We start from the raw sequence: 115,343 nt of genomic DNA on the forward strand, positions 1-115,343 counted from the left end.
CTGCCATGGCGAATGTGGCGAAGTGGTTAACGCACCGGATTGTGGCTCCGGCATTCGTGGGTTCGATTCCCATCATTCGCCCTTTTTATTCTTGGGGTATAGCCAAGCGGTAAGGCAAGGGACTTTGACTCCCTCATGCGTTGGTTCGAATCCAGCTACCCCAGTTTCTATAATTTATTCTTTATTTTGTAGATTGATAATAGTATAATGGCGGTATAGCCAAGTGGTAAGGCAGAGGTCTGCAAAACCTTCATCACCGGTTCAAATCCGGTTACCGCCTTAGTACTAATAAATCAACTTGCCGGCGTGGCGGAATTGGCAGACGCGCTGGACTCAAAATCCAGTGCCCGTTGAGGGCGTGCCGGTTCGACCCCGGCCGCCGGTATTGACTAAGATGTCTTCATCTTAGTTTTTTATTGAGAAATTAAATAACATCTTTTATGATGGCGAATGTGGCGAAGTGGTTAACGCACCGGATTGTGGCTCCGGCATTCGTGGGTTCGATTCCCATCATTCGCCCTTTATTCTTGGGGTATAGCCAAGCGGTAAGGCAAGGGACTTTGACTCCCTCATGCGTTGGTTCGAATCCAGCTACCCCAGTTATTATTTTTAAATTTGCCGGCGTGGCGGAATTGGCAGACGCGCTGGACTCAAAATCCAGTGTCCGTTGAGGACGTGCCGGTTCGACCCCGGCCGCCGGTATAATTATCAATATAGCAACTTTCTTATAGAGAGTTGCTATATTTTTTTTGTTTTTATGTAATTACCTCCAAATCAATTCGATACAAGTATTATCATAAAACGAGTAAAAAAGATATTGATAACGCTTTTATTATGTGTTAAACTATTTTTGTAAATTATGTAGGGTGCTACTATTCAATTAGGCACGACCTAAGAAAGGGTTCTTTCTTAGGTCGTTTTTTGTCTTTAAAAATTGTTTGGAGACAAAAATATGTATGAAGGAGTCTGCAAGTTGTTTTGTTTTATCATATAGTGGAGGTGAATTAACGGTGTATGTGATGAAAAAGCTGAATCATAATGCTGTATTGATCGATGACGATGGAATAGAAAAAATTGCGATGGGGAAAGGGATTGGCTTTTCTGCTAAAGTGAGTAAGCCATTTGATGTTGAGGATGCTGACAAATTATTTGTATTAGATTCTAAAGAAAAGATCAAACGATTCAGTGAGATAGTCTCGCAGATTCCAATCGAATTTATGGATTTTGCGGAAGAAGTGATTGAACTGATAACAGCTAGGATCTCCTCTCCATTAGATTCAAATATCTATATTACATTGACAGATCATATTTATTTTGCTATTCAACGAAAAAGAGAAGATAGAGATGTCACAGCAATTATGTTGCCAGAAATGAGATTCCTTTATCCAAATGAATATGATATAGCAATAGAAGTGGTCGAGCGAATCAATCATCGATATCAAACCGAGTTAGGGTCAAATGAAGTAGGATTCATCACTATGCATATCATTAATGCTGAGCTAGGAGAGCCTAATAGTTTAAAGAGCTTAAAAATAGTAGAAATGACGACCACGATTTTGTCCCATCTAGAAAAATCCTATTCAAACGTTTATGATAAAGAATCACTGACTTATCATCGCTTAATGGTTCATATCAAATTCCTGGTTAAACGCTTGATTTATCAGGAAGAAACGCCAGTAGAAAATATTGGTTTTTTTACTGAAACATTTAAACATAGCAAAGCGTATTGTACAGCACTAAAGATTAAAGATATCATCGAACAGCAATTTCAACTTGCCATTCAAGAAAATGAAATCATCTATTTGGCAATTCATCTAGCACGAATCTATTAAAATAAGGGCGTAACTATCTATAGGCGCAACCAAATGACACATAGTAAATGGACTATGATTATTTGGTTGCGCCTATTTTAGTAGAAAAAAGAAGGAGAATGAAATGGGAAAAGTGATTTTTAATTCGGATGATTTTGGCTATAGCCATGGTGTGAATTATGGGATTATGGATGCTTATCAGCGAGGAATTTTGACATCAACTACATTGATGGCAAATATGCCGGGTTTCGAGCACGCTGTGAAACTAAGAAAGGAAATGCCTAGGCTAGGTGTAGGAGTCCATTTAACATTGACGTGTGGCAAACCACTTCTCAAAACTGTCGATACTCTTATCGAAAGCGGAGAGTTCAGATCCTTATCTTATTATCAGCATCCATTTAACATTGACAAAGATCAACTGTATCAGGAATGGAATGCTCAGATTCAAAAAATTTATCATGCGGGGATCATACCAACTCATTTAGACAGTCATCATCATACTCATACTTTGGATGAAAACCAGGAGGTAGTTGTTACATTAGCAAAAAAATATGATTTGCCGGTTCGGAGCAACTTTGAACGAAAAGATGAAGTTCGTCATGTCGATTATTTTGAGCCTTGTTTCGATGTCGTAGGAGAAACTGATGAAAAAAAACGACAAATCAATACGAGTGTGGAAGAATATTTGGCAAGTTTACTCATGATATTGAGAGAAGATAAAACGATCGAAGTCATGTGTCACGCAGCGTATTTGGATCAGGAATTGTTAAATGGTTCAAGTTTTGTGTATCCTCGTACTCACCAAGTCGAATTTTTAATTCATTCAGCATTTGCTCAAAAAGTGAAAAATGATCCTTTGATTGAGTTAGTAACATATGAGGATATTTAATAGAGGAGGAATAAAAATGAATGTTAAATCAAATGTGCAGAAGCTTGGAAGAGCGATGCTACTTCCAGTTGCAGCGATGCCATTAGCGGGATTGATCATGCGTTTATCAGCTGATGATATGCTGAACATCCCAGTAATTGGTGCAGCTGGAAATGCCGTTTTTGGAAACTTGGATATCTTATTTGCTATAGGAGTTGCAATCGGTTTTGTCAAAAATAAGGACAAAGGAATACCTGCACTTACTGGTTTTTTAGCGATTGCTACCTTGAAAAAAGGCTTAGAAATCATGGACCCAGAAGTGAATATGGGGATTTTTGGTGGAATTATTTCCGGTTTAGTAGCGGCATGGACGTATAATCGCTTTAAAGAACAAAAATTACCAGTAGTTTTTTCTTATTTTGCGGGCGAAAAATTCCCATTGACTATGGTGATGATTCTACAAACAATCGCAGCTATTTTTTTGGGCTTTATCTGGCCGCTCATCCAAATTGGGATTGATAATTTTGCAAAACTGCTCGTTGATATGGGGGCATTAGGTGTGGGGATATTTATGTTTTTGAATCGTTTGCTGATCCCCTTTGGACTGCACCATGTGTTGAATACGTATATTTATTACGATTTAGGAAGCTATACATCTCCTAGCAAGGAAGTTTTCAGAGGAGAGATGACACGCTTTATCAACGGAGATCCTCAGGCTGGACTGTTTTTATCAGGTTTTTTTGTAGTAATGATGTTTGGTATACCAGCTATATGTCTAGCTATCTATAAAGCAGCTTATAAAGAAAATAAAGAGATGGTCAAAGGAATCATGGGAAGCGGTGCAGGAACTTCATTTATTGCAAATATCACTGAGCCTGTTGAATTTAGTTTCATGTTTCTTTCTCCTATGTTGTACGTGATCCATGCACTTTTTGCCGGTTTAGCAGGGATTGTCTGTTACTTATTCAATATACGAATTGGTTTTACATTCGGAGCATGTATTGTTGATTATCTCATCAATTTTCGAATCGCTACCAATGCTATTTTGATTCTTCCAATCGGAATTTTCTTTTTTGCCTTGTATTACGTTACTTTTTATTATTTGATCAATAAGAGAAACATTCAGACATTAGGACGTGAAGCTAAGGCAGAGTTTGGCAATGAAGTAACCTTAGAAGAAACAGAGTTAGGGTTAGCAAGTAAAAATTATGAATATATGGCAACAAAAATGCTACAAGCGTTTGGAGGAAAAGCCAATATCCTGGATGTCTATAGTTGTAATACACGCCTACGGGTAGAGGTAGTGGATCCCACCATGGTCGAGGAACAGCGAATCAAGCAATTAGGGATAAGCGGGATCATTAAACCAACTGAAAAAAATTATCAAATTATCATCGGCTTAGAAGTGACTTATGTTATGGCAGAATTCAATAAATTATTAGAAGAATAGAAAGGAAAAGATGATGATGAAAAAACAGATTATCACTATAGCTGGAGGCGGGAGTACGTATACACCAGGAATCGTTCAAGCCATTTTGAACAATGAAAAACGGTTGCCATTATCTGAAATACGTTTATATGATATTGATGAAGAAAGAAATATGGATATGTACTTGATTGTTAAATTTATGCTGAAAAAAAAGGTTTTTCAAATATTCGCATTCGTGCAACGGATGATCCAAAGCTTGCTTTTACAGGATGCGATTTTGTTTTCTCACAAATTCGTGTTGGAGGATTGGAGATGCGAGAAAAGGACGAAAAGATTCCACTTAAACATGGATTAGTAGGACAGGAAACGTGTGGACTCGGAGGATTTGCTTATGGGATGCGCTCAATCAAAGGTTTATTGGAAATTGTCGATCATATACAAGACTATGCCCCCAAAGCATGGATTTTGAATTATACAAATCCAGAGTCGATCGTTTCTGAAGCTGTTCGTCGTAAATATCCGAATGTAAAAATGATTAATGCCTGTGATATGACTATTTCAATTGAAGAAACGATTGCAGTGAATTACGGTTATGATCGTAAGAATTGGATCGTTACGTATTATGGTTTAAACCACTTTGGCTGGTATACATCGATTTATGATAAAGAATTGCAACGAGAAATTATGCCAGAGATTATTGAAAAACTAATAACAAAAGAAATGCAAGTCGCCGATTTTAATATAGGAGACAAAACTTGGCAAAAAACCTTTCAAATGATGTCAGTCATCACGAAAAATTTTCCAAGTAATATCCCGAATAATTACTTAGAGTATTACTTATATCCTGATATGGTCGTTGAGCATACTGACAAAGAGTATACACGTGCTAATATGGTCATGGATGGACGAGAGAAAAATACCAAAGAAATGGCTGATAAAATACGCCGCGGTATTGTGGAAGAAGTATTGAACTTTAATTTTGGGGAGCATGGACAATATATCGTCGATATAGCTATTTCCTTGTTGAATGATGATCGTCGTCGCTTTATGCTAATCGTTCCTAATCAAGGGGCGATTCCGAATCTACGGTCAGATGCAGTTGTTGAAATACCGGCATATGTTGGTGCAACTGGTGTGGAGACAATTACACTAAGAAAACCAATCAGTGATTTTCATAAAGGATTGATGGAGGCACAAGTTGCAGCAGAGAAGTTACTAGTAGATGCTTACTTTGAAGGTTCTTATCAAAAAGCTTTACAAGCATTTACATTGAATCAAACCGTACCAAATGCCAGAGTCGCAAAAAAAATACTAGATGAAATGATCAAAGTAAACAAAAAATATTGGCCAGCATTAAAGTAGAGGTGATAAAAAGTGCATTTCTTTAAAACAAGAAACATTCTAAAAGCTGTAGCTAGTGGTCAAATTATTCCATTAACAGCAGTAAAAGACGAGGTCTTTTCTTCAAAAATGATAGGAGTTGGATACGCTATAACGAATCATGATGGATATATCCATGCGCCAGTTAAAGGAATAATCGATAATATATTTCCTACCCGACATGCCATAACGATCGAAAGTGAATCTGGCAGAAAAATACTGATCCATATGGGTTTAGATACAGTTGAACTCGAAGGAAGTCCGTTTCAGATACGGGTTGAAAGTAACCAGGAGGTAAAAGAAGGGACACTGTTAGCTATTATAGATTTGAAGAAGTTGGAGCAAGCACAAAAAGATACGGTGATCATTGTAGTTTCTCCAGGCATTTTTGAAGGAAATTTATTAAAACAAAACCAAGAAGTAAAGATTAAAGATAGTTGTTTTGAATTTTAGTGTACGATGAAAAAAGTTAAATAGGGTGATATTTATGGGTGAATTTACAAAATTTTTTTGAAATGATAAGTTTCAATCACTAGATTTAATCATTTTGATTTTTGTTAATTATCGAATTTTTTTGTTGCTCCTATGATTTAGAAAACTTATTTTCAGGATTCTTAAAAATAAATTTGATTATTTAAGAGAATATATTGAAATAAAATTTCTTAATTATATAATTAGTTATGAACATTCTTTGCGTTGTCATGCAATGAATGGTTCATATTTTATTGAAAAGGAGTGGTTTTAGTGGAAAAGCTGATGAAATGGGTCGAAGAGAAACTTGTCCCACCAATGGCAAAAATTGGTACACAGCGTCATTTATTAGCAATTCGTAATGGGGTTGTTTCAACATTGTCATTGATTTTGATTGGGACATTTTTTATGGTCTTTATCAATTTACCGTTTCCTGGATGGAATGAATTTATTGCCCCTTATTCGGCAACGATTGTTTTACCTTTTAGGATGACGATGGGATTGATGGCTATTTATGCAACTTTTGTTATGGGTTCGGATCTAGCTAAATCATATGGATTAGATAGTGTGACAGGTGGTATATTATCTTTAGGAACGTTCTTTATGTTACAAGTTCCTGTAAACGTTTTAACTCCTGAAAAGGCACCTCTTGGCTGGGTCTTACCTATGAGTTCTTTGGGAGCATCTGGGATGTTTGCGGGGATCTTATCTATGATTTTTGCAGTGGAAGTATATCGTTTCTTTAAAAATCGAAATATTACTATCAAAATGCCAGAACAAGTGCCACCTGCTGTTGCCCGTAGTTTTGAGGCATTGATTCCAGGTGCAGTCATTTTAACAATTACTTGGCTGATTCGAAGCGTCGCGGGCTTTGATGTAAACGCTACCTTATTATCGTTATTCGAGCCTTTAACCAATATTTTAGGGAATAATTTGCTTGGTGTTTTACTACCAATGTTTTTGATCCATTTGTTGTGGTCATTTGGTATCCATGGCATGAGTATTGTAGGGGCTGTTGTTCGTCCAATGTGGCTGATCATGTTGGATGAGAATGCAAAGGCATTGGCAGATGGTACAGCTGCCACCCAATTACCCTATATCGCTCCTGAACAGTTTTATCAATGGACGGTAACAATTGGTGGTGCAGGAGCAACGATCGTGGTATCTGTTTTGTTTATATTCTTCTGTAAATCAAAATTCTTGAAAGAGGTTGGTCGTTTTTCTATTATTCCTGGTATCTTCAATATCAATGAGCCCATGATTTTTGGAGCTCCTATGATGTTGAATCCTTACATGTTCATCCCGTTCAACTTAGTTCCTTTAGTTTTGACTATTATCAGTTATTTTGCAGTCAAATTAGAAATGGTCAATAGATTTACTGTTTTGCCAACTTGGACATTACCAGCTCCAATCGGCGGTTATCTTTCAGCAGGAAATGACTGGCGTGTTGTTATCTTGATCATGATCAACACATTGATAGCATTTATTATCTATTATCCATTTGTAAAAGCTTATGATAAAAAGATGCTGTCAGATGAACAAAGTCGTGGAGAAAACGAAGTCCAAACTGTCTAAGTTTGGTTTTTAGAAGGTGGGAAACAATGTATTGGCTGATTTTATTTTTTGTTTTTATCTTTTTATTAACGGCTAGTCACCTTATATTGAATATGCTAGCTACATATCATATTCAAATCAATCGATGGATTTGGGCACTGGCATCATTTTTGATCGTGATTCTTCCAAAGATCATTGTACCGCATATGAATGTTTTGTTTTCATGGGGGACATATGTACTTTGTGGAATTTTTGCTATCAATTTTATGATCGAGCAGCATAGATGGTTTGTCACATCGAAGCTTTAAATGTTCTAAAAGTGGTTGTGACAGAAGTGGTTAGCTTCAAGAAATAAGAAGAAATTTACGAAAATTGCTTCTTAAATTTTTGTGAAATGTTGGCTTATTTTTCGTTTGGTTGAACTTATTACCGCAGATGCAAGCTTTTGACCACCGTTTATTCGGAATATGGGACTGTGACAAGGCTTTTGTCACAGCCCTTTTTTACATAAAGATTATTATTGTTTTAACTGTTTTGGCAGAAAGAAGGAGGCAAAAATGAAAATTTTATCAGCAATGGATTAAGAATTAGTCGATCTACTACCAAAGTGATCAAGGCAAATATAGATTTGGGAGCTTACAACCATATAGTAGGGGCTGCAGTATGGTGTATGAATGGTAATATGTATGATGAGAGTGTTTATTCAAATCATGAAACGTGTATAGAAATAATTGCGCTGGGAATAGCAATCAGTCATGGTGAACGTGACTTTTAGTTTATCGTTGCTGACGACATAGAACATTCTGACATGATCTACTCAGCATGTGGGGATTGCTGGCAGTTTATATAGGAGTATGCATCGGATTGCGAGATCATTGTCTCAACAGAAGAGGGAGGTTGATTATCAAAGATAAAGTGGTAAATCCTACATTTGATTTAGTAATTGTTGAAGGGACTAGCAGCACAAATCTCTACAAAGCGATGCTTCTAGATCTATATGACACATTTTAAGAAAATGTATTTGCCTAATTATTATGGTCTTTCTTTTGAAGAAACGTTGAGATGATCCAACCAGAGAAAGGTGTCAAAGAATTTGACTAAGAATAAATGGCAGACGCTACCTATGCTCATTTGGATTGCGTCAGATCTTTTATTTTAAGGATGATTTTGTGTTTTTTAGACACCGTAATTTAAGTAACTCTAACTTTTCAATCCACTATTTACTTTTTTTGTATTTTCACTGTCTGGGTCTCGAATAGCGAAATTACTGATGAGTCTCTATTAAAAAAGCTTTTTCTACTTGAAACTATATTGGGTGGTTGCTCAGGAAGGTTTCGATTTCTTGAATTGCTTGTTGTGGACCATTTATTGGAAAAACGGCTTGCAGCGTGCGTGCCTGCTGACGAATCTTGGGTGAAGAAACTTCGCGCAGAGCAATCTGCAGTTTTCTTTCAGTCACTGGTTTTGTGAGGGCGATTGCGTTTCCGTATTTTACACAATAGTCAATATTACAGCTTTGCTCAAATTGCATCCCCACACCGATAAACGGTTTGCCGGATTCACAGGCAGTTTGGACGGTCCCTTCCCCGCCGTGGATAAAAGAAAAATCAATGAATTCATGCAAAAGATGACTAGACAGATATTCTGTTATTAAAAGATCTTCTGAGTCAGATTGAATGTCATCAAGCAGATAGTCAATAGGTGCAATAACCGCTAGATCCGGTTGTTTTTGTAAGAAGAACAAAATTTTGCGTAACATACGCGGATTGCCTGAACTACCCATTGCGAAATAGATAATACGTTTTCTTTCTTGTTGCTTTCGCTGTATAAAAGTTAGCACTTCTTCAGGCAAGGAAGTACTGAGCTTAGCAAAAATTGGACCAACGATTCGATAATTTTCCGGCAGCTGTTCTTCTTCCAAAAATAGTTTAGGCGTTGTGATGAGATTTAGATCAGCATCCATCATTTGTAAACTTGTTTTTGGTAAAGGAAGCATTTCTTTTTGTGCAGCGTGTTTGAAGGCATTGGGGATCCATCGGGTATTTACTATACGCTTTTTTGTCCAGTGCCAAAGGGGATTGCTTAAAGGGCCGAAGAAACGTAACTCGTGGGGCATCAGCGCATGCTCTGATTGAAAAAAAGGTTCACTCAAAGCATAGGGTTTAACATATACTAAAGGAATCTTTTTATTGCGGGCCGATAAAAAAATTGTCACATTCGAACCTGTCACAATCAGTCGAGGCTCAAACTTAGCAATCAGACTCTGTTCACTAGTGATACGAGAGGCAACCATTTCTTTGGTAAAAGGGTTTTTAAGTGTACGCAACTGGTCAAATTTTATGATTTGTTCTTCTTGTTTTTTCGTAAGGATCGGCGCTAGTAAATGATACTCAAAGCCACTTTCTGTGATCAAAGGAGCAAAAGTTTTAGAAAAGCCAAAGAATACACAGTAATAACGGTCTTTCATAGCTTTGGCAACCTCAATCATTCGTGTTGTCTCAGCTAAATTGAATACTGCAGGAGCAAAAAGAATTGTCTTCATGAAATCCTCCTTATTGGAATGAGTCTATCCCTTCGTTTCTTACTAGTATACTAAAAAACACAGCGTTCGAGTAGCCTATGTATATTTTGAATATTAAACTGTCTCTCGCTGTTTTCACAACTTCTAAATTTAAATTTTGTAATCAAGTTGAAACTCCAATTTTCAAAAAAACACGCAACAATTTTTTGATCGATTTATATGTTGTGCCAGATAAATACGAGAAGTTGTGTCATTAAAAATAAACATGAGAACATAAAAAATAAAATAATTATATTAATTGATAGGTGTGCTGTCGTCATTATACACACGTAAGAAAGAAATAGTTATGTTTAAAAATATTCTTAGACTTTCTCGCCATGACAATTTTCACTATGTGTTATAACTGTAAACGATAATTATTCAGATAACACAAAAAGAAATCAAGGAGCAGATACGCCAGTTGTTTAATTTGAATATTATTTTAAAATTAAAATTTTTATTCTGTTCTAAACATTTTTGGTTGTTTAGAACTTTTTTTTGTGTATGATATAAAGGAGAAATAATTTTTTAAAGGGAAGGAAATTGTTTTGATTAAAGTAGATGGAGCATTACTAAAAGAATACCGAAAGAAAAAGGGGTTAACACAAGTACAATTAGCAGAAGGCATTTGTGAACAAGCAACTGTCAGCAATATCGAAAACAAGAATATGTCGCCAGGCATCAATATCTTAAGTGCGCTTTGCAAAAAGCTGAATGTCGAGATCTCCGATATATTAGTAGAAACAGAAGAAGACAAAATCAGGAAAAAAATAAATGAGATTCAATCATTGAATTCTGTATCAAAATACCAAGAATCTTATAAAATTTTACAAACGATCGATCAGGAAAAAGTAAGTAATTCTGATCTTTTAAATCAAATTTTATTTTATCAAGGACTGCTTGATCATCTTTATGCGAAAAAACCAGATGCAGCATTATTTTATTTTAATCAAGTGTTGGAACAAACGACCGAAACAGATATCCATCACTTACAAGCAGCTGCAAACGTGGCAATGATCTACTTGTCAAAAGGAGAATTAGATTTTGCGAAAGTTTATGTGGAGCGTACACTTAAAATATTGAGTGAGACTGATTTTGATAATCTGATGGTCTGCATTGTATATTATGATATCGCCACCTATTACCGTAAAATCGAGGATTATGATAAAGCAATCCAATTATGTGAGAAGGGTATTGAGTATAATAAGAAACATAAATCGACTTATGCATTGGAATACTTGCTTTATGAAATTGCTTCTTGCCATAAGCAATTAGGAGAAGATGATTATTTAGAAAGATATATGGACGCAAAAAAAATAGCGCGTTTCAACGGAAATGATTACGCGGTAAAGGTGATTGAAAACGACCTGAAATAAAGTGGTTGTGAAATCAGTGTTCTGATTTGAATACCGTTTATTCGAAAAAAGGAGGTGTGACTTTTGTCATACCTCCTTTTTTCGATATTGTTTGATTCCTATTTAGGCAACATATAACGGTTATAAAAGAAGCAATAGATTATGATGGTATCGATTGGATGGACACATCTTGGGATTCCTTTATCAATTTGAGCGTAGCGTGTTTTTCATTTATCGATAAATTTGTTATTCATTTTTTTGATAATCCTATTTACATATTTACGTCCTGGTTCTTAAAATGAATCTACTTGAATGGTTTTTATCCCCGTATTTCTGATCTCCTCTAATACTTTTTCAGAACAAAATTTATCAGTGATCAAATAATCAAAGACTGAAATATCAGCAATCTTGAACTTTGATGTCAGTCCGATTTTTCGATGATCAGCGACTAAAATCTTACATTTGATTGTCTTGTTGACCATCATTTCGTTGATCGTTGATTCATTTAATATCTTTGTTGTGACCCCATGTACTACATCGACTCCGCTACAGCCAATGATACAAATGTCTGCATTGACTGAAGAAATCGTATTTAATGCGATGTCGCCCACTAGTGCTTCTTTTGGAAAGCGCATCTCTCCACCAGTTAAAATATAACTACAATTATCTTTGTGCGGAGAGTAATTGATTTTCACGTTGTTTGTAATGACTGTCAAATGGTTAGATTGAAGAAAATCCAGTGTTTTCAACGCAGTCGAGCTAGAATTGATAAACAGCGTATCATAATCGTTAATGTATTTACTAGCTTCTCTGGCAATCGCTTGTTTAATCCTTTCAGGACCAGATTGATCAAAATCAGTCTGGTTTTTGTAATTATAAGAACAATAACCGTAATTGCGTATGATCTCGTTTTTTTCTTCTAATAAATTTAAATCTCTTCGTATCGTACTAATAGATACATCAAGGGATTCAGCTAATTCGAAAGTTGATAGTTGTTCAGTCTGCTGAAGCAGTTCCAAAATTTCTTTTTGACGTTTTTCAATATTGACAAGTGAGTTTTTCATGACTTTTGCCTCCTGAGGGACATCTTGATCCATGGATTTATTTGACTAGTTGTTCATTTAAACATTCATATCTGTCTTTATTATACTGAAACAATCATTGATTACTGAAAGAAAATCATATAAAAAACAAACGGTCATATAAAAGGGTTTCCATGGATGCTGATACACATTAATATTTACTTGTAAGTTGGAACAACGATATGGGGGGAGCAAGCAAATGAGTAAAACTGTCAATGAAGTAACAAAAGAAAAGTGGTTAGTAGAAACATTTCCTGAGTGGGGCACATACTTGAATGAAGAAATCGAAACAGAAGTAGTGGATCCTGGAACTTTTGCTATGTGGTGGCTGGGCTGTACGGGAATTTGGCTGAAAAGTCATGAAGGAACGAATATTTTATGTGATCTATGGTGTGGGACGGGAAAACGTAGTCATGGGAATGGCATGATGAAAAAAGGCCATCAGATGATGCGTATGAGTGGCGTTCAAAATATGCAGCCTAATTTACGTACTCAGCCTTTCGTAATCGATCCTTTTGCGATAAAAAATGTAGACGCTTTAATCGTTACACATATCCATTCCGATCATCTAGATATCCATACAGCCGCAGCAGTTCATCAAAATTGTCCTGAAGCAACATTCATTGGGCCAAAAGAAGTGGTTCGCACGTGGCAAAAATGGGGAATTCCTGAAGAAAAAACGATTACAGTAAAGCCAGGTGATGCAGTCAAAATCAAAGACATCAATGTAGTAGCTTTAGAAGCGTTTGATCGGACAGCGTTGGTCACTTGTGAAGATCCAGAAGAGGTATTAAAAGGAAAAATGCCTCAGGAGATGGATCAAATTGCAGTAAACTATTTATTCGAAACATCAGGAGGGAATCTTTATCATGCAGGAGATTCACATTACTCCAATTTATTTGCCAAACATGGTAATGAACACAAAATCGATGTCTGTTTAGGGGCCTATGGTGAAAACCCACGAGGGATAACAGACAAAGTTACTTCTGTTGATATGCTGCGCATGGCGGAGTCATTGAATGCAAAAGTAGTGATTCCTGTCCACTACGATATTTGGTCTAATTTTATGGCTGATTCAAAAGAGATCACTGAAATTTGGAAATTCAAAAAGGATCGCCTGAAGTATGGATTTAAACCTTATATCTGGCAAGTAGGCGGGAAATTCATCTATCCGACAAACAAAGATGATCTTGAGTTTAATTTTTATCGAGGATTTGAAGATGTCTTCTCGATTGAAAATGATACACCGTTTCCGTCGTTTTTATAAGAAAGAAGGGGAGTTTCTTGCTGAAATACTTTTTTGACCATCAATTGATTCATTACCCAGATAAAGAAATCACGGATTGGCGTGAAGCTATCGCCGAAAGCTGTCTTGTATTGATCGATAAGGAAATTATTGATGAAACGTATGTGGAGGAGATCATCCATTGTGTAGAAAAATACGGTCCTTATATTGTGATCGCACCTCAAGTAGCAATGCCGCATTCTTCAGAAAAAAGTGATGGTGTTTTTGGAACAGCTATTTCATTTACCAAGTTGAAACAGCCAATCCGTTTTGAAAGTGAAGGGGAGGATGAGGAGAAAACGGCTAGTTTGTTTTTTACACTTGCAGCAAAAGATCCAGAAGAACATCTAGAAAATATCCAAAAATTATCCGAATTATTAATGACAGATGGATTGGTTGAGCGTCTCATCTCTACGAACTCCATCGATGATTACCAAGTTGTGATGGCAGAATATAATTAATTGATAGAGGAGAAAAAAGATGGGGGAATTTTTGTTAAGCATTTGGACGTATTTTGCAACAAATATCTTGACGCAGCCAGCATACCTGATTGGTTTTATCGTGTTATTAGGCTATATTTTGCTGAAACGCCCGCTTCATGAATGCATCGCTGGATTCTTAAAGGCAACGGTCGGTTACTTTATTTTGACTGTTGGCTCTGGTGGTTTGGTCAATAATTTTCGGCCGATTTTGGTTGGACTAAAGGAACGGTTCAATTTGGATGCCATGGTTACAGATCCTTATTTTGGACAAAATGCTGTGGATGCTGGATTAATGGAGACATTTGGCCGTACCTTTGGAGATGTGATGATTTTATTACTGATTGCATTTGTTTTAAATATCTTATTAGTCCGTTTTCAGAAATATACGAAACTGCGTTCCGTTTTCACTACCGGAAACGTTCAGGTTCAACAAGCAGCTACCGCTTTTTGGATTTTACTGTTTTGCTTTCCTGATCTAGGTAGGATACAAGTATTGATTTTTATGGGACTGATTTTAGGTTGTTATTGGGCAGTAGCTTCTAACTTAACAGTAGGAATCACGCAGGAATTGACAGAAGGTGCCGGATTTGCAGTGGCACATCAGCAAATGTTCGGAATCTTTATATTTGCAAAATTAGCTGAGTGGATGAAAAAGCGGGATGAAAAGAAAAATAGATCAATCAAGCAAGACAAAAAAATCGAAGATATCAAATTACCAGGATTCTTGTCGATTTTCAATGAGAATATGGTTGCTACTTCGTTACTCATGCTATTTTTCTTTGGGATCATTCTGATTGTACTAGGCAAAGATTATTTGATTCAAGCGCAATTCATGCAAGAAGGACAGAGTTTCTTATTCTACATTATGACGACTTCTTTAAATTTTGCGGTATATCTGGCGATCTTGCAATTAGGTGTTCGGACATTCGTCGATGAACTAACTCAATCTTTCCAAGGAATCTCAAACACAATTTTACCAGGAGCTGTTCCAGGAATTGACGTAGCTGCTACTTTTGGCTTTGGTTCGCCAAATGCGGTAACGATTGGGTTCTTGTTTGGTGCTTTGGGACAGTTTTTGATGATTGGTTTACTGATTTTATTGAAATCACCAACGATCGTCATAGCCGGTTTCATTCCGTTGTTCTTTGATAATGCCGTTATAGCAGTTTATGCCAATAACCGAGGTGGATTCAAAGCCGCTTGCCTGTTCCCGTTTCTTTCAGGAATCATACAAGTAGGCGGTTCAGCATTATTCGCTACATGGATTGGGATGTCAACATATGGTGGTTATATCGGGATGTTCGACTGGGCAACAGCTTGGCCATTGTTTACAGTAATCATGAAAGTCCTAGGTTATGCTGGAATTGCCGTAGTTGTCATTGGTTTATTGGCTATTCCGCAGTTACAATATCGGAAAAATCCTGAGGGTTATTTTTTGATTGTAGAAGACTATGACACATATGCAGAAAAGCAGAGAGTATAAAAGAAAATCTGATTAGACAACACTCATAATGGAGGGATTAAGATGAGAATTTTAGTATCGTGTGCAAATGGATCAGGAACAAGCTTGATGATGATGAGAAGTGTGGAAAAAGCAATGAAAGAACTAAACGTACCAATTACCAAAATCCATCATTGTGCCATTTCAGAGGGAAAAAGTTCAGCTGGCCAATACGATGTAGTTTTTACGCCAGTCAATTTTTTGAATATGTTTACTCAGGCAGAGAAAAAAGAAGTTACAGTTATCGGTATCAAAAATGTGATGTCAGCCAAAGAAATCAGTGAAAAATTTGCTGAAACAAAGTGGTACCAAAAAAACAAGTAAAGGAAGGAACTAAGATGAGCAGGCCGAATTTGCAAATTGCGTTAGATCACAATGACTTAGAACATGCATTAGGAGATGTTATGAAAGTTGGTGATGTAGTAGATATTATTGAAGTGGGCACAATTCTTTGCTTACAGGAAGGACAAAAAGCGATTCGCTGTATTCGCAGTATGTTCCCAGATAAAAAACTAGTCGCTGATACGAAATGTGCAGACGCTGGAGGAACAGTGGCGAGTAATGTTGCAAAAGCAGGAGCAGACTGGATGACAGTCATTTGTTGTGCAACGATTCCAACTATGGAGGCAGCACAAAAAGAAATAGGTGAATTGCAAGTAGAACTCTACGGCAATTGGACTTTTGAACAAGCCATGGATTGGCATAACATCGGTATCCGGCAGGTAATCTACCATCAAAGCCGTGATGCGCTGTTATCTGGTGAAACTTGGGGTGAAAAAGATTTATCGAAGATCAAAAAACTGATTGAACTAGGCTTTAATGTTTCTGTAACTGGTGGATTAAATCCACACACATTACACTTATTTGAAGGGATCGATGTGTATACCTTTATCACTGGTCGTGGTATTACAGCAGCAAATGATCCGATGAAGGCCGCACAAAACTTCAAAGATGAGATCATTCGTATCTGGGGGTAAGGAAATGGCTCAAATTGGGATTTATGAAAAAGCATTACCCAAAGATATTTCATGGAAAGAACGTTTTTCCCTTGTAAAAGAAATGGACTTCGATTTTATCGAGATGTCGATTGATGAGACGGATGAGCGGTTAGCACGATTAGATTGGTCTGAAGAAAAGATAGCTGAGCTGAGAGAAGAGATGTTCAGCTCCGGTGTACGTATCCATTCGATTTGTTTAAGTGCGCATCGGCGATTTCCGTTTGGTTCTGCTGATCCAGAAAAGAAAAAAGCAGCGAAACAACTAATGAAAAAAGCAATCCATTTGGCGCATAATCTAAGCGTCAAAGTAATCCAAATAGCTGGATACGATGTTTATTATGAAGAGAAATCAATGAATTCCAGAGAAGACTTTATCGAAGGAATAAAAGAAAGCGTAAAGGAAGCTTCTAAATATGGCATCATTCTTTCCGTGGAAATCATGGATGATCCATTTATGAACTCCATTTCAAAATTTTTAGAAATCAAAGAACAGATTCATTCCCCTTTTCTACAAGTATATCCAGACCTAGGCAATTTGTCCGCATGGCCGGAAAATAATCCGGCTCGAGAACTTGAGAAAGGGATCGATTATATCACTGCTATCCACTTAAAAGATACTTACCCTGTAACAAAAGAATATTCAGGCCAGTTTCGTGATGTTCCTTTTGGTAGCGGTTGTGTTGATTTTCTTGGATTATTAAGACATTTGAAACGTCTAGATTATGATGGAACATTTCTGATTGAAATGTGGAGTGAAAAAAGCCAAGACTTTCGAAGAGAAATCCAGCAGGCAAAAGACTACTTAAGTTCTAAATTGAAGGAGGCTGGCTATGATGTCTTGTGAAGAAAAAATTGCAGCAATGAAGCAACGTGTCCTTGAAGCAAATCTGGCATTGCCGCGATACGGATTAGTCAAATTGACTTGGGGCAATGTGAGTGAAGTGGACCGTGAGCTAGGAGTCATCGTCATTAAGCCAAGCGGTGTCAGATATGAATGCATGCAAGCAGATCAAATGGTGGTAACAGATTTGTCGGGAAATATAATAGAAGAAGATAGCTTAAAACCATCTTCAGATCTCCCCACACATGTTGTTTTGTATCAAACTTTTGAAGATATAACTGCTATTACTCATACTCATTCCACGCACTCCGTCATGTGGGCGCAAGCAGGACGCGATTTGCCAGCTTATGGCACGACTCATGCTGATGCTTTTTATGGTAAGGTTCCTTGTACACGCCAATTAACGAAAGAAGAAGTAAGAGAAGCTTACGAAGTTCATACAGGGAATGTGATTGTCGAGACGTTTAAGGAAAGAAAATTAGATCCAAACGAAGTCCCTGGAGTACTTGTCTATGGACATGGACCGTTCACATGGGGGGATTCACCTATGAAAGCAGTAGAAAACAGTTTGATCTTAGATGAAATTTGTCTGATGGCCAAAGAAAACGAGCTGATCAACCCCAATATATGTGAAATCCCGCAATATTTACTAGATAAACATTATTTTCGCAAACATGGAAAGTATGCATACTACGGGCAATAGAGATGCTAGGGTAAGGGTAGAAAATTAAAAGATAACACTTGATAGAGAGAAACAGAGGTTGTGAAGAAAATTTATCACAACCTTTTTATTTATCAAAAAGGATGCATTCTAAAAGGAAAGAGAGATTTTAAGGAATCGAGAGAATCTTTACAGGAGAGTTATATGTGATAGATTAAATAGTCAAAGAACTGTATTATTAGAGGGAGAATTGTATAAGAAAGGAAGAAAAAAATGAATATTGATTCCCTTATGATCGATGAGATTTCTGAATTATATAAGAGCGTTGGTTGGACGAATTACACAAAAGACACTGCAAGGTTAGCTAGAGCATTTGAACAATCTGAATCTCTGATAAAGCGTAATGGGGAAGGGAAGATTATCGGAATCGTTCGTTGGATCACTGATTTTGCGACGATCGCATTTATTCAAGATATCCTCATTCATCCGAGGTATCAGCGCCAAGGAATAGGCAAAGTGCTTTTGAATGAAGCTTTGGAGAAGATCACTAGTTATGGACCAGTCCAAATCGAATTATTGACAGATGATACTGAGAAAACAAAAAAATTTTATGAATCAGTAGGATTTGTTCAAGTAAAGGAAATGGGTGGTATTTCTTATGTCATAGATACTAGAAGAAAAAAGGTGCTTTTTGGTAATGACAAATAACATATAATAACGTACAAAAGAAAAAATTCTAGCTTAGTTCTTTAGAAAAACAAGAGGATAGACTTAGTATCACTCAATCTATCCTCCAATGCTCAGCTATTTTATTTTTTTACTCACCTCTTTATCAAATACAATTTTTTGCAAATTCGAACTAATATAAAAAATGAACACATGATTTTTTTTTAAAGCAAATGCTATGCGATAATTTTTTTTATTAATTTTGACTTTCATCTCGTATATTCCTTTTGCCGAACGAGTACGCACTGGCTTTATACGAAAAAAATTATGCTCCAAATACTCTGTCACTTTGTGGGAAATTGCTTCTTTATACATGAAATGTTCTTCTTGTGGAAATTGCTTAAGTAGTTCACTGTCAAATTCAACAGTATAATCCATGTTTTATTTCCTTTCTATACTGATACATTATAAAAATAAACAATTTTATAAGTCTCTATATTTCATGATGAATGACAAGTATATTTGATTCATCTTGATATAGCTCTACGAGATCTCCAATTCCAGGATACATATTGAAATAATCATATGGTATACAAACATTTATTTTTTTTCAATTGTCAACACTGCGTCTTCTTCTTCTAATTCTATAATCTTAGCAATTTGTACGTCGCTTTTCATGTGTGATCTTCCTTTCTATACATTGGATTTACTTTTCGATGATATCTACAACAGCTTTGCCACAAGTCAGTTCTTTTTCTAGCTCGTTCTTTATTTTTATGGCACATGGTTTGGAAAAAGGAGCAGCTTCTTTCCATGAACCAAGTAAAGGATATTCGTTACTGATACCTTTCACATATTGTTTGTTTTTGACGCCTTTTGTTTTTACTTCTACATAATACATTTGATCCTCTTCTTTCTTGCTGTTTTTAGTTAATATTCAAATATATGTAAGTGAAAATGATTATGTATCTATATCTTTATGATAAATAAAAAGAATCAATTTGAAAGTTTTAGTCAAGTCCAGACTCCTGTGTAAAATGCTATACAATGTTTTTACCATTTCTACTTATCAAAATTGATGTATTTTCTTGAAGAATAAATCCATTCATCATGTAGGTCCATAAGAACGGCTCCAATTAAGCGATTGGCTGATGTTTGATTGGGGAAGATGCGAATAATCTTTTCTCTTCTGCGTACTTCTTGATTCAGTCGTTCAATTAGATTGGTACTCTTTAGTCGATTGTGGGAATTTCCTTGTACGGTATATTGAAAGGCGTCTTCGAATCCATCATCCAATGATGCGCAAGCTTTTGAATATTTTGGTTGATCGATATAATCATGAATCAATCGATTTTTAGCCTCACGCGCTAAGTTAATATCTGTGAACTTAAAAATTCCTTTAACAGCTTCTCTGAAAGATTTTGAATTTTTTTTAGGAATGGTGGTAAAGATATTTCTTAGGAAGTGAACTTGGCATCTTTGCCAACTTACGTTGGTGAAGGATTTTCTAATGGCAGAGACTAATCCTTTGTGCGCATCAGAAATAACGAGTTCCGTACCTTGTAAACCGCGTTCTTTTAGGTATTCAAAAAATGTTGTCCAGGTCTCTTCGCTTTCGCCACTTTGAATCATGAAGCCGATAATTTCACGGTCGCCATCTTTGGTTATTCCAATCGCTATATGACAGCTTTTTGAGAGTACTCGATTTTCTTCTCGTACTTTTATATAGAGTACATCGGTCATTAAGTAAGGATAATTTTTTTCTGATAATAAACGATTCTGCCACTCGTTAACCATAGGTTCTAGCTGTTCTGTTAAGCTAGAAACGAAGGACTTAGAGACGGATTTACCACAAAGTTCTTCCACAATTTTTGATACTTTACGAGTTGAAACGCCTGATACATACATTTCCAACATTGAAGCCATGAGGGCTTTTTCGTTTCGTTGATAACGTTCAAACACTGTGGGTGAAAAATGGCCATCACGTGTTCTGGGTACTTTTAATTCTAGCGTGCCTACACGTGTCGTAAAGCTGCGCTCATAATAGCCATTTCGTTGACTTTGTCGGTTTTCTGTTCGTTCATATTCTTTTGCTTGAATATATTCTGTTCGTTGATTTTCCATTAGTTGATTAAATACCGTTGTTAAAATATTTTTAGAAACGTCATCCTTTACAGAATATTCAATAATGCTTTGAATCTCTTCGCTTTTCAGTGTAAAATGTACTTGGGTCATGTAAAAGTCCTCCTGGGTATGTTTTTGTCGTTAAAAACATTGTACCGTAAAAGGACTGTTATATGGCCTTTTTACTTTTACACAATTATACGGACTTTATCAAAGTTTTTTTCACTCGATATAACTAATTTGAATAATATACGCCGATTGTAAAATTAAGCTAGACAACTAAAAAAGTCATTTGTGCTACACTCAAAATAGTTCCGTCCAAAGAATTATAAGGAGTGAGTACAAATGACCTATACCCATCTTACAACGGATGAACTTGTAATGATAGAGTCTTATTTCAAAATAAATCAATCTGTTGCGAAAACTGCGCATTTCTTGAATCGTTCAAGACAAACGATCCATAAAGTATACCTGTTCTTCAAGCAAGGAAAATCAGCCTTAGAGTACTATCAACAGTATAAGAAAAACAAATCAAACTGTGGTAGACGCCCGCTTGTTTTACCTGAGGAACAATCAGAATATATTCAAAGAAAGGTTGTTCAAGGATGGACACCCGATGTGATTGTTGGTCGTGCAGCGTTTCCTATTCGTTGTTCTGCTCGTACCATTTATCGTATGTTCAAAAAGGGGCTATTTAATCCTTCTGACTTACCGATGAAAGGCAAGCGTAAACCAAATGGACATCAAGAAAGACGTGGAAAACAAGCTTTCCGTCGCTCTATTCATGAACGTGAAAAAGATTATAGCCAATTCTCAAATGAGTTTGGTCACCTTGAAGGTGACACTATCGTAGGTTTGAAACATAAAAGTGCTGTAATTACCTTAGTTGAGCGATTATCAAAAGTTATCATCACATTGAAACCGTGTGGTAGACAAGCGATTGATATTGAAAACAAATTAAATCATTGGTTTGAATCTGTACCGAAAAATCTATTCAAATCCATCACTTTTGATTGTGGAAAGGAATTTTCAAATTGGAAACAGATCAGTAATGCCAATGATATTGCCATTTATTTCGCTGATCCAGGAACGCCGTCTCAAAGAGGCCTAAACGAGAATTCTAACGGATTGTTACGTAGAGATGGTTTATTGAAATCTATGGATTTCAATTCAGTAGATGAATCTTTTATTCAATCTGTCGCATCGAAACGAAATAATATTCCTAGAAAATCACTGAATTATCGAACACCTTTGGAAGTATTTTTGAGTTACGTAAGTATTGATGATTTGTCTAACTTAATTTGACAATTAAGAATATATAATAAAAGGCTATTGTTCTTAAAATATAAATAGTATATAAAGAGATTGAAGGTAATGCTCGAATGAACATTACCTTCAATCTTAATGATGCTTATAACTAACGTAATAAAAACCTGAAACAAAAATAGCTCCGCCGATGATATTTCCAATATAAACGGGGATAAAATTCGAGAGAAATTCTAACCAAGTCGCTTGACCTTCAAATATGGCAGCAGGTATCACAAAACAGTTGGCCACACTATGCTGGAAACCGATTGCCACAAAAATCATGACTGGAAACCAAATCGTTAGTACTTTGCCGGCCGCATCTTTTGCTCCATATGATAACCATAACGCTAAACCGACAAACCAATTACAACCTATTCCGGAGCCTAATGCTTGCCACCAAGAAACAGCGATTTTATGATCAGCAATATGAATCACTTGGTCGAGATAGACACCTGAATGAGTTAAACCAACAAAGTGTCCAAAGAAATAGGCAACGAAAATTGCACCAATAATATTTGCAAAAGTAATCACTGACCAATTCTTAACCAGCTGTGAGAATGTGACTTTTTTATCCATAAAGGCAATCGCCACAGCCATCATATTTCCGGTGATCAATTCACCACCGCCAAGAAGGATGACCAGCAGGCCGATAGGAAAAACCGAGGCACCAACTAAACTAGTCAAGCTAGCCATAGATTCTGGGATAGAAGCAGAGACTCGTACGTATGCCAAATAACCTAGAGAAATCATGGCTCCTCCGATAAAACCTAAAATCAGTTTAGCTAAGATAGGTTTATGTATTTTTTTTGTTCCAAGATGAATACTGAGTTCCATAATTTCTTCTGGTGTGTGCATAATACTTCGATTCCTACTTTCTTAATGAATTTTCATGTGATAAAATATAGTGAAAAAAATCACATTTTCTTTGTTGATTATATCATCTTATTATTTATATGTGCATATTATTGTAAAATTTTCTATTTAATCACATTTGATTCTAAAAAAGAAACAAAAATAAAAGTCATGTATATGGTGGTCAAAAAGTAAATAATATCAGTTATCAAATTTCCTGTAAATTTTCTTGAAACTACAGCATATTATTACTTCAAAACAATCTACATTTTTTATAAAAAAGGAAATGAATAACTGAAAAAATTATTATAGGAGAGAAAAAATGTCAAAATCTAAAAAAAATATCACCATAATTGGTTTAGGCTTAACCGTATATTTATTTACAGAATTTGTTTATAGACATGTGAATTTATTTGCAGAACCTTTATTTGTATTATACGAATCAAATTCCTCAATCGTCAGTGAACTTGCTAATTTAATGATAGCATTGCTGTTTACTCCCGCGTTGAGAGTCATAACTATTTTGGTCTGTTTAGTGCTATTGTTTTTTGTTAATAAAAAGAAATAACGTAGTATTTCAAAAGACAAAGAAGTGGGATGATGATTGCTATAGTATGTTATACGTGGTGCTAGGTAAGTGAGAATAAACAAAAAAGGAAACACGCAATAAAGTTTATTTCAAAACTTTATTGCGTGTTTCTTTTTTAGATTTTTTATATCTGTTGCTTTAGTAGTTACCAATAGTTTTCGCTTAATCAATCAAAACGATTTTTTGTTTATTGTATTCTTTACGAACCTTTTCAGGAATTTCTTCTGAAATAAGATAGGTAAGGTCTTCAATTGGACCGACGATATGATTACTGATGGTGCCGAATTTATCATTAGTTATCATCCCAAGTACTTCAGTAGAAATACGTATCATCTCACGTTTAATGTCGGATTCTTGCATAGTTGGCACGCTCGTTCCAACATCTAGATCTATGTTATAAATACCCATAATATAAAGGTCGGCTCGAATGTTTTGTAGTTGCTTATAAGCTTGTACCCCAATATTGATCATAGATTGTTTATAAAAAGTACCGCCAATATTGATAATTTCCAAATTAGGATGCTGTGCTAATGCTATGGCAATCGGCGGGCTATTGGTAATGATTGTTGCACGAAAATCTTGTGGGATTTCTTTTGCTAAAGCCAAGTTAGTTGTACTTCCATCAATGATGATGACAGATTCTTCTTTTAAAAAAGGGAGGGCTTTATGAGCTAATGCAGTTTTTTGTTCGCTAGCTACAGTTTCTCGGTAGTTAAAATTGGTAATTGGCGGACCAACACGTAAAGCGCCGCTGTGTACTCTTTTTAAGAGACCTTGGCTATCCAAATCTTTCAAATCTCGTCGAATCGTGTCTTCGGATACATTGAAACGTTGACTTAAATCACTAGCGATAACTTTTTGTTCTGCGTTTAATAAATCTAGAATTTTTTGATGACGTTCTAATTTCAACATGTTGCGTGCTCCTTCTTATTTATTCTTGTTTATCATGTCATTTATGCGTTTTTATGTCAATAATTTCCGTTTTTAATACACTAAAAAGGCATAAACAAGCAAAAACAAAATATTTTTATGCAGTTTTATGTTGACTAGTATTTGTTAAGCGGTTACAATGAGGGGGTAATTAAAGGAGGGAATGTATGGAGAAAAAAATTATTTTGTCGCCTTCACTTATGTGTGGGGATCTAGCAAATTTGGAAGGAAGCATCCAAGAACTAGAAAGTATTGGGATGGATTCCTTGCATATTGACGTGATTGACGGTTCTTTTAGTCCCAGTATGCCTTTAGGGATCGAAACAATCAAAAGAATTAGAGAAATCACTTCAATGAATTTTGATGTACACATCATGGCTAAGGATAACGATAACGAATTTTTTATTGGAGAAATGTTGAAAATTGGCGTAGAGAGCATTACTTTTCATTATGAAACAAGCCTCCATATTGATCGATATATCCAGCTCATCAAGAATTCTGGAACAAAAGTAGGGATAGCTTTGAATCCAGCAACTCCGTTAAATGTATTACAATATATTTTACCCGAGATTGATAGGATTTGTTTGATGCTGATTAATCCAGGTTTTGCAACAAACAAGTCAGAAAAACAAGTTTCTTACGCGCTAAAAAAAATTACAGATCTTTGCCAGTTAGTAAATGAGAAAGAGTTAGCAGTAGATATCCAAGTGGATGGACGGGTATCGTTAGAAACGATCCCGGGATTATTAGATGCAGGCGCAACAAATCTGGTATTAGGAAGTACAAGTTTGTTTCTTAAAGGAAATACATTAGCAGAAAATCAAAAACTACTTTATCAAGCGATGAAGCAATCAGTTAGGAAAAATCAATAGATGTAGTGGTCCTGAATAATAGAAATGGAGGGGAAATAGTTGAGTTATAAGGCGGCGAAACAAAATATTGTAAGAGAAATTACTGAAACATTAGACCGTATTTCTTCAAAAGATGTGGAACAATTGATAAAGAAAATTGAAAAAGCGGAACGAGTTTTTTTCGTGGGGGTTGGCAGAGTACTGTTAGCGCTAGAAGGAATGGCAAAACGCTTAGGGCATCTAGGAATTCAGACAGTAGTCGTAGGACAAATCACTGAACCGGCAATTACAGATAAAGATTTATTGATTGTTGGTTCTGGTAGTGGGGAAAGTGCTTTCCCACTAACTATTGCAAAAAAAGCAAAGGAATTTGGGTCCCAAGTTGCCCATATAGGATCAAACCCAGACAGCACAATGAAAGAATATTCAGATCTTTTTATTCGTATACCCGTACAAACAAAATTAGCGTTACCAGAGGAAATTTCTTCTATACAGCCAATGACTAGCCTGTTTGAACAAAGTGTTCTTTTGTTAGGAGATAGTATTGCTTTAGTGATGATAGAAGAAAAAGCAATTGATATGTCAAAGTTGTGGCAATACCATGCTAACTTAGAGTAGGTGAAAAATGAAAGCGGTACATTTTGGAGCAGGGAACATCGGCAGAGGGCTTATTGGACAAATTCTACATCAGAATGGATTCGATCTATGTTTTATTGATACGAATCCTGAACTGATCCATCAATTAAATCAAGATAAGGGTTATACTATCGAAATTATTGATGAAATGAACAGGAGTGATTTCATTGATCATGTTGTGGCACTGAATAGTTTATCCGAGCTAGAAGAGGTGATTACAGCAACAAAAAATGCAGATATCTTAACAACATCTGTTGGCGCAATAAATTTAGTAAAAATTGCACCGATCATTGCGCAAGCCTTAAGTAAGCGATTTGAACAAAAGCATAGCATCAATATCGTAGCTAATGAAAATGTGATAAATGCAAGTGATGTGTTGAAAAAAGAAATTTATTCTTTGCTGTCAGAAAAAGAACAAGAGAATTTTGATGAATATGCATATTTTGTGAATACGGCAATCGATCGACAATCTTTAGGAAAAGTTCTTGGAGGAAAAATGATCTCTGTTGTCGAACCTTATTATGAATGGATAATGGATCGACAGCAGTTAGATCCAACTACATCTTTTGATATGAAAAATGTAAATTTGGTTGATGATATGGAGCCTTACATTGAGCGAAAGCTTTATATCGTTAATGCTGCTCATGCGGCAGTAGCTTATTTAGGCGCACTGAAAGGATATAAGACGATTCAAGAAGCAATCCAAAATATGGAGATTTTCAATCTAGTCAAGCAATTTTTAATGGAGAATATAGAGTACTTTGTACAAAAATATCATTTTTCTAGAGAAGAATTAACATCTTTTGTGGAAAAAACATTAAACCGTCATGGGAATCAGAAACTCTCCGATGAAATTACTCGTGTAGGAAGTTCCCCTATTCGAAAATTAGGCCCTAATGATCGTTTAATTGCTCCCATAGTAAAACTAGATTCATATCATTTACCTTACGATGCAGGAATAAAAGTAATTGCTGCGGGATATCATTATCGGAATCTTGCTGATCCAGAAGCTGAACAACTACGTCGAATGATTGTAAATGATGGGTTGAAAGCAACGATTAAAAAGATTTCTCGTTTGGAAGGTAAGCTGCTGAATGAAGTTGTCGCTGCTTATGAGTCCCAGATTTAGAGGAGGAGAATATGCTAAAAGAACAATTGTCAGGAAATACAATGTTTATGGATGCGATCGATTCATGGCAAGAGGCAATCCGAGTAAGTGCGCGTCCTTTGATAGGAAAGGGAATAATAGAGGAAAGCTATGTACAAGCGATGATACAAAATGTGTTGGATAACGGAAATTATATTATATTACTGCCACTAGTAGCAATGCCTCATGCGCGTCCAGAATTTGGGAGCAAAGGGGTCGGGATGAGCTTTTTATGTTTAGATAAGCCAGTCATGTTCCCAAGTGAAGAACCAGTAAAATTCTTCTTTACCTTTTCTTCTGATTCGCCAAAGGGACATTTAGACTTAATGGCCAATCTTGGAGAATTGCTGAGTGATGAAAAAATGTATCAAAAATTATTCGATGTGAAGACAGAAAAAGCATTGTTAGATTTGATAAAGAAGTAAAGGAGAGAAGAAAATGGAGGTAGCAAACAAAAAAAAACGAGTCTCCATGCGAGCTAAAGTTCAAGCGATTGGCGGTTTCTTAACAAATATGGTATTGCCAAATATAGGCGCATTTATTGCATGGGGAATTGTTACTGCATTATTCATTCCAACTGGGTGGTTCCCAAATGAATCTCTGAATGAACTCGTAAGTCCGACAGTCAGCTATCTATTGCCGTTACTACTTGCCTATACTGGTGGTCGGATGGTTGGTGGTACACGTGGAGCTGTTTTAGGTACAATCGGAACAATAGGTTTGATTATTGGTGCTGACATACCAATGTTCATGGGAGCAATGATTATGGGGCCACTTGGTGGGTGGATGATGAAAAAAACAGATGATTTTTTAGATGGGAAAGTTCCTGCTGGTTTTGAAATGGTCGTCAATAATTTTTCTATAGGAATTATTGGTTTCATACTGATGTGCCTTTCTTATCTGGTAGTTGGACCAATAATCCAATCAGCTAATCAATTTGTAACGAGTGCAATTGAAGCATTAGTTTCAACTGGTTTTTTACCGATACTGTCCTTAATCAACGAACCGGCAAAAGTCTTATTTTTAAATAATGTTATTGACCAAGGTGTTTATTATCCATTAGGTATGCAACAAACATTAGAGGCAGGCAGATCAATTTATTTCATGGTAGCATCAAATCCTGGCCCTGGCTTAGGACTATTGTTAGCTTATTCTTTATTTGGTAAAAAGGCAGCAAAACAGACAGCACCAGGTGCAATCATCATCCATTTTTTCGGCGGAATACATGAGATTTATTTTCCATATGTATTAATGAAACCACTCACTATATTATCTATGATTGCTGGTGGAATGACAGGAATCATCACTTTTGAATTATTTGATGCGGGCCTGGTAGCAGGTCCAAGTCCAGGTTCTATTTTTTCTTATTTAGCTCTAACGCCTCGGGGAAATTTTTTGGGTGTCATGGCGGGAGTGGTCACAGCAACACTGGTTTCCTTTTTTGTAACATCAGTAATTTTAAAAGCAGATAAATCAACAGATGAAGACAGAAATTTTGAACTATCAGTTCAAAAATCGAAAACGATGAAATCAGAAGGAAGAAAATTATTAAAAGAAGAAAATGCTAGAGAAATATGTACCGAGAAAAAAGAGATGAATAAAATTTCCTTTGCTTGTGATGCAGGAATGGGAAGCAGCGCAATGGGCGCAACAATATTCAAGAAAAAATTGCAAAAAGCAGGTATTACTGATGTTGAGATAAAAAATTATCGAATTGAAGAGGTACCAGAAGATAGTGATTTGGTGATCGTACATCAAGATTTGGAGGAACGGACTAGAAAAGCACATCCTAACATGAAAATTGTGACATTAAAGAATTATTTGCAAGATCCAGTAATCAATGGATTAGCAGAAGAAATCATTGGATTAAAAACAGAAGACTAATTTATGGGAATTTTTGATTAACCTTTATTAAAATTATTTTGCCTAATATAAAAAGGTTGTGACATGGCTTGTGTCGCAACCTTTTTTTGTCGCACAAATAATTAATCGGATATTTTATGTTCATATTTTTTGTGATCAACGAGAACTGATGGGGCAAAGATACATTTTAGATACTTTTAACTGTTAATTTACAAAACAAGGTGAAACGAATAGAAAAATGAAAAAATCGATACGGAAGAATATGTTTGATTAAAACATGCATGAAGAGAAGGAGGTTGATGATACATGAAAAAAATATATTCAAAGGAAATCGATTGTTTTAGAGGCATTGCTGTTTTAGCAGTGATATTTTATCATTTGCCAAATAGTTTGCTGCCAGGCGGATTGCAAGGAGTAACGATCTTTTTTGTGGTTTCTGGTTTTTTAATGGCTAAAAATACGATAAGAGATGAAAAAAACAGACAATTCAGTTTTTTACATTTTTACTATAAGCGTATCAAACGTATTTATCCATTTTTACTGTTTTCTTTGGTCGTATTCATTTTCATACTAGGGATTAGCAACATTCGATTGATAGGAAACATTCGTAGTGAGCTACCCAGTTTGATTTTTGGCTATAACAATTGGTGGCAGCTGAATCAAGGAGTATCTTATTTTGACTCTTACTTTAATGCTTCTTTATTTAAACATTATTGGTCGCTTTCAGTTGAACTACAATTCTATTTGATATGGCCATTTTTGTTTATTGTCATTAAGCGTATGAGAAGAAAACAAGTGTTTTACTTAATCTATACATTGATTTTTGTTTCTATTCTTTTTAGTTTGTTTTTACCTTCAACTAAGGCATATTATCATACGATAGCTAAACTTTTTCCATTTTTATTAGGAGTTTGGGGGTATTTTAATCGAATAACTATTGGCCGTTTCTTTGAACAAAACACTTTTAGTAAAATCTGGCTTTTATTACTAGCTAGTCTTTGTCTGATTCTGTTCCCGATTTTTCCTTATACACTAAATGAACTACTGATCAGTATTTGTTTTGCTCTATTGTTAGCCAGTGTCGATGATATGAACATTGCAAAAAAGACCAAAATCGCTAGTACAAAACTTTCTTTTGTAGGAAAAATCAGTTATGAACTTTATTTGGTGCATTTCCCAGTATTGATTGCTCTGACAAATCTATTCAAACATCACCATTGGAAATATTTGGATATCGCAGGTCTATTCACTGTGTTTTTATGTACATTACTCATGATTACTTGCTTTAGAAAAGGAGTGCAAAAGATGAGATCACCCAAAATTTGGACAGCTATGGCACTAATGATAATCGGAGTTTCTGTACTGGTATTACGTGCTCCTGCCAGTCGACTGACCGCTGACCAAAATCAGTTGCAAAGTTTATTAAAAGAAAACTCTAGTAAAGCAAATGCAGGAGAAAATCTGTTGTCACAAGAGAAGAAAATATTATTTATCGGTGATTCTGTTATGCTGGGGGCGTATCAGGAACTAAAGGAGACATTTAAAAAAGAAGCATTGGTAGATGCAAAAGAATCAAGACAAATCACTGCGTTACCAGAAATCTTAAAGGAGCATAAAGATTTAGTTTCTTACCAACAAATAGTGATCGGGTTAGGAACCAATGGTGTGATAACAGATGAAGCTATAGAACAAACAATGTCTTTGCTGAAAGATAAAAAAGTATACTGGGTAAATATAAAAGCACCAACTGGCTGGCAAGATACGATAAATGCCACATTAGCTACATTGCCAAATCAGTATTCTAATATAACGATGATCGATTGGTATAGTGAGAGCAAAAATCATCCTGAATTTTTTTATGATGATGAAACCCATTTGAATGAAAGTGGACGTACAGCTTATGCAAAGTATATTGCTTCAGTTATTCAATAAGGTAGTGATTACGTGTGTTAACCTTACTTTTTCCTAATAGGTGAATCAATTTAAATAAAAAATACTTCATATGATAAACGGTGTTTAAGAGGAGGAGCTTTTTAATATTCGTGGTAAAAAAGAGATGGGCGAGGTCGTTAACTGAGAGCTTCTTGGAAAGAAATCGCTTTGGATTTATCCTCTTTGTTATACAGAACATGAGCGAGACGACAATACTAGGATGTATGTTCTGATCGAAGTTTTATGGTTACAAGCAGCAATCAGCTTAGATAAAATTAAGGATCGTAGGAACCAAGTAAAGAAGGCTGTTAGTAAAGAAACAAACGATCAAGTATGTTTTACTCTTAAGAAGATGCAGTGAATAAATAATAGTAATATAATGCTAGAAGGGACTGTGACAAAAGACGTGTCACAGCCTTTTTTGTTATTTTAATTATCGTCCAGTCTTTTTTTATAAATGATTGCTTAAGCATTAAATATTAAAAAATATAGAGTTCAAAATTACTGCACAATTAGATGAAAAATTTGAACAACAAAAAGTGTATTTTTATACTATAATAGCTTTTGAATTTAGTTACTCTATTCAAAAGTTATGCTATGGACAAGAAAAAGAATAAATAGAGGTGAGAAAATGAATAGTTTCAAGAAAAAATTTGTGAGTAGATTTTTAAATATGAAAAATTTTTTTGAAAAAAAGGGAGATTATGATGCATATAATTATGTATTAAATCTAGAAAAGCAAACATATTATACACTACGTAAAAACGATGATAATGACTTTTGGACTATGTTACCTAAAATGCTTTCGATTGACTCTAAGCTTTCCCTTTTAGAGGAATTTATTAATTTAGACATTGAAGAATTTTGCGGGGGAAAAGAGTTAATTAATATGGTAGAGAGTGATTATCATACCTATTATAAAGAAAGTTGTGGATACAAAGTGGATGAGCAATGTCCACAATCAATTATTTTTTACATTGAGTAATATGAACTATTAAGCAGGAAAGCAACTAGAAGCTACTGATTTAGTATTTACAAATATAAACTATATTGCTAACAATTATTTTCTAGAAGGAATAAAAGAACTAAGAATCAAGACGTTATCTTGATTCTTAGTTCTTTTAACATGGAAAAGATGGATAATGCACTGTTAATTCATGATGCATCATCAGAAAAGTTGGAAGGAGAAGATAGAAATCATTAAATGATTTCTACAGATGGTAAATGAAAAAACAAAATATTAGCAAAAATTTGCCTAAATAGATAGTAACACTTTCTAAATTAAATACAAGCGCATTCATAAAATGTTTATACAAATATCTATGTGATAAAAATTGGATATGTTCACAATAAATAGGAATTAAAATAACGAATTTACGTTTGTTTTTATTTACCAATCAAATTATCTTAATGCAGGAATAAAAAATTAAATTACATATTGTTAATCATTTACATCTCCATTAATGAGAGTGTAAAATATTTTGTGTAAATGAAAAAATCCATACAAAAAAGGAAGTCGCTTCTGTAGAATAAAGTTAACGACAACCAATTCACAGAAAAGAGGACTTCCCTATGAATGATTTTACTACAGAAATTGTGCAAACTCTAGTCACTAAAGGCGATTTAAATGAATTATTCCGTTCGCACTTAGAAAAAGCGATAAACACACTCCTACGGACTGAATTAACGGCTTTTTTAGATTACGAAAAATATGATCGCACTGGTTTTAATTCAGGTAATTCGAGAAACGGTTCTTACTTTCGATCAATCAAAACCGAATATGGTGAATTAACATTGGAAATACCTAGAGATCGTAATGGTGAGTTTAAACAACAAACTTTACCAGCCTACAAAAGAACAAACGATACATTGGAAACCACTATTATCCATTTATTCGAAAAAGGTGTTACGATGTCTGAAATTGCTGATTTGATCGAAAAAATGTACGGTCATCACTATACTCCACAAACCATGTCCAACATGACTAAAGTTCTGACTGAAGAAGTAAATGCCTTTAAATCCAGAGCCTTAAATGATAAGTATGTCGCTATTTTTATGGACGCTACTTACATTCCACTAAAACGTCAAACCGTATCCAAAGAAGCGATTTATATTGCCATTGGTATACGAGAAGACGGCACTAAAGAAGTACTGAGTTATGCGATTGCTCCAACTGAATCAACATACGTTTGGAATGAGCTGCTACAGGATATTAACTCCAGAGGAGTTCAAGAAGTCTTGCTTTTTATTACGGACGGCTTAAAAGGCATGAAAGATACTATCCATCAAATTTATCCTAAAGCAAAATATCAGCATTGTTGTATCCATGTATCTCGTAATATCGCTCATAAAGTACGTGTCAAAGACCGAAAAGAAATCTGTGATGACTTTAAGGCTGTTTATCAAGCTAACTCAAAAGAAGAAGCGAATACCTTCTTATCCGGCATGATTGAGAAATGGAAGAAAAACTATCCTAAAGTGACGCAGTCACTCATAGAAAACCAAGACTTATTAACTTTTTATGATTTTCCACCTAGCATTCGTAGAACCATTTACTCAACCAATCTAATCGAGTCTTTCAATAAGCAAATTAAAAGATACAGCCGTAGAAAAGAGCAGTTTCAAAATGAAGAATCACTAGAACGCTTTCTAGTCAGCATTTTTGATACATACAATCAAAAATTTCTAAACAGAAGCCATAAAGGTTTTCAACAGGTAACCGATACATTAGTTTCAATGTTTACTGAGTAACTAATTATTTTGCAGGAGGACAATTTATTTACACAAAATTATTGACGCTCCCCCATTAATAACTCAAAATGAAAAGATGTTTTTATTTTTATTCTATATTTCAGAAAAAAATTAAACTAGATTATAATAATTCTTCATGTAAAAATAAAAACAATTACAGCTATGATGTTTAAGATAAAACAATTATGAAATCGATATCCGTTTATATACTTATCATAAGCTAGAAGCAAATAACTAGCCTATGTATGTAAGTGAGATTATATTTATTAAAAGGCTTCTTTTGTTCGATCAGTTATAGTCGAACGAGAGAAGTTTATTCTTTGATTAAAATAAACAAAAGTAACTTATTGAGGTGAAATGATGCAAACTTTTTTAACTAAAACATCTTTCAAAAAAGTAGTTTTATTAGATTATTTGTTAGAAAAAGACAATTGGTGTGCAATGGAAGAACTTAGAAATTTACTTAATGTTACGGAGAAGTCAGTCTTACACTATATAGAAGAACTAGAGGATTTATTTAAGCAATATAATGGTAATATCCTTCTGAAAAATGAAGATAATAAACGATTTTTCATAAAAAAAGAGAAAGATTTTCCTATTTATAATATTTATCTTCATTTTTATAAAGCTTCTTATAATTATCATTTGATTGATTTTATGTATAAATATCCTAGAAGTGTTCTAAAAGATTTTGCTAAAGAGCAATTTACTAGTGTATCTACTGTTTTCAGATATGCGAAGCTCTTAATTCCATATTTTAGGCGTTATCATATAACATTTCATCCATTTCAGTTAGAATTGAATGCATCAGAGGCAAACATTCGTAGCTTTTTTTATTATTTCTATTGGAATTCTACACGTGAAAGTAGTGATAAGTGGCCATTTCATATCGAACAAAAGGAAATAGAGAAGTATATAGTTGCTTTTGAGGGGATTTATGATATTACGTTAACTATTTTTCAAAAACGTGTATTTTCTTTTTGGTTAGCCATTAATATAGAAAGAAGTTCATTTAGAAAAGTACGAGTAGATAATGAATATAAATCAGTTATCTCAGATGATCCGCATTTTAATCTTTTGAAGAAGTGGTCAAAACAAATCAATCTTTCTTTTAACAGCGATGAACTGTGTTTCCTTTATCGAATAATTTATTCTTTTGGAGTAATTGATGGAAATGCAATATATGAAAATAGTCATGCATATGCACATCAGCGACAAAATACTTGTTCTTATCGAGCAGTTGAGAATTTGGAGAAAGTTTTACAAAGCATGTTCCGTTTTTCTTTAGATATAAAGGATCCAGAACTCATATTCAATTTTATTGCATTTCATGAAAGAAGTTATCTATTTTATGGTAATCCAGATCTTTTTTTTAATCGTTCGTATATCGAAGAAATGAAAGAAGAAGAACCTCGAACTTATCACATAATGGAAAAACTCAAAAAAGAATTACAAGCAAATGCGGATTTGGATGTATCAAAGAAATTAGAAAACTGGGCACAATTATTTTTGGATTATTATTATGTGTTAGATTATTATGATTTATTTTTAACAAATGTTAAACCGATTAAGATTTTAATGGGAGCGTCAATAATTTTGTGTAAATAAATTGTCCTCCTGCAAAATAATTAGTTACTCAGTAAACATTGAAACTAATGTATCGGTTACCTGTTGAAAACCTTTATGGCTTCTGTTTAGAAATTTTTGATTGTATGTATCAAAAATGCTGACTAGAAAGCGTTCTAGTGATTCTTCATTTTGAAACTGCTCTTTTCTACGGCTGTATCTTTTAATTTGCTTATTGAAAGACTCGATTAGATTGGTTGAGTAAATGGTTCTACGAATGCTAGGTGGAAAATCATAAAAAGTTAATAAGTCTTGGTTTTCTATGAGTGACTGCGTCACTTTAGGATAGTTTTTCTTCCATTTCTCAATCATGCCGGATAAGAAGGTATTCGCTTCTTCTTTTGAGTTAGCTTGATAAACAGCCTTAAAGTCATCACAGATTTCTTTTCGGTCTTTGACACGTACTTTATGAGCGATATTACGAGATACATGGATACAACAATGCTGATATTTTGCTTTAGGATAAATTTGATGGATAGTATCTTTCATGCCTTTTAAGCCGTCCGTAATAAAAAGCAAGACTTCTTGAACTCCTCTGGAGTTAATATCCTGTAGCAGCTCATTCCAAACGTATGTTGATTCAGTTGGAGCAATCGCATAACTCAGTACTTCTTTAGTGCCGTCTTCTCGTATACCAATGGCAATATAAATCGCTTCTTTGGATACGGTTTGACGTTTTAGTGGAATGTAAGTAGCGTCCATAAAAATAGCGACATACTTATCATTTAAGGCTCTGGATTTAAAGGCATTTACTTCTTCAGTCAGAACTTTAGTCATGTTGGACATGGTTTGTGGAGTATAGTGATGACCGTACATTTTTTCGATCAAATCAGCAATTTCAGACATCGTAACACCTTTTTCGAATAAATGGATAATAGTGGTTTCCAATGTATCGTTTGTTCTTTTGTAGGCTGGTAAAGTTTGTTGTTTAAACTCACCATTACGATCTCTAGGTATTTCCAATGTTAATTCACCATATTCGGTTTTGATTGATCGAAAGTAAGAACCGTTTCTCGAATTACCTGAATTAAAACCAGTGCGATCATATTTTTCGTAATCTAAAAAAGCCGTTAATTCAGTCCGTAGTAGTGTGTTTATCGCTTTTTCTAAGTGCGAACGGAATAATTCATTTAAATCGCCTTTAGTGACTAGAGTTTGCACAATTTCTGTAGTAAAATCATTCATAGGGAAGTCCTCTTTTCTGTGAATTGGTTGTCGTTAACTTTATTCTACAGAAGGGACTTCCTTTTTTGTATGGATTTTTTCATTTACACAAAATATTTTATACTCTCATTTTAATACAAGATGATTTACACCATACGCATCGGTTATGGTTAATGAATAAAATTAATCTGTATTTTGGGCATTCTTATGTTTTTGCTTTTTATGATTACAGGACAAATATAACTGAAGTAGATTTGGTTATTTCTAATTACTACATCGACACTGGAAAAACGCCATTACTGTTAATGAAAAATATACCTACCGAAAGAAACTGGCGTTTGTTCGAGAAAACGATTTATCAATTGAAAAAAGAAAAAGAGGTTGTGAAATCAGCGTTTTGTCCTGAGTATTAGAGAAACAAACGGAAAAATAGTTTTTCATATTTTGCCGTTTTTGAGCTAATACCGAGGGACAGCTGATTGAACACCATTTATTGAGAGATTGTGAAAAAACTGTCCTGCATCAAGTAATAAGAACAGCCAAGTAAAAACAGCTTCTCATGTTTGTTGAATATTGTGACTTGTGACCGAGGAGTTGGCAAGAGAACACCGTTTATTCGGAAAAAGGGACTGTGACACTACATGTCACAGTCCCTTTTTGATTGAATTATCTCATTTGTTTTCTAATTTTTTCTTTATTTGAGAAAATAGTTGAACTGGATAAAAAGTACTGGACGTGTCAAAATTATTTTGGATCAAATTAGATCTATTATTATTTAGTCTAATGGTGATAAGTCAAGATGAAATTTAAGATTTTCTTTATTGAGTAATATGTTTTGAAGCGCACGAAACTAGACCCGATCAAAATCAAATTTTTTTCGGGTTGATTCAAGGATTTGCGTCAATAACGGATTGTTATTTCTCTATCACACTCCTTGGTGGCGTATAGAGTTGGTGTTTACGTAGTAGCGTATCCACCAGACGCGTAAATTTTCTTGCGGTTAGGACGAGTGCACGTTTGTGTTGATGCTTTGGAACCTCCTTATATTTACTTTGATAAAAAGCTTTGTATTCAGGAAGATAATTTTTTACAGAGTTGGCAGCTTCAACTAAGTAGTATCTAAAATATCGATTTCCTTGTTTTGTCAGAGGTGTATTTTGCGACTGATAGTTTCCAGATTGGTTCACTTTCCAACTTAATCCAGCGTATTTTGCCAATTTTGTCTGATCTTCAAATCTTTCGATTTGACCAATTTCAGCGATTAAACCGGCAGCATAGACTTTACCAACGCCTGGAATACTGGTTAAGCATTGATATTCTGGAATGACAACAATTACTTGTTCGATGGCTTTATCTAATTCTTTGATATTTTTTTCAAGTGCTCGTATTTCTCGTACGAGAACACTTAAAACAACATTAATTGATTCTTGTGCAAGAGCACCTAGGCGGTAACTCATGGTAATTGCACGTTGAATTGCTTTAGCGATTTTTTCTGGTTGCTTGAAACGGCCTTTTCCTTTTTCTTGAAGTAAATCACAGAAAGCTTCTAAAGGAAGCTCAGCAAGTTCATCCAATGTGAAATCTTCCGTCATGAGTGAAATGAGGGTTGCACTAAAAAGACTCGTCGATTCGTCTCGCATTTCTCGAGCAAGCGTATTACATTTGTACGTTAGATTTTCAAGAAAATGTTGCTTTGTACGAATCAATTGCTTAATAAGTTGATAGCGAGTACGTGTTAAACGCTGTAAGGCCATGTATTTCTCTTCTTTGATAGGGGAAGTTGTGAATCGTTGAATACGCAAGAAATCAGCGATTCTTAATGCATCGTTTCGATCAGTTTTATTCTCATCAAACATGCGACTAAATTGTTTCACCCGAAAAGGATTTTCAATCGTTACAAGTGTGTTGAGCTTCTTTAGTTTCTCATCTTCATGAAAAAACATGGAAGGATGGAAGCTGTACATGGACGTTGACTCCATGCCAATCACAATTTGATCAAAGTGGTAGCTGTCATTGAATTCAAGAATTGTTTCTCGTATGAATGAAGCACCTTCGATGTCATTGGCAACAGAGATTTCAGATAAGATAGACAATTGATTGTCGTCTGTTAAAAAACAAACATCTAGTTTTTCAGAGCTAACGTCAATACCGACAAATAATTTCATGGAAGAAGGACCTCCTTTCGATATAAATTTTGGAAAATGCTTCGATACTGTGGGATTTCCCAGAAACTCACTGTATAGCCACAACCTCGCCTAATAGAATACGGTGATAAAAGAGCTAGAAGCTGCCTTCCAAACTACTATTTGAAAGTCTAGTCCATTATCGAAACAGCTAATGAGTTGGTAGTGATAACAGTGGTTCGGGTAACAGACTAAACAGGGTAGACAAACGCTACAGGAGGAAATAGCAAATTCCCGTTGGATCCTTTCCATACATCCATTGTACTCTGAGAAATCACACAATATCGAAACAAATTCCGTTAGGAATGTGTTATTCAATAAATTTTATAATCTAGAAACATTTTGAATAAAAACTATTAGACAAATGATATTTTACGAGGAGGAAGAAAAAATGAAAAATCGGTTAATTGTCGCATGTGGAAGTGGAGTAGCAACGAGTCAGACAATCGCTAGTAAGATCCAAAGTATGTTAGAAGATGACGGCATCGCATTTCCTGTAGAAGCAGTTGATTACAAATCGATTCAAAATGAGCTTCTAACTGCTGGAATCTATGTGTATGTCGCACAACCTGATGAGGAAGTACTTGAACAAGCAAAAGATTTGGGTATTGAAGTATTTCCAGGAATTCCATTTTTAACTGGAATGGGTGTAGAACCTATTTATGACAGTATCAAAGAGTTAGTACAGTAAAGGAGGATTGTTGGATAAAAAAGTTGGTTCATAGTTTTATTTACTATATTTCGAAAGAAAGAAGGTTTATTTATGGAAGTTTTCCAAACCATTATCAATTATGTTTTGAACTTAGGATCAGCCATTTTTGTTCCCCTGATTATTTTGATACTTGGATTGTTGGCAGGGATGAAATTAAAAAAAGCATTCCTGTCTGCTTTGACTTTAGGGATTGCTTTTAGCGGAATGTCTATGGTCATTGGCTATATGTCTAACGCAGTAAGTCCAGCATCAGAAGCATTGGCTAAAAATACGGGAATCAGTTTGCCTGCACTTGATCTTGGGTGGACAGGTGCAGCAAGCATCACATGGTCGTGGAGTTATGCTTTTATATTTTTTGCAGTAACGATTGGGGTCAATTTTGTACTGTTACTTTTTAATTGGACGAAGACGTTAAATGTTGATATGTGGAATGTTTGGGGGAAAGCTTTAACTGCTTATTTAGTTTATTATGTTTCCGGTAGTTTGGCTGCAGGCTTTCTTACTGCAATGGTCCAAGTTATATTGGAATTAAAGCTTGGTGATATGTTTCAAAAACATATACAAGATCTCACAGGGATTCCATTAGTAACAGTGACTCATTTTATGACATCTGCCGCTGTCTTATTGCTGCTTTTCAATATGATCATGGATAAAATTCCTGCTTTAAATAAACGAGCGGATACGAATGCATTGAAGAAGAAAATTGGGATCTTCTCTGAAAACTCTGTAATGGGATTCATTATTGGATTGGGGCTTGGCTTTGCTGCTGCGTATGGCGTTTCAGGTTCTCTTAATCTAGCGATCCAAACAGCTACAGCATTAAGTTTGTTTCCTATGATCTCTAAAATGTTCATGCAATCTTTGTCTCCTCTAGCAGACGCTATGTCAGAATTTATGAAAAAGCGGTTTAAGGATCGTGAAGTATATATCGGATTGGACTGGCCGATATTAGCTGGTCGTTCAGAAATTTGGGTTACTGCTATTTTACTTGTTCCTGTGTTTATTGGTTATGCCATTATTTTGCCAGGAAACCAAGTATTACCATTAGCAGGGATTATCAACTATTCGATTGCGGTCGGCGGATTACTTTTAACAGGAGGAAACTTGGCTCGTATGCTGATCTTGGGAATCCTCACGATGCCTATTTATTTGTACGGGGCCACTTACCTTGCGCCAATACTCAGTGATTCAGCAGAAAAAAGCGGAGCAGTCGAGGGAATCAAGAAAGGACAGTTGATCACATGGTCATCCATAGAAGGACCGGAGTTCAGGGTTTTATTTGCGGAGGCATTTAATAGGAATATTCTCGCTATTGTAGGATGCGTGATTTTTCTAGGACTGTTTGTTCTACTTTATAAATATATGATAAAAGCGAAAGTACCGAGTGAACGTTATGCTGAACTACAAAAATAGCATTGAAATGGTGGGAAAGTAATGAAAAGAGAAGAGACAGATAAAATAAAATGGACAGTCGCTCTTTGTGGTACACTTCTGCTATTTCTATATGGACTCTTTACTCAAAATATCATCATCAATCTATTGGTCATTTTTTTCGCACTAGTGATCTATAAATATGGAAATCACGTTTTATTCAGAGAGTACGATGAAAAAAGAAAACGGAAAATAGAAGAATCAATGAAAATAAAAGAAGCTACCAAAGAAATATTGAGAGAAAAAAGTTTTATAAAAAGATAATGGAGGGGTCATTATGTCAGATGGACGTATGTTATTTGAGAGAGAACGACAGGACATGGCACGTATCGTAAGAGTGATTTTCGAAAGGAAAAACACAAATGTCGCAGGAGGGAATTTTTCCTTTAAAACCACTGATGATCAAGGGAAAGACTACATCATCATGACGCCGACCATGATGTCAGAAGCCTATCTAGGAGAGATTTCTCCTGCACAGGTTCTAGTAGTAGAACCAAGAACGCGTAGAATCGTTGACGGAGTCGGTCATTTAACTCGGGAGATCAATATGCATGAAGCGATGTATGAGACTAATCCAGCTATCAAAGCTGTCCTACATGCTCATGCGCCTAATGCAATGTTCTGGGCGACTACTGGGTTGCCTATGCCTAATTTGACAGAAGCCACAGCTAAAGTAAAAGAGATTCCTGTCATGGACTTTGAGCCTAATTGCTCTGAAGAACTTGCTGAATTGACAAGCGACTATGTAAAAAAACAGCATCTCGAATTACCGCATATGTTGCTGCTCAACTCTCATGGCGTATTGATCAACACAGGTGGAGAATCAGGAATCGAAGCTATCCATAAAGCACTGCAAATCCTTGATACAGTTGAATGGAATGCAGAAATTGCCTACAAGCAGACGATTTTTCAAGCATTAGGGATTACTGACGGTTTTTATTCAAAAGGTGAGAAAATCGGGGGATTGGAAGAGTTGAAACATAAAACGGCTATTTATAATAAATCTGTTATTGCAGCTGGTGGAGACTAACCTATCTGACACAAAAAACTACGACTTTCACAAAATCTGATCCAGATCGATATCTGCTTCAGGTTGTATTATGTAAGTCGTAGTTCTTTTCTTTTATTTAGTTAAGAGGTGGTCTGTCCATTCCCTCGCTTGCTCGATTTCGTCCATCGTCAACTGATGACCTGTTACAGTTAGCTGAATAGTCACATTTGCTTGGCGTGTTTCGAATTGATCGGCCAATTCTTTAAAGGAAGCAGGGGAAACGATTGGATCGTTATCACCATAAGAAATCCAGACGGTTTTATCCTCTAATGTGGAACGGCTTTGATGAACACCTAGAGACATCGGATGGAAAAACAACCCTTTATTTAGCTCGGTCTCACGCTCCAATAATAAATGAGCAGCGATGTTTGCGCCATTTGAATAGCCGACAAGCAGCCAATCACTTAACGGTATCAGTTCTTTTTCGCTGATTTCTTTGATTTTTTCATGGAGTTTATCTGTTTCTTTTTCCAAACTGTCCAGGTCGAATTGATTCAATCCATTACGCTTGAAAAAACGATTCATCCCATCTTCTTGGACCGTGCCACGAAAAGAAAGCAATGTACTGTTTGGTGCAAGAAAGTGAGCGATATCCAGTAAAGAATGTTCATCGCCACCTGTGCCATGAAGTAAGATCAAATGCTTGCCACTTGTTCCTTTTTCAAAAATGTAGGTCATTTTGTTCCCTCTTTTCTGTTTCTATAGATGCAAAAAATGAAGTAGCATGAAGAGATTATTCACGTTTTTTATTTGCATCACTTGTATCGAAAGGACGGACATAGGCTTCAATGGCTTCACGACGTTCTTCTAAGAATGGAGGAAGAGATAGTTTTTCTCCTGCTGATTCTGCTGGTTCATCTTCAAGGAATCCAGGACAATCAGTTGCTAATTCAAACAGTACGTGATGAGCGGCTAGGAAGTACTCAGATTGGAAATAGAAACGATCGACGAAACCAGAATTTGGCAATTCAATCTTATTGATTACTTGAATCCAGTATTCCAATGCTTCTTTGTCTGCTACACGCAATGCTAAGTGATGGATATTTCCAAATCCTTCGATTGCTTTTGGCAAGTCTGTCCGATGTTCAATAATGATGCTTGCACCATTTCCGCCTTCACCGATTTCAAATAAGTAGAAATCTCCTGAATGGTCTGTTTCTTTGAATCCTAAGATTTTTTCAAGAATCAAGCGGATATGCTCTAATTGACTGACACGGACAAAGACAGGTCCAAGTCCTGTGATCGCAAACTCTGTCGGTACATTGCTGTTTTTCCAAGGAATGCCAGCTGCTACACCTTGATTGTTTTCGTCAGAGATCAATTGATAATACTGATTATCGAAATCTTCAAATTCGATATATTTTTTGCCGAAACGTTCATTGATTGCTGAATGAGTAACGTCATATTTTTCAAAACGTTCCAACCAAAAGTCTAATGCTGCGTCACTTGGCACACGGAAAGAAGCACGAGAGATCGTATCTGTTCCTTTTTTTCCTTTTGGCTGATTTGGAAAATCAAAGAAAGTCATATCTGTTCCTGGCGCACCAGTATCGTCTGTAAAGTAAAGATGGTAAGTTTCGATGTCATCTTGGTTAACTGTTTTTTTGATTAAGCGCATTCCTAAAATATCTGTAAAAAAGCGGTAGATTTTTGTAGCGCTAGATGTCATTGCTGTGACGTGGTGAATTCCTCTGATTTGTGTATCCATGATAAATTTCCTCCTGTCAACTTACAAAAAGTAAGTAGTTGATTTAGACATAGTATAGAGGGTGCATCTCTATTTTGCAATTAATTTGTCTTCTAAAGTATCAGGAAGGAATCAAGAATGGAAAAGAGGAGGGACGGATCAATAAAATAAAAAGACTTACGACTAGCTGTATCGATTTCAAAAAAACTAGCTTTAAAAAGCTAACTTTAGAATCATTACGGGTGGTCATAAGTCTTTTTATGCTGAGTTATTTTTTCATTTTTGAGCTAATGCTTAGGATAGGATAGAATGTTGATTTCACGATCTCTTCTTGTTACTTGAAACTGCTTACTACTGTCACGATCTCTTGGTAAACGGCTTTTTCACAACCTCTTCATTTAAGTTGAACGCACATCCAGCACAGAATAGTTCCGAACATCAAATCGGTTTCGGCTGGAAGAATATTCAATCGGCTGTCCATCTTTGAGATAGACGACTTGCTGAACTTCCAGTACAGGATCGTTTTCTGCACAGTTCAAATATTGCTGATCATATTCATCACTTTTATCTGCAGAAATAGCACGATAAGCCCCTGCAAAATGGACATTCAATTCTTGATGAAGATGATCATAGATAGAGGCTAACAAATGTTCTTTTTTTAAACCCGGCACAAGATGGACTGGCATAAAAGTATGCTCTAAAACATATGGCTCGCCATCTAAGATCCTTAACCGGTGAATATTGTAGACAGGTTGCTCGGCATCGATCATCAATCGTTCTTGGATATATTGATTAGGGAATTCAACATCAAAATGAATGATTTGACTCTTCAAAGAACGATGTCTGCGTTTCATTTGGAGACTCAAACCTTCATACTCGTTAGCGGGCGATGTGTCTTTTTGCATAAATGGATGATTCAAGATTTTCGTTCCTGATCCTCGCTGCGAATAGACAAGTCCTTCCATTGCTAAGATATTGATGGCTTTTTTGATTGTCATCCGGCTCGCACCAAATTCTTTGACCAAGTCCACTTGATTAGGCAAAAAACTATCGGGAGGATACTCTTTTGAACGGATACGTTCTCTTAAAATATTTGCGATTTCTTCGTATTTTGGCACGTTATTCACCTCTTCTAGAGTATAACGAAAGATTATGCTTCCGACAACTCGAAGTAGCATCTGGAACATTGTTTATTCGAAAAAAGAGGTCGTGACAAGTTTTTGTCACAACCCCTTAATGATCTATTAAGCAATATCTAAATCTGGTTGTTTATCTAGTACTTTCAGGAATGGGTACCAGATAAAGGCAACGATGACAAAGTCGATGACTTGCAGCATACCACCAAGCCATGAATTTGTTGCTAAGACACCGCTTGCAATGATTGGCACAGTCCATGGAACAGAGACGCCAGTTGGTGCAGGGACAAGTCCAGCAGCCATTACCAAATAATTGAACGTCGTTACGATTAGAGGTGCCACAACCCAAGGAATAAGGATTGTTGCATTCAATACGATCGGTAGACCGAAGATCGCTGGTTCATTTACATTGAAAATACCAGGTGCTAAAGCTAATCGTCCAACATCACGATACTGTTTCTTTTTAAGAACAAAGGCCATCAATAAAACGACAGCTAAAGTCATTCCAGAGCCACCAATACCAACAGTGAAGGTTTCCATGAATGGTTTTGTGATGATGTGTGGTAATTCTTTTCCATGTTGATAAGCTTCTAAGTTATCAAGCATCAGTGTATTCCAAATCGGGTCCATTACAGAGTTGACGATGATTTGTCCGTGAAGTCCGAAGAACCATAAGAATTGGACAAAGAACAAAGCAATCAATGTTGCAGGTAAACTACTTCCCAAACCAGTTAATGGTTTTTGGATCACTTCATAAACGACGTCATGTAAGTTAGCATTGAAAATACCAGTCATCACAGCATTGATTACTAAGAAAATAGTTAGTGTCACTACAGCAGGGATCAAAGCGGCAAATGATTTTGTTACTGCAGGCGGAACTCCATCAGGCATTTTGATCTGCCAGCCGCGTTTCGTGATTCTGCAGTAGATTTCTCCAGCCAAGAAAGCAGCGATCATTCCAATGAACATTCCTTTTGCGCCAAGACGATCAAGTGAAAGCACACCAGTCACATCTTCACCGCCAGCGGTTTTCATTGCAAAAGGCGTAAGAATCAAGAAGCTGGCAAAAGACACGGCACCACCGAAAATACCTTCAACGTCATAAGATTTTGATAAATAATAGCCGATACCAAAAGTAACAAAAACCGACATGATGCTCATTGTTGCATTTTGCCCATTACCGAATAAGTTCGATAAAGTTCCCTTTGTTGCGTCACTGAAAAAAGGCAAGTTATTGATAACGACAACGATCGAACCGAACATCGTTAAAGGGAAGGAAAGCATGAAAGCATCCCGCAGCACTGTAAGGTAACGATTTTGCCCTAATAAATTAGCTAAGGGCATGATTTTCTCAGAAAGCTTGTCCATAAAACCGTTCATTTTTATTCACCTCAAATTTATTTGCAATCGATTACATACAAAGTATAACGCCAAAAATTTTAAATGTCTAGTCATTTTCATAAAAAGTATTGATTTATTTTTTAGGGTTCGTTATGATTACGATATCAAGAAAAAAGAGAGGAAGTAAAAAAATGAAAACCTACACATTCCCAGAAAATTTTTGGTGGGGTTCTGCTGCTAGCGGACCGCAAACAGAAGGAAGAGTAAGTGATGATGGTAAAGGAGAAAATATTTGGAATCATTGGTATGAATTAGAGCCTGAAAAATTCTTCGATCAAGTAGGACCTGAAAAAACTTCGCAAGTTTACACAAAATACAAAGAAGATGTTCAGTTAATGAAAGAAACTGGCCATAACACATTTCGTACATCTATCCAATGGAGTCGTTTGATTCCAGAAGGGACAGGTGAAATCAATCAAAAAGCTGTTTCTTTTTATCGAGATTATTTTACTGAATTGCTGGATAATGGTATCGAACCTTTTGTGAACCTTTACCATTTCGATATGCCACTACCACTGCAAGAAAAAGGCGGGTGGTTATCAAGAGAAACGGTCGACGCTTATGTTTCTTATGCAGCAGCGTGCTTTGAACTGTTTGGAGATCTGGTCAAAAAATGGTTTACTCATAATGAACCAATCGTACCTGTAGAAGGAGGCTACTTGTATCAATTCCACTATCCAAATCATATCAATATGAAAGAAGCGGTCCAAGTAGGCTATCATGAGAATCTAGCAAGCGCAAAGGCAATCAAAGCCTACCATGAAGGCGGACATGATGGTGAGATCGGAATCATCTTGAATCTGACACCAAGCTATCCGAGAGATGAAACGAACCCAGAAGATGTAAAAGCGGCGAAGATCGCTGACGCATTCTTCAACCGATCATTCCTTGACCCTGCAGTGAAAGGAGAGTTTCCACAAGAGTTGATCGAAATTGTCAAAGAATTGGCTATAATGCCAGAGATCCATGAAGGAGACCTAGAACTCATCCGTGAAAACACGATTGACCTGCTAGGAATCAATTACTATCAGCCTCGTCGAATCAAAGCAAAAGAAACTCCAATCAATCACGAACATAGCCCCATGCCAGATGATTATTTTGATAATTACGACATGCCCAATAAAAAAATGAATCCATATCGTGGATGGGAAATTTACGAAAAAGGAATCTATGATATTTTAACGAATACAAGAGAAAACTATGGTAATATCAAATGCTATATTTCTGAAAATGGGATGGGGGTCGAAGGAGAAGAACGATTTGTTAACAGCGAAGGAACTATTGAAGATGATTACCGGATTGAGTTTGTTACGGATCATTTGAAATACGTCCATCAAGCAATCCAAGAAGGAACCAATTGTGTGGGTTACCACATGTGGACATGTATGGACAACTGGTCTTGGACAAATGCTTATAAGAATCGCTATGGCTTTATCGCTGTTGATTTGGCACAAGACGGTAAACGGACGATCAAAAAATCAGGTCGCTGGTTTAAAACGGTCTCTGAAAAAAACGGATTTGATGCCTGATATTTTTTGATAAAACGTTCACAAAATGTTTGTTCTAACACTGTAATCGTGCTACACTAACAGTGAAGGAGGCGTTTACAATGGTAGATACTTATCGTAATATTTTAGTAGCAATTGATGGTTCTGAAAAGGCAGAAAAAGCATTTCTTGAGGCAATCACGATTGCCAAACGAAATCAGGCAACGTTGCACATCCTGTATGTCAATGAAGTAACAGGCAATTACTTTGGTGATTTTGCATTTGTTACAACAAGCCTTCAGGAAGAATTGGATGAGGTTGCGGAAAACCAGATGAAAGAACATCGAAACTTGGCAATTGAAAAAGGCTTGACAGATATCGAGACATATGTTCTTTACGGTTATCCAAAGACACTGATTGCTAATTTCCATGAATCGAAAGAACCAATCGATCTGATTGTCATGGGGGCGACAGGTCTGAATGCGGTAGAACGTGCACTAGTAGGTTCCACTACTTCCTATGTAGTCAACCACGCATCATGTAACGTCATGGTTGTAAAATAAATAAATTAAGGGAACAGAAAGCAAAAAAGCATAACGCTTCTTTTGCTTTCTGTTCCTTTAATTTTTTGTAAAAAATTACTTTACCTGATGAAGTAATCATGCTATTCTAATTACAACGACAGATGGAGTAATATGGAGGAAAGAAAATGATTTCAAGTGATGGAATACGCGGATACAATGATGCGATTATTTTATCGATCCTTAACAAAAACGATTCTTATGGATATGAAATTTCTAAAACGATTCGTGAGAGGACAAATGATTCCTATGTGATCAAAGAGACAACACTTTACTCCGTTTTTGCCCGTTTAGAAAAGAATCAACTGATTGTTTCGTATCCTGGAGAAGTGACTCATGGAAAAAAGCGGACATATTATAAAATCACTGAAATAGGGCGTAATCTTTTAGAAGAAAAAAAGCAAGAGTGGCTGACGACGAAAGACGTAGTCGATCAATTTTTGGAGGGAAATTAAATGGATACAATCCGTAATTATTTAGACAGTCTTTTTATCGGAGTACCTCAAAGTACCGAGATAGATAAGCTGAAAACTGATTTGTTGGCAAATATGGAAGACCATTATCATGAATTGATGGGAGAAGGAAAAAATGAACAGGAGGCCATCGGTACAGTAATTTCGACATTTGGTTCAATCGATGAATTATTAGAAGAACTAGATGTCGAAAAAAAACATCAAGCTGACGAGACGGAAACAAACACAGCTTCTATTTATTTAAGCGAAGCAGAAAACTACTGGAAAGAATACAGAGCGGCAAGTCTCCAAGTGGCATCAGGTGTTCTATTCATTAGCTTATCTTTTGCAAGTTTTCTTTTCTTTTGTTCAGCAGGGTATGTGTTCATGGGTATTTCTTGTCTGATTTTCGGTATAGCATTAGCTGTCGGTTTTTTTATTGCTTCTGGTATGAAAATCACACGTTTAAATCACTTTTTGCACCATCGGAAAATACCTGAAAAAGTATTAGCAGAAGCAAAAGAAAAAGAAGAAGAGTATCAGCGAAGTTTTGGCTTCTCACTGATTGCAGGAATTGGATTATGTATTTTTTCACTTTTCCCACTTTTGGCTTCTTTAATGTGGTATATGGATGGTAGTATCGGTGCCTCTATATTTTTTGTTACGGTAGGAACGGGAGTCTTCTTGATCATTTATGGCAGTCTGGTCCGTCATTCTTATCGTCAATTCACTCAAAGTGCTTATTACTGGTGAATGTATTCAGATTTGTAAAAATATTTTATTTATTGCTTACCCATGTAAAATCGTTATAGACAGATTTCAGTTGACTTCTGCGCCATTGTACAGGGATAAAAAGACGCATACTATCTTCATTGAATCCGACTAATAATTTCTTTCCGTCAGTAATGATGGGACGTTGTAACAAAGTAAAATGCGAGACGATCAGATCGACAAGCTCTGAGGTCGTACATTGGTCGATTTGATCTTTCAAATTTTTATAATCAATCGAGCGTTTAGCTAATAGATCGTCAAATCCGTTTTCTGTTAATGACAATAAATAAAATATCTCTTTCCTTGTTAAAGGCTGTTTAGGTGTGAAAATTCGTTCTCTGTAAGGCATTTGATGGTCTTTCAGCCAGTTTGCCATCAGATGGTAACTATGTGTGCGAGAAGAATAGATCGTAAGCATAAAAAAACTCCTTAAATAGTCCATTAATTTGTTAGATCTGTTGAGATAAATAATAGGTAAGGAGCTGTGCATAAGCATTGATCAAAACAACCCAAACATCATTAGAAATAACTTTCTAAAATCTTAAACTTGCGACGAGAAACAACTAGACTAATAGAAAAAATGTCTTAGCCATTTGGCTTCCTGTTTGTTTTTTTGCTTATGCTGCAGCTCCTCGGGAAAGGGTTCTAACAATTTGAAGAAGGTTGATGATTGATCTAGTTTAAATTGTGTGAAATTTGAAATCTGGTGTTTTTACTAGATGAATCACCTAACAACTATGATTATAACTTATAGAACTTCTGTTTTGTACTTGGTTTTGTTATAGTTGTTATAAAGTTTTATTTTATTACAGAACATTTTTAATTAATCGCGAATTGTAAAATTAAGTTAGAAAAATAAAAAGGCATTTATGGTACACTCAAATTGTATTTCCGACGAAAGAAAACAAAGGAGTGTAACCATAAATGACCTACAAACATCTTACCATAGACGAACTGACAATGATAGAATCATATTATCTTCAACATAATAAGCCGGTTGAAATCGCTAACCGAATGGGACGTGCTATACAAACTATTTATAATGTAGTCAATAAGTTCAAGCAAGGCAAGACTGCTCTTGATTATTGGCACCAGTATAAAGAAAATAAGAAAAAATGTGGTAGAAAAGTCATTCAATTACCTGCTCATGAAGTAGATTACATTAAAGAGAAAGTCACTCTTGGTTGGACGCCTGACGTCATTATCGGGCGAAAAGAAAGGCCTGTTTCATGCGGTATGAGAACACTTTATCGTTTATTTTCTAAAGGAATATTTGATATTGACACACTACCGATGAAAGGTAAAAGAAAACCCAATGGCCATCAGGAAAAACGGGGAAAACAACAGTATCAGCGCTCAATCCATGATCGACCTGATAATTATCCTGATTTCAATTCTGAGTTTGGTCACCTTGAAGGTGATACGATCGTTGGCATTCATCATAAAAGTGCCGTCATTACTTTAGTTGAAAGATTATCTAAAGTCATTATCACGATTAAACCCAACGGCCGTAAGGCATTAGATATTGAAACTGCCCTTAATCAATGGTTTTCTCGCTTCCCTAAAAACTTCTTTAAATCTATTACGTTTGACTGTGGAAAAGAATTTTCTAACTGGAAAGCCATTAGTAACCAACATGATATTGATATATATTTTGCGGACCCTGGAACACCTTCTCAACGCCCATTAAACGAGAATTCTAACGGGATTCTGCGTCGTAATGGACTGCCGAAATCAATGGATTTTAGAAAAGTGAATCAGACATTTATTTCCAGTGTCAGCAATCAACGTAATCATATTCCAAGAAAATCATTGAATTACAGAACACCAATCGAAATATTTTTGAGCTATGTACAAGAAGCATTTTATTCTAGCTTAATTTGACAAATCATAAATAAAGAACAGTTAGAAGTTAAAATTGCTGATTCACATAGAGTTTATGACTTCTTGGAAATTCTTTTTCAATCAGTTTTTTCATCTGTTTATGAAATTCTTTTTTTTCAGTAAACATAAAGGTTTGGGTATCGTAACCTTCTTCATGTAGGAAATAGATTATTCCTTTTTCTGTGTTTTGCGTATAAGCTTTTATACTCCTGTCTTTTTTGAAAGAACAGATCGTATAGCCATCTATTTGGTCTGGTAGTCGTTTGATTTTCTTCAAAATGACTTTTTTATCCTCAAGTTTCATTTTTTTCACCTGACTTTATTTTTTTCATATGGAAATCATAGCGCCTTTGGTTATATGAAAACAAGAAGGATACTGAAATATATATAAATCAAATAGTGGTTATTTATTACGCCGTTTGTATAATTAAGCGAGACAAATAAAAAAGCCATTTATGTTACACTCAAATTGTAATACCCGCTAAAGCATACAAGGAGAGTGAACATAAATGACTTATACCCATCTTACACCAAACGAGCTTGTAATGATAGAAGCATATTTTCATCAAGAAACTCCGGTTGCTATCGTTGCGAAGCAGCTTAAACGTGGACGCCAAACAATTTACAATGTCTATAACTTTCTCAAATGTGGTGGAACAGCACTTGAATACTTTGAACAATACAAAGAAAATAAGCGACGTTGTGGGAGAACCGAAATCATTTTTCCTGCTGAGGAAAAAGAATACATTGAAAAAAGATCAACTGAAGGTTGGACCCCAGACGTCATTATTGGCCGTGCAGAGCGAACCTTCTCTTGTTCAGTAAGTACCCTCTATCGCCGGTTTAAGACGGGAGAATTCAATGTTTTACATTTACCGATGCAAGGAAAACGAAAACCAAATGGTTATAAGGAAAAACGTGGAAAACAGGCATTCAAAAGAAATATTTCTGAACGTAAAAAAGATTATGTCGTTTTCGAAGAAGAATTTGGACATTTAGAGGGTGATACGATTGTCGGCATCCACCATAAAAGTGCCGTCATCACACTCGTTGAGCGACTTTCAAAAGCCATTATCGCCTTGAAACCAGAAGGCCGTAAGGCAGTTGATATTGAAAATTCGATTAATGAATGGCTTCAATCCGTACCCAAAAATCTTTTCAAATCAATTACCTTTGATTGTGGAAAAGAATTCTCTAATTGGAAAAGTATTAGTAATACGAATGATATTGATATTTATTTCGCAGACCCAGGAACGCCTTCCCAACGGGGATTAAATGAACATTCAAACGGACTCCTCCGAAAAGATGGACTACCAAAAGAAATGGAATTCAACCAAGTCAATCAAGGATTCATCTCATCCGTTGCGTCCAAAAGAAACCATATCCCTAGAAAATCACTAAATTACCAAACACCATTAGAAGTTTTTTTGAGTTACGTAAATGGAAAGTTTTGTCTCGCTTAATTTGACAAATAATATTATTAGAATAGCGAATACAAACAAATGACAACTATTTTCTGATTTATTACAAATGTTTTTTCAAATAAATTTGATTACCAAGAAAAGGTAGTGGTATATTTACTGAGGGATACTTTGAAAAACATATGATAGAAACAGTAACAGCATTATGAAAAATCTTTTTATAAAAATGGAGGAATCGATTTGATGGAAGATCAGTATGTACAAGCAATGACGATCGCAGGATCAGATAGCGATGGAAGCGCAGGGATGCAAGCAGATATGCATACATTCTTTACAAGAAATGTTTACGGTGTTTCTGTCATGACCGCATGTGTTGCAGGTAATTCTTACGGAATCGGAGCAAGTGTGACATTGCCAACAGATTTTATCGACAAAGAATTTGAACTGATTGCGAAGGACTTTCAAATACGTGCAGCTAAAACAGGTATGCTAGCAGATTCAAAGTTGATTGAGACAGTTGTAAAAAATTACCAAAAATATGATTTTGGACCATTAGTCGTGGATCCCGTAATCGTAACGAAACATGGAAATCTTTTACTAGAAGAATCTGCTTTGCAAAGCTTGAAAGAAAAGCTTGTCCCTTTGGCCGAAGTACTGACACCTAATTTTTATGAAGCAGAAAAGCTGACTGGACGGACATTAGCAGCTGAAGAAGATTTTGTGCAAGCAGCAAAAGAACTGCAAGATATGGGTGCAAAAAACGTTATGATCAAAGGACATCATGCTAAAGATGCGCAGCAAGAAACAGTCAATGACTACGTATTGCTCGAATCAGGAAAATCGTTTTGGTTAAATGCACCATTTTATCCTACCGACCGGATCAACGGAACTGGCGATTCGCTATCTGCATGTATTGCAGCTGAGTTAGCGAAAGGAAAAACAGTTGAACAAGCGATCCGATTGGCAAAAGACTATGTAAACCGTGCAATTCGTGAAGAAATAAATGTAGGGCACAAATATGGACCCATCAATCATTGGGCAGCTGGTGAATTAGAGTAAAAGAAAGAGGTCGTGAGCCTGCCGTCCAGCTCCGAGTCACAAGGAACAAGTTCAAAAAACAGCTTCTCATGTTTGTTGAATATTGTGACTTGTGACCGAGGAGTTGGCAGGAGAACACCGTTTGTTCGGAAGAAGGGACTGTGACAAGATTTTTGTCACAGTCCCTTTAATCTTAGTATATTTTTCTCTACTTGAATAAAAAAATTATAGGATTGGAGAAAATAATCGAGAAATTTGTTGCTTGAATAATAGCCAGTTAGACATTTCCTTGACTGTTTCAGTTGTCATGGATGAACAATGTGTCTCATCTTCTTTGAACTGAGTAGCAAGTTCTTCTAAAAACTCAGGATCGTAAATGACAGCACTTGTTTCAAAATTCAATCGGTAGCTACGAATATCTTGATTTGCTGAACCTACCATGCAGATTTCATCATCCATTATCAATGTTTTTGCATGGAGGAAGCCGTTCTCATAGACAAGGATTTGTACATTTTCCTTGATCAGCTGCCGAGCATAATATTGTGTTGCTCGATAAATAAAAGGATGATCCGGTTTGTTGGGAATCATGATTTTCACATCTACACCAGAGGCAGTTGCGATTTTTAAAGCAGCAATGACACTTTCATCAGGAACAAGGTAAGGTGTCTGTATCCAAACACGTTTTTTAGCAGAAGTAATCAATTTGATAAATGAAAGCTTGATTTGTTCCCTTTCGTTATTCGGTCCGCTTGAAACAAGCTGGATGGATGTATCAGCAAGCTTAGATTCATCTCGATCTGCTTTTTTAAAGAAATAATTCAAATGATAGCCGACCTTTTTTTCTTCAGGTACCGAGACGTTCCAGTCTGTTAAGAAGCGAAGCTGGAGCAAAGAAGAAGCGGCACCGAAAATCCGTATATGCGTATCGCGCCAATAGCCGAATTTTTTTGTTGTATTTACATATTGATTGGCAATATTGAAACCACCGGTATAACTAATCTTTCCATCGATCACAACGATTTTTCGGTGATCATGGTAATTCAATCGGAAACGAAGTAATGCCTTTTGTGAGGTAACAAATGTATGGACATGTCCACCATTTTTGATTAGACGATTGAAATCTTTTGCTTTTGTACCATGAGAGCCAAATGCATCATATAATATTCGAACTTCCACGCCTTCTGCGGCTTTTTCTTCTAAAACATGTAAGACTTGCTGGCCGATATTATCTGTCACAAATGCGTAATATTCGATATGGATCGAATGTTTGGCTTTTTTTAGATCTTGAAGCAGTGAATCCAATTTCTCTTGTCCGTCTGTGAGAAGAGTGACAGAATTCATTCTTGTCAGCGGCATACGATTTAATGAAGAGAAGAAGTCGACAAATTGCTGTTTGTCTTTATCGCCCATGTCAGGATCGTAATGTTCAATGGTATCTCCTCTAAAAGACTGAAAGTTTTCTAATTCTTTCAAGTCACTTTGTCGGAGATAGAATTTTTTCTTATCCGTTAATCCACGTCCGAAAAATAAATATAATACAAAGCCCACCCCAGGAAGGGCAAACAATACTAAGAGCCATGCCCAAATGGCTGCTACATCTCGGGGTTTGATCAAAATAGCCACCAAAGCAATAAGTGCATTTAATAGATAAAGGGCGGTTATAATACTAGATACCACAAAAATGTTCCTCCTTACATACAATAACATTAGTATAGCATGATAGAAGAAAGAAGCCTACCAAGGTGAATATACTTTTCACTCCTTTCATGAAAATGTAGGTAAATCGGGCTAAAGTAGTTGCTTTTTGTAGGTTAATAAGGTAGGATATTAGTACAGTTGAATATCTCCTTAGGGGAGTAACCGGCAACGTTTGTTGCGATAATATCAACAGTAAGTTAACCAAATGGTTTTCTGGTATTGTATGAAATGGTGAGACCTAAGACAAATGCGTATTTGTCTTAGGTCTCTTTTTTTTTCAGACAGGACTAGGGCCAAGATCAAAAAATGGGGGATGAAATTTGGAAAACAAGGAACAAGCACAACAAGCGGTCTATAAAGAAACGATCGACTCGTTGATGCAGCAAACGCAGAGCTCAACCGATGGATTGAGCACCACGCAAGCGAAGGAAAAATTAGAAAGAGATGGCTTGAACCAGCTAAAAGAAAAGCCGAAGAAGCCAACTTGGAAATTGTTCTTAGAAACTTTCAAAGATGCAATGGTTATCGTATTGCTGATTGTCGCACTGATTCAGATGGTCATGGGTGACTACATCGAATTCTTAGTTATTTTTGCAGTATTGATGTTGAATTCTATAATCAGTGTTGTCCAAACAAAAAAAGCAGAAGGTTCTTTAGAAGCGTTGAAAAACCTTTCAGCGCCCGATGCTCGAGTGATTCGTGATGGTAAGGAAAAAACGATTCCGGCAAACGAACTTGTGGTAGGAGATATCGTGTTGTTAGACGCAGGCGATTATGTACCTGCTGATGGACGTTTACTAGATGCGGGATCATTAAAAGTAGATGAAGGTATGCTGACAGGAGAGTCGACTTCTGCAGAAAAAGAAGTAACGGATATCACAAGTACGGTACCAATCGGAGATCGTACAAATATGGTATTCAGTGGAACGATCGTAACTTACGGACGCGGTAAATTCTTAGTGACTTCAACTGGGAATAATACGGAGATCGGACAAGTTGCTGGCCTTTTGGAATCAACAACTGAGCAAGTCACTCCGTTACAACGAGGTCTGGATAAATTCAGTAAAAAACTAAGTCTGGCTATTTTGGCATTGTCTTTATTGATTTTAGGTATCCAACTGTTTCGTATTTATCTTGGAGAAGGTACAGGAGATATGACTGCAGATATCGTCAGCGCAGTGATGTTTGCCGTAGCCGTAGCCGTAGCTGCTATTCCAGAAGCATTACAGTCTATCGTAACAATCGTGTTATCTTTGGGAACGAATAAAATGGCAAAACGTCATGCCATTATTCGGAAGCTTCCAGCAGTTGAAACACTTGGTTCGACAAGTATCATCTGTACAGATAAGACTGGTACATTGACACAAAACAAAATGACAGTTGTTGACTACTTTTTAGGTAATGGCGATACTGGGGATTTCACAAATGACCCTTCAAAATGGACAGCTGACGAACGTCGCTTGATCGAAATCAGTGTTTTAGCGAATGATGCATCGATCAGTGAAGACGGTACTAAATTGGGCGACCCTACGGAAGTAGCGTTTATCGACTTTAGTGAAAAATTAAACCAGCCTTATCAGGAAATCCGAAACAACTACCCAAGACAAGCAGAACTTCCTTTCGATTCTGATCGAAAATTAATGTCTACTGGACACACGATCGATAACGAAAATTACTTGTTTGTCAAAGGCGGACCAGATATCGTCTTCCAACGCAGTAAAAAAGTATTGCTAAATGGTGAAGTCGTTCCGATGACGGATGAATTGATGAAAAAATTCCAAGAGCAAAATGAAGCTTTTTCAACACGCGCATTACGTGTACTAGCTTTTGCTTACCGTCCACTTGATAATTTTGATTTATCATTTGAAGATGAAGACGATTTGATCCTTGTTGGTTTGCTTGCTATGATCGATCCTCCACGTGCTGAAGTGACTCAGGCGGTAACAGAAGCAAGAAGTGCAGGAATCAAAACAATCATGATTACTGGTGACCACAAAACAACAGCTGTTGCTATCGCAAAACAAATCGGGATTTTTGAAGAAGGAAACCTGGCTTTGACCGGGACGGAACTAGATGAATTGACAGAAGATCAACTAAACGAAGTTTTAGAAAAAGTCACTGTTTATGCACGTGTTTCACCTGAGAATAAAATTCGTATCGTTCGTGCTTGGCAAAATAAAGGTCATATCTCAGCTATGACAGGTGATGGTGTAAATGACGCACCAGCATTGAAACAAGCAGACATCGGAATTGCTATGGGAACGGGTACAGATGTGGCAAAAGATGCAGCAGCGATGGTATTGACGGATGATAACTTTGCTTCTATTGTCAGCGCAGTAGAAGTAGGACGTAATGTGTTTGATAATATCAAGAAAGCTATTTCTTATCTATTTGCAGGAAATTTAGGTGCGATCATTGCGATCATCTTTGCCTTAGTTGCTGACTGGTCCAATCCATTTACAGCATTACAACTGTTGTTCATCAATTTAGTCAATGATTCACTGCCAGCAATTGCATTAGGTACAGAAAAAGCTGAACCTGCTACGATGAACCGCCCGCCAAGAGATCCAAATTCAGGAATCTTTACGGACAAAACATTGATTTCTGTAACGTATCGTGGTGTGCTGATTGGGATTGCTGTTATCTTTGCTCAATGGCTTGGCATGCAGCATTCACCTGAATTCGGTGTAGCCATGTCATTTTCAACATTGATTTGGTGTCGGACATTGCAAACATTCCCAGCACGTTCAAACACACAAACAGCTATCCAAGCAGGGTTCTTCTCTAACAGAAGTGTCTTACTAGCTGTAGTTGTATGTAGCGCGCTTTACTGCTTAACAATGATCCCAGGACTGAAAGAAGTCTTCTCTATCCCATCAGCATTTGGATTGACAGAAGTCTTTACATGTATGGGAATCGCACTTGTGACAATTGTTTTGATGGAAATCACTAAATTGATCATTGTACGAGTACAAGGAAATAAATAAAACGAATCAACGAGGTTGTGAGCCTGCCGTTTAATTCTGAGTCACAAGGTGCAATTTCAACAAACAGCTTCTCATGTTTGTTGAATATTGTGACTTGTGACCGAAGAGTTGGCAGGAGAACACCGTTTAAGGAAGAAGTTGTAAAATCAGCATTTTGAGCTAATACTGAGGGTCATCTGATTGGACACTGTTTATTCGGAAAGAGGGACTTTGACACGACTTTGGTCACAGTCCCTTTTTTTATTTATGATAGACGGAAAGCCAATCATTTTATTATTCATCAAAAGAGCCTGAATAATTCATACTTTTAATTAAAACCATGTGAAACTGCCTCACGGCAGCTTACAATTACTTTTTCATCTTCACCCGTTAAGTGATGAAAAAAGAACCCCTTTCTGCTATGGTTAAAGTGACTAAACCAACCAAAAGAAAGGAGTTCTTTTCATGACTAGCTTACACAAAAACCAAGTAAAATTCAATTCAAATATCACTATTTCTCATACAGGTGGTCAATTATCGAGTGATTCGGGTCTCGTCCTAGTGAAAGAGCTGATGAACATCTTTGGTTTTTCTGAACTGGCTAAGCAACACATTCACATTGAAGACGAACGAGCGTATTTTACTCATGACAACTTATCCATACTTGAGCAGTTCATTATGCAATTAATTGCTGGTTACTCAGCTGATTCTGCAGCTAATCTCCTGAGACAAGATCCTGTGTTTAAAGCTGTTTTAGATAGGAAAGAACTCGCTTCTCAATCTTCACTTTCCCGATTTTTAGATCGACTATCTGAGGAGAATATCCATGAACTTCAAGCTTTGAACCAAGAACTTATCGATAAAGCACGCCTCATCCGTAATGATACGGAATTAATCATTGATTTAGATTCGACCCATTCAGATACATTTGGTCACCAAGAACAAACGAATTATAATACACACTACCAAACCTATGGTTACCATCCATTGGTAGCTTTTGACGGATTGACTGGTGACTTCTTAAAAGCTGAACTACGTTCAGGAAATCAATATACATCAAAAGGCGTAAAGGAGTTTCTCACACCTTTATTAGAGCACTATAATCACTCTCTACCAAACACTGACATCTTGGTTCGTGGAGACAGCGGGTTCGCTACACCTGGTGTGTATGATTCGTGTGAATCAAAAAAGAGTCATTATGTTATTCGACTGAAGAATAATCGTAGACTAGGTCAAATAGCTGAGAAATCAGTACTTTATGGCGATAATCAAAAGTGGGAAGAACGAGAAGTTCAGTACTTCTCGACCACTTATCAAGCACAATCCTGGTCACAAAGTCGTCGCGTGTGTATACGCTCAACACGTGAAGCGGGCGAACTACTCTTTCGACATGAATTTATCGTGACGAATCTATCAGAAAATGTTTCTCCTGATACCATCTTTTCTATCTATGCCAAACGTGGCACAATGGAGAACTTCATTAAAGAAGCGAAAGCTGGCTTTTACTTTGACAAAACAGACAGTCCTCGCTTTTTGGAGAATCATGTCCGAATGATGCTCAGCTTGATAGCTTACAACTTAGTCAACTTCTTAAGAACGATTGGCTTTGAAGAAGTCCAAAAGGGAATGACCATTCATTCTATTCGATTGAAGTTTCTGAAAGTTGCTGGGAAATTAGTCCAAACGGGTAGACGAGTCTATCTCAAATTATCTAGTTATCATGTGTATCAGAATGAATTCTACAGGGTCTTTGCTCGCCTGAGGCGAGCCAGTCAATGGATCTAATCCAACAATCTAACGATTTTTTTACTGGGAAGTTATCCAGGGAGAAGTATGCTCAAAATGCCTTACACCCAAAATTTATTCCTCAATATTTTTGAACAGTGAATGTTTGAAGTAACTTTTTAGTCAAAATCAGTTGATAGGGATATTAGTGATACATATTTCAATAAAATGTGCCAAAGAATTAAAGCTATGAATTATTCAGGAAAGAGATAGAATAGATAAAAGAGGAGAATAATTTATTCCGAAAAGTGAAAACATATAACAAAAAATTAGAGGAAATCAAATGAATGAAAAAGAATGGGATGAATTTGCTGAAGAATATTATGAAATCCAGCAAGAATCGCAAGTAACTATTGCTGAAGATGTAAAAAATTATCTGAAAACGGAGAAAGTCCTGCCTGCTGAAACAGCAGCAGACGTTGCTGGAGGATCTGGCAGATTTCTTTCCTTAGCAAAAGAAATTAATCGCTATGATTTGATCGATTTTTCTTCAGGAATGCTAGAAAATGCAAAAAAAGAAGCAGAAAAAAATGAGTTGCCAAATGTTTCCTTTATCAAACAGTCGTTAGAAGAATTTATCCAATCAAATGAGACATATGAAATGGTTTTTACAGCAGCAAATCCAGCATTGGTACATCTTATTCAATTAGAAAAATTGATGAAAAAGTCAAGCAAATGGTGCGTGATAATCAGGGTAGTGGAATCAATCGATGATGTTTTTTATCCTATCGAAAAGCAACTAGGAATGATAGAAGAAGATCCTAATACATCGCCAGTTGTAATGGATCAATTTGAAACATACTTAATTGATGAAGGATTCAAAGTGAAGAAAAAAGATTTTACTTATTTTACACAGGAATCAATTACTGAAGAATTGATGAAGCTATACTATGACGCGTACGCAAAAGATCCTGTTGTGACCAGGTACATTCGCAAACTATTCAGTGAAAAACGAGAAATCCTTAGTACGACTAAGCTGACCTATAGACTGCTCCTTTGGTCCGCAGATAAAAAAAGAACCTTTCACGACTCGTGAAGGGTTCTTTTTATGATTTTATTATATTTTGTAGTAACGAATATCATTTTCGATCTTTGTAATCGAAAAAGGTACATCTGAAGTATATTCTGCACATTCTCCGTGTTCAGGAAGCGTCTCACTGAAAATCGTTTCATATTCGTCAACAGTGATCCGTGTTCGAGAATCTAGCATCTCTTGATGAGATTGTGCGAAGAGATATTCTTGATAGTTTTCTTCCAGATAACCTGTAAAAAATTCACTTACTGCACCAGAACCGTAGCTGAATAGACCGATGCGATCTCCTGGCTGTAGTGATTTCGAATTTTCCAGTAGAGAAGTTAGCCCCAGGTATAATGAACCAGTGTAAAGATTACCGATTCGTCGGCTGTAACGGATGCTTTCTTCATAGCGAGCCATAAGACGTTCCTGATTTTCTTCGTCTGTTTGGTCTAATACGCTTTGCAATGCCTTTTTTCCCATCTTAGTATACGGAATATGGAAAGCAATCGCCTGATAATCTTCGAGTCCTCGACCCGACAATTCTTTATGTCGATTCCAAACTTTTTGGAATGATTCGATATACGTAGAATTAGATAAAGGACCATCAACAACAGGAAATTCGCTATAATCTGGACGCCAGAAATCATAGATATCTTCTGTCAGAAATACGCTGTCGTCTTCAATCGATAAAATACGCGGGTTTTGAGTGATCATCATCGCAACAGCACCGACACCTTGCGTCACTTCACCACCGCTTGCCAAGCCGTAACGAGCAATATCACTTGCTATGACTAGTACTTTTCGTTCTGGATGATTTTTGACATATTCTTTCGCCATGTGCAAAGCTGCGGTGCCACCGTAGCAAGCCTCTTTTACTTCAAAAGAACGAGCAAAAGATTGGATTTTCAGTAAATGGTGGATAATTACCGCACTCGCTTTTGAATGATCAATCCCGGATTCTGTTCCGACGATGACCATGTCGATTAGCTCACGGTCTTTTTCTGTTACGATTTTGCTGGCAGCATTTGCTCCTAGTGTAATGATGTCTTCATTTGCACGATTGACTGCCATTTGGTCTTGACCAATCCCTATATGGTATTTTGCAGGATCATCCCCACGGCTTTCTGCCAACTCTGTCATATCTAAATATAAATTAGGAATAAAAAAGGAAAGACGATCAATCCCTATTTTCATTTCAACACCTCTTTACTTATGATAAAAAACTTACTTTACTAAGGTATCATAAAAAGATTAAAAGAAATATAAAAAAGAGAATATTTAAGGATTGTTAAAATTTAATCTTAGAAAAAAACAACTGGAACAAGAGCTATTTGTTTTTACAGCAAAGAATGGTATATTTTTGTAGGAGGTGGCTTACTTGAAAGAAGTCGTTATGATAGATGCTGCAAGAACGCCGATAGGAAAGTATCGCGGAAGTTTAAGTCCATTTACTGCAGTTGAATTAGGCACACTTGTGACTAAAGGATTATTAGATAAAACAAAACTGAAAAAAGATAAAATCGATCAAGTAATATTCGGAAATGTCCTGCAAGCTGGTAATGGTCAAAATGTTGCCAGACAGATTGCTTTGAACAGCGGTCTCCCTGTAGATGTCCCAGCAATGACGATCAATGAAGTTTGCGGATCTGGTATGAAAGCAGTGATCTTAGCACGCCAGCTGATCCAATTAGGTGAAGCAGAACTTGTGATAGCCGGCGGAACAGAGAGTATGTCTCAAGCACCTATGCTGAAACCGTATCAGTCAGAAACAAATGAATATGGTGAACCAATTTCCAGTATGGTCAACGACGGATTGACTGACGCATTTTCAAATGCACATATGGGATTAACCGCAGAGAAGGTTGCAACACAATTTTCTGTGAGCAGAGAAGAACAGGATCGCTATGCCTTGTCGTCCCAGTTGAAAGCAGCACATGCTGTCGAAGCCGGTGTATTTTCTGAGGAGATCATCCCAGTCAAGATTTCTGATGAAGACGTGTTATCTGAGGATGAAGCAGTTCGTGGAAATAGTACATTGGAAAAACTGGGCACGTTACGTACAGTATTCTCAGAAGAAGGAACTGTAACAGCAGGAAATGCTTCGCCATTGAATGACGGTGCCTCTGTGGTGATCCTTGCATCCAAAGAATACGCAGAAAATAATAATCTGCCTTATTTAGCAACCATCAAAGAAGTAGCGGAGGTCGGTATTGACCCAAGTATCATGGGAATCGCTCCAATCAAAGCCATTCAAAAATTGACAGATAGATCAGGAATGAATTTATCAACAATCGATCTTTTTGAGATCAATGAAGCATTTGCAGCTTCTTCTATCGTAGTTAGCCAAGAACTGCAGTTAGATGAAGAAAAGGTCAATATATATGGAGGAGCAATCGCATTAGGCCATCCAATTGGTGCAAGCGGTGCACGTATCTTGACTACATTAGCTTACGGATTGCTTCGTGAACAGAAGAGATACGGTATTGCTTCATTATGTATTGGTGGAGGTTTAGGCTTGGCAGTCTTGTTAGAAGCGAATATGGAGCAAACACATAAGGATGTGCAAAAAAAAAAGTTTTATCAGCTTACGCCATCTGAACGGCGCAGTCAATTAATAGAAAAAAATGTATTGACACAAGAAACTGCGTTGATTTTTCAGGAACAAACACTTTCTGAAGAGCTCTCCGATCACATGATCGAAAACCAAGTGAGTGAAGTGGAAATCCCAATGGGCATCGCGCAGAATTTTCAAATCAATGGTAAGAAAAAATGGATTCCGATGGCAACAGAGGAACCATCTGTCATTGCAGCTGCAAGTAATGGTGCAAAAATCTGTGGAAATATCTGCGCAGAAACACCTCAGCGGCTGATGCGAGGGCAAATCGTTCTATCAGGAAAATCGGAGTATCAAGCAGTGATCAATGCAGTTAATCATCGAAAAGAAGAGCTGATTCTTTGTGCAAATGAAAGTTATCCTTCAATCGTGAAACGCGGGGGCGGTGTTCAAGATATCTCTACTCGGGAATTCATGGGGAGTTTCCATGCATACTTATCTATTGATTTTTTAGTGGATGTAAAAGATGCAATGGGCGCTAACATGATCAACTCGATTCTTGAGAGTGTGGCAAACAAGTTACGGGAGTGGTTCCCTGAAGAAGAGATTCTATTCAGTATTTTAAGTAATTTTGCTACAGAATCATTGGCTTCTGCCTGTTGCGAAATCCCATTCGAACGCTTAGGGAGAAACAAAGAAATCGGTGAACAAATTGCCAAAAAAATCCAACAGGCAGGGGAATATGCGAAGCTTGACCCTTACCGTGCAGCAACGCACAACAAAGGGATCATGAATGGTATAGAAGCTGTAGTGGCAGCTACAGGAAATGATACACGTGCGGTTAGCGCTTCGATTCACGCCTACGCGGCAAGAAATGGATTATACCAAGGATTAACAGACTGGCAGATCAAAGGGGATAAACTAGTTGGAAAACTAACGGTGCCTTTGGCTGTTGCCACAGTAGGCGGAGCTTCCAATATCCTGCCAAAAGCAAAAGCATCTTTAGCTATGTTAGATATTGATTCAGCCAAGGAACTAGCACAAGTAATTGCTGCAGTAGGGTTAGCTCAAAACCTGGCTGCTTTGCGTGCATTAGTTACAGAAGGAATCCAAAAAGGCCACATGGGACTTCAAGCTCGTTCATTAGCGATCTCAATTGGGGCTATTGGTGAGGAAATCGAGCAAGTTGCGAAAAAATTACGTGAAGCAGAAAAGATGAACCAGCAGACAGCTATACAAATATTGGAAAAAATCCGGGAAAAATAAAAAAGCAATATCTTTAGAAGAATAAAGCAAGATTTACAGTTATTTTATTTACTGCAAATCTTGCTTTTTTCTCTATCAGAAAATATGTTTATTATTAGAATTTTTTATAGTTAAGGTTAGGCATCTTAAGAAATCAGGCAACTCCAAGATATCTTCAGGTAGAAGAGAAGTCGCCTAACATTGTAGGATCATAGGTGATTTGTTGGACAGGTCAAGCTGATATTTGAGCCTGATGTTAGAAGGAATTTCTTTTTACTTGCTGTAGAAATTATTATATGACTAAAAAGGCTGGGATTTTAAATCCCAGCCTTTTATGACAAATAGAATTTTTATCGATCAGTAATCGCTGTCGCTGCAAATTGTTCGATCAAAGGAATCAAAGTCAATTTGACTTTGTATTTCCGTTCGAGTGCTTTTTCGATAACGAACTCATTTTCAGTAGTCATAGAAATAGTTGCTAATTTACGAGGTTCATCAGCATTTTTTTCATTAATAACTACTTCATGTTCATTTTGTTCTGTGTAAAATTTAGGATACTCAGCAACGGCTTTTGAAAAATCAGCAAAACTTAAAGCGGCATTCGTATCAGTTGAGCGTGTATTTTCAGTTGTGTCCGCTTTTGGTTTTTCCGTTTTTTCTTCTGGCACACTGACTGTTTCTTCTGTAACTGGTGTCGCAACAGCTTGCGCAGTTGGTTCATCGTTTTTCAATCGTTGATCATTCCAGTAAGACACGATTTCAATAAGAAGATTGTCACGGAATCGTTCGAAAATCCCGTTTTCTCCTGAACGAATTCTCTTTAATACAGTATTGAAGTTGTCATCGATTGGCACGTTGATCCGTGTATCTTCATTTGTTTTCCCAGCTAATCCGATCGTTAAGATTTGACGGTTTTTGGGATCAAGCATGACTTGTAACGGCAAACCATAGCGTCGCAAGCTCTCTTCTTCTAGAGAACGGAATAATTGTCCTCTTACACCATCCAATGAAGGACGGAATTGATTTAATAATTTTTGTTTCTGTTTTTTCTTCATATGTTCTCTCCTTCGCTCATACCCTTTCGATTATAAGAAAAAAACAGCCAAATGAAAAGGAGTAATGCAAAAAAACTTGCGTATACGCAAATTACAACAGAAAAATTTGCGTATTTTCCCGTTTTTTGAAAGAAAAATAAAAAATGGAACGGATTATGTATATATACATAATCCGTTCCATTCTTTCTATTTTTTCGGTATCAAGGCAAAAACAGGTAGTTCAGGTGAATAAATGACTTCATGTTCGTGCCAGGGTTTGACCATTAGCGAATGATCGAACCGTTTTTTCAGTTCTTCGATGATTTGATCATGTGTCCAGTTTCTTGCAGGAAAATGTTGGATTTTCTCTGCATCGATCAAAAAGACAAAATCGGAATGAAAAGTCTGGGTAACTTCTTCCGAGAGAGAATTCAAGCGTTCGATTGGATCCATAAAATCACCTTTCGACTTAAAATTGGGTAGTATCTGGGTCTTTTGCTTTGCCGACTACACCATCTAACTGATCGATTTGTTTCATTTCTTCTTCTGTTAATTCAAAATCAAATAATTCAGTATTTTCTTTGATTCTGCTTGGTGTCACTGACTTAGGAAGAGGAAGGAATTCGTGTTGCAGCGACCAACGCAAAGCAACTTGTGCAATCGTCTTGTCATGTGCTTCAGCGATTTGTTTCATTTCAGGCACATCGAAGATTTTACCAGTGCCTAATGGACTATATGCTTCGAGGATCATATCATGTTTTTTTGCATACTCAACTACAGTTGGCTGTAATTCGCCTGGTGCAAGGAAAACTTGATTGACCATCGGCATAATTTTTGCTGTTTTTGCTAGTGTATCTAGATGGTGGGGTAAGAAATTGCTCACACCGATTGCTTTGATTTTACCTGCTTCATACAGTTCTTCAAATGCTCGCCATGTATCTGCATTTGCTTGTTCCCAATTATCACGAAAAGCAACAGGGTTTGGCCAGTGGATCAAAAACAGATCTAAATAATCTGTTTGGAGCTTCTTCAATGATTCTTCAAAAGAAGACATCACAAGTTCATAGCTGTGGTTTGCATTCCATAATTTTGTTGTCAAGAATATCTCTTCTCTAGGAATTCCACTTTCCTTAATCGCTTGGCCGACACTTTCTTCATTCTTGTATCCTTGGGCAGTATCGATATGGCGATAACCTGCAGCCAGCGCTTCTTTAACAGAGGAAACAGCGACATCCCCATCAGGTGTTTGCCATGTGCCGAATCCTACTACCGGGATTTCGTAACCATTTAATAGACGATAAGTGCTTGTTAATGAATTCATACTTTCAGCTCCTTTTTTATTCGTTCAACTATAAGTGTAGCGCATTTTTCGAAAAAAAGAATCCATTTTGTTTCTACTCTTGAAATTTTTGTTTAAAAGAAAATGATTTTGATTCTGGTATTTTTGATTTTTTTTCCGTAAACTAAGACAGAAGGGAATGAGAAAATGGATATCTATTTAAAAAAAGCAATTCTGCATATTATTGACAGAGAAACTGGTTCTCCAGTCTTTTCACAAAAAGAGCTGGATCTGACAAAAGAATATATTCGTGATTTTCTTCAAAAGAAGATCCAAAAAATCTCTTCTGCTCAAACAAAAACTGGACAACTAGCAGAAGAAAGCATGATCGTTGAATCACTTAAAATCGCTCAAGAAAATTTTGTGGAAGCAAGTGAAGCAATCGTTCAGCGGTGGTTCGATATCTACCAAGAAAGTGAAGAAGCACCTAGTGCAGATGTATTTGTTGTTTTGTATGAATTAGATACAGTGATGTACTTATCTTTATTGAAAGTCAATTATCGTGAGGCTTACACTCACTTTGTTGAAGCAGACGAAGCAGGGATCGACAACCGCTTGATTTTGAATCGAGCAATTCTAGGGGCGAAAACACAAAAAGCAGATGAAGCATTCGCTGTGAATTTGACTGATTGGACCTACGAATTAATTGAAAAAAAATATGAGTTTTCTGGCAAAAAAGAGCTTTATTTTTCTGGAAGAGTGATCGAAAGTGTTCCTGCACCTTCTTTAGAAGAAAATGTAAAAGTGATCCAAAAAGTAGCCAAGCATCTTGGAAAAAAATTTGAGACAGAAGAATTTGATATCATGGCTGATTTGAAAGAAGCTGTCTATGATACGATAGAAGAAAAAGGTCGGTTGGATCATGAGATGATTGCGGAAAAAGTCTTCAAGGAAAACATCACGGCAAAAATGGCTTTTAAAGAAGAAGTACAAGAGCAAGGATTTGTCCCAGAAGCACCTCCTGTAAAAGAAGTACAAGAAATTTCTGAGAAAAAATTTGGAAAACAAAAATTCAAGCTATCAAACGGGATCGAACTGATCGTACCAGTAGATGTATATCGCAACCCAGATTTGATTGAATTTGTGAATAATCCGGATGGTACGATATCCGTGATGATCAAAAATGTGGATGAAGTATTGAATCGTTTATAAAAATGACTAGAACATTAGGTGTTCAAGTACCAGTGATCAGTTAAATGAATTGTGTCAAGAGAAGGATCGGAAAAGACGAATATAACAAAAAAAGAGCGTGAGACAAAAGTAAAGAACACTTTTGTCTCACGCTCTAAACACGTATAAACGGCGGAAGCAGAAGCAACTCCTTCTTATTTCTTGGAGTTAAACGCTTCTGTCCCAGCCTCTTTTTATCTAATAAAATTTTAAGACCATTTACTAATTATCGATTTTTTCTGCCGCATTTTTAGGCACTTCAGAAGCCTTTATTTCTTCCCAGCTTAATACACCTTTACGAGGATTGACTTTGAGTTTAAGATACGCATTCATCTTTAATGGATGTTCTCTTTCTTCGCGAAGCGTCACCTGTTTTTTTTCACCATCTTTATTATAAGCCGCTTGCTTGTAGGTATAAGTCGTGAATTTCTCTCCGTTATCTGCTTGGGTAGCTGACATTTCGCCATTCGTCGTGATTTTTGTATAATAAGCTTCGCCGCCGTAAAAATAATGATAAGCTGCAAAACTTCCGCCGAGAAATATGCCTAAAACGACAAGTACGCCAATTAATTTTTTCATGTACTTCACCTCTTTCCTTATTATTAACGAAATAGAAGATTTCGTCTATTGAAAGTTGTTGGCAACAGCTGAATTTTAAACTTTTCCTCATTTTGTTCTTATTGCTTCAAAAGAAAGTTAAGGACTATCTTGAAGTTTTTCTCAAAAAACACATTTTTTTATTTATAAAAGGTACTTTTTTCGCGTATAAGACAAGCGAGTGCTCTTAGTTGACTTTGACCAATATTGACGTATAATAAGCTTAGTTCGAATCTTACAAAAAGTAAGTCGGACGTATTCTTTTTGATTTAGTCAAAAAAAGACTATAATAAAAAGGTGAGAGCTGAAATTTTTCAGTGATCTATATTATTTAGGAGGTTTGTAAATTATGGCAAAAGAACATTATGACAGAAGTAAACCACACGTTAACATTGGTACGATTGGACACGTTGACCATGGGAAAACTACTTTAACTGCTGCGATCACTACAGTATTAGGCAAAAAAGGCCTAGCAAATCCTCAAGACTATGCTAGTATTGATGCAGCTCCAGAAGAACGTGAACGTGGGATTACGATCAATACCGCACACGTAGAATATGAAACAGAAAAACGCCACTACGCGCATATTGATGCACCAGGACACGCGGACTATGTGAAAAACATGATTACAGGGGCAGCACAAATGGATGGTGCAATCTTAGTTGTTTCTGCAACTGACGGTCCGATGCCTCAAACACGTGAACACATTTTATTGTCACGCCAAGTTGGTGTAAAATACCTGATTGTTTTCTTGAACAAAGTTGATTTAGTCGATGATGAAGAATTGATCGATTTGGTAGAAATGGAAGTTCGCGAGTTATTGAGCGAATATGGTTTCCCAGGCGATGACACTCCTGTGATCAAAGGTTCCGCATTAAAAGCATTGCAAGGCGATCCAGATGCTGAAGCTGCTATTATGGAATTGATGGATACAGTAGATGAATATATCCCAACACCAGAACGTGATACAGATAAACCATTACTATTGCCAGTGGAAGACGTCTTCTCAATTACAGGTCGAGGAACTGTTGCCTCAGGTCGTATTGATCGTGGTGCTGTTCGTGTCGGTGATGAGGTAGAGATCGTAGGGATCAAACCTGAAACACAAAAAGCAGTTGTAACAGGTGTAGAAATGTTCCGTAAAACGTTAGATTACGGGGAAGCTGGGGATAACGTAGGCGTGTTGTTACGGGGGATCCAACGTGACGATATCGAACGTGGACAAGTGCTTGCTAAACCAGGTTCCATTACTCCACATACAAAATTCAAAGCAGAAGTGTACGTGTTGACAAAAGAAGAAGGTGGACGTCATACTCCATTCTTCAACAACTATCGTCCACAATTCTACTTCCGCACAACTGATGTTACAGGAACAATCACATTGCCAGAAGATACAGAAATGGTCATGCCTGGTGACAACGTGACGATTGATGTTGACTTGATCCATCCAATCGCTGTTGAAAACGGAACGACATTCTCAATTCGTGAAGGCGGACGGACAGTGGGTTCAGGTATCGTTACAGAGATCGAAGCATAAGAAACGCGACTCGAATATTTTGGTAATGAAAAATGTTTAAAATAAAAGAGCGGTCCAAACAGGATTTCTGTTTGGACCGCTCTTTGTTCTTCAATTGTATAAGAAGAGATTGTAGAAGCATGAACTTTCGTTTTACTTCAGTCTCTTTTATTCATCATGAGAGTGTTCATCTATCGGTATGCAGTTTTTAATACTTTCTTCGTATCCATTTTTTCAAACCACTTATTCTACCTTGTGTCTGCTCAACTGGCGCATTATCAATAATCAGCAAAGCAATCATAACATATGCAATCCAACTATCTCTAGAATATAGAGTATAACGTGAGACCCAGTTTGTAGCGTACTTGCTTTTATATTCTCTTAATCCATGGAAAGAATAAAAATGAGAACCAAACTCGTAAACCAAGTATGCAATCCTTTCCTGTAAAAAACTCTTTCTGGAAGTTCCGACATTTGAAAGAGGGGCCATCCCTAAATTGAACCATTGGATATGTTCTTCTTTCATATAGGCAAACAAATGCAAGAACAAGAAATCCATACTGCCAGAAGGTGCTTTTTTAGGATCATATCGCATCAGATCAATCGTTCCTACTTTATTGTTCGTGTAAGTAGGCATGATCGTTGCAAAAGCGACAATTTCTTCTTGGGTATTTTTGACAACTGCAATAGGCGCTCTTTGTAGATAATCTTCAGAGAAAAAGCCTAAAGAAAACCCTTTTTCCTTTCGTGAACCCAACCAATTATCAGAGATATTTTTGAAAGTACTCATTTGCTCAGTAGAAAATGGTGGTTGTAAGACATCAAATGTAAATCCTTCTCGTTCGATCCGATTCAAGACAGCACGAGTGCCCTTCATTTTTTTCCCTGAAGTTGTAAAACTATTCAGGTCTACATAAGCTTCTTCCCCCATCTTAATGAAATCGTAGCCGAATTCATGCAAAATCATAACAATCTCTTCGCTTGTTTCGTAGAAAACTGGTAAATAGCATAGTCGATCTGTTTCTTCGATAAAAGCTTCGATTGCTTCTGGAAAATCTTCTTTCTTACCAGAAGGATCACCCATTACAATACATTTATTATTGAAGCAAGCGAATTGGAGAAGAACAGTTGGTTCACCGTCTTTTTCATAGGCAAACATCCGCTTATCTTTTAAGAAGATCAATTGACTATCGGAGTTTCCTCCATAAGTTGTAAGGATCTTCAGGGCCTTTTCTTCATTAAAGGCTTCGCCAATCTGTTTCTTTTCTCCTTGAAGGAAATGAACAAATAGAACGATCATGAAACTAACAGCGATGATGGCCAACAATCCCGAAAACCAAATCTTTTCAGAAGGAAATAAGAAAAAGGAAATAAAATGGTGACGCCGATGAGGGAAATCCGGCAGATTGTATACCCCAATAACGATGTAAAGCAAGGACAGTGCACCAATAATGATTCCATCGATCGTACGCCACTCCCATGAATAGATCAATTGTTCCCGAAATAATTCGTTTTTAGAAGCAAGAATGATCAGAAGCAGAATAGACAAGAAAACCACCGGTGTGAAACTAAAATCACTTAATAAAACATAAAGTAAAGCTAGAACAATCAAGAAGATTGTAGGCAAATATGCTCGTTTCACACGTGCTGCGATCCCTCTGCCCATAATGATTAAAAGAAATCCCAATAGTATACTAGGAAATTGGATAATAAAATGAAATTTCAATGGGTTCAAACTATGAAGCCAGCGAAACTCTGTAAAAGCTTGCGGGATAGTGGCAGAAAGTACTAGCATGATTCCAGAAAAGTATAATAAGACAACCACGATTTTATGCGCAATTTCTGTTGCTAATTGTTTAGGGATACCAGAATAACGCTGATCAAAAGTGGAACCGATATTTTTGAAGAAAAAGACGATTCCAATCAAAAACGGAATGATGTAGTAGAACAGGCGATAGAGCAAGATCCACACAACGACTATTTCTCTTGGCACACCAATAGCGGACAACCCGATAATCATCATTACATCGAAACTCCCAATTTCTCCTGGAATCATAGACACGATTCCTATCACTGAAGCAGCAATGAATAACGGAATTGTTTGCCACAGATCAATCCGGATTTCCATTAAATAACCAACAGAAAGGAAACTAAACAGGACACCGGTCCATTCCAACAATGAAACTAGCAATAGCTGTCCTTGAGTTTTAAGTGAGGTACCACCAAGGAATCCTTTCTTTTTGAAAGTAGTAAATAAAAAGACGACAGGAAAATATAGACCGCCGCCGATCAACCATATCCAATATTGCTTCAAAAAAGGAGCAACTGGCGTGAAGACTACAAGTAAAAAAGAAAGCAGACTGTAAATAGAAAGTCCAGCCATCAAAAACAAGAAAACTTTCGATAATGCTTGGATCACGTTTCTGCTCTCTTTCTTTTGTCCATATAGTTCAGAGCGAAGCCCCACACTAACAAACCCGCCGAAACCGGCAATATTGTTGATTGTATTGATCAGCCAGCTTGTCTCAAACAAGTAACGAGGATTCTGCTTTTGTTCAAGCATCCGATTCAAAATAATATCATAACCAATCATAGGTAACACAGAGACAAGACCAATCAACAGCATAAGTCCGCTTTTCCATACAGGTATAGTGGCAAACGTTTCTCCTAATTGCTGGATAGATAGAGTTTTACCGATGGACATCAATTCACCGACAATAATGACAATGACAGAAATCAAAAAGATTGTTTTGAACAGTCCTAGGTGGTTTTTCAGCCATTGTATGGTATTTTTTAACAAATAAATCACCTTCTATTCCTAATAGTTATGTTTCAGAAAGAAATTGAAGAACTTCTCGATTGAAGCGTTCAGGATCTTTTCTAGCTAATTCATGTCCTTGTTCTTTCACAAGCACAAAGGAAGCTTTTGGTATAGTTTTAGCTATATACAAAGAATGTTTTAGCTTGATTACATCTTTTTTTCCCACGATGATCAAAGTGGGGGAGTTGATTTTTTTTAAATCATTTTCTGTAAGCCCGATGTCATGCAGCAAAAGTTTGATAACTAAAAGATTTTTGCGAAGACTTGGGCGAAATAAAGAGAGTAACCATACCCATGCATAATGAATATTACTGATGACTCTGGCAGAAAAACGAACGCCTTTAACAAGCGTGTTTCCAGAATTTAAAATCAATCGATGAACTTTTTTAGGGAAGCTGCTGGCAAATACCAGTGCTAGATTTGCTCCATCACTAAATCCAAGAAAATCTGCCTGATCGATTTTTTCCAGCAACATGATCGTATTCAGATCCTCGGCCATTAACTGAAAATTCAACATAGATGCTTCGTTTGTCGAACGACCATGTCCTCGGCTATCTACTAGATACACGGTATAGTAGCGTTCGAGTACAGGGACCTGTTCTGAAAAAAAGCGGCCGCTGCCGTCATTGCCATGCAGTAAAAAGAGAGGGAAGCCTTGACCGCTCTTTTCATAGTAAATTTCGCTCCCATCTGGCATTTTTGCATATTTCTTTTCTTTTTTCACATAATCACCTACTGTGTAAAGTATAACGATTATATCAGTCATTGGGCAATTGTTTTTACTGAAAAACAACGATCATTTTCGTAAGATGACAAAAAATACAGGAAAATTCATTTTTTCTTAAGGCGTACACAGAAATCAAGGAAGAAATAGCCAAGAAGATAAAGAAATAGTAAGATAAAAAAAGATGTCAAAATAACTAGGTGATGAAATGAAGCGAAAACGATTATCTATTATCCGTATTCTTTTTTACATGATCATTCTGACGGTTATTGGTGCGGTGTTGTTTTTAGGAGGAAGAACTTATCGTTCGGTAAAACGAGTGGAAAGCTATCAAATAGAAATAACAACAGCTGCAAAAAATTATCATATGGAAAACTACGAGAATTTGATCAAGGCGATAATATTGACCGAATCAAAAGGAAAAGGGACAGATCTCATGCGGAGCTCGGAAAGTCTGCATGGAGAAGCTGAGATCATTGATAATCCAGCTGACAGTATTGATCAAGGTGTCAAATATTTGGCGGAAATGATAGTAGAAGCAAAGAAACAAGGATGCGATTTATGGACAGCTGTCCAAGCATATAATTTTGGGAAAGATTATATTGCCTATGTAAAAAATCATGGCGGAGAAAACACAGTAGAATTAGCAGAAGCGTATTCTAAAGATGTGCTGAGCCCACTTTTAGGAAATGAGGAAGGGAAACAATACCGATATTGGCGGATCCAGTCCTTGCTTTACAATGGCGGCTATCTCTATCATAATGGAGGTAACATGTTTTATCCTGATATTGTCAAAATGAATGAAAAAATAATAGAGACCTATGAAAAAGTTTTTAAGTAAAATAGCAGGAAATGTTCAATCATGAATAAAATTAAATGAAAGAAGGAGTGCGCAAATAGTGGAAAAAAGGCAAAAAATGGAAAATCAAAAAGTGGGGTACACAACCAAAGACTGGATGTTACGGTTTGTGAAGGGAATGTTTATCGGTTCAGGATTTATCTTGCCAGGAGTCAGCGGTGGTGCATTAGCAGCTGTCTTTGGCATGTATGAGCGGCTGATTTCTTTTTTAGCCCACCTTACAAAAAATTTCAAAGAAAATGTTTTGTTTTTTCTGCCTGTTGGTCTAGGCGGAGTGACAGGCATCTTTCTACTTTCTTTTTTAGTCAGTTTTTTATTAGGTGCGTATGAAACAACGATATTATGGTTTTTTGTCGGATGTATCGCTGGAACTGTTCCTGCGTTATGGAAAGAAGCAGGGAAAAAAGGAAGAGATACTTCTGATGTGATCATCATGGTTGTTACTTTTGTTCTGGCTTATTTGTTTTTATTATACGGCGCTCAATTATTTGACGGGCAAGTCGATCAGAATTTTGGAACATGGCTGATTGCCGGCGGATTGATTGGTTTGGGTATGATCGTCCCAGGATTGAGCCCTTCTAATTTTTTGGTGTATATGGGATTGTATAAAGCGATGGCTGACGGATTTAAAGAAGTACGACTTGAAGTGATTGTGCCGATCGGAATTGGTGGGATTCTTTGTGTTCTTGGATTGTCAAAAATCATGGATTACATTTTCTCAAAGGCATATAGCAAGCTATTCCATTTCATTTTAGGTGTAGTTTTTGCTTCAACGATTATGATCATTCCTACCGATTACGCGGGATTGGGAGTTGCTGGGGTACTAGCTTGTCCTGTTCTTTTTATAGCCGGTACAGCACTAGGTTGGTGGATGAGCCGTTTGGAGGAACAATATAAGTAAAGATAGATTGATAATAAAAACAGCACACGGGTGATTCAAACAAAAAGGTTGGCATCTTTTTTGTAAAATCATTCGTGTGTTTTTCTATAAATTTTATAAAAACAAGTTGTTTTTAATCTTGGAACACGCTAGACTTAAACACGTGATTATTTTTGAAAGTTGGCGGAAAATGGAGAAAAAGAAAATGAATGGACTTACACAGCAAGAGGTAGTTCAGAAAATGGCTTCTGGCCAGCAAAATGACTACCAGGAAGATGCATCAAAAAGTACAAAACAAATATTCAGCGATAATATATTGACGTTATTCAATTTTCTGAACTTTGGTATTGGGATTTGTCTGTTATTTGTAGGTGCGTATTCCAACATGGCGTATTTAGCAATTATTGTCGTCAATATCGTTATTGGAATTTATCAAGAAATACATGCAAGAAATCTTGTACGGAAATTATCGATTGTTTCCCAATCAGAAGTACTAGTGATCCGGGACGGTAAAGAACAATCGATTTCTACTAAAGAGCTGGTATTAGGAGATTTGGTAAAAATCGGAGCAGGAGAACAGATACCAGCCGATTTACAGGTTATATCTGGACGGGCAGAAGCAAATGAAGCTCTTTTGACAGGCGAATCTGATTTGATTGTCAAAGAAACTGGAGCTGAATTGCTTTCTGGAAGCTTTTTGACAAGCGGTTCTGTCATGGCTGAAGTTATCCGAGTAGGTGCAGATAATTATGCTGTCCGCTTGACTAGCGAGGCAAAGACTCACAAAGCTATTCGTTCTGAACTTGTAGATTCGATTCGCAAAGTATCCAAATTCACTAGTTTCGTGATTATTCCTTTGGGGATCATACTATTTTTGGAAGCACTGTTCATCCGCGATGCTTCTATCAAAATTTCTGTTATTGCATCTGCAGCAGCTTTGTTAGGCATGCTTCCAAAGGGTTTGGTATTGCTAATAAGTATTGCATTAACGACAGGGGTAACCAAACTGGCAAAAAAACGAATCCTTGTTCAAGACATGTATTCAATTGAAACGCTGGCCCATGTCGATACATTATGCTTGGATAAAACAGGGACCATTACTGAAGGAAAAATGAGTATCCAGCGGGTAGAAGCACTACATCCGCTGTACGAGAAAGCCATCCCAGAAATTATGGGGACGTATCTGGCAGAAAGCAGTGATAACAACATCACTATGCGGGCTATGAGAGATTATTTTGAGCTTTCTAATCGGTATGATGTGACAAACAAAGTCGCATTTTCTTCTGATCGCAAATGGGGCGCGATGGAATTTCCAGAACTGGGAGTCGTGTACGTAGGAGCGCCTGAACGTTTGGTGGAAGAAGATCGGCTTCCGGACAGTCTAAAAACAGCCCAAGCGAATGGCTATCGCGTACTTATGTTAGGGATCGCTCCAAATCAGCAATTGAACGAAGAAAAACCAGCATTTGTTGAGCCGGTTGCTCTGTTTGAAATCGATGATCCAATCCGAAAAAACGCTCAAGAAACACTAGCTTATCTTCATGAGGAAGGTGTGGATCTGAAAGTGATTTCTGGAGACAATCCTTTTACTGTCTCCAATATCGCTAGACGTGCAGGATTACCGAATTATGATGCGTATGTCGATCTTTCTCAAATTACTGAAGAAATGGAAGTGCGAGAAGCTGCTCATCGCTATACGGTTTTTGGACGAGTGAGTCCTCAGCAAAAGAAATTGCTGGTAAATGAATTGAAAGAAAGCGGCAGAACGGTTGCAATGACAGGCGACGGTGTGAATGATGTTTTGGCGTTAAGAGAAGCAGATTGTAGCATTGCTATGGCAGAAGGTGATGGAGCAACACGTCAGATTGCGAATCTGGTATTGTTGGACTCTGATTTTACTACATTGCCAGAAGTCCTGTTTGAAGGACGCCGAGTGGTCAACAATGTGACGAAAGTCTCAGGCATCTTTTTTATCAAAACGATTTATTCATTTATTTTATCGATTATATGTGCCGTTACAGCAATTGGATTTCCGTTTATCCCTATCCAAATCACGCTGATTGATTTAGCGATTGAAGGGTATCCTTCCTTCTTTTTATCTTTTGAACAAGATAAAAGAAAAATCACTTACCGTTATTTGCCTACAGCACTTATTAATGCTTTACCAAATGCCTTGCTTGTAGTAGTGAATATCATTGCGGTGTATCTACTTGGAAAAACATTCGCATGGGGAAATGCTGAAACTACTACTTTGATGTATTACTTGCTGATTGGGATCAGTTGCATGGCAGTTGTAAAAGCTTGTTATCCCTTCAACCCATTGCGCATCTTCCTAGCAGTAACGACGATCGTAGGGATATATGTAGCTGCAATGCTGTTCCATGGAATTTTGGAAGTAAACTTAGGGTTGGGAGAGAGCGTAGGATACTTCTTTGTATTCATGCTCGTAAATATTGTTCTTCGAGTATTGTACTGGAAGGCTGATATTCAAAATCAGTTACTGAAAAGAGTAGCAAATTGATGCTTAATGAGATAGAAATGTGTTATACTTGAAAAAGCAATGAAATATGATACAATCAAACATGTATAATTGTGTCCTTTAAAATCGCACTGATTTCAGTTAGTGCGATTTTTTACCGGTTATTCTCCTGAAATATCTTCTGTTAAACCCAAAAGATATCAATAGAGCAGGGGGTGGAAAAATGGCTCAACGGATTCCTCAAGAGGTTATCGAAACAGTACGCAGTCAAACGAATATCGTTGAGGTGATTGGACAATATGTCCAGTTGAAAAAGTCTGGTAAAAATTACTTGGGGCTGTGTCCTTTTCATGAAGAACGTACACCGTCTTTTTCTGTTGCAGAAGACAAGCAGATTTTTCATTGCTTTGGTTGTGGTAAGGGCGGAAACGTGTTTACTTTTCTTCAAGAACTAGAAGGTCTAAGTTTTCCAGAAGCAGTGGTAAAAGTGGCAGACTTCGAACAGATACCGTTAGAAGATCAATGGCGTCAGCGTACTATAGCTGTCCAAAATCCTGAATCTGCTACGGGGAAACTGATTGCTGCTCATGAAAAAGCAGCGGAAATCTATCATCACATGCTATTGCATACAAAAGCTGGACAGCCAGCTTTAGAATATTTGCAAAGTCGTGGGTTGTCTTTAGAATTAATTGAAGAATTCAACATAGGTTTTGCACCTAATGAGCGTTCTTTTCTTCAGCAAGTATTCAAGAATGAATCAATTTCAAATGAATTGTTAGAACGCTCTGGATTGTTTGTCACGCATGATGATGGCCGTATGTCTGATCGTTTTTATCAAAGAGTGATGTTTCCACTTCGTAATTCTCAAGGCCAGACGATCGGTTTTTCAGGACGCTGGCTTGCACCTGAAAAAGGGCAGGAAAAAGATCAGCCCAAATACTTGAATAGTCCAGAAACAGAACTGTTCAATAAAAGACAAGTTTTATTTAATCTTGATAAAGCAAGAAGCGATATCCGGAAAAACGGAGAAATTTTGTTGTTCGAAGGGTTTATGGATGTGATTGCTGCATGGCAGGCTGGTATCAAAACTGGATTAGCTTCTATGGGGACAAGTCTAACAGCTCAACAGATCCAACAAATGGAAAAGCTGACGAAAGAATTGGTCTTTTGCTATGACGGAGACAACGCAGGTTTTGAAGCAACCAATCGAGGGATTGAATTGCTTCGGCAAAACAGTCGCTTAGCACTTTCTGTCGTAGTCGTTCCAGAAAAGCTTGATCCTGATGAATATCTCCGTAAGTATGGAGAAGCATCTTTCCAAGAATTAGTGGCTCATGGGCGCGAAACAGTCTTTACTTTTAAATCACGTTATTTAAAACAAGGGAAAAATTTAGATAATGAAAAAGACAAGATCGAATACCTCGAAGAATTACTAGTTGAACTTAGCCGAGTTGTTTCACCAATCGAACAAGATATGTATCTATCTCAACTGTCAACAGAGTTTCAGATCGGCAGAGAGACGATACAAAAACAACTGCGCGATCTTCGAAGGACAAATCAGCAAAATCGTCAAGAACCTCAGGAAAGTCAACACACTCAGGTTACGAGACAAGAAACTGCACGGAAAAAGAGACCTTTGACGCAAGTAGAAAAGGCAGAGCAGATTCTATTATATCGTGCATTTAAAGAAGTTTCTGTCCGTAATATTTTAAAAGAACGAGAATTTCAGTTTATTCATGATGCATATGCAGAAGTTTATTTTTTATTCGATGCATATGTCTCACAACATTATGAATTCAACCTTGCAGAGTTTTTAGACTTTTTGCAAGATGAAAATTTAAGGCGGTTGGTGGTGGAAATCGAATATTTACCGGTGGCAGAAGAAAGTTCGCCACGAGAAATCCAAGACTTGCTAGATGTGATCAGCAAATCTGGCTTAGCTGATGAAATAACATTAAAAAAACAAATGCAGCAAGAAGCCAGACGAACTGGAAACAAACAGCTTGAGCTTGAATTGACGATTGAAATCATCAATTTAACGAAACAGTTAAAACAAGCCAAATAGCTACTCAAGGGGGGCCTTCTTTTATGGCAAATGGAACAGATAAAAAAACGTATGAAGCAGCAGTAGCAGCTTTCATCAAAGAAAACAAACCCAAACGACAAGTTGTATATGATGATTTATCCAATCAGCTTGCTACACCATTCACTTTGAATGCAGATGAAATGGACAAATTGATCCAAAAGATTGAAGACGCAGGTATCAGTGTGGTGGATGAAAATGGTGATCCATCAATTCACAGCTTGAAGAGTGCTGAGAAAAAAGCTGAACAAGCAAAAACAGAAGATCTATCTGCGCCAACCGGTGTAAAAATCAATGACCCGGTTCGTATGTATCTGAAAGAAATTGGCCGTGTCTCCCTTTTAACTGCGGAAGAAGAAGTAGCGTTAGCATTGAAAATCGAAGAAGGCGACCAAGAAGCGAAACAGCGTCTGGCAGAAGCAAACCTTCGTTTAGTAGTAAGTATCGCTAAACGTTATGTAGGACGAGGCATGCAGTTCCTTGACTTGATCCAAGAAGGAAACATGGGACTGATGAAGGCAGTTGAAAAATTTGACTACCGCAAAGGATTTAAGTTTTCAACCTATGCTACATGGTGGATTCGTCAAGCCATCACTCGAGCAATCGCTGACCAAGCACGTACGATCCGTATTCCAGTTCATATGGTTGAAACAATTAATAAATTGATACGTATCCAACGTCAATTGCTGCAAGACCTTGGAAGAGAACCTACGCCAGAAGAAATCGGTGCGGAAATGGATCTTCCAACAGAAAAAGTCCGAGAAATCTTGAAAATCGCGCAAGAACCTGTTTCACTTGAAACGCCAATCGGTGAAGAAGATGACTCTCACTTAGGTGATTTCATAGAAGATCAGGAAGCAACAAGTCCAGCAGAACACGCAGCTTATGAGTTACTAAAAGAACAATTGGAAGATGTACTAGATACATTGACTGACCGGGAGGAAAATGTCCTTCGCTTACGTTTTGGTTTAGATGATGGCCGGACGAGAACATTGGAAGAAGTAGGGAAAGTATTTGGTGTTACTCGGGAACGTATTCGTCAGATCGAGGCTAAAGCATTAAGAAAATTGCGCCATCCTTCTCGTTCAAAACAATTAAAAGATTTCTTAGAATAAGCATGAACTATTGACCAGAAGAGAAATCAGTAAAACTGTTTGGTTTATTTTAAAAGAAAAAAAGCTTGAGACTACGCAGTCTCAAGCTTTTTTTTCTATAGGAAGGAAATTCATTCATTATTTTTAAGTAAATCCTAAAAATAAGCTATTGGCGTGACGTATAGAATATGATAGATTAAATGGTAGCGTAAACCTAGTAAAGGAGCCGATCGCTAAGTGATGAAAAAATGTCCAAATTGCGGATCGAAAAAAATGGAGCAGAATACTATCTGTCCAGACTGCGGTCATCAAATAACTGCAGAAGATCAGCAAATAAAAGAATCAATTGAAGAAACAAATACAGATGCAGCTATGCAGGATAAATCAACTGAAGATGCAGTCTTTCCTGATACAGAATTAAACGATCCAATCGAATGGTCGGAATTGAAAGATTTACCTCTAGAATCTGTAATGGAATTATTCGAAAAAGCAGAACCAGAAGACGAAGAACCACCTGCTCACGATCAAGTAACTAATATAGAGAAAAATGAACAGAAGAAAGCAACTGTTCATGAGACTTCGGAAGAATCAGGAAAGAATCAAGAAGAAACGCTTGAATCAAAACAAAAAAGAAGAGTAGCTGAACTGAAAGAAATCGTCGATAATGAGGAAGAAAATTCGATACTATCCGCTTATATCAAAGCACATCGTGAAGATACAAAAGAAGAGCACGCGAAAGAGCTGCTCAAAATGATCAGTGAAAAAATTGCACAGGAAAACAAAGTAGAGCCAGAACATGAAGCTGAAAAAGACACTGAAAAAGACATTAGTGGAGTAAACGCTGCAGGTAAAGAATCATTAAAAACGAATGATCTAAAAACGAATGATCTAAAAACGGATATCCCGGAAAAAACTGAAACATTGTCTGAAAAACAATCAGAAGACGAGAAATCGAATGGGTTGCCGGAAGCAGATAAAAAAGAAATGCTCGAAAAAGCAGACAAGAAGGCAACAGAGTCGGATGGAATAAATAATGAAGCCGATGCTGAAACTCAATCTGCAAGTGAAGATAGCACTGCTCTTGAAGCTAAAATAGAAAAAGAAGAGAACCAGCCTGAGCTGATTGAAGCAGAAACAGAACCAATAACAATCGTGCCAAATACTGAAAAAACGCCTCAAGAATCAAACCCAGAAAAAAAAGATTTAGATAAGACACAAAAGAAAAAATCAAAAAAAGTGCCGTATCTCGCTTTAGCAGCAGTTCTTCTACTAGGTGGGGGAGGCTGGGCTTATTATGACCATCATCAAAAAGTAGAAGCCGAAGTAGCAGCAGAAGCAAAAAGACAGCAACAAATGGAAGAACTTCATGAGAAACTTGCTGCCTTTTATACAGATGATCACCATCAATTTATTCGTGCAGATATGATTCATCAAGATTTATCAAAACTAAAAAATGATTTATCCAGTCTTAAGAATGAAAAAGGATATTCAGAGTTAGAAACAACTTACCAAGATATCCAATCTAAGATCCGAGATATCCAAAAAGTGAATGAGTGGTTCATAGCACCTGCCATCGTCGATGATCATCTAGCAGATGACATCAAGTTGAAAGCAGATAAAGAGATCCAAGCAATCGAAACGGATAACACAGATTTTGGAAAATTGATTCAACAAGCACAAACAGAAGCTAAAAATCAATATGCTGAATTGCAAACAGCTAAAGAAAAAACAGCTATAGTCTTTAAAGACGGAAAAGTAGTGGATTCAGCAACACGCGACCAATACAAGACGGCAAAAGAAGCAGTAGAAAAAGTGAAAAATACAGATCTATCTGCTCAGTTGAATGAACAATTGCAACAAGTAGATAAGATGCTCACTGATAAAGAGAAAAAAGAAGAAGAGGAAAAGAAAAAAGCAGAAGAAGCGAAAAAAGCAGAAAAAGCGAAAAAAGCAGCTGAAGAACAAGCAAAACAAGCCGCTCAAGCAGCAGCTGCAGCTCAAGCCGCTCAACAAGCTGCGGTCGCACAAGCAGCACAGCAAGAAGCGGCATCCTCGACCCCTTCCTCTTCAAACTCAGCGAATCAGCCAATCAAATCTGCCAGAGCAAGTGATATTGCCGATGCATCTAATCCAGCATGGACGTGGGCACCAGGTGTCCAAAGCAAAGTGATTGCTACATGTATCCAACGTGGATATATCGTTGAAGGAGGATACAGATTAGAAAAAGCCAGAATCGAAAATGGGGAAGGCTATTACAATCTATATGCCACTTCAACAAAATCTGCATTGATGAAAGGCATTGGAGAAAGTGCTTTGCCATTTTACATCGTAACCATCAACTGTAAAACTGGATGGTTCGGAGGAAATGGGAGCAATTAATTTTAGGCAAATGAAAGAGGCTGTGAGCCTGCCGTTTAACACCGTTTATTCGAAAAAGGGGAGTATGACACAACTGTTGTCATACTCCTTTTTTCACCTTTCCAAACCAAGGCTCAGCTATTCAAGTAGATAACATTATGTTATGATAGCAAAGAAATGTATTAAGAAAACCTTTCACTATAGAGGGAGAAAAAAATGAACGATTTATTAGCAACTATATTTACAGGTATTATTATTGATGAAAATGAAAAAAACTACTTTGTCCAAAAAAACGGACAAACCTTTGGCTTAAGCAAATCAGAAGGTGAACACAAAATCGGTGAAGCAGTGGAAGGATTCGGCTACCAAAATCAAAAACATGAAAATCGGATCACTACACAAATTCCTAAAAGCCGTATCGGTCATTACGCTTTTGGAATCGTTACTGCTACACGAAAAGATTTAGGTGCGTTTGTCGATATCGGTCTTCCAGATAAAGACTTTGTCGTATCTCTTGATGAATTGCCGACAATGACAGAGCTATGGCCTAAAAAAGGGGATCGCTTGATGATTTCCCTTAGAGTTGATGCAAAAGACCGTATTTGGGGCAGTTTAGCAGATGAAAAAATATTCAAATCTTTAAGCAAATATGGAACAGAAGAAATGAAAAACAAAGATGTGATAGGAACAGCATACCGCTTGAAATTAACAGGTACGTACGTTTTAACGGAAGATTTCTATCTTGGGTTTATCCATCCTTCTGAACGATATAATGAACCTCGTCTAGGCGAGCAAATAAAAGGTCGAGTGATTGGTGTCCGACCAGACGGTGTACTGAATCTTTCATTGAAGCCAAGAGCATATGAAGCTATATCAGATGATGCACAAATGATTTTAACCATTTTAGAACGTTCTGCAGATCAGCAAATCAACTTTACAGATAAATCGGATCCAGAAGAAATCATGAAAGCTTTTGGTATCAGCAAAGGAGCATTTAAGCGCGCATTAGGTAATCTTTTGAAACAAGGATTGATTACACAAGAAAACGGTGTGACAAAACTAGTCAAAAAATCTAATTGAGAATCCCTTGCATGTTTTTCTTAACTAGCTTATAATAATTTTAATTAACATAGTGTTATATCTTTTTTTATTTGTAATTATTATAAATTGTTGGGGTTGAGTAAATGGTCATGAATGCTATTTCGGCGATGAAAAAAACAAAACAGCAGCTACATGAAGCGGGGTTTAAGCTGACACCGCAAAGAGAAGCTACTCTGCTTGTGCTTTTGGAAAATGAGAAAGAGCATTTATCTGCAGAAGAAATCTTCTTTTTAGTGAAAAAAAAGAGTCCGGAAATTGGACTTGCTACTGTTTATCGAACCCTTGAAATCTTGACAGAATTGAAAATTGTCGATAAAGTAAGTTTTAATGATGGATTAGCCCGTTATGATTTGAGAAAAGAAGGCGCCAAACATTTCCATCATCATTTACTATGCTTGAACTGCGGCACGATCGAGGAAGTAGAAGAGGATCTTTTACTTGAAGTGGAGCAAGTAGTAGAAGAACGTTATCATTTTTTAGTAAAAGATCATCGGCTAACGTTCCATGGAATCTGTCAGGAATGCTATGAAAAAGAAAAAAGAAACCAGTCCGTCTGAGTGTCTAGACGGCTTTTTCTTTGCTCAGATTATGGAAAAAGACTATCAGAATGAAGCGGTATCTGATATGATAGAGAGGCATGAGGGGGATTATTATGAAAGAGCAAATCAACGATTATCTCCACTACTTGAATATTGAACGGGGATTGTCCGCCAATACACGACAAAGCTATGAACGTGATTTGGAACAGTACTTGCATTTTCTACAGGAGCAGAAAATTGCTTCATGGCAGGATGTCGATCGCTTTTTAGTCATCCGTTTTCTGGAGAAGTTGCATGAAGAAAAAAAAGCGACAGCAACTGTTACTCGGATGATCTCAAGTCTCAGAAGATTCCATCAGTTTTTACGGCAAGAGCGTATCACTGATCATGATCCGATGCAACATATCGATACGCCGAAGAAAGCACAGAAATTACCAAGTACATTGACTCTGACAGAAGTAGAAAAGCTGATTGAAGCACCTGATACGACAAAAACGTTAGGGATAAGAGATCGTGCAATCTTGGAAGTCATGTATGCTACAGGGATGCGCGTCAGTGAATTGATTGGATTGAAATTGGGAGATCTTCATCTTTCTCTTGGACTGGTACAGACAGTTGGAAAAGGAGATAAAGAGCGGATCATTCCTTTAGGTGATTATGCGATCCAATGGCTGGAACGCTACTTAGACGAAGCACGTCCATTACTTGTAAAGGACGCATCTGAAATGCATGTATTTGTCAATAATCATGGGAAAGGTCTTTCTCGGCAAGGAATCTGGAAAAATCTGAAGCAGCTAGTACGAGAGGCTGGGATTTACAAAGAAGTAACACCACATACGCTGCGGCATAGCTTTGCCACACATCTGCTAGAAAATGGAGCTGATTTGCGGACAGTACAGGAATTGTTAGGTCACGCGGATATCTCTACGACTCAGATTTATACACATATCACGAAGAAAAGAATGACGGATGTTTATAAGCAGCATTTTCCAAGGGCTTAGTCATAGGAAGGTGAGAAGATGTTAACACATTACCGGAAAGAAAACCGTAAAATTGCTATGGGACTATTGAGTTTCCATAAGAAACTGACAGGTAAAACTTCTTTGTTGAAGGAGATTGATACGTACGAATCTGAAGACGATTATGAACTTTTTTTCTTTACGCCAGAAGGTTCAACCAACATTCAAGGGATTATTGGTGTTTACTGGGCAACGAACGATCAGCTGATCATCCATGACATTTCTTTGAATCCGTCTTATCGCGGTGAGAATATGGGCTTTCAAATGTTAGATGAATTACAGGAAAAGTACCCGGATGTCTCCATCCGTGCAACTGAAATCACAGAGCCTTACATTGGAAAATGGCTAGCAAAGAAAAAGAAGAAAGAGTGAATGAGTTGACGGAGATCAATATTAAATTAGATGTATTCGAAGGTCCTCTCGATCTGCTGCTTCATCTGATTCAGCAAATGGAAATCGATATATATGATATACCGATCGCTACGATCACGGAGCAATATATGAATTATATCCATACAATGAAAACACTAGAGCTAGCTGTTGCAGGAGAATACTTAGTGATGGCTGCTACATTGATGGCAATCAAAAGCAAGACATTGCTTCCTGTCCAAGAATTCGTCACAGATGATGAAGAATTATGGGAAGAAGATCCTCGAGAAGAATTGGTCACTCAGCTTTTAGAATACCGTAAATATAAATATGCAGCTGAAAGACTGACAGAAAAAGCAGAGGAACGAAGTCTTTATTACACAAAAGAACCTATGAACATCGATGGGTTAGCGGATGCTGAAAAGCCGTTGAAGCGAGGACAAGTCAAAAAAATCGATTTGATCCGTGCCATGCAGAAAATCTTAGAACGTAAGAAATTTTCTCAAAAAGTGGAAAAAACGATCACGCCCGATGACACAACGATCGAAGAACGAATGGTATTTATCGAAGAGCGTATAAAAAGAAATGCGCATGGCTGTACTTTCGATTCTTTTTTTGAGTCACCTTCTAAAAGTGAAGTTGTCACTACTTTTATGGCTTTGCTAGAATTGATGAAAAAAGGGCAGATCATTGCGCAACAAAAAGAAAACTATGAATCAATTATGCTTTATCCAGCAGTAGGAGATACCGAACATGACGAAATTAAGTGAACTTGAAGCCCTTCTTTTTATTGTTGGCGAGGAAGGGATCAGTAATGAAGAATTAAGCGGACTGTTAAATCTCAGCGAAGCAGAAGTCACAAGTTTAGTGAAAGAATTAAAAGAATCTTACACTCAAAACTCGCACTCAGCTTTGCATATTTTTGAAACGGAAAGCCATTATGTATTAACGACTAAAAAAGAGCTGGCTCCCTTACTTAAGCGATATGCGCAAGGGACATCAAACACATTATCTCAAGCCGCTGTCGAAACCTTAGCAATCATCGCTTATAAACAGCCAATCACAAGAGCTGAAATCGAGCAGATTCGAGGAGTTCAGGTTTCAGGAGCGGTACAGCGTCTAGCTGCCCATAAACTGATTGAAGAAAAAGGTAGAGTAGAAGGGCCAGGTCGGCCGATATTATATGGAACAACTGGCTACTTCTTAGATTATTTTGGTTTGAAATCATTAGAAGAACTGCCTGATACACAAGAAATGGAAATTTCATTTGAAGAAGACGTGTCACCAGATCTATTCTTTGATGGAATGAATAAAGGAGAATAATTGTAATGGAAAGATTGCAGAAAGTAATTGCCCACGCTGGCATCACTTCTCGTCGAAAAGCAGAAGAATTCATCCTTGCAGGACGTGTAAAAGTAAACGGACAAGTTGTAAGGGAATTAGGGATAAAAGTTGGGAAACATGACACTGTGGAAGTGGATGAAGTCCCAATTTATCAAGAAGAATACGGTTATTATTTATTGTACAAACCTAAAGGAGTTATTTCTGCTGTTGCAGATGACAAAGGAAGAAAAGTTGTTACGGATCTTTTGCCGATGGTAAAAGAACGTATCTATCCTGTAGGTCGACTGGATTACGATACTTCGGGGATCTTGCTACTGACAAATGATGGAGATTTTGCTCAGCGCCTGACACATCCAAAACATGAAGTGGATAAAGTTTACGTTGCAAAGGTAAAAGGGATCGCTACAAAATCGATGCTTGCACCTTTGACAAAAGGAATAAAGATCGAAGGACGAAAAACATCTCCAGCTAAATTCCAAATTTTATCAGTGGATCCTAAGACAAACCACAGTATCGTGGAATTGACGATCCACGAAGGACGTAATCATCAAGTGAAAAATATGCTTCAAGCAGTTGGTCTTCCTGTGCAAAAACTAAAACGTGAAAAATACGGAGATCTGACTTTACAAGGCCTACGTCCTGGAGATTACCGTGAACTGAACAAAAAAGAAGTCAGCAGTTTGCTGAACCACTCAAAATGAACACTTACTTTTTATAAGTGTTAGATGTTGCGTTTTTTGAATAGATATGTATAATGAATATGTAAACAAAAATTATATAAGGTTCGTCTTCAGGGGCAGGGTGAAATTCCCGACCGGTGGTTATAGTCCACGACCTATTTTGCAAAAAATAGCTGAATCGGTGAAATTCCGATACCGACAGTATAGTCTGGATAAAGAAGATAGAGCTTATTTGACGACGCTTGATCAAATAACTCTAACTCTATTTTCCCTGGAAAATAGAGTTTTTTCATTTGGAGAGAAACGTCAAAAAGTTCGCTGAAGAGGAGTCCTAACAGGAGGATTTCAAATGAAGAACACCCGTGTACAGAAAATGGTTGCAGTAGCGATGTTTGCTGCGATCGCGTTAGTTTTACAGTATTTTGCTTTTCCGATCATGCCGGCTTTTAGTTTTTTGAAGATCGATTTTAGTGATATCCCGGTATTGATCAGCATGTTCTTATTCGGTCCAGCGGCCGGAGTTGCAACAGCGTTCTTGCGTTCAGTATTACATCTGCTGACTACAGGTTTTTCTCCGGATAATTTGGTAGGAGACACTGCTAGTTTCTTATCAACAACGATCTTTACATTCCCGATTTATTATTTCTTTAGTGTAAAGAAACAGCATAAAGGAAGAAACAAATTTTTAGGTGTCATTACAGGAACCATCGCTCTAACTATTTTTATGAGTATCGCAAATTATTTCGTTATTACGCCTCTTTACTTAATGTTTTTAGGACTGAACGCAACACAGATGCTAGGCATGTCTTTAGCAAACTATGTACTGATTGGGATCGTTCCTTTCAACTTGATCAAAGGATTCATCGTGAGCGCTGTCTTTTTAGTGCTGCATGCGCAACTTCTTCCATGGTTAAGTCGAAAACAACATCAGTTCGAACAACGTCATACAGCAGTCAAATAATTATCAAAAAGATCAAGAAATTTCTTGGTCTTTTTTTTTGGAAAAAAATACAAGACATGCAATAATGTAAACGTTTTATTTGTTTGTTTTGAGTATTTTTTTGATTTATGCATAAAAATCAATCAATTCTTTGCAAATGTGAAATTCTTCTCCTTTTAAAAGACGAAAATGTTTGTTTATAAAAAAAAGGAAACGCTACAATGAAAAAGAAGAAAGCTTTAAAAACCTGAAAAAAGAGGAGGGAATAGGGAAAAACGAACTTTTTGAACAAAAGTTTTACAAAATGCGTGTTATTATTTTTGTTCTGATACTCTTTTTGATAAAATAACATTAGAGCCAAAATTGTTGTCTCTAACGGAAAAGAAAGGAAGAAGAAGATGGAACAAACAAAAAAGAAAAAATTTCAAATGCCTTCAGCGTATACGGTCTTATTTATTATTATTGCAGTAATCGCTGTACTTACTTGGTTTATACCAGCTGGGCACTATAGTGTAGACGATGCAGGCAACATCGTCGCTGGATCATATGAACGAGTACAACAAAATCCTCAAGGGCTGTGGGATATTTTCATGGCGCCAATCAATGGGATGTTAGGTGTACCAGCGGGGGAGCTAACTAAAGAAACACCTGCTGCAATCCCAATCTCTTTCTTCATTTTGGTTGTTGGTGGATTTTTAGGTATTATCAACAAAACAGGGGCACTAGATGCCGGGATTGCTTCAGTTGTGAAGAAATTCAAAGGAAAAGAAAAAATGCTTATTCCAGTATTGATGCTGTTATTTGCATTAGGCGGCTCTACTTACGGAATGGCAGAAGAAACGATTCCATTCTATGCTTTACTGATCCCAGTTATGATGGCTGTAGGCTTTGATACAGTAGTAGCAGTAGCAATCGTATTAGTAGGGTCTCAAGTAGGCTGTCTAGCTTCAACGGTAAATCCTTTTGCAACAGGCGTAGCTTCACAAGCTGTTGGGATTTCGATGGGTGAAGGTATTGGTCTTCGATTCTTGATGTTCGTTATTTTGTTAGCTATTTCTATTGTATATGTGTATCGTTATGCATCAAAGATCGAAAAAGATCCAACAAAATCATTAGTATACAACCAACGTAAAGAAGATATGAAGCATTTCGATATTGAAGCAATCGGTCGTCAAGAAGTAATCACGAAAAAACAAAAACATGTTAATGTATTGTTCTTTATTACTTTTGGTATCATGATCATCAGTTTGATTCCTTGGACAACCTTGAATGCGAATTTCACGATTTTTGAATCATTGACAAACTGGTTAACAAACCTTCCGGTACTAGGTACTGTTCTAGGTAAAAGCATGCTTCCATTAGGTGACTGGTACTTCCCAGAAATTACTATGTTATTCTTAGTAATGTCCATCGTAGTAGCAATCACTTATGGCATGAAAGAGTCTGAATTTGTCTCTGAATTTTTAGCTGGTGCTTCTGATTTGATCGGTGTAGCAATCGTAGTAGCTGTTGCTCGTGGTATCCAAGTGGTTATGAACAATGGATTAATCACAGACACCATCTTACATTGGGGCGAACAAGGATTAAGTTCATTATCTTCAAGTGTATTCATCATTATTACATTTATTTTCTATATCCCTATGTCATTCTTGATTCCTTCAACTTCCGGCTTAGCTGCTGCAACAATGGGAATCATGGGACCTATGGGTGAATTTGCCGGCGTCGGTAAGGATTTAGTAATCACTGCTTATCAATCTGCATCTGGTTTAGTAAACTTAATTACACCAACATCTGCTATCGTAATGGGTGCTGTAGCAATTGCTCGTTTCGATGTTTCAGTGTGGTGGAAATTTACCGGTAAATTAATTGCGATATTATTTGTAGCCATCTGTGTGATCCTAGGTGTAGCAGCAATGTTCTAAACCTAGACAAATACAGGTACAAGGTCTATCATAAGAATGAAGAAACCGATAAACGGCTATCGATAAGCACGTGGACAAGTCAATAGCTCCATTCAGTGAGTGTTTTTTCTTTCATCATTTGTTAAGAACATTCTGCTTGCTGATGGAGCAGGCTTAAAACGTCATTATTTGAGAAGAAGAGGTTGTGTCGGAGGAATTTGACATGACCCTTTTTAACATATTAGGAGGATAATATCATGAAAAAATTTGTGACAGAACAACATCATGAACAAGCATTAGAATCATTGAGCGAATTGATCCGAATTCCTTCCGTACTAGATGAAGCAGATTCAGGACAAGGACATCCCTTCGGTAAAAAAGTGATTGAAGCTTTGGATAAAGTATTGGAAATCAGTGAAAAGCTAGGATTTAGAACATTTAAAGATCCAGAAGGCTATTACGGTTATTCAGAGATTGGCTCTGGAGATGAATTATTCGGTATCTTGTGTCATATGGACGTTGTTCCAGCAGGGGACGAAAATAATTGGGAAACAAAACCATTCGATCCAACTATAAAAGACGGCTGGTTAGTTGGTCGCGGATCCCAAGATGACAAAGGTCCTTCTATTGCGGCAATGTATGCCGTCAAAGCTTTGATTGATGCTGGCGTGGAATTCAAGACACGTATTCGTTTTATCTTTGGTACAGATGAAGAAAATTTATGGCGTTGTTTAGAAAAATATAACGAAAAAGAAGAAGGAATTACGCAAGGATTTGCGCCAGATGCTGAATTTCCTTTAATTTATGCAGAAAAAGGCTTATTGCAAGCTTACTTGACAGGACCAGGAACGAACGAGTTTTCTGTAAAAGCTGGAGGAGCGTTGAATGTTGTTCCTGATGCAGCTCCTTACTCTGGAGAAAAGCTTTCTGAAGTAAAAGAAGCGTTGAAAAAACACGAATTCGATTTCGAAGAACAAGGTGAAGGCATCGTCGTTCTTGGTAAAAGTATCCACGCGAAAGATGCAGCACAAGGAGTGAATGCTATTTCTCGTCTGGCAATTGCTCTTTCAGAAGTATTCGATTTTGGCCCAATCAATTTCTTAGGAAAATTAGTTCAAGAAAATGCAACTGGTGAAGCTGTCGTGGGCAAAACAGAAGATGAACAATCCGGCGAGCTAACGATGAACTTTGCAAGTTTGGAAATCACACCAGAACAAACAAAAATCGGTGTAGATATGAGAATCCCTGTTACATTCAAGAAAGATGATTTAGTAGCTAAATTAACTAAAACAGCAGAAAAATATGGGTTGACTTATGAAGAATTTGACTTCCTTGATTCATTATACGTGCCACTAGACAGTGAGTTAGTGAAAAATCTATTGGGGACATATCGCGATATTACTGGAGACATGACTGAACCGTTTGTATCAGGCGGCGCTACTTTTGCTCGTACGATGAACCAGTGTGTGGCATTCGGTGCGATGTTCCCTGATACTCCTGACTTTATGCACCAGGCGAATGAACGATGGGAATTAAGTAGTATGTATAAAGCAATGGAAATTTATGCAGAAGCTGTGTATCGTTTATGTGCTAAATAAAAATAAACATACAAAAAGGGCGGATATTCAAATGGATATTCCGTCTTTTTTTATTTGATGCTGGAAAGTTTGCATTTCTCTCTTATTTTTTTTAAGGTATAATCATACTTGATTAAGAAAAAGGGGTCACTCAGATAGAAAAGGTGGGAGAAAGTGAAAATATTTAGACGAATACTAATTGGCTTAGTCATCATTTTAGGATTACTCGGTGGAGCCGGTTATTACTATATACAGCAAAATACGTACGAACCATCGTCAGAAGCGCAAGTGTTGGTAAAAGAAGGAAAAAACAAAGAAGATTACTTATTTTTTGAAGGAGAGAAAAAGAATCATGGAAATTCTCCATTACTTATTTTTTATCCTGGTGCTCTCGTAGAGCCAGAAAGTTATAGTATTTGGGCGCAAGATTTAGCAAAAAACGGCTTTTCAGTCGCTATTGTCAAAATGCCACTTGATCTAGCAGTGATGGGCGGAAACAAAGCGGATAAGGTCAAAGAAGATTTTCCAAATTCCGATTATGTGATCGGTGGCCATTCATTAGGTGGCGTAATGGCAAGTCGTTATGTCAATAAGAATCATTCAGACAAACATTTAAAAGGGGTATTCTTCATGGCAAGTTATCCCGACAAAAAAGGAACATTGACAGAATCAGCTGTTCCTGTTTTATCGATCACGGCGACAAAAGATAAAGTATTGAATCAGGAAGCTTATCAAGAAGCTAAGCAGTATTTACCGGAAAGAACAGAGTATGTATCAATCAATGGCGGAAATCATGGAGGTTTTGGCAGCTATGGTGAGCAAAAAGGAGATGGAGAGGCAGAAATTTCTAACGCAGACCAGCAAACTGTGATCGTCAATACATTGGAAAACTGGCTGAAAAAGTTGAAATAATATAAATGGGTCCTATAGGGTCCGTGAAAAAACTAGTCAATTAACTATAGATAGCAAATGAATCTTTCAAAATAAGTCGGGATTTCACGGAACAAGAGAAACAGATCCCGGCTTATTTTCAAGTTTAGAGAACTTAGTGTACGTTTTTAAAGTTTCGTTTATATTTATATTTTATTTTCTAATAAAATCGCTCGAACTGGACATTTTTGATACGCTTTTTTTACATATGTTTCTTCTTCCGGCATCACGAACTGTTGATGAGCCTCTGGTTCTTGGGCAAATAAAACGATTCCTTCTTCATCATAATCGAAAATATCTGGCGCTTCGATTTGACAAAGACCGCATGCAATACAGCGTTCAGGTACAAGTTTACATAGTAGTGACATTTCTAACCATCCTAACTTAAGGAGAATAATATGATTGTTTTTATTTTATCGCTATTTTCATCAGGACACAAGCTGCGGATTAGTTCTCTTTACCAACTCCTTGTGGGAAAACGAACGACTTCAGTACTTATTTATGGATTTACCCACGAACTTTTGTTTATCCATAACAGTTTTCCAGAATTGAAGCAGGATAAGTTTTATCAAATTTTGCAAAAAATTGCGCAGCAAGGTTGGATCGAAATAAATGAAAATGAAGCAAAGCTAACGCCTGCAGGGGCTGATATGTTGTCCGAACATCAAATAGAACATACTGGTTTGCGTTTTGACCGCTATGGCAGAACAGGGGAAACTAGTTGGCGGCTCATTAAATTTGCTGTTCAAGTAATTTCTAATCTGGCAACGGGTATTCAAGACTATCTTCCAGCAGAGACAAGTCCTTTTTATACTTTCCAACTAAAAAAATGGCTTAGTGAAAGCCAATTGCCACGTGAAATTTTGATTGATACTGCGTATGAGAGTTTGGTGCAGCTGTTTTCGGAGATACCAGAAGAAGCAGCAGATTTTTTAGCTAACCAATTATCTGGAAATGAGCGAACAGGGCTGCTTCCTTATCAGCTGGCAAAAAACAATGATGAGTCAGCGGTTTATCTGCAACAAAGCAGATGTATCCACCTTTTGTTAGCACAAATCGAAAAACGGCCAGATTCGCTTTGGCACGCTTTGATCGATTCATTATTACAGCAAAATTTCAATCAAAGCATGATGATCACCAAGCAGATGTTTATGAATGGTCAGACAATTGACCAGATTATGGCAATCCGTCATTTAAAAAGAGGAACAGTAACAGATCATCTTATTGAGTGGGCCTTGTTTTTTGATGATTTTCCATACGAGCGGATTCTCTCTGCAGAAACAATCGAACGTTTGGAACCAAATAAGGATTCCGTGCGAGAGTGGCGCTTTAGCGAATGGAATGTAGATGGACAATTAGATTATGGAGAATTTCGTTTGTATCAAATCTATCTATTGAGAAAGGAAGCGATACAGAATGTTAATAAATGAATTAAAAAAATATTTTGGATTTGATTCATTTCGTCCCGGCCAAGAAGAAATCATTCAGGCGTTGCTTGATGGAGAAGATACTCTCGCTATTTTGCCTACAGGAACGGGAAAAAGCCTTTGCTATCAATTGACGGGGTTTTTAATGGAAGGTCTGGTCATCATCGTGTCACCGCTGCTTTCTCTAATGGAAGATCAAGTGACGCAATTACAAAAACGAGGGGAGAAACGAGTAGCTGCTTTCAATAGTTTACTTTCGCAATCTGAAAGAAGATACGTCCTCCGTCATCTATCGCAATATAAATTTTTGTTTTTGAGTCCCGAAATGTTGACTAATCCTTCTCTTTTAGAGCATCTGAAAAAACAAAATATTGCGTTATATGTAGTAGATGAGGCTCATTGCGTGTCTCAATGGGGAGTTGATTTCCGTCCAGAATATCAACAGTTAGGAAAAATCCGAAAGCTTTTAGGAAACCCGGTCACACTGGCACTAACGGCGACAGCAACAGATTTAGTAGCAAGAGATATACGTCATGTACTATTTGATCGACCACCAAAAGAGATCAGACAATCAGTCAATCGGCAAAATATCTCGCTTTTTGTTCGGAAAACGCAGCAAAAAGAACAAGAACTTGAACACTTCATGGAAAGAGCACAAGGAGCGGCAATCATTTATTGTGCAACAAAAAAAGAAGTCGAACGATTGTATCATTTATTCAGGGAACGTTTTACAGTTGGATACTATCACGGTGGTCTTGATGCAGCTCAAAGAAGACAACTTCAACAGCAGTTTGTAAAAAATCAGCTGCAGTTTCTCATTGCTACGAATGCATTTGGTATGGGGATCGATAAATCTGATATCCGTTATGTGATCCATTATGATTTGCCAGACAGTCTAGAAAACTATGTACAAGAAATCGGTCGAGCAGGCAGAGATCAGGAAGAAAGTGCAGCAATTCTTTTTTATCAAAGTGGGGATGAACGTATCCATTATTTCTTTAATCAACTTTCTAGAGAACAGCGACAAAGTTTTGAGCTTTATTTGGAATATGCCACAGAGCAAGCTCCCTTTGATGAGCTGCAAAAAAAATGGATGGAGCTGATCCAGCAGTCTGAAAAACCAGAAAATTGGGTGGAACGGCTCAAACGTCAGGAAAAAGAAAAAGAATTCCGCCTGCAGCAGATGCTTCGCTATATTAATGAAGAAAACTGCCGCAGAAAATTCATCTTAGCTTATTTTGGCGAAAAACTCTCCGAAAAGCCGCAGAATTGTTGTGATATTGATGGAGCAAAAGCAGAACTTCTGCCAAAGAGGAAGCTTTTTTCTAAGACTGAACAACTTCATTGGGAAACGATTTTACTAAATTTATTTAAAAAAAACATGGAACATTGATTTTTTAGGACAAGACACTTTTTCCTATGGTATAATACACACGATAGAGTTTAGGAGGTAAAACAGTGAGCAGAAAAGATAGACATCAATCTACAGAAAATAACGAAACACAAGAACCATGGGAACAACCAATCTACGATACAGATGATGAAGTTTCATCAAGAAGTTCTCAGAGACAACAAAAGAAAGGAAATACATTATTTCTTTCGCTATTTTTGATTTTACTGGTCTTATGTATCGCTATTCCAGCAGGTGCTTATTTCTGGATCAGAAATGGATCAAGCAACAATGCAACAGCAGCAACTTCTTCTGAAACTTCGACATCAGTAGTAGAAAGTTCTACAAGTACAACAAAAGAGGAGTCAACTGAGACTTCAACAGTAGAATCTAGTACAATCGCGGAAGAATCTACTGTGTCTCAAGATACAGGTGTAACGTCAGAAAGCAGTATTGCAGCAGAGACAACACCGACTTCCTCAAGTGAGGCAACTTATCAAGCAGGGGATTCAAGCAGCAATGCAGCAGAAACAACACCTTCTTCATCAGCTGCAGCCGGTTCAACAACGACTGTTCAAGCAGGCGAAGGTCCAAAACAAGTGGCTGAGCGTGCAGGGATCACCACTGATCAATTGTTTGAATTGAATGGCTTAGATCCAAACAACTTTATGCTTTACCCTGGTCAAGAATTAAGAATTAAATAATAATAGCCGCGCTTTGCGGCTTTTTTTCTGAGAAAAAGGAGTTATATCATGACACAAATCAGTATTGCAATCGACGGGCCTGCTTCATCTGGGAAAAGTACCGTTGCCAAGATATTAGCAAAAGAATTGAATTATATTTATACAGATACCGGTGCCATGTATCGCGCAGTAACTTATTTAGCTATTACGAACAATGTATCTTTTTCAGATGAAGAAGGGCTAGTTTCGCTGATCAAAAAGTATCCTATCTCTTTTTCGCAACAAGAAGATGGACAGCATGTATTCATAGCATCAAAAGATGTGACTTTAGAAATCCGTCAACCAGATGTCACAAAAGCTGTTTCTGAAGTCTCTGCACATGGAAAAGTCAGAGAAGAATTAGTTGCTGTCCAACGAAAAATAGGGGAACGCGGTGGCGTTGTCATGGACGGAAGAGACATCGGGACAGCTGTATTACCGAATGCAGAAGTGAAAATCTTTTTAGTAGCAAGCGTAAGTGAGCGTGCAGAAAGACGTTTCAAAGAGAACCAAGAAAAAGGAATTCCGACTGATCTTGAAACACTGACGAAAGAGATACAGGAAAGAGACCATTATGATTCAACAAGGGACGTCTCTCCGCTGAAGCAAGCAGAGGATGCTGTTCGTATCGATACGACTGGCAAATCGATTCCAGAAGTCGTTGCAGCAATAAAAGCTGTTGTTTTGAAAAAAGGTTATCTTCTTTTTTAAATTAAGAAAAAAAATGAAAAACAATTGTTTTTTCAAGGAAAACGAACGAAATCGCTTTATTTTTTTTGAATAATCAATTAAACTAAAAACAGTACCGTACTTACGGCAGAATGTTGGTTAGGAGGACAAGTGTTATGACAGAATTTGATCAAAATCAAGAGAACAACCAGTCAATGGAAGACGCAATGAAAAGCGTACAAGAAGTAAAAGTTGGCGATGTTGTTAAGGGCGAAGTTTTAGTCATTGAAGACAAACAAGTGATTGTCGGAATCGAAGGGGCTGGAGTTGAAGGAGTCGTTCCGGCAAAAGAATTATCAACTTTGCCGGTAGAAGATATCAGCGAAGTAGTAAAAGTCGGTGATGTATTAGATTTAGTCGTTATCAGTACGATCGGCAAAGATAAAGAAAACGGCAGCTATCTACTTTCAAAACGCCGTTTAGATGCTAAAAAAGTTTGGGAAGATATCGAAAGAGATTTCCAAGAGGGCAAGGTCATCGAAGCACCTGTTACAAATGTTGTCAAAGGCGGTTTAGTCGTTGACGTCGGTGTACGTGGTTTTGTCCCTGCATCAATGGTGGAAGATCATTTTGTTGCAGACTTTTCAGACTATAAAGGCAAAACATTGAGCTTTAAAATCATCGAAATCGAACCATCAGAAAATCGTTTGATCTTATCGCATAAAGCGGTAGTGGAAAACGAAAGAGAAGAAAAGAAAAAAGAAATTCTTTCAACTATCCATGAGGGAGATGTTCTCAGTGGACGTGTTGCACGTCTTACTGATTTTGGCGCATTTGTCGACCTAGGCGGAATTGACGGTCTAGTCCATGTCTCAGAGATTTCACATAGTCATGTAGCAAAACCAAGTGATGTATTGGCTGTCAATGATGATGTAAATGTCAAAGTGTTGTCTATCAATCCTGAACAAGAACGTGTTTCCTTGTCAATCAAAGACACACAGCCTGGACCTTGGTCAGAAATCGATACAAAAGCTCCAGTTGGCACAGTATTAGACGGAACAGTTAAACGTTTGACAAGCTTCGGTGCCTTTGTTGAAGTGTTCCCTGGAGTAGAAGGGCTAGTCCATATCTCTCAAATTTCACATAAACATATTGCGACACCACATGAAGTGCTTCATGAAGGTGACGAAGTGAAAGTGAAAGTATTAGAGATCCATCCAGAAGAACATCGTATTGCATTGAGTATCAAAGCTTTAGAAGAAAAACCAGCTTCAGAAGAAGAACCAAAAAATGTTGAGTCTTATGAATTACCAGAAGAAAATACTGGATTTACTATGGGAGACATTTTAGGTGATGCGTTGAAAGAAGAAGTAGAAGAAAAAGCAACCGATGATTCTGAAAAATAATTGATTTTGTATCTGTGACTGAGATGAAAGCAGCTGCTTTTGTCTCAGTTTTTCTTTTGAAAAGCGATTAGTATTTCAATAAGGAATAAAAATACTTCGTTTAATTGACAATCTATGCTTGAAAGTTGGCAATGCATTCGTTAAACTAAGTGAGATTGGAAACTTGTGAGGAGGAAATAATATGGCAAATCCAACAATTGCAATCGTTGGCCGCCCGAACGTCGGTAAGTCTACGATTTTTAACCGCATCGCTGGTGAGCGTATCTCGATTGTCGAAGATACTCCTGGAGTAACTCGTGATCGTATTTATGCAAAAGGTGAATGGTTAGGTCGAGAATTCAGCGTGATCGACACAGGCGGAATTGATCTTGGCGATGAACCTTTTATGGATCAGATCAAGCATCAAGCAGAAATCGCGATTGAAGAAGCAGATGTAATCATTTGTGTAGTCAGCGGACGCGAAGGCGTGACAGACGCAGATGAGATGGTTGCGAAAATTTTATACAGAAGTAATAAACCAGTGATTTTAGCAGTCAATAAAGTAGATAATCCAGAAATGAGAAACGATATCTATGAATTTTATTCCTTAGGGCTAGGCGATCCTTATCCTGTTTCAGGAAGCCATGGACTAGGGATTGGTGATATTTTAGATGAAGCAGTGAAGTATTTCTCTGAAGAGACTGAAGAAGAGGACGACGACACGATTAAGTTTAGTTTGATTGGTCGCCCAAATGTTGGTAAATCCTCTTTGATCAATGCGATTTTAGGAGAAGAACGTGTAATTGTTTCGGATATTGAAGGAACGACCCGAGACGCAATCGACACCCACTTCGTTTCTGAAAGTGGTCAGAAATTCTTAATGATAGATACAGCTGGTATGCGTAAACGCGGAAAAGTATACGAAAATACTGAAAAATACAGCGTGATGCGTGCAATGCGTGCCATTGACCGTTCTGATATCGTTTTGATGGTACTGAATGCTGAAGAAGGGATTCGGGAACAAGACAAGCGAGTAGCGGGTTACGCCCATGAAGCTGGTCGTGGAATTATTATCGTCGTGAATAAATGGGATCTTGTAAAGAAAGAAACCAATACAATGCGTGATTTCGAACAAGAGATTCGTGATGAATTCCGGTATCTTGATTACGCTCCAATCGTTTTTGTTTCTGCAGTGACTAAACAACGGTTGGAACGTCTGCCTGAAATGATCGAACAAGTAAGTATGAACCAGAATCTTCGTATCTCTTCGGCTGTGTTGAATGATATCATTATGGATGCTGTAGCAATCAATCCAACACCAACAGATAAAGGAAAACGCCTGAAGATTTTTTATGCTACACAAGTCGCTGTCAAACCACCTACATTTGTCGTTTTTGTCAATGAAGAGGAATTGATGCATTTTTCTTATGAACGTTTCTTAGAAAATCAAATCAGAAAAGCATTTACTTTTGAAGGGACGTCCATCCGAATTATCCCTCGTAGGAGAAAATAGGCATTTTACCATATCGACGTTTTTTTTTCAAAAGAAAAAGACAGTTTCGTTTGTTACGTTTCTATGACTAAAAAAAGCATGTGAAAATTGGTAAAAACCTTGCTATTAAGCGGTTCATATGATATCGTGATAACAGAATATTGAAGTTAATCAATATTTCTTTTTAAACTTCTGGACCACTCAGAAAGTTTTAACTAAATGATATTTCTATCATATCTCTTGTGGAGGAGGTGAATCTATCCATGGCAAACAAAGCAGAATTAATCGAAAAAGTTGCTTCAGCTACTGATTTAACTAAAAAAGATGCAACTGCAGCAGTAGATGCTGTATTTTCAACTATTCAAGATGCTTTAGCTAACGGCGAAAAAGTTCAATTAATCGGTTTTGGTAACTTTGAAGTTCGCGAACGCGCAGCTCGCAAAGGTCGTAACCCACAAACTGGTGAAGAAATCGAAATTCCAGCTAGCAAAGTACCTGCATTCAAACCAGGTAAAGCATTAAAAGACGCTGTTAAATAAGACAGTTGAAAAAGCGCTTGTGGCTCTAGGGCTACAAGTGCTTTTCTTTTTATTTCCTAGCAGAAAAGGAATAAATAAGAGACAGAGATTCCGAATCCGTATGTCATACATAGAAAACACATGTATTTTATTTAATTTTTATTTATTTGCAAGTTATGAGGTGAGCTTTGCTCTTATCTTTTCTAGAATTTGCTTACTAATGGTAAAATAAAAATAAGAAGAGGAGGGATGCGTATGGAACTTGATTATCAAGTAGAAGATGCGTTGACGAAAGTGTTTTACGGAGAAACGCTAGTCAGTCAGCTAAGAGAACTTTCCATTGATCAGCCAATCTTATTTTTAACGAATCAGCGCTATTATGATTTGTTTGCAGATAAGATCAACCCGTTATTTGCAAATCAAGCAAACAATGACTGGTATATTTGTGCCAACACTCAATGCAATCATTTAACAGAATTAAAGAACCTGCTTGATTTCGTCAAACGCTATCCCGAAAATCAATCCATGTTTATCATCGGATTTGGAAATGAAGGGATCATGGATCTGGCAGGTTTTTTTCAAAAACATACAACCCTTGATTCATCACTATGGATGATCCCTGTATCGATCCGTTCTCTAAGCCGAGCATTAACACCGCAGCGGACGATTTTGCAGCTACCAAATCGTGTAGTGCTGCAAACCATCAATCTGCCAGAACGCATCGTTTATGATCAAACAATCAGCGAGCGGCAGGTGGACGGAAAGCAGATTGACTTTTTGACTTTTATCTGTTGCGGAATGATTTGTGATCATCGTTTTTTGCAAAATCTGTATAAAAACTATCCAAATAAAAAGCAATTAACGACTCGGCCGTTTGCCGGGATGATCGAAGAAATGATCTATTTTTATCAATTAGAGGCAGAAAACCTGTCAAATTATGGTAAACTGTTTGAACAAGCTTTTTATCTGACCGAAAATGGCCATCTACTTTCTGCTAGTATGAAAAAATTTTTAGGAATGATGTTTCATTTCGTGTGGAATCTCCAAGCATATCCTTTTGATTTCCAACTAAAAAACTTTTTTGTGTGGCTGGACTTGCTTGGCTATCCAATCCACTGGCTGGAACAGATTTCAAAGATGGAGTATTTGGAAAAAGTTCTTTTTTTGGCAGAAAAAAGCAAAAAAATACTTGTTTTAGAAAAAATAGGTATAATAGACGGATACCAACATCCAAACGAAAAAGAATTATTGAGAACAATGACGGTATTTCAACAAATCGTCAGTGAGATAAGAGGGAATTGAAATGAATACAAATAGCGAAAAAATGTTGCAAGCTTTATCAGATGAAGACTTGTCACAAGCACAAATCTTTTTAGAAAAAGCATTAAAAGAAGACCCAGCAGATATATTAGCTGAACTAGGCGAAGAATTGCTGGCTATTGGCTTTTTGATCGAAGCAAAACAGATTTTTGAACAACTGATCAACCAATACCCAGAAAATGACGGACTGAACATCCCGTTAGCAGAAATTGCAATCGAAGATAATGAGATCGACTTAGCTTTTGAATACCTGGAAAAAGTGGATAAGCAAAGTGATTACTATCCGCAAAGCTTATTGGCGATAGCTGATTTGTACCAAGTTATCGGAATCCCTGAAGTGAGTGAAGCAAAATTGAAAGAAGCAGCTGGGTTGCTTCCTGATGAACCATTGATCCAGTTTGCGCTAGCTGAATTGTATTTTTCAGTTGATCGTTTCAAAGAGGCAGCAGTGGTTTATGAAACATTGTTGGCAAGCGGGATAAATGAAATTTCAGGAATCTCGATGCAGGAACGTTTAGGACAATCCTTAAGTATGCAAGGAGAATTCGAAGCAGCTATCGTACCTTTAGAAGAAGCACTGAAAGAAGAAAGGACAGATGATCGACTGTTCCAGCTAGCTTTTACGAATCTTCAATTGAAAGAAAATCAGCAGGCAATCAACTATCTGGAAGAACTTCGAGAAGTTAATCCGCATTATCAATCGTTATATCTATATCTAGGACAAGCTCTTCAAGAAGAAGAAATGATTGAAGAAGCACAAACAGTGTTAGAAGAAGGAATCAAAGAAAATCCTTACCAAGTCGAACTTTATCACCTGGCCTCGGAAAATGCTTTCCGTCTGCATGATAGACAGCGAGCAGAAGAACTTTTACTGAAAGCTTTAGAAGTAGGAGACAAACAAGATGAAACATTACTTACTTTAAGTAATCTTTACTTGGATGATGAAAGATATGAAGATGTGATACAAGTGATCAATCAGATGGAAGAAACTGCTAATCCTTATGCAGAATGGAACCTAGCCCATGCTTATAATGAATTAGAAGACTTTACCGTTGCAGCTGTACACTATGAACAGGCTTATCATGAACTATCACATGAACCAGATTTCTTGAAAGAGTATGCCTTTTTCTTAAGAGAAGAAGGGCAGCTGAAAAGAGCGCAAGAATTATTGACTTATTATTTAACACTTGAACCAGGAGATATGGAGGCACTGTCATTATTAGATGACCTAACAGAGAGGTGAGAAAAATGCTAATTGATGTACGGGAAAAGAAGAATTTTTTAACGTGGATGGTCAATCATGTATCTTTTAGCCGAAGAGAAGTTTTTTGGATCTTGAATTATCTTGCCAATCATGAAGCGATTTTAAGCAATGTCCACTTTGTTGAAGGGGCGAATTTTGCGGATCGAGGACTGCAGATCAGTGATCTATCTGTTGAAGGGGAACCCATGAAATTGTTTTTGCAGGGAAAAGAATTTACGGACACAGACCAGATTTTTCATGAAATCCGTTTGAATTGGAAAAAGCCTTTATATGTGGAATGTATATTCGAAAATGCTTGGCAGACAAGAGAATATCTATCTATCTTAGAAGACAATCCATTTTCTTCTTGGGATTCTTCAGTCAGTGAAGAAGATACTGAATTAATTGAACGATATTTTCAAGAAAAAGAAGAAGAGGCAAAACTAAAAATGCTTTATGCTCAAATCGATCAAGCACTAGAAGATGGAGATAGGGATGCTTTTTTGAAATTATCTGATGAAGTTAACCGAAAGATCCTTTTGCAGACACAAAAGAAAAGTAACCGGGTAAGTGAACATAACAATTAGTTAAAAATAGTATAGTACTAAAAAAGACAAAGGTCAGCTGGATGTGGAATCTTTCCTCATAGCCTATCTTTGTCTTTTTTCTTATAGTTTTTTCAGTAATCTTGTCTGTGGCTTCAAATAAGTAAAGCCTTGCCCTTCCACTTCATGCACATTGATGATTGAAAGGAAAGCTTTTTCGTCAATCTCGTGGACGATCCTCTTAGCTTCAGTTAATTCACTAGAGCTAACGACCATATAGATGATTTTTTTTGAATTACCAGAGAATGCGCCTTCTCCAGAAAGGAAAGTCACACCTCTTTGCAGACCGGTCATCAGTAGTGGTGCAATCTCTTCGCTTTTGTTGGAGACGACAAGTAGACCTTTTGCAGAATATCCGCCATCTAAGATCGAATCAATCACACGACTGAAAACATACGAAACAATCAACGTATACATCATACGTTTCAAGTCGATATAGGTTAATGAAGCAAGTAAGACGATGATATCAAATGCCAATAGGGAACGCCCCATAGTGATGCCGTAATTTTGTTCTAAAATCCGAGCGATAATATCACTGCCGCCTGTTGTTCCACCCATGCGGTAGACGATCCCGCTTCCTACACCTGCAACTAAACCCGCAAGTAGAGAAACGATCAGTAGATCATGCTGTAAATTGATTTCTAGTGGAACCCTTTGCCAGATCCATAAAAAGAATGACAAAGAAAGTGTACCTAGAACAGTATAGGCCAAGGAACGTTTACCGAGGATCTTTCCTCCTAGTAAAATCAATGGGATGTTGATTAATAAAGTCGTATAAGCTGGATCAATACCAAATAAAGCTCTTAAGATCAAGGTGATCCCTGAGACTCCCCCTTCTGCTAAATGATTAGCGATGTTCAAGTAAACAAGACCAAATGCATAAATACTTGTTCCTATAATGATAAAAAGAACTTCTTTTACTGTTTTTCGTTTGACCATATGAATTCCAGCTTTCAATTATGTATTTTCACAGAATTTCCATTTAGAAATTCCTTCCTAAATGTAGCATGGAAATTCGATTTTCTCAATTGCTCTTATCTAGGATTTGCGTTAAAGTTTTGGTAAGATAGTTTTGGAGGGAAAAAGATGGATAAAAAGCGTTCTTTATACAGTATGCAGCAGGAAGTGGATGAATATATCCAGCAATTCAAGGTGGGGTATTTCTCTCCATTAGCTCAGATGGCTCGATTAACTGAAGAAGTAGGTGAATTGGCAAGAGAAGTCAACCACACTTATGGAGAAAAAAGCAAAAAGGCTTCTGAACCAGTTAACTCGGTAGCAGAAGAACTTGGTGATGTTTTATTCGTTACGATGATCATGGCTAATTCATTGAATATCGACTTAACTGAAGTTTTTGAAAAAAACATGGAAAAATTCAATCAAAGAGACCATAATCGCTTTGAGCGTAAGGACGAGTAAACAAGATGAAGTGGTCCTGGCCTTGAAGACTCTGAAACGGACTTGTCAAACAGTCACCATGCAACTGAGTCTTTATCTCAGGACAAGAAACACGCAGGAAAGGTTGGAAAAATGAAATTAAAACAATTACCTCTGGAATACCAAAAGGCAATTCCAGTTCTGAAAAAATTAGAGAATGCAGGATATGAAGCTTATTTTGTAGGTGGAAGTGTTCGTGATATCTTGCTGAACCAGCCAATCCATGATGTGGATATCGCAACAAGCGCATTTCCAGAAGAAATCAAACAGCTTTTTCCAAAAACGATAGATATTGGGATCGAACATGGAACTGTGTTGGTATTAGAAAATGATGAACAATATGAGATCACCACATTTCGGACGGAATCAACTTATCAGGACTACCGTAGACCAGATCATGTCGAATTCGTTCGTTCGTTGGCAGAAGATTTGAAAAGAAGAGATTTTACGATCAATGCGTTTGCTTTGAAAGAAGATGGAGAAATCATCGATTTGTTCGATGGTCTGCAAGATCTAGAAGAACAGATCTTGCGAGCTGTAGGCAATCCTCATGAGCGGTTCCATGAAGATGCCTTACGAATGATGCGCGGGTTGCGTTTTGTCAGTCAACTAGGGTTCAAATTAGAGGAAGAAACCTTCTACGCCATCAAAGAAAACCACGAGCTATTAGGTAAAATATCTGTAGAACGTATAAATGTGGAATTCATCAAGATGCTCTTGGGAAATGAACGGGCCGCGGGAATCCATGCATTTATTGAAACAGAGTGCTACATTTGCTGTCCCGGTTTGAAAGAAGAAGGCGAAGCACTTTTACGTTTTGCTGAATTACCATCCGTCCCATTGAAAGAAGAGAGCCAAGCATGGGCATTATTGATCAGCCAACTGGATCTAAAAGAAAATGAGATTCGTTCCTTTTTGAAATCGTGGAAGTGTTCTAACCAAATGATTAAAGACGTTCAAGCACTTGTCCAAGGACTACGACAACGAGAAACTGGAGCTTTGGAACCATTCGAATTGTACTTCTTAGGCAAAAAACATGCACTGCAAGTAGAAGAATTGATGATCTATTTTGACGAAACACCTCAGATGGATGCCGTAGGAGAATCCTATGATCGTTTACCTATCAAGTCATTAAGCGAATTAGCAGTAGATGGTAAAATCTTGCTAGAAGAAACTGGAAAAAAACCTGGTAAGTGGGTTAGTGAAGCTTTGCAATTAGCTGAAAAAGCCGTCGTAGAACAAAGAATAAAAAATGATAAAAAACAGGTTTTGGATTTTTTATCGAAAGAAAAATTGATTTAAAAAACACTAGACTGTATCTGCTCAGCTTTGTTGGCTACTTAAAGTGGGCAGATACGTCATTAGAAGAAAAAACATAAGATGTGACCACTTACATAAATTTGTGCTAAACTGAGGTAGTACAAGAATAAATTACATCATAAAGGAGTCTTTTTAATGAGTAAAGAAATGACAGCGCTAAAATTTTATTTTAGAAATGGAGAAACCTGGACGATCAACCGCCGTCATATCGGCGATCTTTGGATCAAACAAATCACAACAAGTTTTGGACGAATCAATGGCAGTGAATTTGTTGAAATCCATCCGTGTGCTGGATTTAAAATCGAAATCTTCCATGAAGGGGACGCAGTTGCGACACATGATATCAACCTAGGCGGACTGGAAATGGGCATGTTTAATCGCGCATTGAAATACGAAGATATCGAGCGAATGGAAATCCTTTACCGAAATGGCACACCTGATCTTGTGTACTTCCCATATCTAGATAAAGGAACAGAAGGATTAGACAATCAATATCAATCAACAAAAATCAGCGAAAAAACAGGTAACTTGTATATCGTGATCAATCCAGATCAACGTGTAGAAGATGTATACGGGGAATTTTTCGAATAAATCGATTTTTACGCAAAAATGAGGCTGTGAAAGAGATGTGTCTTATTACTACTGATAGGCTGTCTCTTCCACACCGTTTATTCAGAATAAGGGACTGTGACAAGATTTTTGTCGCAGCCCCATTTTTTTGTTGTGATAAAAGAACAAGAAAGGCAGGAATGGGAAAGTAAACATCCTTTTGTCAGAAACTTTTATCTTTCTTAAGTTTTACTTGATATCTGATACTATTTGGAATAGAATGAGGCGTTGAAAAATTTATGGAAATTTCTAACTAGCAATAAACGATGAAACAATGAAATATTTTTCATCCAAAAAGAACTTTGCTATAATGATGGAAGTTTGTGTATAGGAGATCTGGAAAATGAGAGAGAGTTTTGAACAACAAAAAAAACTGTTGCATGATCGCTATGGCGCCCTTTCGATGGATGACCGCCGTCAAATACTTTGTAAGTTGCGTAAAAGAAATATATTGATGTATCGTCAGTTGGAACGTCTGAAACATGATCTGCTTCGTTTGGAGTCAAAACGTGTACAGTGTGAATTAGAGGGGAACCAAACACAGGTTGAAGTAGTCGAAACCAAAATTTTAAAGAAAAAAGAACAATTTTTAAAAATGCTTACACAAAATAAAAAATAAAGGGGATGGACGATGGAATTTGCTGAGTTAGTTATTGTATTTGCAGTAACGATCACCTTATCGAACATAGCTAGCCGCATTTTGCCAATGATTCCAGCTCCACTGATCCAAATTTTCCTTGGAGTGGTATTAGGTCTGACAGAGTGGGGACAATCAATCGATTTTGAACCTGAATTGTTCTTAGTTATGATTATTGCACCATTGTTATTTAGAGAAGGAGAAAAAGCAGATATTTCTTCGATTCTCAAAAATTTCGGGACAATTTTGTTCTTGGCATTTGGAGGAGTCATTTTGACCCTTGTCGGGGTAGGTGCGACGTTATCATTCCTGTTGCCAAGTGTCCCACTTGCTGCCTGCTTTGCTTTTGGAGCAGCGTTAGGTCCGACAGATGCGGTAGCAGTCAGTTCTCTTTCTGGACGAGTGAATATCCCTAAAAAGGCGATGCATATTTTGGAAGGAGAAGGTCTTTTGAATGATGCATCTGGTGTTACTGCCTTCCAGTTTGCTCTTGGTGCGCTGATCACCGGATCTTTTTCAGCAGTAAACGCGGGGATGAGTCTAGTAGTTTCTAGTATTGGGGGAGCTTTGATCGGCTTTTTGCTTGTCTGGTTCAAACAAAAAATAATTCATTTGATCGAAAAAGCATCAGCACAAGATGTCACAGGGTATCTGCTGATCGAACTTTTGCTTCCTTTTCTAGCCTATGTATTGGCAGAGGCATTTGATGTATCTGGAATCATTGCTGCAGTGGCAGCAGGTATTCTCCAAGCTTCTGGTTTTAGGAAAATCTCTGTGTTTGATGCAGAATTGTCGAGCTTGTCCCACAGTACATGGACAACTATTGCTTTTACACTGAATGCATTAGTATTTATATTTTTAGGAATCGAATTGACGCAAGTGTTCTCGCCAGTATGGGGAGACGGTTTATATCCAAACGGTCTTTTATTAGCGATTATCGTATTAATCTCTGTCATGCTTTTTGTGATCAGATTCATTTCTATCAGTCTTTTTTATGTATTCAAAGATGGCAGTAAAAAGTTCAAAAAACAGTTGAACGAGATCTTGATCTTAACATTTGGCGGTGTAAAGGGAACAGTCAGTTTGGCTACGATTTTTATTTTGCCATTTTCAATCAATAATATGATGTTTTACCAGCGGTCTTTGCTTTTGTTTCTGACGGCGGGTGTCATCTTAGTGACTTTGGTCATAGGGATCATTGTCTTGCCTATGCTGACGGAAACAGAGGAAGCGAAAAGCACGGATTTGAATGCTTTGATGATTTTAGAAGAGGTCGTTGAAGTTTTGCGAAAAGAAATAAAGGAAATTGATCGTAATACAAAAGAATTTTTAGCCACTGAAGCAGTGATAGAAAATTATCAAGAACGGATACGTGATCTGTACTTGGAAGATTTAACCGATGATGAAAAGCAAGAAGTACAAGAAATACAAGCACTGATTTTGTCGATCGAACGGGATGGATTGGATGAAAGTTATCGTTCGGGCAAGCTTTCTTCTAATGGTTATCGTTTTTACTCCCGTTTTCTTTCTCGATTCGAACATTCTATCACAAGCCAGATTTTGTCTTTTATCGGCTTTTGGTTCATTGTTGTCCGTAGGTTAATGCGAATCGTTCTCCATCCGAAAATGTTTTGGCAAAGAAGATATGCTGATCGTCAGACATTTATTAGTGATGAAGATATCCAAGAAATCAGAGAGACATATCAAAAAAATACTCAGTTGATTATTGAAAGTTTAGATAACTTGACTGATATTTATGATGAAACGATGGTTCAATTTTTTATCCAGCAACGCAAACTTGAAGGAATAAAAATGAACTCGGGGAATTTGATTTCTTCGTGGATGATCCAGCAAGATAGTCTGTTTACGAAAAAAATGCTAAGAGGTTATTATCTTGAAAGAAAAATCATTGATGAATACGAAGTTGCTGAAAAAATCACGACGTTTTCTGCGAACAGCTATCGCAGGAATATCAATTTGTTAGAATCTTATACGATGAACAAACCATCTGATAACTTTTCTTTCCGATTTGCGTTTCGAGCAAAGTCAAAAAAAACGAGTCCAATAAAATAAAAAGGTAAAAATTTTCAAGTTTTATAAAAAACAAAACATATCAGAACAGGATCGAATCGGTCCTGTTCTTTTTTTGAGAACACAAAAAGAACAAATACCAAAAAAATTTTCCTGAAGTTCACTATTTTTATGATACAATATCCAAGATAAGGAGGGAACATGTTGAAAGAATTAAAAGTAACTGACCTCAAAAAAACTTATGGTGAAAAAGATTTGTTTGACCAGATTTCTTTTTTGGTCCACGAAAAAGACCGTATCGGGTTGATTGGGACGAACGGGACGGGTAAAACAAGTCTCTTAAATATTATTGCCGGTATCGATAGCAGCGACGGTGATCGGCAAACAGTGTTTTATCCAACTGATTACCGTATTGGTTATCTTTCTCAAGCAGCTGAATTTTCCGATGAATTAACTGTTCTCCAAGCAGTCTTTCAAGGAAACAGCCCCTTGATCCAAACTGTTCGAGCATATGAGGAAGCATTGATCGAACTAGGGGAAAACGGAGAAGACCCTGATGTGCAAAAACGTTATGCTAAAGCAGAAGAACAAATGAATAAAGAAGATGCTTGGACTACAGATACCAACGCAAAGATTATTTTGCAAAAATTAGGAATCAGTGAATTAGATAAAAAAATCAGTACTTTATCAGGTGGTCAGAAAAAACGAGTTAGTCTGGCGCAAGTGTTGATTGATGAACCCGATTTACTATTACTAGACGAACCAACAAACCATTTAGATTATGAAGCGATCGAGTGGTTGGAAAACTATTTGAAACAATACCGTGGCGCACTATTGATGGTTACCCACGATCGTTATTTTCTAGATAGAGTAGCAAACCGAATCTTCGAACTTTCATTTGGAAAATTATACGAGTATAAAGGAAATTATGAAGCTTACGTCTTAGAAAAAGCAGAACGTGATCGTGTAGAAGTAGAACAAGAAGAAAAGCGCAAGCGGCTTTATAAACAGGAATTAGCTTGGATGAGGGCTGGCGTACAGGCACGTGGCACCAAGCAGCAAGCACGGATCAACCGTTTCGAAGATCTAAAGGAGAACTTGTACCAAGTAAACCAAGAAGATGATTTAGAGCTGAACCTAGCGACACAACGTTTAGGGAAAAAAGTACTGGAAATCAAAGATGGCAGTTACCGTATAAATGACCAAACACTGCTAGAACATTTAGATTTATTGATTCAATCTCGGGAAAGACTAGGTATTACTGGTAAAAATGGTGCGGGAAAATCGACATTGCTTAATATTCTAGCTGGCAGAATTCCCCTGGATAGCGGTACAATGTCTATCGGTGAAACGGTTCATCTTGCGTATTATACACAAGAAAATGAAGAAATGGCACCAGATAAACGGATGATTGCTTACTTACAAGAAGCTGCTGAAGAAGCAAAAACAGCAGATGGCAGTCAAATCGGAGTAGCAGAATTACTTGAACGATTTTTATTTCCAAGATTTATGCATGGGACACTGATAGGCAAACTTTCAGGCGGAGAAAAACGCCGGTTATTTTTGTTGAAACTGCTGATTCAGCAACCTAATGTTTTATTATTGGATGAACCGACCAATGATTTGGACATAGCAACATTGACGATTTTGGAAGATTATTTTAGAAGTTTTCCAGGTGCTGTGATCACTGTTTCCCATGACCGTTATTTCTTGGACAAGGTAGCAGATAAGTTATTAGTATTCCAAGGAAACGGAAAACAAGAACTTTATTACGGAAACATGTCCAGTTATTTACTGAAGCAAAAAGAGACCCAGCAGCCTGCTGAAAAAGCGAAACCAAAAATACAGAGCAAGGAACCTGCTGAAAAGAAGAAATTATCTTACATGGAACAAAAAGAATGGGAAACGATTGAAGATGAGATTGCAGAACTTGAAGAAAAAATCTCATTGCTCCAAGAAGAGATGAATCATCAAGGAGATAATTTCACTCGATTACAAGAATTGCAAAACGACGTATCTGAAACAGAAGCACAACTTGAAGAAAAAATGGCACGGTGGGAATACTTGAGTGAATGGGTAGAAGATTAGGAGGAAAAAGGATGGAACAAGCGTATCTTGACTTAGGAAGAAAATTGTTGGAAGAAGGGCATCGTAAAGAAGACAGAACAGGCACAGGCACATTAAGCTTATTCGGATACCAAATGCGGTTTGATCTGCAAAAAGGGTTTCCTTTGTTAACAACGAAACGAGTACCTTTTGGATTGATCAAAAGCGAATTGCTTTGGTTTTTAAAAGGAGATACGAATATCCGCTATCTATTACAAAATAAAAACCATATTTGGGATGAATGGGCATTTGAACGCTACATCAAAAGTCCAGACTATAATGGACCAGATATGACTGATTTTGGCCATAGATGTTTGACAGATCCTGAATTCAATGAAGAATATAAAAAGCAGAGCAAGCTTTTTTGCGAGAAGATCCTAACCGATGATTCCTTTGCTGAAACATACGGCGATCTTGGACACATCTACGGCTATCAATGGCGTCACTGGGAAACAAAAGACGGTGGCTTTATCGATCAAATCAAACAAGTGATCGAAGCAATCAAAAAGACTCCTGATTCTAGAAGATTGATCGTTTCTGCATGGAATCCGGAAGATGTTCCTAGCATGGCTTTGCCTCCTTGTCATACGATGTTTCAATTTTATGTTCAAGAGGGACGGCTAAGCTGCCAATTGTATCAACGCAGTGGGGATGTGTTTCTAGGCGTTCCGTTCAACATTGCAAGTTATGCGTTGCTGACTCACCTAATTGCACATGAAACAGGTTTAGCGGTTGGCGAATTTGTTCACACATTAGGAGATGCTCATCTTTATATCAATCATATCGAACAAATGAAAGAACAATTGAGCCGAGAAATACGCGCATTTCCGACTTTAGTTTTGAATCAGGAAAAGCAGTCAGTATTTGATTTTGAGATGGAAGATATCCAATTAGAAGGATATGACCCACATCCGGCGATCAAAGCTCCTATCGCTGTTTAGAATCAGAAAGGATGAGAAAATGTTAGCTGCAATTTGGGCACAGGATGAAAACGGATTGATTGGAAAAGAAGACCGTCTTCCTTGGCGTTTGCCAAATGATCTGAAATTCTTCAAACAAATGACAGAAGCAAATACACTAGTGATGGGACGAAAAACATTCGAAGGGATGGGTAGCCGTCCGTTGCCGAATCGTCAGACGATTGTTTTGACGAGAGATTCTTCCTATAAAGCAGAAGGCGTGCATGTCATGCATAGTGTGGAAGACGTGCTTGCTCTGGAAAAAGAAACAGACGGTATCTTTTTCATCGCTGGAGGGTCAGCTGTTTATCAAGAATTTCTGCCATTTTGTACGATATTATACCGTACAGTCATCCATCATGTATTCGATGGAGATGCTTATTTTCCACCTGTTGACTGGTCTGATTGGTCACTGATCAATACTAGTCAAGGAGAAATGGATGAAAAAAATCGTTATCCGCATCAATTTGAAACGTATCAGCGTAATGAGAATCCTGTAAAAAGCGGGACAGGCGAATTGACGATATAAAAAAGCTATGGATAGACTAGCTGTTATTTAGAGCTGTCCCATCCATAGCTTTATTTTTTTTATTAAGTAAAGAATAAAACAGAGAAGTACATAAAACCTGCACCTAACATAACAAACAAATGCCAAACAACATGCATATAGCGGATAGAATTCAAGCTATAAAAGAATGCGCCTATCGTGTAAGAAAGCCCGCCTGCTACCATCAAAATAACACCAGTCATTCCAAGAGAGTGATAAAGAGGAACAGCAGCCACGACACAGAGCCACCCCATAAAAATATAGATGATCGTAGATACTTTTGATACTCTCTCCCGTTTATGCAACGTCAACGCTTTATATATAATGCCAAGAATCGCAAACAACCAGATTAAT

Annotated in this window: 104 protein-coding genes, 8 tRNA genes, 2 pseudogenes and 1 riboswitch (2 of these 115 cut by a window edge); of the genes and pseudogenes, 88 read left to right on the forward strand and 26 right to left on the reverse strand. The window is 37.1% G+C overall.

Going from position 1 to position 115,343, the window contains the following annotated elements:
• From ACIFUW_RS04825 to ACIFUW_RS04895, 15 genes and pseudogenes are all read left to right on the forward strand, one after another.
• Positions 1–6: transfer RNA gene (locus ACIFUW_RS04825), tRNA-Trp, on the forward strand; it begins 68 nt to the left of the window's first position.
• Positions 7–8: 2 nt separating this feature from the next.
• A tRNA-His gene (locus ACIFUW_RS04830) sits at positions 9–81 on the forward strand.
• An 11-nt stretch (positions 82–92) separates the two neighbouring features.
• Positions 93–164: transfer RNA gene (locus ACIFUW_RS04835), tRNA-Gln, on the forward strand.
• A 45-nt stretch (positions 165–209) separates the two neighbouring features.
• A tRNA-Cys gene (locus tag ACIFUW_RS04840) sits at positions 210–280 on the forward strand.
• A 20-nt stretch (positions 281–300) separates the two neighbouring features.
• Positions 301–385: transfer RNA gene (locus ACIFUW_RS04845), tRNA-Leu, on the forward strand.
• A gap of 61 nt (positions 386–446) precedes the next feature.
• Positions 447–519 (forward strand) — tRNA-His (locus tag ACIFUW_RS04850).
• Between the two features lie 9 nt (positions 520–528).
• Positions 529–600: transfer RNA gene (locus tag ACIFUW_RS04855), tRNA-Gln, on the forward strand.
• 17 nt (positions 601–617) lie between these two features.
• A tRNA-Leu gene (locus tag ACIFUW_RS04860) sits at positions 618–702 on the forward strand.
• 254 nt (positions 703–956) lie between these two features.
• Positions 957–1,832, forward strand: a complete 876-nt coding sequence (locus ACIFUW_RS04865) for a PRD domain-containing protein (RefSeq protein WP_002317647.1) — start codon at positions 957–959, stop codon at positions 1,830–1,832.
• A gap of 103 nt (positions 1,833–1,935) precedes the next feature.
• Positions 1,936–2,700: a carbohydrate deacetylase gene (locus ACIFUW_RS04870; protein WP_002288811.1), complete on the forward strand. Its 765-nt coding sequence runs from the start codon at positions 1,936–1,938 to the stop codon at positions 2,698–2,700.
• Positions 2,687–4,129 carry a PTS transporter subunit EIIC gene (locus ACIFUW_RS04875; protein ID WP_074400104.1) on the forward strand — a complete coding sequence of 481 codons (1,443 nt, stop codon included), beginning with the start codon at positions 2,687–2,689 and terminating at the stop codon, positions 4,127–4,129. The genes ACIFUW_RS04870 and ACIFUW_RS04875 overlap by 14 nt, the downstream gene beginning before the upstream one ends.
• Before the next feature lie 13 nt (positions 4,130–4,142).
• A pseudogene (locus tag ACIFUW_RS04880) lies at positions 4,143–5,470 on the forward strand (family 4 glycosyl hydrolase).
• A 12-nt stretch (positions 5,471–5,482) separates the two neighbouring features.
• Positions 5,483–5,941, forward strand: coding sequence for a PTS glucose transporter subunit IIA (locus ACIFUW_RS04885; protein WP_002288815.1), 459 nt, complete (start codon positions 5,483–5,485; stop codon positions 5,939–5,941).
• Positions 5,942–6,232: 291 nt separating this feature from the next.
• Positions 6,233–7,534, forward strand: a complete 1,302-nt coding sequence (locus ACIFUW_RS04890; protein ID WP_045136022.1) for a PTS sugar transporter subunit IIC — start codon at positions 6,233–6,235, stop codon at positions 7,532–7,534.
• Positions 7,535–7,560: 26 nt separating this feature from the next.
• On the forward strand, positions 7,561–7,821 hold the full coding sequence (locus ACIFUW_RS04895; RefSeq protein ID WP_002295336.1) for a diacylglycerol kinase: 261 nt from the start codon (positions 7,561–7,563) through the stop codon (positions 7,819–7,821).
• Between the two features lie 998 nt (positions 7,822–8,819).
• Here the strand turns inward: ACIFUW_RS04895 and ACIFUW_RS04900 are convergent.
• Complete coding sequence (locus ACIFUW_RS04900; protein ID WP_002288819.1) at positions 8,820–10,055, reverse strand: glycosyltransferase; 1,236 nt, start codon at positions 10,053–10,055, stop codon at positions 8,820–8,822.
• A 566-nt stretch (positions 10,056–10,621) separates the two neighbouring features.
• Here ACIFUW_RS04900 and ACIFUW_RS04905 point away from each other — a divergent pair.
• Entirely contained in the window at positions 10,622–11,449 is an 828-nt protein-coding gene (locus ACIFUW_RS04905) for a helix-turn-helix domain-containing protein (RefSeq protein WP_002288821.1), read from the forward strand.
• Positions 11,450–11,721: 272 nt separating this feature from the next.
• Here the strand turns inward: ACIFUW_RS04905 and ACIFUW_RS04910 are convergent, their stop codons facing one another.
• Positions 11,722–12,492 carry a DeoR/GlpR family DNA-binding transcription regulator gene (locus ACIFUW_RS04910; protein WP_002288823.1) on the reverse strand — a complete coding sequence of 257 codons (771 nt, stop codon included), beginning with the start codon at positions 12,490–12,492 and terminating at the stop codon, positions 11,722–11,724.
• A gap of 217 nt (positions 12,493–12,709) precedes the next feature.
• Here ACIFUW_RS04910 and ulaG point away from each other — a divergent pair, with 217 nt between their 5' ends.
• From ulaG to ACIFUW_RS04950, 8 genes are all read left to right on the forward strand, one after another.
• Positions 12,710–13,777: an L-ascorbate 6-phosphate lactonase gene (ulaG, locus tag ACIFUW_RS04915; protein WP_045136021.1), complete on the forward strand. Its 1,068-nt coding sequence runs from the start codon at positions 12,710–12,712 to the stop codon at positions 13,775–13,777.
• Between the two features lie 17 nt (positions 13,778–13,794).
• Entirely contained in the window at positions 13,795–14,256 is a 462-nt protein-coding gene (locus tag ACIFUW_RS04920; RefSeq protein WP_010728432.1) for a PTS sugar transporter subunit IIA, read from the forward strand.
• Between the two features lie 19 nt (positions 14,257–14,275).
• Positions 14,276–15,760, forward strand: a complete 1,485-nt coding sequence (locus tag ACIFUW_RS04925; RefSeq protein WP_002324626.1) for a PTS ascorbate transporter subunit IIC — start codon at positions 14,276–14,278, stop codon at positions 15,758–15,760.
• 42 nt (positions 15,761–15,802) lie between these two features.
• Complete coding sequence (locus tag ACIFUW_RS04930; RefSeq protein ID WP_045136020.1) at positions 15,803–16,102, forward strand: PTS sugar transporter subunit IIB; 300 nt, start codon at positions 15,803–15,805, stop codon at positions 16,100–16,102.
• Between the two features lie 14 nt (positions 16,103–16,116).
• Positions 16,117–16,755 (forward strand): 3-keto-L-gulonate-6-phosphate decarboxylase UlaD, encoded by a 639-nt coding sequence (locus ACIFUW_RS04935; protein WP_002288832.1) that lies wholly within the window; start codon positions 16,117–16,119, stop codon positions 16,753–16,755.
• 4 nt (positions 16,756–16,759) lie between these two features.
• A complete protein-coding gene (locus ACIFUW_RS04940) occupies positions 16,760–17,620 on the forward strand; it encodes an L-ribulose-5-phosphate 3-epimerase (RefSeq protein WP_002289048.1) in 861 nt (286 codons plus the stop codon).
• Complete coding sequence (locus ACIFUW_RS04945; protein ID WP_002295327.1) at positions 17,610–18,320, forward strand: L-ribulose-5-phosphate 4-epimerase; 711 nt, start codon at positions 17,610–17,612, stop codon at positions 18,318–18,320. The genes ACIFUW_RS04940 and ACIFUW_RS04945 overlap by 11 nt, the downstream gene beginning before the upstream one ends.
• A 231-nt stretch (positions 18,321–18,551) precedes the next feature.
• Positions 18,552–18,986, forward strand: coding sequence for a GNAT family N-acetyltransferase (locus tag ACIFUW_RS04950; protein WP_002289050.1), 435 nt, complete (start codon positions 18,552–18,554; stop codon positions 18,984–18,986).
• A gap of 96 nt (positions 18,987–19,082) precedes the next feature.
• Here the strand turns inward: ACIFUW_RS04950 and ACIFUW_RS04955 are convergent, their stop codons facing one another.
• The 3 genes from ACIFUW_RS04955 to ACIFUW_RS04965 form a co-directional block, all read right to left on the reverse strand.
• Positions 19,083–19,382, reverse strand: coding sequence for a hypothetical protein (locus tag ACIFUW_RS04955; RefSeq protein WP_002289065.1), 300 nt, complete (start codon positions 19,380–19,382; stop codon positions 19,083–19,085).
• Positions 19,383–19,650: 268 nt separating this feature from the next.
• Positions 19,651–19,845 carry a hypothetical protein gene (locus tag ACIFUW_RS04960; RefSeq protein WP_002289063.1) on the reverse strand — a complete coding sequence of 65 codons (195 nt, stop codon included), beginning with the start codon at positions 19,843–19,845 and terminating at the stop codon, positions 19,651–19,653.
• A 161-nt stretch (positions 19,846–20,006) separates the two neighbouring features.
• Positions 20,007–21,179, reverse strand: a complete 1,173-nt coding sequence (locus ACIFUW_RS04965; protein ID WP_000195429.1) for an IS256-like element IS256 family transposase — start codon at positions 21,177–21,179, stop codon at positions 20,007–20,009.
• Positions 21,180–21,413: 234 nt separating this feature from the next.
• Here ACIFUW_RS04965 and ACIFUW_RS04970 point away from each other — a divergent pair, with 234 nt between their 5' ends.
• Complete coding sequence (locus ACIFUW_RS04970) at positions 21,414–22,373, forward strand: IS30 family transposase (protein ID WP_002287225.1); 960 nt, start codon at positions 21,414–21,416, stop codon at positions 22,371–22,373.
• Positions 22,374–22,469: 96 nt separating this feature from the next.
• Here ACIFUW_RS04970 and ACIFUW_RS04975 read toward each other — a convergent pair whose 3' ends face one another.
• A complete protein-coding gene (locus ACIFUW_RS04975; protein ID WP_002295324.1) occupies positions 22,470–23,231 on the reverse strand; it encodes a formate/nitrite transporter family protein in 762 nt (253 codons plus the stop codon).
• A 319-nt stretch (positions 23,232–23,550) separates the two neighbouring features.
• Here ACIFUW_RS04975 and ACIFUW_RS04980 point away from each other — a divergent pair, with 319 nt between their 5' ends.
• Positions 23,551–23,796, forward strand: a complete 246-nt coding sequence (locus ACIFUW_RS04980; RefSeq protein WP_002307018.1) for a hypothetical protein — start codon at positions 23,551–23,553, stop codon at positions 23,794–23,796.
• A 183-nt stretch (positions 23,797–23,979) separates the two neighbouring features.
• Here the strand turns inward: ACIFUW_RS04980 and ACIFUW_RS04985 are convergent, their stop codons facing one another.
• On the reverse strand, positions 23,980–24,729 hold the full coding sequence (locus ACIFUW_RS04985) for a DeoR/GlpR family DNA-binding transcription regulator (protein WP_002307017.1): 750 nt from the start codon (positions 24,727–24,729) through the stop codon (positions 23,980–23,982).
• 185 nt (positions 24,730–24,914) lie between these two features.
• Between ACIFUW_RS04985 and ACIFUW_RS04990 the strand changes: the two genes are divergently transcribed.
• The 9 genes from ACIFUW_RS04990 (at position 24,915) to ACIFUW_RS05030 (ending at position 35,535) form a co-directional block, all read left to right on the forward strand.
• A complete protein-coding gene (locus ACIFUW_RS04990; protein ID WP_044383301.1) occupies positions 24,915–25,619 on the forward strand; it encodes a ribulose-phosphate 3-epimerase in 705 nt (234 codons plus the stop codon).
• Positions 25,620–25,658: 39 nt separating this feature from the next.
• Positions 25,659–26,216, forward strand: coding sequence for a 6-phospho-3-hexuloisomerase (hxlB, locus tag ACIFUW_RS04995; protein ID WP_002307014.1), 558 nt, complete (start codon positions 25,659–25,661; stop codon positions 26,214–26,216).
• A gap of 7 nt (positions 26,217–26,223) precedes the next feature.
• The gene (locus ACIFUW_RS05000) at positions 26,224–27,363 is read left to right on the forward strand and encodes a mannitol-1-phosphate 5-dehydrogenase (protein ID WP_002330245.1); all 1,140 of its coding nucleotides are present in this window, start codon (positions 26,224–26,226) and stop codon (positions 27,361–27,363) included.
• A gap of 11 nt (positions 27,364–27,374) precedes the next feature.
• Entirely contained in the window at positions 27,375–27,806 is a 432-nt protein-coding gene (locus ACIFUW_RS05005) for a PTS sugar transporter subunit IIA (protein WP_002307011.1), read from the forward strand.
• Positions 27,807–27,819: 13 nt separating this feature from the next.
• Positions 27,820–29,265: a PTS mannitol transporter subunit IICB gene (locus ACIFUW_RS05010; RefSeq protein WP_010728428.1), complete on the forward strand. Its 1,446-nt coding sequence runs from the start codon at positions 27,820–27,822 to the stop codon at positions 29,263–29,265.
• Between the two features lie 285 nt (positions 29,266–29,550).
• Positions 29,551–31,176 carry an acyltransferase family protein gene (locus ACIFUW_RS05015; protein WP_010728427.1) on the forward strand — a complete coding sequence of 542 codons (1,626 nt, stop codon included), beginning with the start codon at positions 29,551–29,553 and terminating at the stop codon, positions 31,174–31,176.
• A 631-nt stretch (positions 31,177–31,807) separates the two neighbouring features.
• The gene (locus tag ACIFUW_RS05020) at positions 31,808–32,161 is read left to right on the forward strand and encodes a DUF7006 family protein (RefSeq protein ID WP_002307007.1); all 354 of its coding nucleotides are present in this window, start codon (positions 31,808–31,810) and stop codon (positions 32,159–32,161) included.
• 587 nt (positions 32,162–32,748) lie between these two features.
• On the forward strand, positions 32,749–33,927 hold the full coding sequence (locus ACIFUW_RS05025) for an IS256-like element ISEf1 family transposase (protein ID WP_000997695.1): 1,179 nt from the start codon (positions 32,749–32,751) through the stop codon (positions 33,925–33,927).
• A gap of 360 nt (positions 33,928–34,287) precedes the next feature.
• Positions 34,288–35,535: a helix-turn-helix domain-containing protein gene (locus ACIFUW_RS05030; protein ID WP_123061360.1), complete on the forward strand. Its 1,248-nt coding sequence runs from the start codon at positions 34,288–34,290 to the stop codon at positions 35,533–35,535.
• A gap of 24 nt (positions 35,536–35,559) precedes the next feature.
• On the opposite strand, the gene ACIFUW_RS05035 is transcribed toward ACIFUW_RS05030, so the two are convergent.
• Complete coding sequence (locus ACIFUW_RS05035) at positions 35,560–36,738, reverse strand: IS256-like element ISEf1 family transposase (RefSeq protein ID WP_000997695.1); 1,179 nt, start codon at positions 36,736–36,738, stop codon at positions 35,560–35,562.
• A 107-nt stretch (positions 36,739–36,845) separates the two neighbouring features.
• Here ACIFUW_RS05035 and ACIFUW_RS05040 point away from each other — a divergent pair.
• Positions 36,846–37,130, forward strand: a pseudogene (locus ACIFUW_RS05040) (helix-turn-helix domain-containing protein); the annotation flags it as partial.
• 501 nt (positions 37,131–37,631) lie between these two features.
• On the opposite strand, the gene ACIFUW_RS05045 reads toward ACIFUW_RS05040, so the two are convergent.
• A complete protein-coding gene (locus ACIFUW_RS05045; protein WP_002297404.1) occupies positions 37,632–38,882 on the reverse strand; it encodes an IS110 family transposase in 1,251 nt (416 codons plus the stop codon).
• A gap of 409 nt (positions 38,883–39,291) precedes the next feature.
• Here ACIFUW_RS05045 and ACIFUW_RS05050 point away from each other — a divergent pair, with 409 nt between their 5' ends.
• The 4 genes from ACIFUW_RS05050 (at position 39,292) to ACIFUW_RS05065 (ending at position 42,073) form a co-directional block, all read left to right on the forward strand.
• Positions 39,292–39,591 (forward strand): PTS sugar transporter subunit IIB, encoded by a 300-nt coding sequence (locus ACIFUW_RS05050; RefSeq protein WP_002288285.1) that lies wholly within the window; start codon positions 39,292–39,294, stop codon positions 39,589–39,591.
• Positions 39,592–39,663: 72 nt separating this feature from the next.
• The gene (locus ACIFUW_RS05055; RefSeq protein WP_044383392.1) at positions 39,664–41,025 is read left to right on the forward strand and encodes a PTS galactitol transporter subunit IIC; all 1,362 of its coding nucleotides are present in this window, start codon (positions 39,664–39,666) and stop codon (positions 41,023–41,025) included.
• Between the two features lie 21 nt (positions 41,026–41,046).
• Positions 41,047–41,307 (forward strand): hypothetical protein, encoded by a 261-nt coding sequence (locus ACIFUW_RS05060; RefSeq protein ID WP_002288318.1) that lies wholly within the window; start codon positions 41,047–41,049, stop codon positions 41,305–41,307.
• Between the two features lie 13 nt (positions 41,308–41,320).
• Positions 41,321–42,073 (forward strand): class II aldolase/adducin family protein, encoded by a 753-nt coding sequence (locus tag ACIFUW_RS05065; RefSeq protein WP_002288278.1) that lies wholly within the window; start codon positions 41,321–41,323, stop codon positions 42,071–42,073.
• A 93-nt stretch (positions 42,074–42,166) separates the two neighbouring features.
• On the opposite strand, the gene ACIFUW_RS05070 is transcribed toward ACIFUW_RS05065, so the two are convergent.
• From ACIFUW_RS05070 to celB, 4 genes are all read right to left on the reverse strand, one after another.
• Positions 42,167–42,772, reverse strand: a complete 606-nt coding sequence (locus ACIFUW_RS05070) for an alpha/beta hydrolase (protein WP_002294361.1) — start codon at positions 42,770–42,772, stop codon at positions 42,167–42,169.
• A gap of 55 nt (positions 42,773–42,827) precedes the next feature.
• Positions 42,828–43,802, reverse strand: coding sequence for a ring-cleaving dioxygenase (locus ACIFUW_RS05075; RefSeq protein WP_002297941.1), 975 nt, complete (start codon positions 43,800–43,802; stop codon positions 42,828–42,830).
• A 377-nt stretch (positions 43,803–44,179) separates the two neighbouring features.
• Entirely contained in the window at positions 44,180–44,899 is a 720-nt protein-coding gene (locus tag ACIFUW_RS05080; RefSeq protein ID WP_002294363.1) for a GntR family transcriptional regulator, read from the reverse strand.
• Between the two features lie 126 nt (positions 44,900–45,025).
• The gene (gene celB, locus ACIFUW_RS05085) at positions 45,026–46,297 is read right to left on the reverse strand and encodes a PTS cellobiose transporter subunit IIC (RefSeq protein WP_002294365.1); all 1,272 of its coding nucleotides are present in this window, start codon (positions 46,295–46,297) and stop codon (positions 45,026–45,028) included.
• A 152-nt stretch (positions 46,298–46,449) separates the two neighbouring features.
• Between celB and ACIFUW_RS05090 the strand changes: the two genes are divergently transcribed.
• From ACIFUW_RS05090 to ACIFUW_RS05105, 4 genes are all read left to right on the forward strand, one after another.
• The gene (locus tag ACIFUW_RS05090; RefSeq protein WP_002297943.1) at positions 46,450–47,847 is read left to right on the forward strand and encodes a glycoside hydrolase family 1 protein; all 1,398 of its coding nucleotides are present in this window, start codon (positions 46,450–46,452) and stop codon (positions 47,845–47,847) included.
• 80 nt (positions 47,848–47,927) lie between these two features.
• A complete protein-coding gene (locus ACIFUW_RS05095; RefSeq protein ID WP_002289467.1) occupies positions 47,928–48,368 on the forward strand; it encodes a universal stress protein in 441 nt (146 codons plus the stop codon).
• Positions 48,369–48,514: 146 nt separating this feature from the next.
• Positions 48,515–48,841 (forward strand): PadR family transcriptional regulator, encoded by a 327-nt coding sequence (locus ACIFUW_RS05100; protein ID WP_002289468.1) that lies wholly within the window; start codon positions 48,515–48,517, stop codon positions 48,839–48,841.
• A complete protein-coding gene (locus ACIFUW_RS05105; RefSeq protein ID WP_002289470.1) occupies positions 48,842–49,591 on the forward strand; it encodes a permease prefix domain 1-containing protein in 750 nt (249 codons plus the stop codon). It abuts the gene before it with no gap.
• A gap of 25 nt (positions 49,592–49,616) precedes the next feature.
• Here the strand turns inward: ACIFUW_RS05105 and ACIFUW_RS05110 are convergent, their stop codons facing one another.
• Positions 49,617–50,027 (reverse strand): Spx/MgsR family RNA polymerase-binding regulatory protein, encoded by a 411-nt coding sequence (locus tag ACIFUW_RS05110; protein ID WP_002302217.1) that lies wholly within the window; start codon positions 50,025–50,027, stop codon positions 49,617–49,619.
• 506 nt (positions 50,028–50,533) lie between these two features.
• On the opposite strand from ACIFUW_RS05110, the gene ACIFUW_RS05115 reads away from it, so the two are divergent.
• On the forward strand, positions 50,534–51,493 hold the full coding sequence (locus ACIFUW_RS05115) for an IS30-like element IS6770 family transposase (protein ID WP_002297271.1): 960 nt from the start codon (positions 50,534–50,536) through the stop codon (positions 51,491–51,493).
• A gap of 28 nt (positions 51,494–51,521) precedes the next feature.
• Here the strand turns inward: ACIFUW_RS05115 and ACIFUW_RS05120 are convergent, their stop codons facing one another.
• A complete protein-coding gene (locus ACIFUW_RS05120; protein WP_002289474.1) occupies positions 51,522–51,797 on the reverse strand; it encodes a hypothetical protein in 276 nt (91 codons plus the stop codon).
• Between the two features lie 205 nt (positions 51,798–52,002).
• Here ACIFUW_RS05120 and ACIFUW_RS05125 point away from each other — a divergent pair, with 205 nt between their 5' ends.
• Together ACIFUW_RS05125 and thiD are read left to right on the forward strand one after the other, a co-directional pair.
• Positions 52,003–52,956, forward strand: coding sequence for an IS30 family transposase (locus ACIFUW_RS05125; RefSeq protein WP_000222572.1), 954 nt, complete (start codon positions 52,003–52,005; stop codon positions 52,954–52,956).
• Between the two features lie 201 nt (positions 52,957–53,157).
• A complete protein-coding gene (gene thiD, locus ACIFUW_RS05130; RefSeq protein ID WP_002294369.1) occupies positions 53,158–53,973 on the forward strand; it encodes a bifunctional hydroxymethylpyrimidine kinase/phosphomethylpyrimidine kinase in 816 nt (271 codons plus the stop codon).
• 204 nt (positions 53,974–54,177) lie between these two features.
• Here thiD and cls read toward each other — a convergent pair whose 3' ends face one another.
• Complete coding sequence (cls, locus tag ACIFUW_RS05135) at positions 54,178–55,629, reverse strand: cardiolipin synthase (RefSeq protein ID WP_002294371.1); 1,452 nt, start codon at positions 55,627–55,629, stop codon at positions 54,178–54,180.
• 341 nt (positions 55,630–55,970) lie between these two features.
• On the opposite strand from cls, the gene ACIFUW_RS05140 reads away from it, so the two are divergent.
• The 3 genes from ACIFUW_RS05140 (at position 55,971) to ACIFUW_RS05150 (ending at position 61,437) form a co-directional block, all read left to right on the forward strand.
• Entirely contained in the window at positions 55,971–58,637 is a 2,667-nt protein-coding gene (locus tag ACIFUW_RS05140; protein ID WP_002301091.1) for a cation-translocating P-type ATPase, read from the forward strand.
• 444 nt (positions 58,638–59,081) lie between these two features.
• Positions 59,082–60,401, forward strand: a complete 1,320-nt coding sequence (locus tag ACIFUW_RS05145) for an IS1380-like element IS1678 family transposase (protein WP_000202380.1) — start codon at positions 59,082–59,084, stop codon at positions 60,399–60,401.
• Positions 60,402–60,684: 283 nt separating this feature from the next.
• Positions 60,685–61,437: a class I SAM-dependent methyltransferase gene (locus ACIFUW_RS05150; RefSeq protein WP_002289269.1), complete on the forward strand. Its 753-nt coding sequence runs from the start codon at positions 60,685–60,687 to the stop codon at positions 61,435–61,437.
• Between the two features lie 21 nt (positions 61,438–61,458).
• Here ACIFUW_RS05150 and ACIFUW_RS05155 read toward each other — a convergent pair whose 3' ends face one another.
• Positions 61,459–62,613 (reverse strand): hydroxymethylglutaryl-CoA synthase, encoded by a 1,155-nt coding sequence (locus ACIFUW_RS05155; RefSeq protein ID WP_002289270.1) that lies wholly within the window; start codon positions 62,611–62,613, stop codon positions 61,459–61,461.
• Between the two features lie 184 nt (positions 62,614–62,797).
• Here ACIFUW_RS05155 and ACIFUW_RS05160 point away from each other — a divergent pair, with 184 nt between their 5' ends.
• Positions 62,798–65,239 carry a hydroxymethylglutaryl-CoA reductase, degradative gene (locus ACIFUW_RS05160; RefSeq protein ID WP_002317658.1) on the forward strand — a complete coding sequence of 814 codons (2,442 nt, stop codon included), beginning with the start codon at positions 62,798–62,800 and terminating at the stop codon, positions 65,237–65,239.
• Positions 65,240–65,568: 329 nt separating this feature from the next.
• Here the strand turns inward: ACIFUW_RS05160 and ACIFUW_RS05165 are convergent, their stop codons facing one another.
• From ACIFUW_RS05165 to ACIFUW_RS05175, 3 genes are all read right to left on the reverse strand, one after another.
• Entirely contained in the window at positions 65,569–66,273 is a 705-nt protein-coding gene (locus tag ACIFUW_RS05165; RefSeq protein WP_002289272.1) for a hypothetical protein, read from the reverse strand.
• Between the two features lie 186 nt (positions 66,274–66,459).
• Positions 66,460–66,705 (reverse strand): hypothetical protein, encoded by a 246-nt coding sequence (locus ACIFUW_RS05170; protein ID WP_002289275.1) that lies wholly within the window; start codon positions 66,703–66,705, stop codon positions 66,460–66,462.
• Between the two features lie 16 nt (positions 66,706–66,721).
• A complete protein-coding gene (locus tag ACIFUW_RS05175) occupies positions 66,722–67,573 on the reverse strand; it encodes an aldo/keto reductase (protein ID WP_002298548.1) in 852 nt (283 codons plus the stop codon).
• A 165-nt stretch (positions 67,574–67,738) separates the two neighbouring features.
• Between ACIFUW_RS05175 and ACIFUW_RS05180 the strand changes: the two genes are divergently transcribed.
• Entirely contained in the window at positions 67,739–68,743 is a 1,005-nt protein-coding gene (locus ACIFUW_RS05180) for a nucleoid-associated protein (RefSeq protein WP_002294378.1), read from the forward strand.
• A 240-nt stretch (positions 68,744–68,983) separates the two neighbouring features.
• Here ACIFUW_RS05180 and ACIFUW_RS05185 read toward each other — a convergent pair whose 3' ends face one another.
• The gene (locus ACIFUW_RS05185; protein WP_002289464.1) at positions 68,984–69,340 is read right to left on the reverse strand and encodes a YxeA family protein; all 357 of its coding nucleotides are present in this window, start codon (positions 69,338–69,340) and stop codon (positions 68,984–68,986) included.
• A 367-nt stretch (positions 69,341–69,707) separates the two neighbouring features.
• Here ACIFUW_RS05185 and tuf point away from each other — a divergent pair, with 367 nt between their 5' ends.
• A complete protein-coding gene (tuf, locus tag ACIFUW_RS05190) occupies positions 69,708–70,895 on the forward strand; it encodes an elongation factor Tu (RefSeq protein WP_002289463.1) in 1,188 nt (395 codons plus the stop codon).
• Positions 70,896–71,082: 187 nt separating this feature from the next.
• Here the strand turns inward: tuf and mprF are convergent, their stop codons facing one another.
• Positions 71,083–73,674 carry a bifunctional lysylphosphatidylglycerol flippase/synthetase MprF gene (mprF, locus tag ACIFUW_RS05195; RefSeq protein WP_002300997.1) on the reverse strand — a complete coding sequence of 864 codons (2,592 nt, stop codon included), beginning with the start codon at positions 73,672–73,674 and terminating at the stop codon, positions 71,083–71,085.
• A gap of 25 nt (positions 73,675–73,699) precedes the next feature.
• Positions 73,700–74,461, reverse strand: a complete 762-nt coding sequence (locus tag ACIFUW_RS05200; protein WP_002289461.1) for an alpha/beta fold hydrolase — start codon at positions 74,459–74,461, stop codon at positions 73,700–73,702.
• Between the two features lie 166 nt (positions 74,462–74,627).
• Between ACIFUW_RS05200 and ACIFUW_RS05205 the strand changes: the two genes are divergently transcribed.
• The 17 genes from ACIFUW_RS05205 (at position 74,628) to ACIFUW_RS05285 (ending at position 94,554) form a co-directional block, all read left to right on the forward strand.
• Positions 74,628–75,260, forward strand: a complete 633-nt coding sequence (locus ACIFUW_RS05205; protein WP_044383407.1) for a lysozyme family protein — start codon at positions 74,628–74,630, stop codon at positions 75,258–75,260.
• A 58-nt stretch (positions 75,261–75,318) separates the two neighbouring features.
• Positions 75,319–76,179 (forward strand): DUF368 domain-containing protein, encoded by an 861-nt coding sequence (locus ACIFUW_RS05210; protein ID WP_002298152.1) that lies wholly within the window; start codon positions 75,319–75,321, stop codon positions 76,177–76,179.
• A gap of 184 nt (positions 76,180–76,363) precedes the next feature.
• The gene (locus ACIFUW_RS05215) at positions 76,364–78,679 is read left to right on the forward strand and encodes a cation-translocating P-type ATPase (RefSeq protein ID WP_002303731.1); all 2,316 of its coding nucleotides are present in this window, start codon (positions 76,364–76,366) and stop codon (positions 78,677–78,679) included.
• Positions 78,680–78,860: 181 nt separating this feature from the next.
• Positions 78,861–80,702, forward strand: coding sequence for a DNA primase (gene dnaG / locus ACIFUW_RS05220; protein ID WP_002289497.1), 1,842 nt, complete (start codon positions 78,861–78,863; stop codon positions 80,700–80,702).
• A gap of 23 nt (positions 80,703–80,725) precedes the next feature.
• On the forward strand, positions 80,726–81,835 hold the full coding sequence (gene rpoD, locus ACIFUW_RS05225) for an RNA polymerase sigma factor RpoD (protein WP_002289498.1): 1,110 nt from the start codon (positions 80,726–80,728) through the stop codon (positions 81,833–81,835).
• 216 nt (positions 81,836–82,051) lie between these two features.
• On the forward strand, positions 82,052–84,193 hold the full coding sequence (locus ACIFUW_RS05230) for a cell division site-positioning protein MapZ family protein (RefSeq protein WP_002341496.1): 2,142 nt from the start codon (positions 82,052–82,054) through the stop codon (positions 84,191–84,193).
• A gap of 195 nt (positions 84,194–84,388) precedes the next feature.
• Positions 84,389–85,252, forward strand: coding sequence for a virulence factor B family protein (locus tag ACIFUW_RS05235; protein ID WP_002290060.1), 864 nt, complete (start codon positions 84,389–84,391; stop codon positions 85,250–85,252).
• A 104-nt stretch (positions 85,253–85,356) separates the two neighbouring features.
• Positions 85,357–85,830 (forward strand): ferric iron uptake transcriptional regulator, encoded by a 474-nt coding sequence (gene fur, locus ACIFUW_RS05240; protein ID WP_002294385.1) that lies wholly within the window; start codon positions 85,357–85,359, stop codon positions 85,828–85,830.
• A gap of 95 nt (positions 85,831–85,925) precedes the next feature.
• Positions 85,926–86,813 (forward strand): site-specific tyrosine recombinase XerD, encoded by an 888-nt coding sequence (gene xerD / locus ACIFUW_RS05245; RefSeq protein ID WP_002294386.1) that lies wholly within the window; start codon positions 85,926–85,928, stop codon positions 86,811–86,813.
• 18 nt (positions 86,814–86,831) lie between these two features.
• A complete protein-coding gene (locus ACIFUW_RS05250) occupies positions 86,832–87,203 on the forward strand; it encodes a GNAT family N-acetyltransferase (protein ID WP_002298147.1) in 372 nt (123 codons plus the stop codon).
• Positions 87,200–87,970, forward strand: a complete 771-nt coding sequence (locus tag ACIFUW_RS05255) for a segregation/condensation protein A (RefSeq protein ID WP_002298145.1) — start codon at positions 87,200–87,202, stop codon at positions 87,968–87,970. Before ACIFUW_RS05250 ends, ACIFUW_RS05255 begins: the two co-directional genes overlap by 4 nt.
• Positions 87,954–88,523 (forward strand): SMC-Scp complex subunit ScpB, encoded by a 570-nt coding sequence (scpB, locus tag ACIFUW_RS05260; protein ID WP_002298143.1) that lies wholly within the window; start codon positions 87,954–87,956, stop codon positions 88,521–88,523. The genes ACIFUW_RS05255 and scpB overlap by 17 nt, the downstream gene beginning before the upstream one ends.
• 5 nt (positions 88,524–88,528) lie before the next feature.
• Positions 88,529–89,245 (forward strand): pseudouridine synthase, encoded by a 717-nt coding sequence (locus ACIFUW_RS05265; protein ID WP_002294391.1) that lies wholly within the window; start codon positions 88,529–88,531, stop codon positions 89,243–89,245.
• A gap of 81 nt (positions 89,246–89,326) precedes the next feature.
• Positions 89,327–89,451, forward strand: a riboswitch (FMN riboswitch).
• A gap of 122 nt (positions 89,452–89,573) precedes the next feature.
• On the forward strand, positions 89,574–90,185 hold the full coding sequence (locus tag ACIFUW_RS05270) for an ECF transporter S component (RefSeq protein ID WP_002294393.1): 612 nt from the start codon (positions 89,574–89,576) through the stop codon (positions 90,183–90,185).
• Positions 90,186–90,562: 377 nt separating this feature from the next.
• Complete coding sequence (locus tag ACIFUW_RS05275) at positions 90,563–92,086, forward strand: YfcC family protein (protein WP_002290168.1); 1,524 nt, start codon at positions 90,563–90,565, stop codon at positions 92,084–92,086.
• 236 nt (positions 92,087–92,322) lie between these two features.
• Positions 92,323–93,663, forward strand: a complete 1,341-nt coding sequence (locus ACIFUW_RS05280; RefSeq protein WP_002294399.1) for a M20 family metallopeptidase — start codon at positions 92,323–92,325, stop codon at positions 93,661–93,663.
• A 153-nt stretch (positions 93,664–93,816) separates the two neighbouring features.
• On the forward strand, positions 93,817–94,554 hold the full coding sequence (locus tag ACIFUW_RS05285) for an alpha/beta hydrolase (RefSeq protein WP_002298138.1): 738 nt from the start codon (positions 93,817–93,819) through the stop codon (positions 94,552–94,554).
• Positions 94,555–94,718: 164 nt separating this feature from the next.
• Here ACIFUW_RS05285 and ACIFUW_RS05290 read toward each other — a convergent pair whose 3' ends face one another.
• Positions 94,719–94,940 (reverse strand): ferredoxin, encoded by a 222-nt coding sequence (locus ACIFUW_RS05290; RefSeq protein WP_002294401.1) that lies wholly within the window; start codon positions 94,938–94,940, stop codon positions 94,719–94,721.
• Between the two features lie 30 nt (positions 94,941–94,970).
• Between ACIFUW_RS05290 and ACIFUW_RS05295 the strand changes: the two genes are divergently transcribed.
• From ACIFUW_RS05295 to ACIFUW_RS05340, 10 genes are all read left to right on the forward strand, one after another.
• A complete protein-coding gene (locus tag ACIFUW_RS05295; RefSeq protein WP_002298137.1) occupies positions 94,971–96,002 on the forward strand; it encodes a helix-turn-helix domain-containing protein in 1,032 nt (343 codons plus the stop codon).
• Positions 95,989–97,392: a RecQ family ATP-dependent DNA helicase gene (locus tag ACIFUW_RS05300; protein WP_085811438.1), complete on the forward strand. Its 1,404-nt coding sequence runs from the start codon at positions 95,989–95,991 to the stop codon at positions 97,390–97,392. Before ACIFUW_RS05295 ends, ACIFUW_RS05300 begins: the two co-directional genes overlap by 14 nt.
• 65 nt (positions 97,393–97,457) lie before the next feature.
• Positions 97,458–98,093, forward strand: coding sequence for an SAG1386/EF1546 family surface-associated protein (locus ACIFUW_RS05305; RefSeq protein WP_002294404.1), 636 nt, complete (start codon positions 97,458–97,460; stop codon positions 98,091–98,093).
• Positions 98,094–98,141: 48 nt separating this feature from the next.
• Positions 98,142–98,822, forward strand: a complete 681-nt coding sequence (cmk, locus tag ACIFUW_RS05310; RefSeq protein ID WP_002303123.1) for a (d)CMP kinase — start codon at positions 98,142–98,144, stop codon at positions 98,820–98,822.
• 134 nt (positions 98,823–98,956) lie between these two features.
• A complete protein-coding gene (gene rpsA / locus ACIFUW_RS05315) occupies positions 98,957–100,186 on the forward strand; it encodes a 30S ribosomal protein S1 (protein WP_002294406.1) in 1,230 nt (409 codons plus the stop codon).
• 181 nt (positions 100,187–100,367) lie between these two features.
• Positions 100,368–101,678 (forward strand): ribosome biogenesis GTPase Der, encoded by a 1,311-nt coding sequence (gene der / locus ACIFUW_RS05320; RefSeq protein ID WP_002296982.1) that lies wholly within the window; start codon positions 100,368–100,370, stop codon positions 101,676–101,678.
• Between the two features lie 242 nt (positions 101,679–101,920).
• On the forward strand, positions 101,921–102,196 hold the full coding sequence (locus tag ACIFUW_RS05325; RefSeq protein ID WP_002290178.1) for an HU family DNA-binding protein: 276 nt from the start codon (positions 101,921–101,923) through the stop codon (positions 102,194–102,196).
• 234 nt (positions 102,197–102,430) lie between these two features.
• Positions 102,431–103,477, forward strand: a complete 1,047-nt coding sequence (locus ACIFUW_RS05330) for a hypothetical protein (protein ID WP_002294410.1) — start codon at positions 102,431–102,433, stop codon at positions 103,475–103,477.
• Between the two features lies 1 nt (position 103,478).
• Positions 103,479–104,738 (forward strand): tetratricopeptide repeat protein, encoded by a 1,260-nt coding sequence (locus ACIFUW_RS05335; RefSeq protein ID WP_002289879.1) that lies wholly within the window; start codon positions 103,479–103,481, stop codon positions 104,736–104,738.
• Positions 104,739–104,743: 5 nt separating this feature from the next.
• Positions 104,744–105,325, forward strand: coding sequence for a ReoY family proteolytic degradation factor (locus ACIFUW_RS05340; protein ID WP_002289878.1), 582 nt, complete (start codon positions 104,744–104,746; stop codon positions 105,323–105,325).
• A gap of 81 nt (positions 105,326–105,406) precedes the next feature.
• Here ACIFUW_RS05340 and ACIFUW_RS05345 read toward each other — a convergent pair whose 3' ends face one another.
• A complete protein-coding gene (locus ACIFUW_RS05345; RefSeq protein WP_002294412.1) occupies positions 105,407–106,282 on the reverse strand; it encodes a YitT family protein in 876 nt (291 codons plus the stop codon).
• Positions 106,283–106,429: 147 nt separating this feature from the next.
• On the opposite strand from ACIFUW_RS05345, the gene ACIFUW_RS05350 reads away from it, so the two are divergent.
• The 8 genes from ACIFUW_RS05350 (at position 106,430) to ACIFUW_RS05385 (ending at position 114,971) form a co-directional block, all read left to right on the forward strand.
• A complete protein-coding gene (locus tag ACIFUW_RS05350; protein ID WP_002290045.1) occupies positions 106,430–106,762 on the forward strand; it encodes a nucleotide pyrophosphohydrolase in 333 nt (110 codons plus the stop codon).
• A gap of 111 nt (positions 106,763–106,873) precedes the next feature.
• Complete coding sequence (locus ACIFUW_RS05355; RefSeq protein ID WP_002294414.1) at positions 106,874–108,082, forward strand: CCA tRNA nucleotidyltransferase; 1,209 nt, start codon at positions 106,874–106,876, stop codon at positions 108,080–108,082.
• A 153-nt stretch (positions 108,083–108,235) separates the two neighbouring features.
• Entirely contained in the window at positions 108,236–108,691 is a 456-nt protein-coding gene (locus ACIFUW_RS05360) for a hypothetical protein (RefSeq protein WP_002290187.1), read from the forward strand.
• Positions 108,692–109,052: 361 nt separating this feature from the next.
• The gene (locus ACIFUW_RS05365) at positions 109,053–109,328 is read left to right on the forward strand and encodes a hypothetical protein (RefSeq protein ID WP_002290188.1); all 276 of its coding nucleotides are present in this window, start codon (positions 109,053–109,055) and stop codon (positions 109,326–109,328) included.
• A 12-nt stretch (positions 109,329–109,340) separates the two neighbouring features.
• A complete protein-coding gene (locus ACIFUW_RS05370; protein ID WP_002288388.1) occupies positions 109,341–111,419 on the forward strand; it encodes a cation:proton antiporter in 2,079 nt (692 codons plus the stop codon).
• A 162-nt stretch (positions 111,420–111,581) separates the two neighbouring features.
• Positions 111,582–113,465, forward strand: coding sequence for an ABC-F family ATP-binding cassette domain-containing protein (locus ACIFUW_RS05375; RefSeq protein WP_021414906.1), 1,884 nt, complete (start codon positions 111,582–111,584; stop codon positions 113,463–113,465).
• 11 nt (positions 113,466–113,476) lie between these two features.
• The gene (locus ACIFUW_RS05380) at positions 113,477–114,424 is read left to right on the forward strand and encodes a thymidylate synthase (protein WP_002294416.1); all 948 of its coding nucleotides are present in this window, start codon (positions 113,477–113,479) and stop codon (positions 114,422–114,424) included.
• A 19-nt stretch (positions 114,425–114,443) separates the two neighbouring features.
• A complete protein-coding gene (locus ACIFUW_RS05385; RefSeq protein ID WP_002288392.1) occupies positions 114,444–114,971 on the forward strand; it encodes a dihydrofolate reductase in 528 nt (175 codons plus the stop codon).
• A gap of 62 nt (positions 114,972–115,033) precedes the next feature.
• Here ACIFUW_RS05385 and trhA read toward each other — a convergent pair whose 3' ends face one another.
• Positions 115,034–115,343, reverse strand: partial view of a PAQR family membrane homeostasis protein TrhA gene (gene trhA / locus ACIFUW_RS05390; protein WP_002288393.1) — the 3' portion only. The gene runs 344 nt beyond the window's last position; 310 of the gene's 654 nt are visible here — the last part of the coding sequence; its start codon lies off the right edge, out of view — the gene reads right to left on this strand; the stop codon is at positions 115,034–115,036.

Source organism: Enterococcus sp. PLH-Efm8 (genome assembly GCF_053011625.1).

Bases quoted from the DNA above. Each gene is read 5' to 3' on its own strand.
- ACIFUW_RS04865 (WP_002317647.1), top strand. From the start codon at position 957: ATGAAGGAGTCTGCAAGTTGTTTTGTTTTATCATATAGTGGAGGTGAA.
- ACIFUW_RS04870 (WP_002288811.1), top strand. From the start codon at position 1,936: ATGGGAAAAGTGATTTTTAATTCGGATGATTTTGGCTATAGCCATGGT.
- ACIFUW_RS04875 (WP_074400104.1), top strand. From the start codon at position 2,687: ATGAGGATATTTAATAGAGGAGGAATAAAAATGAATGTTAAATCAAAT.
- ACIFUW_RS04895 (WP_002295336.1), top strand. From the start codon at position 7,561: ATGTATTGGCTGATTTTATTTTTTGTTTTTATCTTTTTATTAACGGCT.
- ACIFUW_RS04900 (WP_002288819.1), bottom strand. From the start codon at position 10,055: ATGAAGACAATTCTTTTTGCTCCTGCAGTATTCAATTTAGCTGAGACA.
- ACIFUW_RS04910 (WP_002288823.1), bottom strand. From the start codon at position 12,492: ATGAAAAACTCACTTGTCAATATTGAAAAACGTCAAAAAGAAATTTTG.
- ulaG (WP_045136021.1), top strand. From the start codon at position 12,710: ATGAGTAAAACTGTCAATGAAGTAACAAAAGAAAAGTGGTTAGTAGAA.
- ACIFUW_RS04925 (WP_002324626.1), top strand. From the start codon at position 14,276: ATGGGGGAATTTTTGTTAAGCATTTGGACGTATTTTGCAACAAATATC.
- ACIFUW_RS04930 (WP_045136020.1), top strand. From the start codon at position 15,803: ATGAGAATTTTAGTATCGTGTGCAAATGGATCAGGAACAAGCTTGATG.
- ACIFUW_RS04935 (WP_002288832.1), top strand. From the start codon at position 16,117: ATGAGCAGGCCGAATTTGCAAATTGCGTTAGATCACAATGACTTAGAA.
- ACIFUW_RS04940 (WP_002289048.1), top strand. From the start codon at position 16,760: ATGGCTCAAATTGGGATTTATGAAAAAGCATTACCCAAAGATATTTCA.
- ACIFUW_RS04945 (WP_002295327.1), top strand. From the start codon at position 17,610: ATGTCTTGTGAAGAAAAAATTGCAGCAATGAAGCAACGTGTCCTTGAA.
- ACIFUW_RS04950 (WP_002289050.1), top strand. From the start codon at position 18,552: ATGAATATTGATTCCCTTATGATCGATGAGATTTCTGAATTATATAAG.
- ACIFUW_RS04955 (WP_002289065.1), bottom strand. From the start codon at position 19,382: ATGGATTATACTGTTGAATTTGACAGTGAACTACTTAAGCAATTTCCA.
- ACIFUW_RS04960 (WP_002289063.1), bottom strand. From the start codon at position 19,845: ATGTATTATGTAGAAGTAAAAACAAAAGGCGTCAAAAACAAACAATAT.
- ACIFUW_RS04965 (WP_000195429.1), bottom strand. From the start codon at position 21,179: ATGACCCAAGTACATTTTACACTGAAAAGCGAAGAGATTCAAAGCATT.
- ACIFUW_RS04970 (WP_002287225.1), top strand. From the start codon at position 21,414: ATGACCTATACCCATCTTACAACGGATGAACTTGTAATGATAGAGTCT.
- ACIFUW_RS04975 (WP_002295324.1), bottom strand. From the start codon at position 23,231: ATGCACACACCAGAAGAAATTATGGAACTCAGTATTCATCTTGGAACA.
- ACIFUW_RS04980 (WP_002307018.1), top strand. From the start codon at position 23,551: ATGTCAAAATCTAAAAAAAATATCACCATAATTGGTTTAGGCTTAACC.
- ACIFUW_RS04985 (WP_002307017.1), bottom strand. From the start codon at position 24,729: ATGTTGAAATTAGAACGTCATCAAAAAATTCTAGATTTATTAAACGCA.
- ACIFUW_RS04990 (WP_044383301.1), top strand. From the start codon at position 24,915: ATGGAGAAAAAAATTATTTTGTCGCCTTCACTTATGTGTGGGGATCTA.
- ACIFUW_RS05000 (WP_002330245.1), top strand. From the start codon at position 26,224: ATGAAAGCGGTACATTTTGGAGCAGGGAACATCGGCAGAGGGCTTATT.
- ACIFUW_RS05005 (WP_002307011.1), top strand. From the start codon at position 27,375: ATGCTAAAAGAACAATTGTCAGGAAATACAATGTTTATGGATGCGATC.
- ACIFUW_RS05010 (WP_010728428.1), top strand. From the start codon at position 27,820: ATGGAGGTAGCAAACAAAAAAAAACGAGTCTCCATGCGAGCTAAAGTT.
- ACIFUW_RS05015 (WP_010728427.1), top strand. From the start codon at position 29,551: ATGAAAAAAATATATTCAAAGGAAATCGATTGTTTTAGAGGCATTGCT.
- ACIFUW_RS05020 (WP_002307007.1), top strand. From the start codon at position 31,808: ATGAATAGTTTCAAGAAAAAATTTGTGAGTAGATTTTTAAATATGAAA.
- ACIFUW_RS05025 (WP_000997695.1), top strand. From the start codon at position 32,749: ATGAATGATTTTACTACAGAAATTGTGCAAACTCTAGTCACTAAAGGC.
- ACIFUW_RS05030 (WP_123061360.1), top strand. From the start codon at position 34,288: ATGCAAACTTTTTTAACTAAAACATCTTTCAAAAAAGTAGTTTTATTA.
- ACIFUW_RS05035 (WP_000997695.1), bottom strand. From the start codon at position 36,738: ATGAATGATTTTACTACAGAAATTGTGCAAACTCTAGTCACTAAAGGC.
- ACIFUW_RS05045 (WP_002297404.1), bottom strand. From the start codon at position 38,882: ATGAAATTATTTGTCGGTATTGACGTTAGCTCTGAAAAACTAGATGTT.
- ACIFUW_RS05050 (WP_002288285.1), top strand. From the start codon at position 39,292: ATGAAAAATCGGTTAATTGTCGCATGTGGAAGTGGAGTAGCAACGAGT.
- ACIFUW_RS05055 (WP_044383392.1), top strand. From the start codon at position 39,664: ATGGAAGTTTTCCAAACCATTATCAATTATGTTTTGAACTTAGGATCA.
- ACIFUW_RS05060 (WP_002288318.1), top strand. From the start codon at position 41,047: ATGAAAAGAGAAGAGACAGATAAAATAAAATGGACAGTCGCTCTTTGT.
- ACIFUW_RS05065 (WP_002288278.1), top strand. From the start codon at position 41,321: ATGTCAGATGGACGTATGTTATTTGAGAGAGAACGACAGGACATGGCA.
- ACIFUW_RS05070 (WP_002294361.1), bottom strand. From the start codon at position 42,772: ATGACCTACATTTTTGAAAAAGGAACAAGTGGCAAGCATTTGATCTTA.
- ACIFUW_RS05075 (WP_002297941.1), bottom strand. From the start codon at position 43,802: ATGGATACACAAATCAGAGGAATTCACCACGTCACAGCAATGACATCT.
- celB (WP_002294365.1), bottom strand. From the start codon at position 46,297: ATGAACGGTTTTATGGACAAGCTTTCTGAGAAAATCATGCCCTTAGCT.
- ACIFUW_RS05090 (WP_002297943.1), top strand. From the start codon at position 46,450: ATGAAAACCTACACATTCCCAGAAAATTTTTGGTGGGGTTCTGCTGCT.
- ACIFUW_RS05095 (WP_002289467.1), top strand. From the start codon at position 47,928: ATGGTAGATACTTATCGTAATATTTTAGTAGCAATTGATGGTTCTGAA.
- ACIFUW_RS05100 (WP_002289468.1), top strand. From the start codon at position 48,515: ATGATTTCAAGTGATGGAATACGCGGATACAATGATGCGATTATTTTA.
- ACIFUW_RS05105 (WP_002289470.1), top strand. From the start codon at position 48,842: ATGGATACAATCCGTAATTATTTAGACAGTCTTTTTATCGGAGTACCT.
- ACIFUW_RS05110 (WP_002302217.1), bottom strand. From the start codon at position 50,027: ATGCTTACGATCTATTCTTCTCGCACACATAGTTACCATCTGATGGCA.
- ACIFUW_RS05115 (WP_002297271.1), top strand. From the start codon at position 50,534: ATGACCTACAAACATCTTACCATAGACGAACTGACAATGATAGAATCA.
- ACIFUW_RS05120 (WP_002289474.1), bottom strand. From the start codon at position 51,797: ATGAAACTTGAGGATAAAAAAGTCATTTTGAAGAAAATCAAACGACTA.
- ACIFUW_RS05125 (WP_000222572.1), top strand. From the start codon at position 52,003: ATGACTTATACCCATCTTACACCAAACGAGCTTGTAATGATAGAAGCA.
- thiD (WP_002294369.1), top strand. From the start codon at position 53,158: ATGGAAGATCAGTATGTACAAGCAATGACGATCGCAGGATCAGATAGC.
- ACIFUW_RS05145 (WP_000202380.1), top strand. From the start codon at position 59,082: ATGACTAGCTTACACAAAAACCAAGTAAAATTCAATTCAAATATCACT.
- ACIFUW_RS05150 (WP_002289269.1), top strand. From the start codon at position 60,685: ATGAATGAAAAAGAATGGGATGAATTTGCTGAAGAATATTATGAAATC.
- ACIFUW_RS05155 (WP_002289270.1), bottom strand. From the start codon at position 62,613: ATGAAAATAGGGATTGATCGTCTTTCCTTTTTTATTCCTAATTTATAT.
- ACIFUW_RS05165 (WP_002289272.1), bottom strand. From the start codon at position 66,273: ATGAAGAAAAAACAGAAACAAAAATTATTAAATCAATTCCGTCCTTCA.
- ACIFUW_RS05170 (WP_002289275.1), bottom strand. From the start codon at position 66,705: ATGGATCCAATCGAACGCTTGAATTCTCTCTCGGAAGAAGTTACCCAG.
- ACIFUW_RS05175 (WP_002298548.1), bottom strand. From the start codon at position 67,573: ATGAATTCATTAACAAGCACTTATCGTCTATTAAATGGTTACGAAATC.
- ACIFUW_RS05180 (WP_002294378.1), top strand. From the start codon at position 67,739: ATGGATATCTATTTAAAAAAAGCAATTCTGCATATTATTGACAGAGAA.
- ACIFUW_RS05185 (WP_002289464.1), bottom strand. From the start codon at position 69,340: ATGAAAAAATTAATTGGCGTACTTGTCGTTTTAGGCATATTTCTCGGC.
- tuf (WP_002289463.1), top strand. From the start codon at position 69,708: ATGGCAAAAGAACATTATGACAGAAGTAAACCACACGTTAACATTGGT.
- ACIFUW_RS05200 (WP_002289461.1), bottom strand. From the start codon at position 74,461: ATGACTGATATAATCGTTATACTTTACACAGTAGGTGATTATGTGAAA.
- ACIFUW_RS05205 (WP_044383407.1), top strand. From the start codon at position 74,628: ATGAAGCGAAAACGATTATCTATTATCCGTATTCTTTTTTACATGATC.
- ACIFUW_RS05215 (WP_002303731.1), top strand. From the start codon at position 76,364: ATGAATGGACTTACACAGCAAGAGGTAGTTCAGAAAATGGCTTCTGGC.
- dnaG (WP_002289497.1), top strand. From the start codon at position 78,861: ATGGCTCAACGGATTCCTCAAGAGGTTATCGAAACAGTACGCAGTCAA.
- rpoD (WP_002289498.1), top strand. From the start codon at position 80,726: ATGGCAAATGGAACAGATAAAAAAACGTATGAAGCAGCAGTAGCAGCT.
- ACIFUW_RS05235 (WP_002290060.1), top strand. From the start codon at position 84,389: ATGAACGATTTATTAGCAACTATATTTACAGGTATTATTATTGATGAA.
- fur (WP_002294385.1), top strand. From the start codon at position 85,357: ATGGTCATGAATGCTATTTCGGCGATGAAAAAAACAAAACAGCAGCTA.
- xerD (WP_002294386.1), top strand. From the start codon at position 85,926: ATGAAAGAGCAAATCAACGATTATCTCCACTACTTGAATATTGAACGG.
- ACIFUW_RS05250 (WP_002298147.1), top strand. From the start codon at position 86,832: ATGTTAACACATTACCGGAAAGAAAACCGTAAAATTGCTATGGGACTA.
- scpB (WP_002298143.1), top strand. From the start codon at position 87,954: ATGACGAAATTAAGTGAACTTGAAGCCCTTCTTTTTATTGTTGGCGAG.
- ACIFUW_RS05265 (WP_002294391.1), top strand. From the start codon at position 88,529: ATGGAAAGATTGCAGAAAGTAATTGCCCACGCTGGCATCACTTCTCGT.
- ACIFUW_RS05270 (WP_002294393.1), top strand. From the start codon at position 89,574: ATGAAGAACACCCGTGTACAGAAAATGGTTGCAGTAGCGATGTTTGCT.
- ACIFUW_RS05275 (WP_002290168.1), top strand. From the start codon at position 90,563: ATGGAACAAACAAAAAAGAAAAAATTTCAAATGCCTTCAGCGTATACG.
- ACIFUW_RS05280 (WP_002294399.1), top strand. From the start codon at position 92,323: ATGAAAAAATTTGTGACAGAACAACATCATGAACAAGCATTAGAATCA.
- ACIFUW_RS05290 (WP_002294401.1), bottom strand. From the start codon at position 94,940: ATGTCACTACTATGTAAACTTGTACCTGAACGCTGTATTGCATGCGGT.
- ACIFUW_RS05295 (WP_002298137.1), top strand. From the start codon at position 94,971: ATGATTGTTTTTATTTTATCGCTATTTTCATCAGGACACAAGCTGCGG.
- ACIFUW_RS05300 (WP_085811438.1), top strand. From the start codon at position 95,989: ATGTTAATAAATGAATTAAAAAAATATTTTGGATTTGATTCATTTCGT.
- cmk (WP_002303123.1), top strand. From the start codon at position 98,142: ATGACACAAATCAGTATTGCAATCGACGGGCCTGCTTCATCTGGGAAA.
- rpsA (WP_002294406.1), top strand. From the start codon at position 98,957: ATGACAGAATTTGATCAAAATCAAGAGAACAACCAGTCAATGGAAGAC.
- der (WP_002296982.1), top strand. From the start codon at position 100,368: ATGGCAAATCCAACAATTGCAATCGTTGGCCGCCCGAACGTCGGTAAG.
- ACIFUW_RS05325 (WP_002290178.1), top strand. From the start codon at position 101,921: ATGGCAAACAAAGCAGAATTAATCGAAAAAGTTGCTTCAGCTACTGAT.
- ACIFUW_RS05330 (WP_002294410.1), top strand. From the start codon at position 102,431: ATGGAACTTGATTATCAAGTAGAAGATGCGTTGACGAAAGTGTTTTAC.
- ACIFUW_RS05335 (WP_002289879.1), top strand. From the start codon at position 103,479: ATGAATACAAATAGCGAAAAAATGTTGCAAGCTTTATCAGATGAAGAC.
- ACIFUW_RS05340 (WP_002289878.1), top strand. From the start codon at position 104,744: ATGCTAATTGATGTACGGGAAAAGAAGAATTTTTTAACGTGGATGGTC.
- ACIFUW_RS05345 (WP_002294412.1), bottom strand. From the start codon at position 106,282: ATGGTCAAACGAAAAACAGTAAAAGAAGTTCTTTTTATCATTATAGGA.
- ACIFUW_RS05350 (WP_002290045.1), top strand. From the start codon at position 106,430: ATGGATAAAAAGCGTTCTTTATACAGTATGCAGCAGGAAGTGGATGAA.
- ACIFUW_RS05355 (WP_002294414.1), top strand. From the start codon at position 106,874: ATGAAATTAAAACAATTACCTCTGGAATACCAAAAGGCAATTCCAGTT.
- ACIFUW_RS05360 (WP_002290187.1), top strand. From the start codon at position 108,236: ATGAGTAAAGAAATGACAGCGCTAAAATTTTATTTTAGAAATGGAGAA.
- ACIFUW_RS05365 (WP_002290188.1), top strand. From the start codon at position 109,053: ATGAGAGAGAGTTTTGAACAACAAAAAAAACTGTTGCATGATCGCTAT.
- ACIFUW_RS05370 (WP_002288388.1), top strand. From the start codon at position 109,341: ATGGAATTTGCTGAGTTAGTTATTGTATTTGCAGTAACGATCACCTTA.
- ACIFUW_RS05380 (WP_002294416.1), top strand. From the start codon at position 113,477: ATGGAACAAGCGTATCTTGACTTAGGAAGAAAATTGTTGGAAGAAGGG.
- ACIFUW_RS05385 (WP_002288392.1), top strand. From the start codon at position 114,444: ATGTTAGCTGCAATTTGGGCACAGGATGAAAACGGATTGATTGGAAAA.